The following is a 114,395-nucleotide window of genomic DNA, read 5'->3' as shown; positions in this document are numbered from 1 at the left end:
TGTATGAAGACCATTGGGAGGCATTCGTGAGCACCGACCTGACCGACGACGAAAAACGCCTGCACCAGCTGGGATACGCCCAGGAGCTGTCCAGAACGATGTCGGGGTTCTCGAACTTCGCCGTCTCGTTCACGATCATCTCGATCCTGTCCGGCTGCCTGACCCTGTACGGCTTCGGGATGAACACCGGCGGCCCGGTGATGATCGTCTGGGGCTGGCCGATCGTCGGCGTGATGACACTGCTGGTCGGGCTCGCGATGGCCGAGGTCTGCTCGAGCTTCCCGACCGCGGGCGGCCTGTACTACTGGTCCGCCAAGCTCGCGCCGTCCAACGGTGCCGCGTGGTCCTGGTTCACCGGCTGGTTCAACTTCCTCGGCCAGGTCGCCGTCACCGCCGGCATCGACTTCGGCGCGGCCTTCTTCCTGAACGCGTTGCTGGACCTGCAGTTCGGCTTCAGCGCGACGCCCGGGCACACCATCCTGCTGTTCGGCTGCATCCTGCTCGTGCACGCGCTGCTGAACTCGGTCGGCGTCAAGCTGGTCGCCCGGCTCAACGACATCAGCGTCTGGTGGCACATCATCGGTGTCGTCTTCATCGTCGCGGTGCTCGCCTTCGTACCCGACCACCACCAGTCGGCCGGCTTCGTCTTCGGCCACTTCGTCAACAACACCGGCTGGAGCTCGACCTTCTACGTCGCGCTGCTGGGCCTGCTGCTCGCGCAGTACACCTTCACCGGGTACGACGCGTCCGCGCACATGACCGAGGAGACGCACGACGCCGCCCGGTCCGGTCCGCGCGGCATCGTGATGTCGATCCTGGTCTCGCTGGCGGCCGGCTGGGTGCTGCTGATCGGCCTGACGTTCGCGATCCAGAGCTACGACGGCGCGCTCGGCAGCGACACCGGCGTACCGCCCGCGCAGATCTTCATCGACGCGGTCGGCGCATCGCTCGGCAAGATCCTGCTGCTCGTGGTGGTCGGCGCCCAGCTGTTCTGCGGGATGTCGTCGATGACGGCCAACTCGCGGATGATCTACGCGTTCTCCCGGGACGGCGCGCTGCCGGCGTCGAAGTTCTGGCACAAGATCAACCCGAAGACCCGGACGCCGACCAACGCGATCTGGCTGGCCGGCGGCGGCGCCTTCCTGCTCGGCCTGCCGTACCTGTGGAACGCGACGGCGTACGCCGCGGTGACCTCGATCGCGGTCATCGGCCTCTACATCGCCTACGTGATGCCGACCTTCCTGCGGCTGCTCAAGGGCGACAAGTTCGAGCCGGGACCGTGGCACCTGGGCCGCTGGAGCCGGCCGATCGGCATCGTCGCGGTGGCCTGGGTCGTCTTCATCACGGTCCTGTTCATGCTGCCGACGGTCAGCCCGGTCGCCAAGGGCAACTTCAACTACACCCCGATCGCCGTCCTGGTCGTCCTCGGCTTCGCTGGCATCTGGTGGCTCGTCTCGGCCCGCAAGTGGTTCACCGGCCCCAAGGTCCAGGGCACCGCCGAAGAACTCGCCGCCATCGAACGAGACCTCGAATCCATCTAGCCCCCGCGAGCCCACATCCGGCGGGCTCGGACATCCACCGGCGACCTTGAACAAGTTATTTCTTGTTCAAGGTCGCCGTTCGGTGTTCAAGCCCACCACCTGCGGGCTTGCCCGCCAGATGTGGGCTTGGACAGGAAACGGCGTGTCGGGGGTGACGGGGGTGTGTCGGGGCACTGCTGTGCCAGAGGGGGTTTTCGGCGAATTTTGAGCGCCACGCCGGGGAATTGCGCACTTTTGTGCGGGTTACTCGTTTAAACAGTCAGGTAACGAGCTGATGGCCGGACGTTCTCCATATGTGACACTCGCCGTGTCCATTGGCACTCGACTGTGATGTCGGCGAATGTAATCCTTCGGGGAGAATGTGGATCGATGACTGACGACGAGCTGGTCGGGCGCGCCGGACTGGTCGAGCGTGCGAAGAAGCAGCTCGAGACCAGTGGCAGCGTGCTGCTCTACGGCCCGACCGGGATCGGCAAGTCCGCCACCGGCCGGGCGCTGGTCGCTGAACGGGCCCGGGCCGGCAGCCGCGTGCTGAGCGCCGCCCCCTCCCAGAGCGAGGCCGGCCTGCCGTATGTCACGCTCCTCGACCTCCTCTCCAACCAGCTCGAGCTCGCCTGGCAGGTGCTGCCGGATCACCTCCGCCAGCCGCTGGAGGTGGCATTGCTCAAGTCGAGTGCCCCCGACACCGTCCGCGACGAGCTGGCCGTGCGCCTCGCAGTACTGCACGTACTGCGTCGCCTGGCGGCCTCTGGCCCGGTCCTGTTGGTTGTCGACGACATCCAATGGGTCGATCCGTCCAGCCTCGAGGTACTGACCTTCTGCGCGCGCCGGCTGACCGAGGGCGTCCACATGCTCGCCACTGAGCAGGTGGCCGACGGTGACCTCCCGGTGATGGCCGAGGCCTGCCCCGAGCCCGTGCTGCAGCTGGAAGTCCCCCCGCTGGCCGAGCCCGACGTACTGGCTCTGCTCCGCAACAGACTCTCCAGCCCACTCCCGGTCCGTACTGCGCGCCGCATCTTCACCGCCAGCGCCGGCAACCCGTTCATGGCGCTGGAGCTGGGCCGGGCCATCCTGCGCCACCCGCAGGGCGTCTCGCCCAACGACCCGCTGCCCGTGTCGAGTCGGCTGAAGACCCTGCTGGGAGACCGGCTCGCCGACCTCACCCCTGCGACGTACGAGCTGCTGCTGCACGCGGCCTCCTCGCCACGCCCGACGACCAGCCAGCTGGCCCAGTCGCTCAACCGCCCGGTCGACGTCGGGTTGGCCGAGGCGGAAGCCCTTGGCCTGATCGATGTCTCGTCCGAGCGGCTGCGGTTCTCCCACCCGCTGCTCAGGGAGTTCGTGTACGCCGAGGCGACCTCTGCCGCTCGCAGGCAAGCACACGCTCAACTGGCTCTGGTGGTGGACGAGCCTGTCGAGAACGCGACTCACCGGGCACTGGCGACGCAGGAGGCCGACACCGGGCTCGCTGCGACCATCGAGGCGGCAGCAGTCGTCGCGGGCGGTCGTGGAGCGCTGGGAGCTGCTGCGACGCTCTGGCGACTCGCTGCCGAGCGCACGCCCGCTGATGAGCAAGACGACCGTGCGATGCGGCTGACCAGTGCGGCAGATGCGGCGGCTGCGGCCGGGCACCTGGTCGAGTCGGCCGAGATGGCGCGGCTCGCAGTACAGGCTGCGACTCGTCCAGAGACCAAGGTGGCGGCACTCCTGCTCCTGGTGGACGCAGCTTGGCCTGAGCGGGAGCAGCGGATCGCACTGCTGGCCGAGGCTTTCGAGGCGGCGGTGGGTGACCCGCAGCTCGAGGCGCGGGTGCGCATCCTGCGCAGCAACAGCGCGTACTTCGATCGGCGGTTCGACGACGCCCAGGATGACGCCGAGGTGGCCGAGAGGCTGGCCCGGGAGTGCGGCGATACAGAGGTACTGATCGAGGCTTTGAGCGCGGCCAGCAACATCCGGATGACGCGTGGCGGCGAGCAGGGTTCGTCCGATGCTCTGCTGGAGCAGGCGGCTGAGCTGGCCCGCGCGCTGCCGCTGTCCATGGCTGTGGTGAACGCCCGGCAGATGGCGGCGATGCGTGAGTTGTTCGGCGGCCGGACCCGGGCGGCGATCGAGCAGATCAGCGCGCTGGTCGACGAAGTACGGGAAGCCGGCGCGGTTCGCTGGCTGGCCTCGACGCTGATCTCCGCGACGGCCATCTACGAGCGCAGCGGTCGCGGTGCGGACGCTCTCGTCGCGGGTCACGAGTGCTACCAGCTGATGCAGGATCTGGGCGACGAGCCCGAGGTGGGGCTGGTCGTCGCTTGCCGAGCCGAGTGGGCGGGCGGGACGGCGACGATGGCGCGCGAGCTGGCCGACGCGGCACTCGAAGGCTGCAAGCTCGTCGGCAACGAGGAGTGGACCGGCCCGGCGCTCACGGGCGTCGGCATCATCGGCGTACTGATGGGTGACCCGCAGCGCGCGGTCGAAGCCTTCGACGCCATCGCGGACTCGGGTGAAGGGGCGATGCCGTACGACCCGGCCATCATTCCGTGGCACGCGGACTACGCCGAGGCGCTCGTCGCCGCCGGTCGACTGGACGACGCGGCGGCCCTGATCGCGGAGATCCGGGAGCGGGCCGAGACGCTCGACCGGTCGGTCGTGATGATCGGGTTGGCACGGTCGGAGGCGCTGCTGATCGCCAAGCAGGGCGACCCGGCGGCGGCGCTGGAGCTGCTGGAGAAGACGATCACGACGGCGGGGGACCACATCTACCCGCTCGACCTGGCTCGCTGCGAGCTGACTCGTGGCAGGGTGGCCCGGCAGGCTCGTCGCCGGTCGGTAGCGCGAACGGCGTTCCTGGACGCGATCGAGCAGTTCGAGGCGTACGGCGCGCCTGCCTGGCGTGAGGTGGCCGAGACTGAGCTGGCGCGTCTCGACGTACCGAGCCGGAGCCGGCAGCCGTCGGAGCTGACCGACAACGAGCTGCAGATCGTCGCGATGGTCCGGGACGGTTCCACCAACCGGGAGATCGCGGCGGCGCTCTACCTCAGCGTCAAGGCGGTCGAGTCCCAACTGACCAGGCTGTACCGCCGCTTCGGCGTCGCCAACCGCACCCAGCTACTGCGCACTGTGGACCGCAACGGACACTAGAGGCGTGAAGCTAGAACGTAAGCACGCCTTGGTCCTGATCGGTATCGCCGTCTGGAACGTCGTCACCTACGTGACGTTCATCAAGAACCTGGCCGGCACGGAAGGCCGGCCGAAGGGGTACTACATCGCACACACCGTGCTGATCGTGGTGAACCTGGTGATCGCGGCCGTCCTCGGCAAGTGGGGCGTGAAGGCCCTCAAGAGCGCGCGAATCGCGACGGACTGACCCCGAGCATCTTGCGGAAGTGCCGGTTCAGGTGCGACTGGTCGTAGAAGCCGGCCAGTACTGCGACCTCCGCGGCCGGCCGGCCCTCGAGTAGATAGCGCCTGGCCAGCTCGACCCGGCGCCCGGTCAGGTAGCGATGCGGTGGCATCCCGTACTCCCGGCTGAACGCGCGGACCAGATGGACCGGGTGTGCGTGCACCAGCTTCGACGCCTCATCCAGGGCGATCCCCTGGGGCAGGTGCCCGTCGAGCACCTCCCGGAGCTTGGTGGCGACGCCGGCATCTCTCCGGTCCGGTGGGTCGAGGACCTGTTTGCGCAGATGCTGTTGGAGGCGCTCCTCGATCAGGGTGAGTCTGCTTTGCGCTTCCAGGGGTTCGCGGCCGTCGGCCAGCACGCCATGGAGCTGGTGGATGCGCTGCCGGAGTACGGGATCGACGTACTCCGGGGTATCGACCGCTGCACCGACCAGGCCGGCTCCGCCGAGGCGATCCGGGTCCAGGTAGAGCACGCGCTTGCGGAAGCCCTCCGGTCGCACTGAGCGGCCGTCGTGCGGGACGTTGGGCGGCAGGAGTGACACCTGCGCCTGCGCCAGGCCGTGCTCGCGGTGGTCCAGGTCGTACCGGACTGCGCCCTCGTCGACGATCAAGACGGTCCAGGCGTCGTGCGTGTGGCTCGGGTACGCGTGCGACGGGAAGTAGGCGTGCAGCACCTCGACCACGCCGTCCATGGCGGGTCGCCAGGCCTTCACCTGCGCGCCACTCATGGGTCAGAACATACTCTCGGATCCATGAAGGTCTACCTGAGTGCGGACATGGAAGGCATCACTGGGCTGGTCGACGCGGAGGATGTGCAGCCCAGTGGGCGCGACTACGAGCGCGGCCGGGTGATGATGACCGCGGACGTCAACGCGGCCGTTCTCGGTGCCTTCGCGGGTGGGGCGTCGACGGTTCTGGTCAACGACGCGCACGGTCCGATGCGCAATCTGCTGCCCGACCAGCTTGATCCCCGGGTCACGCTCATCAAGGGCCGGCCGAAGCCGATGGGGATGATCGAGGGGCTGACCCCGGAGTACGACGCCGTCGTCTGCGTCGGCTTCCATGCCCGGGCCGGCGTTCTCGGGGTGCTCAGCCACAGCTTCATGGGGCACGAGATCGAGGACATCTGGCTCGACGATCGGCCGGTCGGGGAGATCGGGCTGCTGCACGCGACGGCTGCGGCGTACGGCGTACCGGTGGCTTTGCTGACCGGCGATGACAGTGCTTGCGCCGAGATGACCGAGTGGGACTCGTCGGTGGCGACGGTGCCGGTGAAGTTCGCCAAGGATCGCTTCGCTGCTCAGCTGGTGCCGGTCGCGGAGGCTCGCGCTGCTATCTCGGCGGGTGTCGAGGCGGCTCTGCGTACGCCTCGGTCGACCCCGACGGTGAGTCGGAGCGCCCACCGGCTGGCCGTGCGTTGGCAGAACGCGTCGGTGGCCTCGCATCTGCCGGCCATCCCCGGCGTCACTCGCACCGACGATCGCACGGTCCTCGTCGAGGCGCCGATGCCTGATCTCTACCGGCTTTTCAACCTGTTCCTACGCGTCGCCACCGCGATCACCAGCAACCCGCCGTACTGCTGACGCGAGCGCGTCTGGGCTCTCCAGTTGCGGCAGGTGCCCGGTGTTCTTGAGTACTTCGAAAGTCGCGCCCGGGATCGCCTCGGCGAAGGCCCGCCCGTACTCCGTGTCGACGATCCGGTCGCAGTCACCCCAGATGACATGCGTCGGCACCTTGATCCCGGCCAGCCGTCCGCGCAGCGTCGGGTCGGTCATCTCGCTGGCATAGACGGCCAGCGTCGCCCGGTTCCCCGCCAGCACCTCCTGCGCCGCCGGCGGCAGCGCGGCCGGGTCGATCCGGAACTTCTCGGGGTCGAAGTAGCTCAGCTTCGCGATCGTCGGGAAGTCGAGCGCGAAGAAGTCCACCACCGGGTGCCCGTCGACCTCGATCCCGACCGCGTCGACCAGCACAACCGCCTTGAGCCGATCAGCCCGCAGCAACGCCAACTCCGCCGCGATCCACCCGCCGATCGAGTTGCCGACCACAGTCACGTCGTCGAGCTCGAGCTCATCCAGCAAATCGGCGTACAGCTCAGCCAGCCCCGCGATGGTCGTCAGGTCGTCGGGCCGCGCCGTACCCCCGAACCCAGGATGCGTAGGCGCGATCACGTGATGATCAGCAGCCAGCAACTCAGCAAAGCCGGCCACGGTCTGCGGCCCGCCCCCACCATGCAAGAGAAGAATGTTCGAAGTCATATAAGGAACCTTAGATCAACTTCCTTATATAAACAACCTGGTAATCTACTGCCCGTGACTCTGCAGGAGATCGGTATCGCCGTGAAGCGCCTCCAATGGCAACACCACACCGAAGCCACCAAACTGCTCGCCCCGCTAGGCGTCTCCCTCCCTCAATGGGACGTCCTCCGCCGCCTCCACGAGCACCCCGACGCCTCCCTCCACGACCTCGCCCAACTGACCTTCCAAACAGACCAGTCGATGGGCTCCCTGGCCACCCGGATGATCGCCCGCGGCCTGCTGGAACGTGTCCAGGGCCCCGGTCGCGCCGTCCGGCATCGCCTCACCGACGAGGGCGAACGGATCCGGGCCGAGGGGGCCGGCCTGCTCGACGACGCGTTGAGCGGGTCGATCGGCCGCCTGTCACCGGCCGAGCGGAGCACCTTCCTGAAGCTGCTGACCAAGGCTCTCGGTTAGAAACGTACAAGACTCCAGCCGGCCGGCGGCGGCAGATTGGGGTCTGTGGACAACGAACCGATTCGCTTCGACACCAAGCTCGCCGTCCTGCTCCGGGACGACCTCCCCACCTGGCAACGCCTGAACGTGACCGCCTTCCTGGTCAGCGGGATCGCCGCGACCAACCCCGAGTTGGTGGGCGAGCCCTACGAGGACGCTGACGGAACCCAGTACCTCCCCATGTTTCGCCAGCCGGTCCTGGTCTTCGAGGCGGCCAAGGAATTCATGCCTACCGCCCACCAGCGCGCCCTCACCCGCGGCCTGACCATCTCCGTCTTCACCCAGGACTTGTTTGCCACCGGCAACGACCGCGACAACAGGGCCGCAGTCAAGGCAGTCCAGCAGAGCCAGCTCGACCTGGTCGGGCTGGCCCTGCATGGGCCGAAGAACGCGGTGGACAAGATCCTCAAGGGCGCCCGCATGCACCCCTAGCGGGGCTCGAACGACTTCCAGGTTTTGCCGTCGTCGGTGCTGGTGAAGACCGAGTTCGTATCGGTCGGCGAGGGACGGACGACGCCGTAGAGCAGGCCATCGCCGCGGATCAGCTCGTCGAGGTTGCGGGGCGCCTGCCCGACCACCTCGCCGTTCGGCAGGAACAGCTTGGCGGAGGTCTTGCCGGACAGCGGCTCGAGCAGCAGGACGCGGCCGTCGTCGAACACGACCGGGCCTCTGACCAGGTACCGATCCGCGGTGCCTATCGTCGTCCAGGTCCGGCCGCGATCGGTCGACTGCCTCAACGGCGTAGGTCCGTTGGCGTCCTTCACCGACTGGGTGACGACGGTGTTGCCGTCCGGGCTGACCCACACTCCGGCGGCCTGGTTGTGGGCGTCCACCAACGCCCTGCTCCACGTGCCGCCACCGTCGTCGGTCCAGAGGACGTAGCCCGCCGCGCCCGACACGCCTACCAGCCACCACCGGCCGGTGCTGTCCCGGACCGGCGACGTGACCAGGGTCGCGTCCGGGATCTCGAGGACGCGCAGGGTCTTCTCGTCCGGGTTCAGGATCAGCGGCTCGTTCTTCCTGGTGGCGTCGACGGTGAGGATCTCGTTCGCGCCGAACGTCGTGGTCGGCGCCGCCCAGTGCAGCGGTTCCTTGATCTCGCCCTGCCCCGTCAGCCGGACCATCAGCGTCCTCGGCCAGCTCGGGTCGTCCTTGCTGAACGGGTCGCCCGACGGCCCGCGCAACGCGATCGTCTCGTCGCCGGTTCGCAGTACGGAGTACGGCCGCTCCTGAACCGGCGCGGTCGCCCGGACCCCGTCGCGACTGAGTACGGCCGTGTAGGTCGGCCTTCCGGCGTAGCTGGAGCTCCAGGTGGCTGCCCAGCGAGTGGCGGTCGCGAAGGTGACCTCGCCTCTCAGCGCGTCGGCCCCGCGGAGCAGATCCTCGGCCGCCCGGTCGACGACCACCGGCCTCGGCGTGGTGGCGGCCGGCGGCTTCTCGGTGCCGGTGAGGTCGCCGAGGGGGAGGACGGCGGCCAGTACGGCGATCGTCACCGCGACGACGACGCCTGCGCCCGCCAGCGCCTGCCGACGCCGCCGGCGGCGTACCCCGCGGCGCTCGAGCGCTTCGAACGGCAGCGGCTCGGTCGCCTGCTGGACTTCCCAGGACAGTTCCTTCAGCTCAGACATGGTCGACCTCCTCGGCGTCGTCGGCGAACTCGTGGACCAGCGGGGCCAGCCGGGCTCTGCCGCGGGAGAGCCGGGCTTTGACGGTGCCTTCGGCGACACCGAGTTGAGCCGCGATCTCGCGGATCGGCAGATCGACGATGTGGTGCAAGGCGATCGCTTCGCGCATCTCGTACGGAAGCTGCCGCAGCGCCTCGACCAGCGCGACCCGGTCGGCGGACATGCCGGCGGTGGTTGTCGGTGCCAGGACCTGCCGCGAGATCAGCCCGTGGAAGCGGGTGGCACGGCGGTAGCGGCTGCGCAGTACGTTCAATGCGACCGTACGCAGCCACGCCTCCGGATTGTCGACCTGGGCGAACCGCCGGGGCTTCTCAACCGCCTTGACGAAGGCCTCCTGGACGGCATCCTCCGCCTCACCCCGATTGCCGCAAACCGCAAACAACTGCCCGACCAGACGCCGGTAGCAGCCCTCGTACAGCTCGCGGACGGACTCGTCCTCAGCCATCCCGTTCCCCAGCCATCCCACTCCCCAGGTTCTGTCGCTTTCCCCCAACGACTCCTGGCGAGTGGGTTCGGTTGCAGCGGGATCAGACCCGGCGGAAGATCAGGGCTCGTTTTACTTCCTGGATGGCCTTGGTTACCTCGATGCCTCGGGGGCAGGCGTCGGTGCAGTTGAAGGTGGTGCGGCAGCGCCAGACGCCTTCCTTGTCGTTCAGGATCTCCAGGCGCTGCTCGGTGCCCTCGTCGCGGCTGTCGAAGATGAAGCGATGGGCGCCGACGATCGCCTGCGGGCCGAAGTACTGGCCGTCGGACCAGAAGACCGGGCAGGACGTGGTGCAGGCGGCGCAGAGGATGCACTTGGTGGTGTCGTCGAAGCGCTCCCGGTCGGACTGCGACTGGATCCGCTCGCGGCTCGGCTCGTGCCCGTCGGTGACCAGGAACGGCATGATCGAGCGGTACGCGTCGAAGAACGGCTCCATGTCGACGACCAGGTCCTTGAGCACCGGCAGGCCCTTGATGGGCTCGACGGTGATCTCCTTCTCCGGGTTCAGGTCCTTGATCAGCGTCTTGCAGGCCAGCCGGTTGCGGCCGTTGATCCGCATCGCGTCCGAGCCGCAGACCCCGTGCGCGCAGGACCGCCGGAACGTCAGCGTGCCGTCCTGCTCCCACTTGATCTTGTGCAGCGCGTCGAGCACCCGGTCGCCCGGCTGCAGGGTGACCGCGTAGGTCTTCCACTCGGCCTCGTCCAGCACCTCGGGGTTGTACCGAAGGATCTTGACCTTGACGTCCATCAGTACTTCCGCTCCATCGGCTTGTAGCGGGTCTGCACGACCGGCTTGTAGTCCAATCGGATGTTCACGTTGCCCTCGGCATCGATCGACCGGTAGGCCATCGTGTGCCGCATGAAGTTCACGTCGTCGCGCTTGTCGTAGTCCTCGCGGAAGTGCCCGCCGCGGGACTCCTTGCGAGCCAGCGCCGACACCACCAGTACCTCGGCCAGGTCGAGCAGGAAGCCCAGCTCGACGGCCTCCAGCAGGTCGGTGTTGAACCGTTTGCCCTTGTCCTGCACGGAGACGTCCGCGAACCGCAGCTTCAGCGCCTCGATATCGGTCAGCGCCTGCTTCAGCGAGCCCTCGGTCCGGTACACCTGCGCGTTGATGTCCATCGTCGCCTGCAGGTCGGCCCGGATCGCGGCCACCCGCTCGGTGCCGGTGGCGTTCCGCATGCCCTCGATCAGCTCGACCACGAAGTTCTCGGGGCCGGCCGGCAGCTCCTCGAAGTCGACGGTTTCGGCGTACTCCGCGGCCGCGATCCCCGCCCGCCGGCCGAACACGTTGATGTCCAGCAGCGAGTTGGTGCCCAGCCGGTTGGCGCCGTGCACCGACACGCAGGCGACCTCGCCCGCGGCGTACAGGCCGGGGATGACGTCGTCGTTGTTGGCCAGCGCCTCGCCCTGGATGTTGGTCGGGATGCCGCCCATCGCGTAGTGCGCGGTCGGGAACACCGGGATCTGCTCGGTGTACGGCTCGACCCCCAGGTACGTCCGGGCGAACTCGGTGATGTCCGGCAGCTTCGCGTCGATGTGCGCGGGCTCGAGGTGGGTCAGGTCGAGCATCACGTAGGCCTTGTCGGGCCCACAGCCACGGCCTTCGCGTACTTCGTTCGCCATCGCGCGGGCCACCATGTCGCGCGGCGCGAGGTCCTTCACCGTTGGCGCGTACCGCTCCATGAACCGCTCGTTGTCGCTGTTCCGCAGAATGCCGCCCTCACCGCGAGCGGCCTCGGACAGCAGTACGCCGAGGCCCGCGAGGCCGGTCGGGTGGAACTGGAAGAACTCCATATCCTCCAGCGGCAGCCCCTTGCGCCAGACGATGCCCATCCCGTCGCCGGTCAGCGTGTGCGCGTTCGACGTGGTCCGGAAGACCTTGCCGAAGCCGCCGGAGGCGAACACGATCGACTTGGCGCTGAAGATGTGCAGCTCGCCGGTGGCCAGCTCGTACGCGACCACGCCGGTCGCCTTGCCGGCCACCATCAGCAGGTCGAGGACGTAGAACTCGTTGAAGAACTCCACGTTCTGCTTGATGCACTGCTGGTACAGCGTCTGCAGGATCATGTGGCCGGTCCGGTCCGCCGCGAAGCAGGACCGGCGGACGACCGCCTCGCCGTGGTTGCGGGTGTGGCCGCCGAAGAAGCGCTGGTCGATCTTGCCCTCGGCCGTCCGGTTGAACGGCAGGCCCATCTTCTCCAGGTCGAGGACCGCGTCGACGGCCTCCCGGCACATCACCTCGGCAGCGTCCTGGTCGACCAGGAAGTCACCGCCCTTGACCGTGTCGAAGGTGTGCCACTCCCAGTTGTCCTCCTCGACGTTGGCCAGCGCGGCGCACATGCCGCCCTGGGCCGCTCCGGTGTGCGACCGGGTCGGGTAGAGCTTGGTGAGCACCGCGGTCCGGGTCCGCTTGCTGGACTCCAGCGCGGCCCGCATCCCGGCGCCACCCGCGCCCACGATCACTACGTCGTACTGATGCCGCTGCATCTCTGAACTGTCCTTACTTGCAGACCGACAGCGTGCTGTCCGGATCTAGGCAGGGATCGAAGGTGAAGATGACCAGGGTGCCGAGCACGACGATCACGATCGCCGCGGTGATCAGCAGCGCCTTGAGCCAGAACCTGGTCTGGTCCTTCTCGGCGTAGTCGTTGATGATCGTGCGCATCCCGTTGGTGCCGTGCAGCATCGCCAGCCAGAGCATCAGCAGGTCCCAGACCTGCCACAGCGGGTTGGCCCACTTGCCGGCCACGAAGCCGAAGTCGAGCGCGGTAATCCCGCCGCCGAGCATCAGGTTGGTGAACAGGTGGCCGAGCACCAGCACCACCAAGGCGATGCCGGAAAGCCGCATGAACAGCCAGCTGTAGAGCTCGAAGTTGGTCTGGCCGGAGCGGTTGCGGCCGCCGCCCTTGAGCGAGCGCGACCGGCTGGAGGAGCGTGGGGCTGCGATCTCTGACATGGTCACTCCCCGCCGAAGACGTGGCTCAGGTGCCGGATCACGAACGGCACGAACAGCAGCACCCAGACGACGCCGACGCCGATCATCAGCTTGCGCTGGTGCCGCGGGCCCTTGGCCCAGAAGTCGATCAGAATCAGCCGGATGCCGTTGAAGGCGTGGAACAGGATCGCCCCGACCAGGCCGACCTCCATCAGGCCGACGACCGGGTTCTTGTAGGTGCCGATCACCTCGTTGTAGGCCTCGGGGGAGACCCGGACCAGCGCGGTGTCGAGCACGTGCACGAGGAGGAAGAAGAAGATCCCGACGCCGGTGATCCGGTGCGCCACCCACGACCACATGCCCTCGTGGCCGCGGTACAGGGTGCCGACTGGCTTGCTGGGCAAACCGATCCTCCGATCGGACGACAGACCAGAGCCGGTAGGCGCGGCGACTCCGGGGCGTCAGTTCAGCAAAGGGGCCGCGATCGGCTCGACCCGGCAGGGAACCAGGCCGTTCTTGATGTTATCCCCGCCCCGCCCCGCCACAGTGCCGCTCCCGTGTGACATCGCTCTCGGGGCAGGCGGCGATGACGGATCGTGAACGGTCACTCACCGCGATCGGGCGGCTGGTTGACCTCAAGCGTGGTTGAAGCTCGACGATCCAGTGGACCGCGCTGCCGGCGGCGGATTGGCCCGTGCCGACGAGCCTTTCCGGGCCTAGCGTGGGGTCAGCTGAGACGACGATGGAGGGGATGACTGTGAGTTTCTGGATCTGTGAGACCTGTGCGGTGGAGCACTCCGAGCAGGTCGAGGTGTGTGCGATCTGCGCGGACGAGCGGCAGTGGGTGCCCGCCGACGGGCAGCACTGGACCACGCTCGAGGCGCTGTCCGCGGCCGGGTACAAGGTGGAGGTCAAGGAGGTCGAGCCCGGTCTGCACGGCGTGACCTCGACGCCCAGCGCCGGGATCGGGCAGCAGTCGATGCTCGTTCAGACCGCTGAGGGCAACCTGCTCTGGGATCCGATCGGGTACCTCGATGACGAGGCCGTCGAGCAGGTACGGGCGCTGGGCGAGGTGAAGGCGATCATCGCGAGTCACCCGCACATGTACGGCGTACAGGTCGAGTGGAGCAAGCGGCTCGGCGGCGTACCGGTGTATGTGTCGGCGGCCGACAAGCAGTGGGTGGCGCGGGACGACGAGGCGATCAAGCTCTGGTCCGGCCCGCTCGACCTGCTACCGGGCGTCACGCTGATCCAGCCGGGCGGGCACTTCCCCGGCAGCGCGATCGTGCACTGGGCGGAAGGGGCCGAGGGCAAGGGAGTGATCCTGGCCGGCGACACCATCTTCGCCAACCCGGACCGTACCTCGGTGAGCTTCATGCGCAGCTACCCGAACCGCATCCCACTGTCCGGCGCCGTCGTCGACCGGGTCGCCAAGGCGCTGGACGTCTTCGAGTACGACCGCCTCTACGGCAACTTCGGCGCATCCATCCCAGTCAACGCCCGCGCCGTCGTCCGCTTCTCTGCCGACCGCCACGCAGCCTGGGCCCGCGGCGACTATGACCACCTGACCTAAGAGCCCGCCAAGGCTAGGCAGCTAGTCGCTTCAACGCCAGCCTGGTGTGCAGGTTGAGCATGTGCTGGATGCAGGAGTCCCAGTCGTAGAGCTCGGCTCGTTGGCGGGCTGCGGCTCTGCGGCCGGGGACCTTGGCCAGCTCCAGTACTGCGTCCGCAAGCGCTGCGGGTGTCGGGCGTCCCCAGCGGCCGCAGGTTTCGTCGACCAGCTCCCGTGCTCCACCGGTGTCGGCGGTGACTACCGGCGTACCGGCCGCCAGTGCCTCCAGTACTGCGAGCCCGAACGTCTCGCCCGGGCAGACCGACAACGCGATGTCGGCCTCCGCCAGGTGGCGGGCCAGCTTGACCCGCCCATCGACGTACCCGTGGAAAGTGATCGGCGCGCGACCAGCGATCGCAACCAGCTCGTCCAGATGCGGACCGGACCCGTAGACGTCCATCCGCAGCTTGACGCCCCGCTTGTGCAGCTCGGCGGCCGTGGCGACGGCGAGGTGCGGACTCTTCTCGCGAGACAACCGGCCGGCGTGGACGAGCTTGAGTACGCCGTCGTCGGCCGGTGTGGCCAATGACGGGTGGAAGGTCTCCAGGTCGACGCCGAGCGGAATCCGGACGAGGGGAGTGGTGACCTCGTCGAACTCGGCCGCGGCATAACGAGAGGTGACCACGACAGCGTCGTACGTCCGGCTGAGCAGCCGATAGAGCGCACCCACCCCGGCCGCGACCCCCAGCTGGCGGCCGGTCCGCAATGACAGCATCGCGTCGAGGCGCTCGTGGCTGAACAGCACCGAGCCGATCTCGTTCTTGCGCGCCCACCTTGCCACCGGCAACAAAGTGGACTTGTCGGAGATCTCCACGGTGGTCGGCCGGAAGCGCTCCAGCGTCTCGATCACCTTCCACGGGTCGGTGATCAACCGGTAGCCGCCGCCGACCTTGGGCGCCTTCATCCGGACGATCGTGCCGACCTCGGTCTCGATCACGCTGTCCCGCTCACCAGGCGTGATCAGGATCCGGTCGGCGCCGGCCTCGCAGTACCCCTGGCCGAGATGCTCGATCGCCGTCCGCATCCCGCCTGACGTCGGCCCGACGAAGTTGGCCAGCTGCGCGATCCGAAGATTCATGCGGCCCGCCGTGCCCAGGCCTCTTGAAGCACCTCGGCGTAGTGCTTGTTCACCAGATCGTCAACCACTGCAGGCCAAGTCCTTGTCTGTACTCGTCGTTGTCCGGCCTCAGCCATCGCTTGCCGCTGCGTCGGGTCATCCAGCATCTGCGCGACCGCCTGCCGCAGCGACCCCGGCTGACCGGGCTCGAAGAGCAAGCCGGTCACCCCCGGCCGGATCAGGTCGAGCGGTCCGCCCGCGGCCGGCCCGACCGTCGCGACTCCAGAGGCCTGCGCCTCCTGGATGGTCTGGCAGAAAGTCTCGTGCTCACCGGTGTGCACGAAAACGTCCAGCCCGGCGAAGATCGAGGCCAGGTCGGTACCGCGGCGCATCCCGAGAAACGTTGCATTAGGCAACGTGTGCTCCAGGCTTGCGCGGTCCGGTCCGTCGCCGACGATCACCAGGTGGCAGTCGAGGCCGGCCAGCTCGGCCAGCCGCTTGACCTTCTTCTCGGCGGCCAGCCGGCCGACGTACCCGACGATCGGCTTGCCGTCCGGCGAGATCTCCCGGCGCCAGCGCTGGTCCCGGTTGGCCGGATCGAACAGATCGAGGTTCACCCCACGGCCCCAGGTGTGGACCCGCGGAACCCCCGCCTGCACCAGCTGAGCGACCGATGCCGACGACGGCGCCAACGTGCGATCCGCCCGCGAGTGCACCCGTCGGATCCAGGCCGTGATCCCCCGATCCGCCTTCGCGAACCACGGATACTGGCGGGCGAAGGCGGCCAGGTCGGTCTGGAAGATCGCCACCGTCGGCAGCCCGAGCCGGCGCGCGCTGCGCAGACCGTAGGCGCCGATGATGAAGGGGGACGCCAGGTGAACGAGGTCCGGCTTGAAGTCCGCCATCGCACGTTCGATCGCCGGATCGGGCAGCCCGACCGGGAACTCCTTGTAGCCGGGGATCCCGAAGCTGCGGGCCCGGATCACCCGGACTCCCTGGTACGTGTCGGGCCCGGGCCCGGCGGCGATGATCAGCAGCTGGTGCCCGTGGGCCAGCAGCCGATCGGCGACGTGGCGAGCTGTGTTCGCCACACCATTGATCTGCGGCAGGAAGGACTCGGCGACCATCACTATGCGCACACTGTGAGAGTCCCGACCCCGCATGAACCCTGGGCGACACTCCCGTGACACGGCGTCGATCCCCAGCCGAAGCGTCCCCGACTACCAAGTAACCACCAAGCGACCAACCGGCACCGCCCAGCGACCAGCATCCAAACGCCAGGGGGCGCCCACCGGTGACCATCAACCCTAGCGACCCGTTCAAGCCCGGCCGCGAGACCTACGTCACCGAGGGTGCTGGATGTCACCAGCATGGTGTGTACCAGTGGCCGGGTGGTTCGGCCTACGGTTGAGGGATGAGTCATCAGACCGAGTCGGGATGGGACTTCGAGGCGGTCTACGGGCCGGAGAAGCTCGAAGGGTTCGACGCTGCGCAGAAGCTGGGCGTGCCGGGGGAGTACCCGTTCACCCGGGGCGTCTACCCCACCATGTACACGCAACGGCCGTGGACCATGCGGCAGTACGCCGGGTTCGGCACCGCCGCCGAGTCGAATCAGCGGTACCACCAGCTGATCGACGCCGGCACGATGGGACTGTCCGTCGCCTTCGACCTGCCGACCCAGATGGGCTACGACTCCGACGCGGAGATCGCGCACGGCGAGGTCGGCAAGGTGGGCGTGGCGATCGACTCGATCGACGACATGCGGGTGCTGTTCGACCAGATCCCGCTGGACCAGGTCTCCACCTCGATGACGATCAACGCGCCCGGCTCGGTGCTGTTGCTGCTCTACCAACTCGTCGCGGAGGAGCAGGGCGTCTCCGGTGACAAGCTCACCGGCACGATCCAGAACGACGTGCTGAAGGAGTACATCGCCCGCGGCACCTACATCTATCCGCCGAAGGAGTCGCTGCGGCTGATCAGCGACATCTTCGCGTACTGCCAGACAGAGCTGCCGCGCTGGAACACCATCTCGATCTCCGGCTACCACATGGCCGAGGCCGGTGCGACGCCCGCGCAGGAGATCGCCTTCACGCTCGCCGACGGGATCGAGTACGTCCGTACCGCCGTCGCGGCCGGTCTCGACGTCGACACCTTCGCGCCCCGTCTGAGCTTCTTCTTCGTCTCCCGCACGACGCTGCTCGAGGAGGTCGCCAAGTTCCGCGCGGCCCGCCGGATCTGGGCGCAGGTGATGCGTGACGAGTTCGGGGCGAAGAACCCCAAGTCGCTGATGCTGCGTTTCCACACCCAGACGGCCGGCGTCCAGCTGACCGCGCAGCAGCCGGAGGTCAACCTGGTCCGGGTCGCCATCCAGGGCCTCGCGGCCGTGCTCGGTGGCACCCAGTCGCTGCACACCAACTCGTACGACGAGGCGATCGCGCTGCCGACCGAGAAGGCCGCCCGGCTCGCGCTGCGCACCCAGCAGGTGCTCGCGTACGAGACCGACATCACCGCGACGGTCGACCCGTTCGCCGGCTCGTACGTCGTGGAGTCGCTGACCGATGAGGTCGAAGCGGCGGCGCGCGAGCTGATGGACCAGGTCGAGGAGTTCGGCGGCGCGGTCGCGGCGATCGAGAAGGGCTTCCAGAAACAGGAGATCGAGCGGTCGGCGTACCGGATCGCGCAGGAGATCGACAGTGCTGAGCGGGTTGTCGTCGGGCTCAACAAGTACCGCGTCGCCGAGGAGGAGCCGTACGAACCGCTCCGGGTGAATCCCCTGATCGAGGCGCAGCAGGTCGAGCGCCTCGCCCGGCTCCGCGCCGAACGCGACCAAGCGGCCGTCGACAAGGCCCTCAGCGATCTCCAGAACGCTGCCCGGGGCAACGACAACTGCCTGTACCCGATGAAGGAAGCCCTCAAGGCCCGCGCCACCGTCGGCGAGGTCAGCGACGCCCTCCGCGCCGTCTGGGGCGTCTACGTCCCCGCCGACACCTTCTAGTCGAGCAGAGCGGCAGCGGTCAGTACGCCGGTGCCGAGCGCGATGGCTTCCTCCGAAGGGTTGAAGCCCGGCGTATGCAGGTCGGCGGCCGTCTCGACGCCGACCGGGCGGACGCCGAGGCGGGCCATCGCGCCGGGCACGTGTTCGAGGTACCAGGCGTAGTCCTCGCCACCCAGGCTCTGGTCGGTCGGGGCGATCGCGCCCGACCCGATCGTCTGCTCGACGGCCGCGCGGAACACGTCGATCGCCCCGGCGTCGTTCATCACCGGCGGCACGCCATGCGTCACCTCCGTGTCCACCTCGACCCCGAACGGCGCGGCCAGCTGCTCAGCGAGCGTCGGGATCAACTCGGCAGCGAGCCGCCAGGCGCTGACGTCGAGGCAGCGCAGCGTGCCCTCCACCTCACCACGAGCCGGGATCGCATTGGCCGCCGACCCCGCCGTGATCCGCCCGAACACCAGCGACATTCCTGCGCGAGGATCGACCCGCCGCGAGAGCGCGGCCGGCAACTCGGTCACCAGCGTGGCCAGCGCATACACGAGATCCGCGGTCAGATGCGGCCGCGAGGTGTGCCCACCCGGCCCAGCCATCCGGACGAGGATCCGGTCCGCGGCGGCCGTCAGAGCGCCGGTACGCAGGCCGATCTGCCCGACCTCGAGCCGCGGATCGCAGTGCAGGCCGTAGATCCGCCGTACGCCGTCCAGCCCGCCCGCCGCGATCACCCCCAGCGCACCGCCCGGCATGACCTCCTCAGCGGGCTGGAAGATCAGGCGGACCCGCCTGTCGAGCACCCCATCGCGGGCCATCCCAGCAAGCACCAGCGCAGTGCCGAGCAGCGCAGCCGTGTGGACGTCGTGCCCACAGGCGTGCGCCGTCCCGTCGATCGTCGACCGCCAAGGCGCGTCGACCGCGTCCGGCACCGGCAACGCGTCGATGTCGGCCCGCAGCGCAGTACAGGTGTCCCCGGAGCCGACATCGCAGATCAGTCCGGTACCGGTCGGCAGCACGCGAGGCGAGAGGCCGGCCTCGGTCAGTCGCCGCGCGAGCAGCTCCGTCGTACGGACTTCGTGCCAGCCGAGCTCGGGGTGGGCGTGCAGGTCACGGCGTACCGCGACCGCCTCATCCCGCACCTCGTCGACGCGTGCCTTCACGTCGGCGAGGCGCAGGGTGTGCGAAGTCGTCATCCCGCAATCCTTGCATCAACCCCGCAACCATCCGGCACTGCGTCGCAGCAACTCGACCCGTTCCGGGGCGTCGTAGGAGCGCTCGTCGTGACCCAGCGCGTCGTACACGACCCGCCCGCCGCCGACCTCACGGGCCCACAGCAACGGGTGTGTGACGCCTTCGTGGGTGTGCTCGTAGAGCGCCTCGATGCCGTCGACAAGCAGGAGATCCGTGTACCGCTCGTCCTCGACCCAGAAGTCGCCCAGCCCGTCGGCGATCGGGTGCTTGACGTCGGTACGCCGTACCAGCGTGCGCTCGTGTGGCGGATGGAACGTCTTGCCCTGTTCCCAGATCGCCCCGACGGTCTGGTGCCAGCTCTGCAGCCCCGGGAACGCGATGGTCGAGCTGTGCACCGCCAGCAGCCCGCCACCCCGCGCCAGGAACCCCTCGACCAGCCGCCCGAACTGCTGATCTGCAGGCGTCGGCCCCCCTCGGTTCGCACTGGCATTCACGACCAGCAGCCCCGCCTGATCCAGCAGCCCGGCCAACTCATCCGCACTGCTCACGATGCGTAAGGGTCCAGAACTGCCCAGCGCGTCGGCCAGCCGCGCGCTAGTGCGCGGCAAGTCATGCCATGGATCGGCATCCGGGCCGACCCCGCTGTAGATCACCGTTTCGCTGCTCATCGCCTGCTCGCTCAGTTTGATCACTCTCCGTGACGAAGTCGGGGCGGTCGGCAGAAGTTTCGTTGCAATGCCTCTCCTGCCGGTCACTTTCCGGTATCGAGGCCCTTTTGCCGTTCTAAGAAGCCCGGGCTCGCACCTATAGTCTGCGGATGCGGCACCTGGGAAGGTGTGCCGGTGACAAATCTTGGGCGACGAAGGAGACATCCGGTGAAGAAGTACGTGCGGGGACTGGCGATCGTGGGCGTGCTGACGCTCGCCGTCGCCGCTTGTGGCAGCAAGCCGGCTGAGAACACGGCTGGCGGCGACGCCAACAAGGACTTCAAGGCCTGCATGGTCTCCGACTCGGGTGGGTTCGACGACAAGTCGTTCAACCAGACGTCGTACGAAGGTTTCCAGGCCGCCGTCAAGGCGAAGGGGCTGACCCCGGTCAAGGCCGAGTCGAAGTCGGACAACGACTACCCGACCAACATGACCGCGATGGTCGCCGCCAAGTGCAACGTGATCGTCGCCGTCGGCTTCAAGCTGGAGGACGCCACCGACAAGGCGGCCAAGGCGAACCCGAGCATCAAGTTCGCGATCGTCGACTCGGCCCCGGCCACCCCGATCGAGAACGTGAAGCCGCTGAGCTTCAACACCGCCCAGGCCAGCTTCCAGGCCGGCTACCTGGCCGCCGGGATGTCCAAGAGCGGCAAGGTCGGCACCTTTGGCGGCCTGAAGATCCCGCCGGTGACCATCTTCATGGACGGTTTCGCCGAGGGCGTGCGCTACTACAACAAGCAGAAGTCGAAGAACGTCCAGGTGCTCGGCTGGGACGACGCCAAGCAGGCCGGCCTGTTCGCCGGTGGCTTCGAGGACAAGGCGAAGGGCCAGAACACCGCCCAGAACCTGATCACCCAGGGCGCCGACATCATCTTCCCGGTGGCCGGCCCGTCCGGTCTGGGCGGTCTGCAGGCGGCCAAGGCCAGCAACGGCAAGGTCAACGCGATCTGGGTCGACACCGACGGCTGCGTCAGCGCCGCGGAGTACTGCTCGGTGCTGATCTCCAGCGTCAAGAAGGGCATGGACGTCGCCGTCCAGGACGCGATCACCTCGGTGGTCGACAACAAGTTCGACAACAAGCAGTTCATCGGCACGCTGGAGAACGGCGGCACCTCGCTGGCCCCGTTCCACGAGTTCGACAGCAAGGTCCCGGCCGAGCTGAAGACCGAGCTGGACACGATCAAGGCCGACCTGATCTCCGGCAAGATCACGCTCGAGTCCAAGGCGCAGCCGAAGGCCTCCTGATCCACAGCACGACTAAGTAGTACGGTGCGAGCCAGGAAAGTCGGTCCCCTCGAGGGGGCCGCCTTCCTGGCTCGCAGCTCTGTTGGCTGAAGTCATTTCGAAGGGGGCATGCCCGCATGCATCTAGAGCTCTCAGGTCTGACCAAGAGTTTCGGTTCCCTGGTCGCCAACGATCACATCGATCTGGTGATCGAGCCGGGCGAGATCCACTGCCTGCTCGGGGAGAACGGGGCCGGCAAGTCGACCCTGATGAACATGCTCTACGGGCTGCTCCAGCCTGACTCCGGCGAGATCCTGATCGACGGCGAGAAGGTCAAGATCACCTCGCCGAGCGACGCGATCCAGCACGGCATCGGGATGGTGCACCAGCACTTCATGCTGATCCCGGTCTTCACCGTCGCGGAGAACATCATGCTCGGCCGGGAGAACACCCACGCCGGCGGTGTGCTGGACCGCAAGAAGGCCGACGCGCTGGTCACCGAGCTGTCCGAGCGGTACGGCTTCGAGGTCGACCCCGAGGCGCTGGTCGAGGACATCCCGGTCGGCGTCCAGCAGCGGGTCGAGATCATCAAGGCGCTCACCAACGACGCCAAGGTGCTGATCCTGGACGAGCCGACCGCGGTGCTCACGCCGGCCGAGATCGACGAGCTGATCACGGTGATGCGCCAGCTCAAGGAGAACGGCACCTCGATCGTCTTCATCACCCACAAGCTCAAAGAGGTCAAGGCGATCGCGGACAAGATCACCGTGATCCGCCGCGGCAAGGTGGTCGGCCAGGCCGATCCGGCCGAGACCGAGGAAGGCCTGGCCGAGATGATGGTCGGCCGCGCGGTCGACCTGGTGGTCGACAAGGCGCCCGCCGATCCGGGTGACGCCGTGCTGCGGATCAAGGGCCTGACGGTGATCGACGAGCGTGGCTTCACCGCCGTCGACAACGTCGATCTGGAGGTCCGCAGCGGCGAGATCCTGGCGGTGGCCGGGGTCCAGGGCAACGGCCAGACCGAGCTCGCCGAGGCACTGCTCGGGCTGACCCCGATCGCGGCCGGCAGCATCTCGCTGGACGGCAAGGAACTCACCGGCGTCTCCACCCGCGAGCGCCTCGACGCCGGCATCGGGTACGTCCCGGAGGACCGCGGCCACGACGGTTTCGTCGGCCCGTTCAGCGTCGCCGAGAACCTGGTGCTGGACCTGTTCCGGCAGGAACCGTTCGGCAAGGGCCTGATGCTGCGCACCGACGAGATCGAGAAGAACGCGACCGCGCGGATCGAGGAGTTCGACATCCGCACCCAGGGCGCCGACCAGCCGGTCTCGTCGCTGTCCGGCGGCAACCAGCAGAAGGTCGTACTGGCCCGGGAGCTGTCCCGGCCGCTGAAGCTGCTGGTCGCCTCGCAGCCGACCCGTGGTGTCGACGTCGGCTCGATCGAGTTCCTGCACACCCGGATCGTCGAGGAGCGCGACCACGGCACCGCGGTACTGATCGTCTCCACCGAACTCGACGAGATCGCCGCGCTGTCCGACCGGGTCGCGGTGATGTACCGCGGCAAGGTGGTCGGCGTCGTCCCGTCCGACACGCCTCGCGACGAGCTCGGCCTGATGATGGCCGGCGCCTCCCGGTCCGAGGCCCACGAAGTCGCGATCGAGAACCCCACCACGTTGGGAACCATCTAGATGAGCAACGAAACAACGACCGAGGTGCCGCCCGCCGCACCGAAACCAGCGCCTTCGGGCCGCCGGCCGCTGCCCGGCTGGGCGGTCCAGAGCCTGGTTTCGCTGAGCGCGATCGTGCTGGCGCTGCTGGTCGGCGCCATCTTGATCATCATCGGCGACGACGGCGTGAAAACAGCGGTCGGGTACTTCGGTGCCGCGCCGATGGACACCTTCACGGCGGCCTTCAGCGCCGTCGGCGACTCGTACCAGGCACTGGCCTCCGGCGCGCTCGGCGGCATCACCCCGATCACCGAGTCGCTGACCCAGGCGACGCCGCTGATCTGCGGCGGTCTGGCCGTCTCCTTGGCCTTCCGGACCGGGCTGTTCAACATCGGCGCCCAAGGGCAGCTGATCGTCGGCGCGATCCTGGCCGCCTGGGTCGGGTTCGCCTGGCACCTGCCGCCGGGGATCCACCTGATCGTCGCGATCCTGGCCGGCCTGCTCGGCGGGGCGCTGTGGGGTGGCGTGGTCGGGTTGCTCAAGGCCCGGACCGGCGCGCACGAGGTGATCGTTACGATCATGCTCAACTACGTCGCGGTCTACCTGCTCCAGTGGTTGCTGACGACAACGACCTTCAAGCGGCCCGGTCGCGAGGACCCGATCAGCCCGATCGTGGACGCGAACGCGCAGTACCCGCAGTTCGGTAGTACCCGGTTGCACGTGGGCTTCCTGCTCGCGCTGGTCGCGGCCGGCTTCGTCTGGTGGCTGCTGAACCGCTCGACGGTCGGCTTCGAGCTGCGTGCGGTGGGCGCCAATGCCGACGCGTCCCGGACCGCGGGCATGTCGGTCGGCCGCGCGTACTTCATCGCGATGCTGGTGGCCGGCGCGCTGGCCGGCCTCGCGGGCACCCAGCAGGTGCTCGGCACGGATCTGCCGCTGACCGACGGCGTCGCCGCCTCGGTCGGCTTCGACGCGATCACCGTCGCCCTGCTCGGCCGCGGTACGCCGCTCGGTACGGTCCTGGCCGGTCTGCTCTTCGGCGCCCTCAACGCGGGCGGCCTACAGATGCAGTTGCAGACCCAGACACCGCTGACCCTGACCACCGTGCTGCAGGCCGTGATCGTGCTCTTCGTCGCCGCCCCGGCGCTGGTGCGCTCGATCTTCCGGTTCCTGCCGAAGGAACGCGGCATCGGAGCCGTCCTCGCGAAAGGCTGGAACGGATGAGTTCGACCGAGATCGACGACCGGACGCCGGACCCGACGCCCGCGCCCGGCCCGGCATCCGCGCCGGCCGTCATCGAGGCGCCGGCCGAGCGGACCCGCCGGCTGCGGGTCGGCGGCCTGATGGTCGTCTTCGCCCTGATCGGGCTGGGACTGGCCATCGGCACCAAGAGCGGCAAGGCCACCTTCCAGTTGGTGTCCGGCGACCTCCAGCACAACCTGGTCGGGATCCCGGCACAGCCGGTCGCGCTCCTACTCGGTGCGTTCGGGCTGGTGGCCGCCGTGGCGTACGTGATGCGCCGGGTGCCGATGAAGTACGCCGGCTGGCTGGCCGCAGTACTGGGTGTCAGCTTCCTTGGCGCCTTCTTGTGCTGGGCCGCCGCGGGCAAGACCTTCCCGCTGGCCAACCAGTTCCAGGGCACGCTGAACTTCGCCACCCCGCTGATCCTCGGCGCGCTCGCCGGTGTGCTGTGTGAGCGGGCCGGTGTCATCAACATCGCGATCGAGGGCCAGTTCCTGGTCGGCGCGTTCACCGCGGCGGTCGTGTCCAGTACGACGGGAAGCGGGGCTGCCGCGCTGATCGCGGCGGCCGTGTCCGGCGTACTGATGGCCCTGCTGCTGGCCGTGTTCTCCATCAAGTACCTGGTGAACCAGGTGGTCCTCGGCGTCGTGCTGGTGGTCTTCGCGACCGGCATCACGGGGTATCTCTTCGACCAGTTCCTGCAGGAGGACGCCGCCAACCTGAACACGCCGGACGTGCTGTCCGCGGTGAAGATCCCGCTGCTGGGAGACATCCCGTTCTTCGGACCGATCCTGTTCGAGCAGACGGTCCTGGTGTACCTGACCTACATCGCGGTCGCCGTCGTCACCTTCGTGCTGTTCCAGACCCGCTGGGGCCTTCGTGTCCGCGCCGTCGGCGAGCACCCGAAGGCGGCCGACACGGTCGGCATCAAGGTCAAGCGCGTCCGGTACTCCGCGGTGCTCTGGGCCGGCGTGCTGGCCGGTCTCGGTGGAGCGTTCTTCACCGTCGGCTACGCCGGGTCGTTCAACAAGGGGATGACGGCGGGCAACGGGTTCATCGCGCTGGCGGCGCTGATCATGGGGCGCTGGAACCCGATCGGCGCGATGGTCGCGGCGCTCTTCTTCGGCTTCGCCACCCAGCTCCAGTCCCAGCTGCAGATCATCCAGACCCCGATCCCCGGCGAACTGTTGCTGATGGCCCCGTACCTGGCCACGGTGATCGCCGTCGCGGGCCTGGTCGGCCGAGTGAGAGCTCCCAAGGCGGACGGTGAGCCCTACGTCACCGAATGAGCAGGGCCCCGCGGACCCGCCCGTCGGCAGCCCGGCGGGCGTCGACTGGCCCGCGCTGCGGGTAGCCGCGGTCGCGGCGATGCGCCGCGCCTATGCGCCGTACTCCGGCTTCCCGGTCGGAGCCGCGGCTCTGGTCGACGACGGGCGCATCGTTGCCGGCTGCAACGTGGAGAACGCGTCGTACGGGCTCACCCTGTGTGCCGAGTGCGGTCTGGTCTCCGAGCTGCACCGTACCGGCGGCGGCCGGCTGATCGCTTTCACCTGCGTCGACCACAACGAGGAACTGCTCACGCCGTGCGGCCGCTGTCGCCAGCTGCTGCACGAGCACGGCGGACCGACTCTCCTGGTGGAGTCCGCCACCGGTAGCCGCCCCCTGCGCGAGCTACTGCCCGACGCGTTCGGGCCGGAACGACTGGAGGAATAGTGTCTTTCGACGCGGTAGACGTCATCCGCACCAAGCGGGACAAGGGCGAGCTGAGCGACGGCCAGATCGACTGGGTGATCGACGCCTATACCCGCGGTGCGGTCGCGGACGAGCAGATGTCGTCGCTCGCGATGGCGATCCTGCTGAACGGGATGAACCGCCGCGAGATCGCTCGCTGGACCGCCGCGATGATCGCCTCCGGTGAGCGGATGAACTTCGCCAAGCTGTCCCGGCCGACCGCGGACAAGCACTCCACCGGCGGCGTCGGCGACAAGATCACGTTGCCGCTGGCCCCTTTAGTGGCGGCCTGCGGCGTCGCGGTACCGCAACTGTCCGGCCGCGGCCTGGGCCACACCGGCGGTACGTTGGACAAGCTCGAGTCGATCCCCGGCTGGGGTGCGGCGCTGTCCAACGACGAGATGATGCAGCAGCTCGAGGACGTCGGCGCCGTCATCTGTGCGGCCGGCGACGGCCTGGCGCCCGCTGACAAGAAGCTCTACGCCCTGCGCGACGTGACCGGCACGGTCGAGGCGATCCCGCTGATCGCCAGCTCCATCATGAGTAAGAAGATCGCCGAAGGCACCGGCGCGCTGGTCCTGGACGTGAAGGTCGGCACCGGCGCCTTCATGAAGGACCTCGCCGACGCTCGCGAACTGGCCTCCACCATGGTTGCCCTCGGCACCGATGCCGGGGTGAAGACTGTCGCCCTGCTCACCGACATGTCGACACCCCTCGGCCTGACCGCCGGAAACGCCTTGGAGGTCAGGGAATCCGTGGAGGTGCTCGCGGGAGGCGGTCCCGCCGACATCGTCGAACTCACTGTCGCCCTGGCAGTGGAAATGCTCGCCGCCGCCGGTGTCACCGACATCGACCCCGCCGAGAAACTCCGCGACGGCACCGCCATGGACGCCTGGCGCGGGATGATCGCAGCCCAGGGCGGCGACCCCAACGCAGAACTCCCCATCGCCCCCGAACAGCACATCGTCAAGGCGACAGCCTCCGGCGTCCTCTCGCGACTTGACGCTTTGTCCGTCGGCGTAGCCGCCTGGCGCCTCGGTGCCGGCCGCGCCCGCAAGGAGGACCCGGTCTCGCCGGTCGCTGGCGTAGAGCTGCACGCGAAGCCCGGTGATCAGGTCACCGAAGGTCAACCGCTCCTGACGTTGCACGCCGACGACGCGACCCGCTTCGAGCGCGCGCTGGAGTCCCTGACCGACGCGGTGACGATCTCCGACTCCTACACCCCGACCCCGTTGGTGATCGACCGCATCACGGCCTGAAGGTCAGCCCGACTTGGTGGTCAGGCGCTTGTACTGGAGCTTGACCATCGTGCTGGCCAGCTTGACGTCGGGTACCGGTGTCTTCTCCAGCGTGCCGCTCTGGCTGACGGTGATCTCGGCGACGATCGAGCCGACCGTGATGCTCGCCTCCGCGACCGCCTCGAGCTGGCCGGTCACCCCGACGACCCCTGTCTGCGCGTCCGTCAACGCGCCCGGCACGCCTGGCACCGCGAACGGCTTGGTGTGCTCGTCCTGCGCCCAGAACCCCTTCTGCAGGTCACGGGCCTTGGCCGGCGAACCGGCCTTGAACAGCTGCACGGTCACCCGCTTGCGCCGATCCGTGCTCGACCGGAACGTCTGGTACCCCTCCTTGCAGCCCGCGTTCAGCAGCAGCGCGAGATCCTCAGCAGGCGAAGCCGACAACGTGTCCACGAAGCTCTGCCGGGTGAACGGCCCAGTCAGCTGCGCCGACTCTCCCGGAGCCCCCTTCTGAAACCCATCCGGTACGACGGCGAGCCCCGCCAACCCACCAACGGCAGCAGGCGCCGCCGCGTCAGCCGGGGCCGAGGGCTCGTTCCCACCAACCGGTGCAGTCGACGCCCCCGCGTCGTTCCCACACCCCGTCAAAAACACCAGCCCAGCGCACACCACAGCGGCAACACCGGGCGCGACTCGCCTCACGATTCCTCCGCAGGGTCAGGGGATTACCCCGCGAGCCCACCAGATAAAGATGAACACCAGGCAAAGTACGGCGGGTTCGTTCCCTCCGCATCGACGCGCGCTGTACAGCCGACGCGGAGGGAACGAACGATCATCAGTACCGGGTGCTGACAGTGACGCCGGTGCAGCCTGTTGCGCCGTACAGGCTGACGTAGCTGTAGCCCGCGGGGGGATTGGCGACCGTGATCGCCTCGGTGTTGCTGGTGGCGGTCGATCGTTGGGTGTAGGCGGTGGTGGTCGCCCAGGTGGTCTTGTTGTAGTAGAGATCACAGTTGCCGGTACCGCCGCTGGCGGTGATCTGTAGCTGAGCAGTGCCGGCGGGCAGGTTGATGTAGAGGTAGTCGTAGTTGCCGGTGGTGGTGCCGCGGTTGCCGCGCTGGCAGTTCTTGCCCAGGACGCGGACGTCAGCGGAGGTGCACTCGGGCAACGTCGTACCGCCTCCGCCGCCACAGTTCCCTGCCCCACACGCGGACAGCCAGCTGTACCAGTCGGTGTCGTACCGATTGCCGATGGTTGTTCTGAGGTAGCTGGCGGCAGCGTTCCAGTTGCCCGACCGGTAGTAGTTGAGGACGGTGGTCACGTCGCTGCGGTGCGACTGCAGCATGTACCGCACCGCGAGGTAGCCCCATTGGTAGATCCGGGTGGTGTCGTTGCTGTAGGTGGTACCGAACAGCGTGCTGAGTGAGTAGGTACGCCGGGCCGCCTCGGTGATCGCCGCGGTGTAGGTCTCGTTGCGATAGGAGTAGGACACGTATTCGGCGAAGCCCTCGATCCACCAGATCGTCGGGGTGGTGACACCGGCGTCGAAGTCGCCGGCCATGTCGAAGCGACCGTCGAGGTAATGGGTGTACTCGTGGTTGAGGTTCCAGATCGCGAACGTCGGCCGCAGCCACTCGGCCTCGTAGGCGATGAACCGGGCCTGGTTGCCGACCGCGGCCGGGTCACCCTCGAGGTACATCCCGCCGTTGTTCGTGTCGATACCCCACATCGCCCCGGCGTAGGTCTGGTAGTCGGTACTGGAGTTGTAGACCACCACCTCCAGGCTGGTGTTGCGATCGTTGGCGACCGGGCCGGGGTCGGCGACGATGCCGTGGAAGTAGGCATCCTGGCTCGCCAGGCTGCTGCAGCTCGACGACAGTTGGGCGGCGGTCATCTCCTGGGCCCGGATGCGCAGGGTCGAGCTGCAGGTGTGGGTGATCGGCAGCACGACAGCTGCGAGCTTCGCCTGCAGGTTGCAGATGTCGTAGTACGCGCAGTTCGCCTTGTCGTAGTAGTCGGCCAGCTCGGCCACGCCGACCCACAGTGGTGCCGTCGGGCCTTGCAACGAGGTCTGCCCGAGCAGGCCCTTCGCGAGTGGGCGCACTTTGGCCAGCAGGGCAGAGTACTGGAGGAACCGGGTGAGTTCGCGGCCGGCGTTCGAGGTCAGGTAGCTCTGGTCGCCGGACAGTAGATCCTTGTGGCTGGAGGCGAAGCCGTACAGGGTGTCGATCACGCTCGGGTCGGCCTGTACCGCCGTCACGAACTCCGGCACCTGGTGGCCACGGAACAACACGGTGTAGACGTTGTTGACCGCGTTCAGCATCCACCACGACGTGTTGTACGAATTGTTGTAGCCGGTCAGCATCCGCTTCACGACGGACAGGTAGCGGGCGTTCTGCGCCGAGCTGTCGATCAGCGTGATCGCCTCCGCGAGGGTCTCCCCGTTGGCGTCGCTGACCTCGAAAGCGTGCGAGTTGGCGAAGAAGCTGTCCAGGCCCGACTGGATCGCCGTCCGCAGCGCCGGGCCGTAGGTGCCGACTGTCGACGGGTTGTACCACTGCACGTAGTACCCTGCGCGGAGGTACAGGGTCAGTTGGGCGGTACTGGTCGAGTTGTTGCCGGGGTAGCCGGCGCCGTTGTCCCGAAGGGCGTACGCGACGCTGACCATCTGGGCCTCGCGGAACGCGTTGTACGCATCCGTGCCGGTCAGGTTGAAGAGTGTGTTGACACAGTCGGTCGTCGACGCCTTGATCTGGTTCACCAGAGCTTGGCCTGTGCGGCTGGTGAAGTCCGCTGGGTTGCAGGTCGCCGCGGCTTTGTTCTTGTCCTGCATGGATGGACGCGGCTTGGTGGCGAGTTGTGCGGGTCCGTCGTAGTCGCGACGCAACTCCCGCTTGGACGCCGGCAGGGGAGCGCGTTGACTCACCGGCGTCCTGGCGTCGGCGACGTGAGCGGGCTCGTCGGCCGGTCCGATCGGTGCTGAACCAACCGGCGCCTTGGCGATGGTGGCCGCTTGTCCTGGAGGGGCGGTCAGGGCCAGGCCGGTCGCGGCGATGACGGTGGCCAGGGTCAGTACCAAGGCCTGCCTGCGGAATTGCCGTAATCGTTGGAACTGTGGAGCTGTCATCAGGTACTCCTCCGGGGCGGAACACGCGAACCCGCGTGGCTGCGGTGGGGGATCCGCAGTGTTTCGGAGCGTGCCACGTCGAGCCGTTCCCCGGTCATCCCAACGGCGATAGCCTCACGTTATGGATCCCGAGATCCGCCACCTGCGGGCGATCTGCGCGATCGCCGACGCCGGCAGCGTGACCAGAGCCGCCGCCCGCCTCGGGATCTCGCAACCAGCACTGACCGGCCTTCTGCAACGCTTCGAACGCTCACTCGGCGGCCAACTCTTCGAACGAGCCCGTACCGGCGTACGCCCCACCCCACTGGGCGAACGCGCCCTGCAACGCGCCCGCCTGGTCCTCGCCGACATCGACTCCTTCGCCGGCGACCTCACCCTGGCCTCCGGTGCCGCCCCGGCCGAACTGCACATGGGAACAGCTCACATGGAATGCGTAGGCACCATCGTCGAACGCCTCCAAGCAGCCCTTTCCCCAGTGGACCTGACCGTCCAGGTAGACCCATCCGCCATCAGCCTCGCCCAATCGCTGGCCCACCACCGATCCGACTTCGCAGTCATCGGCATGAGCGACGACCACGACGTCCCCCTGGCGCCCGACCTGGCCCAGCGCACAATCCTCCCGCGCCTACCGTTCTTCATCGCCCTGACCTCCACCCACCCGCTGGCCTGCTTTGAGGAGATCAATCTCGGCGACCTGGCCGACGAGTCCTGGATCAGCCCACCCGGCGCCGACGACGGCTCCCTGGCCTCCCTCCGCGCCGCCTGCCGCCGAGCCGGCTTCAGCCCCAAAATCCGCTACGAAGCCCCCAGCGGCGGCGGCCGCCAACTAATCCAGACTGGCCGAGCCGTCCAACTAGTAGAACCCACCTCAGCCGGCGCCCCCGGCATGTCCATCCGCCGCCTAACCGGCGACCCCCTACGAGGCCGCCTGATCCTGGCCTGGCGCCGCCCCCGCCTAACCGAAGACCAAATCGAATCCATCTACCTAGCCGTAGCCACCTCCTACACCACCCACGCCCTCCGCAGCCCCACCTACGCCCCCTGGTGGCACTCCCACCCCGAAGTCCACCCCCGAACCACCTAAACCCCCTGCCCGAGGCAACGATCGCCAACCGGCGAAGTCAGCCGGCGACGGTGGCGAGGAGATCCGTGATCCGTCGGCGAGCCGCTTTGGGGTGCAACGGTTCGCAGCCGGCGTCGACACAGCGCTTCACCACGCGCGGATCGTCCTTCAGCAACAGCAATCCCCGCCGCAACAAGGTGAACGGCGGCTTCCGATGCTCCCGCAGATCGCGCTGGAACCGCCGTACGAAAGTCACCACCCGGTGATGCCGCACGCAGATCGCCGCCGCCAGCAACCCACGCTCCCGCAACGCCCCCACGATCTGATCAGCAAAGATGCCCTCGGCAACCACCAATGGCGACCCGCCTGTCTCGACAGGGCGATGCCCAACGGTCCCATCCGCCGCGATGTCATAGATCGGCATATCCGCCGCACCCGTTGCGCATAGCAACTCCAGCGCCGCGACGGCTCGCTCCCCGTCCCAGGACCCCGGATCATCCCAATCCACAATCCCCAACGGCGACCGCGGCATCGCCGCGTCATCCCCATCCCGGTAGAAGTCATCGAGCCGCACCACCGGCAGCCCGACATTCTCCGCAAGCCGCGACTTCCCAGCCCCCGAAGGCCCCGCCAGCAACACCACCCGAGCACTCACCCGAGGATTCTCCCACCGTACCGGTAAGTCCCGTGGCTCGCGGTGGTGATGAGGGGTGACGAGGTTGCTACATAATGTTTCGAGGCGCAACGCCGCTGAGGCCGCAGGCGATGAGGTCGTGAAGAACGAGATTCAGCTGGCCCGCGAGGGACGCTGCCTGCCGAGCCGCAACCACCGCGACCTACGCGGACGCGACCTTGAATCATGTTTCACAACGGAAGCTACGAGCGGGCAGTTCATCCTACGGAAGGCTGCAGCGAGGTCAGGCGGACTGCCGCGACAGACTCACGCGAAGGCACTTGGTGGGCGTAAGGCCGCTCGGCCGACACGGATTCAGAAAGCCACGAGGCAAGCTGCTGCTCCGGCAACAGTCGACGACCATCTGCAGGCGTCTGACGTTGACGTGTTGCGAGTAGCCGAGGCGATCGCGAAACAGCGTAATGAGCTGATGGACCGTCTAGCCCAGTGACTGAATTCATCTACCTGACTACCAGTCAGGTAGTGCAAATCAATGGGCTGTTCGGCGGAGCGGTTCGTGAGCAGGGCACAGTCGACGCTCATGTCTTTATGTTGGCGATCGCCAACAAGGCCATTGAGCACGCTCAGGTTGTTGAATGGCTGGTTCAGCACCGTCACAAATGACACACATGATGCAATCGTCGCTTCGCTTCCTATCGAATGAAGGTGGCTGCAGGTCGAGCAGGTCCCGACGCGTTCCTGCTCCTCTGCGCCGGACGGAGCAGTCGCTGCGACGCGGGAGCGGCAAACGGGGTTGTGCGGGAGCGCCAGAGCGGTGAGCGACGGTGAGCGAGTAGCGGCGGGCGCGTGGGGTTCTTAGTCCTCTAAGGCTTTCAGTAGTTGGTCGTGGTGGGTGGTGAACCAGTGGTTGGTTCGGTCGGTGAGGGTGGATTCGCCGGTGGTCCAGCGTTGGTGGAACCAGGGGTGGCCGGATTCGGCGCCTCGGCGGACGTAGTCCATGCACCAGATGTGGTTGGCGGCGGCTGCGTCGATCAGGCGGGTGCGGTCGGCGCCGGTTAGGCCGTAGGCGTTGGCGAAGAGGCGCAGGCGAGCTAGCGATTGGCCTTGGCGCACGTCGTGGATGTCGGCGTCCGGCCGCAAAGGCGCCCAGAGGCGTACGGCGGCAGCAACATCCCAAAGGGCCGACCCCGGGCCGGCGAGATCGAAGTCGATCAGGGCGACCGCGAGCCCGTCGCGGAAGACGATGTTGTCGAGGTTTGGGTCGTTGTGGCCGACCAGCCCGTCGTCGTACTCCCCAGGCACTCGCTCGGCCCACGGGTAGCCGGAAGGCTCGAATCCAAGTACTGCCTCGTGGTACCGCCGTAGGAGGTGGGCGACGCTCTCCAATGCCGCGTCGGTCATCGACCACGAAGGGTATGGCGCCTGCACGGTCTCGCCCTGCACGTAGGTCAGTACTTCCCGGCCCTGCTCATCCACGCCGAGGAAGGCGGGGGAGGAGTCGAAGCCGACCTCCTGGAGATGGTCCAGAAGCGCATGCACGGCAGGGCTGCTGGGCCGCAGCGGGCGGCGTACGGTATCGCCGACCCGTACCACCAGGCCACGGTTGGCGGTGCCGCCGAGCAGGCGGGTCTCGACCTCAGGCATCACCGCACAGTGTGGCTGCTGCCCACTCCAAGCGCTAGGTCGCTCAAACGAGCACGCCAATGCACAGTTGCGCAACGAACTCTTGACACGCGCCGGGGCAAACGGTTCACTCAACGATGAGCAGCATGCTGCTCATATGAGCGAGTGCCCGCCGATCGCGAAGGAGCAGCCCGTGCTGGAACAGCGCAAACGCATCGGAGGTGTGGCGATCGCACTCCTCCTGGTGAGCGGAGTGAGCAGCTGCGCCGGGTGGGGCGGCGGAGCCGGTGGCGGTGGCGCCGACAGCGTCAACGTGCTGATGGTGAACAACCCGCAGATGGTCGACCTGCAGAAGCTGACCGCGGACAACTTCACCAAACAGACCGGTATCAAGGTCAACTACACCGTGCTGCCGGAGAACGACGTCCGGGACAAGATCAGCCAGGAGTTCTCCAGCCAGGCCGGTCAGTACGACGTCGCCTCGCTGAGCAACTTCGAGATCCCGATCTATGCCAAGAGCAAGTGGATCGCGCCGCTGTCGGACTACATCGCCAAGGACACGGCGTTCAACCAGGACGACATCCTGAAGCCGATGACCCAGTCCCTGTCGGGCGACGACGGCAAGATCTACGGCGAACCCTTCTACGGCGAGTCGAGCTTCCTGATGTACCGCAAGGACATCCTGCAGCAGAAGGGCATCGAGATGCCCGCCAAGCCGACCTGGCAGCAGGTCGCCGACATCGCCGCGAAGGTCGACAACGCCCAGCCCGGTATGCGCGGCATCTGCCTGCGCGGCCAACCCGGCTGGGGCCAGCTGTTCGCCCCGCTGACGACAGTGGTGAACACCTTCGGCGGTACCTGGTTCACCCAGGACTGGCAGGCCAAGGTCAACGCCCCCGAGTTCACCGAGGCCACCAAGTTCTACGTCGACCTGGTCCGCAACCACGGCGAGCTCGGCGCACCGCAGGCCGGCTTCACCGAGTGCCTCAACAACCTCGTCCAGGGCAACGTCGCGATGTGGTACGACGCAACCTCCGCCGCCGGTTCGCTCGAAGCCCCGAACTCACCCGTCAAGGGCAAGATGGGGTACGCCCCCGCGCCGGTCGTGAAGACCGACAGCTCCGGCTGGCTGTACGCCTGGTCGTGGAGCATCCAGGAGGCGAGCAAGAAGAAGGACAACGCCTGGAAGTTCATCTCCTGGGCCTCCAGCAAGCAGTACGAGGAGCTGGTCGGCAAGGAGCTCGGCTGGTCCCGCGTTCCGGCCGGCAAGCGCGCCTCGACGTACGAGAACGCCGACTACCGCAAGGAGGCGGCGGCGTTCGCCGACCCGACCAAGCAGGCGATCGAGACCGCCGACCCGCGCAACCCGGGCGCCCAGCCGCGGCCCGCGATCGGCATCCAGTTCGTCGACATCCCGGAGTTCCCCGATCTCGGAACCCAGGTGAGTCAGGACGTCAGCTCGGCCATCGCCGGCCGGATGAGCGTCGACGAAGCGCTGAAACGTGGGCAGGAACTCGCCGACGACGTGGCCGAGCGCTATCGCGCCAGAGAAGCGAAGTGAGGGCTGACATGAGTATCGAAACCGAGGCGCGCCCGGGTCGCGACACAGCCGTACCGCCGAAGAAGCCGAGCACGCTGCTTCGCAGCACCGGCGACTGGGCCCGCAGGGCGCCGCTGATGCCCGCGCTGGTCTTCATGATCATCGTCACCCAGCTCCCGTTCGTGGTCACGATCATCACGTCGTTCATGAACTGGAACGCGTACTACCCCGACGAGCGCAGCTTCGCCGGTATCGACAACTTCCGCCGCGTCCTCACCGACGCGAACACCCGGCACGCCATCTGGGTGACCATCCTGCTCACCGCGGGCGTCGTCTTGATCAGCCTGCTGCTGGGCCTGGGCATCGCCCTCCTGCTCGACCGCAAGTTCCGCGGCCGTGGCGCGGTCCGGACGATGATGATCACGCCGTTCCTGGTCGTCCCGGTCGCGGCGGCCCTGCTCTGGAAGCACGCGCTGTACAACCCGGAGTACGGGCTCTTCAACGGCGTGCTGAAGTGGATCTTCGGCGACAACGCGCCACAGCCCGACTGGATCAGCAACCAGCCCTTGTGGTCGGTGATCTTCGCGCTGGTCTGGCAGTGGACGCCGTTCATGATGCTGATCCTGCTGGCCGGCCTGCAGAGCCGCCCGCTCGACGTGATCGAGGCGGCCGGCATCGACGGCGCGAGCCAGTGGGACATCTTCCGGTACATGACGCTGCCGCACCTGCGTCAGTACCTCGAACTGAGCGCGCTGCTCGGCTCCATCTACGTCGTCCAGAACTTCGACGCCGTCTTCACCATCACGTCCGGCGGACTCGGTACGGCGAACCTGCCGTACACGATCTACCAGACCTTCTACACCGCCCATGACTACGGCCGGGCCTCGGCCGCGGGCGTCATCGTCGTGATCGGCACCATCCTGATCGCGACCTTCGCGCTCCGCTCGGTGTCCACCCTGTTCAAGGAGGAGGGCCGATGAGCGGCCAAGTGACGATCGTGACGGGCCGCAAGAATCGTGGCGGCGGCTGGGCATTGTCCGGGCTCGCCTGGATCGTAGGCATCCTGTTCGTACTCCCGGTGCTCTGGATGGCGCTGACCTCGTTCCACCACGAGGAGGACGCGGCGAAGAACCCGCCGGACGTGACCGCGCCGCTGACCCTGGACGGCTTCCGCTCGTTCTTCGATTCCGGTCCCTGGCCGTCGATCGCGAACTCGCTGACCGCGAGCATCCTGTCGACGCTCCTGGTCATCCTGCTGGCGTTCCCGGCGGCGTACGCGCTGTCGATCAAGCCGGTGAAGAAGTGGACCGACGTGATGTTCTTCTTCCTGTCGACCAAGATGCTGCCGGTGGTCGCGGGCCTGCTGCCGATCTACCTGTTCGCACAGTTCGCCGGGCTGCTGGACAACATCTGGCTGCTGATCGTGCTCTACACGTCGATGAACCTGCCGATCGCGGTCTGGATGCTGCGCAGCTTCCTGGCCGAAGTACCGGTCGAGATCCTCGAAGCGGCCTCCGTCGACGGCGCCGGCCTGGTCCGCACGCTGCGCTCGGTGGTCGCCCCGGTCGTCATGCCGGGCATCGCGTCCGCCTCGCTGATCTGCTTCATCTTCAGCTGGAACGAACTGCTCTTCGCCCGCGTCCTCACGGGTACCGTGGCACAGACCGCGCCGGTGTTCCTGACCGGCTTCGTCACCAGCCAGGGCCTCTTCCTCGCGAAGGTCTGCGCGGCCTCCCTGGTGGTGTCGCTGCCGGTGCTGATCGCCGGGTTCGCGGCACAGGACAAGCTCGTCCAGGGCCTCTCGCTCGGGGCGGTCAAGTGACGGAGGGCAACGTGCAGCAGCTCAACTCGGCCAGCCTCGGTTCGCTCGACGAGCGAGTCGGCGTTCCGCAGTACGACCGTACTTCGGTACGCCCCGGCATCGTCCATTTCGGGGTCGGCGGCTTCCACCGGGCCCATCAGGCGATGTACCTCGACAAGCTGATGAACGACGGCAAGGCACTCGACTGGGGCATCGTCGGCGTCGGCGTACTCCCGCACGACAAGCGGATGGCCGACGTGATGGCCGCGCAGGACTGCCTCTACACACTTGTGGTGAAGTACCCGGACGGGACGCTCGAGCCACGCGTGATCGGCTCGATCGTCGGGTACCTGTTCGCCCCCGACGACCCCGAGGCGGTCTTGACCCGACTGACCGACCCCGCCACGCGAATCGTCTCCCTGACGATCACCGAGGGCGGCTATCACGTGAACCAGGTGACCGGGGAGCTGGACGCGTCCGACCCCGGCCTGGCCGCCGACTTGGAGCCGGGCGCGCTGCCGGGGAGCGCGTTCGGCTTCATCATCGAGGCACTCGCGCGCCGACGCGCGGCCGGGGTGGCGCCGTTCACGGTGATGTCCTGCGACAACATCCCCGGCAACGGTCACGTCGCGCGCAAGATGCTCGCCGCGTTCGCCCGGCTGAAGGACCCGTCGCTAGCGGACTTCCTCGAAAGCGAGGTTCGGTTCCCGAACTGCATGGTGGACCGCATCACGCCGGTCACGGCCGACGCGGATCGTGAGGCGCTGGCGTCGCAGTACGGGGTCGAGGACGGCTGGCCGGTGGTCTGCGAGCCGTTCACGCAGTGGGTGCTCGAGGACCACTTCGGCGGCGACAGGCCGGCGTACGAGGAAGTCGGCGTGCAATTGGTCGAGGACGTCGAACCGTACGAGCTGATGAAGCTGCGGCTGCTCAACGCGAGCCACCAAGCCCTTTGTTACTTGGGGTATCTGGCTGGCTACCGCTACGCGCACGAGGTCTGCCAGGACAAGCTGTTCGTCGACTTCCTGCTCGGCTACATGGATTCCGAAGGTACGCCGACGTTGCCGCCGGTGCCGGGCGTCGACCTCGACCGCTACAAGCACCAGCTGATCGAGCGGTTCGCGAATCCCGAAGTACGCGACACCCTCGCCCGGCTCTGCGCGGAGAGCTCGGACCGCATCCCCAAGTGGCTCGTGCCCGTCGTCCGCGAGCAGCTCGCCGCGGATCGCGGGATCGATCACTCCGCTCTGGTGATCGCCTCCTGGGCCCGGTACGCCGAGGGCGTCGACGAGCAAGGTCAACCGATCGAGGTGGTCGACCGGCTGCGCGACAAGCTGGTCGAGCGAGCGCAGCACAACCTTTCGGAACCGTTGCTCTTCGTGTCCGATCGGGACCTCTTCGGTGACCTCATCGACGATCCCCGCTTCGTAGCTGCCTACACGGCCGCGCTCACCTCGCTCCACGAGCACGGAGCACGAGCGACTCTGGAGGCGCGGGCCTGAGAAGGGGCTCGCGGCAAAGGCCCGCGAACCGTTACGGTGCCGGGGAATCACGGGAGAAGATTGGTGGCGGGGCGACGGTGAACGGTCGGGGACAGTTGCTCGGCGAGGGTGACGAGGACGACGAGCTGTTGGCCGACGTCGCTCGCCGGTACTACCTCGACAATGTCTCCAAGGTCGACATCGCCAAGCAGCTCGACCTGAGCCGGTTCAAGGTCGCCCGGCTGCTCGAGGACGCGCGCAGCCGTGGCATCGTCCAGATCCAGATCAAGAACCCGTCGCCCATCGATCGCGGACTCTCCGAGCAGTTGGCCGACGCTCTCGGGCTCCAGCTGTGCGTCGTCACGCATACCTCCGGCTCGCCGGAGCAGGTGCGCGACCAGGTGGCCGAGGCGGCTGCCCGGACGGTCGCGCCGCTGGTTCGTGACGGGGACCTGCTCGGCCTGACCTGGAGTCGGGCGGTTGATGCGATGGTCGACCATATCGACGTACTGCCTGCCTGCACGGTGATCCAGATGGCCGGTTCGCTGCACTCGCCCGCGGGTGGCGGCAGCACGATGGACCTCGCCCGCCGAGCCGCCGCTCTGGCCGGCGGTACTGCGCACGCCGTCCACGCACCGCTCGTCGTCGACGACATCGCCGCCGTCACCGCGTTGCGCCGGCAGCCCGGCATCGCGGACACCCTGGCGCTGGCCGACGGGCTCGACATCTCGGTCGTCGCGATCGGCGCCTGGCGGGCCGGCTGCTCGACGGTCTGGGACGCGGTCTCGGAGGAACTCCGGGCCGAAGGGGTCGCTGGCGGCGCAATCGCCGAAGTCAGCGGGCATCTTCTGGACCAGGACGGCAGACTGGTCCAGTCACCGTTGGAACAGATGATCATCGCGGTCTCGGTCGACCAGCTGCGCCGCCCGGCGGAGCGGATCGCCCTCGCCGCGGGGGCCCATCGCGCGCCGGCGGTGATCGCCGCCGTGCGGGCCGGACTGGTCAGCACGCTGGTGACGACGACCGACCTCGCCCGTGACGTCCTGCGGCACCTTGCTACCGAAAAGGATCTCTAGATGACTGACCCGAGACTGGTTGCCGGAGTCGACTGCTCGACCCAGGCAACCAAGGTCGTCGTATGCGATGCCACCACCGGCGAGGTACTACGGGAAGGCCGCGCGCCCCACCCCGACGCCACCCAGGTCGACCCCGCCGAATGGTGGAACGCTTGGTCGATCGCCTCCGACGGTCTGCTCGACGGTGTCTCCGCCGTGTCGGTCGCCGGTCAGCAGCACGGCATGGTCCTGCTCGACGGCTCCGGCGCTGTCGTCCATCCGGCAGTCCTCTGGAACGACACCAGCTCCGCCGAGGCGACTGGTGAGTTGGTCTCCGAGCTGGGCGGCCCCGAGGCCTGGGCCTCCGCGGTCGGGTCGGTGCCCGTACCGAGTTTCACGGTCACCAAGCTGCGCTGGGTCCGCGGCGCCGCCCCCGACGCGGCCGCTCGCGCCGAGGCGGTCGCGCTGCCACACGACTGGCTGACTCACCAACTGGCCGCCGACCGCTCGGGGATCGCCGATCTCACGACGGATCGGGGAGACGTCTCAGGTACTGGCTGGTGGTCGCCCGTCACCAATGACTACCGCCCCGACCTCGTCGAACTAGCCTTCGGCCGCTCCCTGCAACTCCCGCGCGTAGCCGGCCCCTCCGAGGTCGTCGGCCAGACCTCCTTCGGCGCGGCGCTGGCCGCCGGCACCGGCGACAACATGGCCGCCGCCCTAGGCCTCGACCTCCAGCCCGGCGACGTCGCGGTGTCTTTGGGGACCAGCGGCACCGCCTTCGCTCGGTACTCGTCCCCGACCAGCGATCCCAGCGGCTTCGTAGCCGGCTTCGCCGACGCCACCGGCGGCTACCTCCCCCTGGTCTGCACCCTCAACGCCGCCCGAGTCCTCTCGGCCACAGCCACTCTGCTCGGCATGGACCTGGCTGCCCTGGACGAGGCCGCCCTCACCTCCACCGGCAGCAACGGCCTAATGATGCTCCCGTACCTGGACGGCGAACGCACCCCAGACCTACCCCACTCCACAGGCCTCATCTACGGCCTCACCCGTACCACCGCCCAGCCGGCCACCATGGCCCGAGCCGCAGTAGAAGGCATGCTCTGCGGCCTGGCCGACGCCGTCGACGCTCTCCGAGCCCAAGGCATCCCCGTCCACCGGGTCCTCCTCCTAGGCGGCGCCGCCCGCTCCCGCGCAGTACAAGCCCTAGCCCCTGCTCTACTTGGCGCCCCGGTCGTACTACCGGAACCAGCCGAGTACGTAGCCCTAGGCGCAGCCCGCCAAGCCGCGTGGGCCGTCTCTGGAGACCTCCCGGTGTGGGATGTCGCCATGAGCAAGCCCGAGTCCGCAGTACTGACCGACGAGGCCGCCACCGACGTCCGCGCCCGCTACGCCGCAGTCCTCTCCGGCACCCGCCCCCTCCTAGCCGCCAACTAACCCGGAACCCACCACCCCGCCGCGGCGTACACCTCCTCCTGGACACCTACCTGCTCGAACACCGTGGCTAGTCGGCTCACTCATCTGCCTCGGCATCGCCGCCTCCCGCCTCCGCCCGAAACCCAACCCCCAGCCGAACCCACTAACCACCTGACCAAGCGTCGGGCGCGCGGGTGTTGTGCTTGTTGGGGTAGTGGCGGCCGGTGGGGCTGATCCAGGTGTAGGTGCCGGCTGGCGTGAGGTGGATCTGCCAGCCGCCTTCGTGCTTGAGGCGATGGTGGTGGCGGCACAGACACCAGAGGTTGGCCGCGGTTGTGCGTCCCCCTGCGGCGAACGAGATCCGGTGGTCCAGGTCCGTGAATTCCGCTGGGCGGTTGCAGCCCGGGAACTGACAGGTGCGATCGCGCAGCCGGACGTACCTGTCCAACGCGGCCGATGGCGTGTATCGGTCCGGATCGCCGACAGGTGGTCGATCCGTGAGCTGGAGCCGAACCCGTGTATCGCGGCCAGCTCCCACGGCGCCGTCAGAAAACCTCGCGGAGCCAACGCCCGTGCTGGGATGCTTGGCGCCGGGGCTGCCGGCCGCCTCGGGTTCGGTGGAAGGCCCACGCAGGCTGAACGCACCAGCGCCAGTGGAAGCACCGGGGGTAGTAGACGTGCTGGGGCACGTAAAGGCGCTGGCTGAGGTGACGGCGCCGGTGCTAGTGGAGGGGCCGGCGGAGGTGGAGGTGCTGGGGATCGGGGGCGTGCGGGGGAGGGGTGGTAGGAGGGTCTGCTTGAGGGCCTTGAGGAGGTACTTGCGTAAGGCGCTTTGTGGGAGGGGGCCCTGCCGGTCGGTTTCTCCGCCGGTTCCCGGGTCTCCGTTGATCAGTGCGCGTACTTCAGCCGCCGTCGCATGGATCACGATCGCGGCCTCTGCACCGACCAGCGATTCGTCTACCCAGTCGGCATCGGTCCGTCGGACACGATCGGCCGAGCCGTCATCTGCGCCGTCATCTGGGCCATCACGGTCTACGGAGCGACTACGGCCGGTACGGTCCGCGCCGTCGTTGCTGCTCGCGTGAGCCTGAGCGTTGGCAGGAGCATCGGTCTGTCCGTCGGTGTGGGCGGTCCTCAGGCCGACGTTGGTATGGCCGTGAGCATCTGCGGAGTGGTGGACGGTGCTTTCGCCACGGGTGCGGTGGTCGACGGCATCGTCGTACTCACTGTCGGTGGACTGCAGATCTTCGGCAGGAGGTTCGTCGGCCGGATCGTGGTGGGGCTCACCAGTTGGTGGGTCTGCTGTCGAGGTGGTCGTGTTGGTGGGCGGGGCAGCGGCGGCCGGCGCAGCGGTAGTGGTGGCGGTGCTCGCCGCGCCAGCTGTGCTGGCTGTGCTGGTCGTGCCAGCCGCACTGGCTGTGCTGGCCGCGCCAGCCGCGCCAACCGTGCCAGCCGTGCTGGCTGTGTCGGCCGTGGTGGTCTGGGGGTGAGGGGTGGGGCGTTTGGTGTTGGGGAGGAGGCGGCTGAGGGCTATGTCGGCGCGGAGCTGGTCCATGGTGCGGGGGTCGCCCAGGCGGCGATAGCGGATCGCGGCGCGGGAGAGGCTGGTCATCACCGCGGCGCCGTCGATGGCGTTCTGGTTGTGGACGATGTCGGATCTGCCGAGGTCGTCGGTGTACATGCGGACTGAGCGCTCGTCGTGGGCGCGTTCGTAGGCCTTCTCGGTGGCCTCCGGGGAGCGGCGGGCGACTTCGCGCCGGCAGGCCTGCTTGATGTCGACCAGCGGATGCGTCTTGATCCACGCGAGGATGGCGGCTTCGGCGGCGCGGAGGTCGGCGAGATCCTCCAGCACGGAGAGTTCGGACACGATCGTGAATGCAGCTCGCTCGGTCAGGTGGCCGGCGGACAACGCGGCGAGAGTGGCGGGGAAGTTGTGGACCAGTTCGCACGAGCGATGAATCTGGGTGGTGGCGTGCCCCCGACGTAGCTCGAGGATCCCGGCGACTTCATCGGAGACCGATCGGAGGTCCCCGGCGATCCAGCGCCGTTCGCCGGGCTTCGCCTCGCGGTCTCCTGGCTGGGGGTACCGGTGTCCCAGATCTGCTGAGACACCGCGCAGGGAATCGTCGAAGCCGGCGATGGTCCCGGCCTGAAGGGCGGCTAGCCGAGACTTCAGCAAGGCGATCGCGTCCAGGCGATCCAGCCAGCCCTGAGTAGTCAGTCGGGTGGTGTCCTGGCGGACTACCGCCTCGTAGAGCGAGGTTCCCAGAGTGGGGTCGTTCTCCTGGTCGAACCTCAGCAAGCTCTCTGCAGGCTGACGTCCGGGAGGCTGCCGCAGCGGGCGCGACGACCCGTCAATCGGCTCACCACTCGAACGTTTGCTCATGCCTCGATCATATGTTCGATTACTCTTCGAATCAAATCGGCTACGCCTGTGCCGGAATTGGTTGCTATGGGCAAGGAGTGGCTGTATCGGCAAGTAGGTAAGGAAAACGCCAGGGCCGGTAGCCGAGTCGAGTCGATCGCCCAGGTCAGCTTGCCGCGCTGTGAGGTCGATTGCCTGGCGGCGACCGTGGTCGCATCGCACGACGCAGGAGCACGGAGCCGCAGCGCGCCCAGCGCCGGGGTTGGTTCGGCGCGCGCAGCGCAAGGGGGTCGGTGCGCAGCGCAAGGGGCTCGGCGCGCGCAGCGCAGGCGGTCTGGCGCGCGCAGCGCAGGGAGCGCAGGGAGCGCAAAGGAGTTCGGTGGGCCCAGGCGCGCGCAGCGCAGGGATTCGGGGCGCGCAGCGCAGGCGTTTGACGCGCAGCGCGGGGTTTGGCGCGCGCAGCGCATGGGGTGCGGCGCGCGCAGGGCATGGGGTGGGTGGGAGCGGTCGGAGAGGCACGACGGAGGAGCGGGCATCGGAGAGCGCGTGGGGTATTTCAGGGGCGGGGGCCTAGAGGGTCTTCGGTGGGGGGTGTGGGGGAGCGGCGGGTGGTGTTGGTGAGGGAGCGTTCGGGGAGCCAGAGGATGAAGGTGGAGCCGGTGCCTAGTTCGGAGTGGAGGGCTACGGTGCCGCCGTGGGATTCGACTATCTGGCGGACGATGGCCAGGCCCAGGCCGGCTCGGCGTTGGCTGGTTGAGGGGCCGCTGGAAGGGTCGACGAGGGGGACGGTGGCGGGCGGCTGGCGTTGGCCGGAGCGGAAGAAGCGGTCGAAGACTCGGTCGGTGTCTTCGTCGGCGATGCCGGGGCCTTCGTCTCGTACTGCGATCCAGGCCCAGCCGTTTCGGCTGCCGACGGCCAGGACGAGTTCGCTGCCACCGCGGGCCAGGCGGACAGCGTTGGAGAGCAGGTTGTCGACGGCCCGGCGCAGCGCTTGGGCATCCCCGGCAGCGATCGGCCCCGGCGACAACCGGCGTACCAGCCGAAGCTCTCGATCGGCAGCGAGCAGCGCATACTCCTCCGCGGCCTCACCGGCGATCGCGGCCAGATCCACGTCCGCATCGACGAAGGCAGGCGACGACCGCCGGGCAGACGCCAGCAGATCCTCCACCAGCCGCGTCATCCGCTGGATCGCACGCGAGACGATCGCCGTCGCCTGCGCCCGATCCTCCGACGGGGTGTCGTCATGGGCGAGTACTGCGTCCACGTTGGCCTGGATGACCGCCAACGGGTTCCGCAGCTCGTGCGACGCGTCGTCGACCAGTTGCCGTTGCGCGACGAAGGCAGACTCCAGCCGTTCGAGCATGTCGTCGACGGTGTCCGCGAGATTGCGCAACTCGTCCTGCGGCCCGTCCATCGCGATCCGCCGGGAGAGATCGGTCGCCGAGATGTCCTGCGCCGTAGCGGTGATCCGGCGTACCGGCCGGAGGGCGCGACCGGACAACCACCACCCGGTACCAAGGCTGAACAGCAGCAATACGCCCATACCGGCCGCCGAGTAGGTCTTGAGCGTCTCCAGCGTCTTGTAGTTCACCGCCGACTGAATGCTGGCCAGGTCAGCAGCTTGGATCGTATGACCGGTCTTGACCTTCAGATGGCCCTGGCTGTCGTAGTAGGTCTTGTCCACGGTGATCGGGTTGAGCGGCTTCGGGTCGAGGTACGCCGACAAGGCGAAGTACAGACCGCCGAGGACCAGAGCGGACAGCCCGATCAGGACAGCGGAGTAGGTCAGCGTCAACCGGAACCGGATCGTCTGGGTCCACGCGGGCCTTCTCATGTCTCACCCCGAAGCCGGTAGCCGCGTCCGATCACCGTTTCCAGCAAGGGTTCCTCGCCCTCCAGCGTGAGCTTGCGCCGCAGCGTCCCGACCGTCACCCGGACGCTCTGCGTGAACGGATCCGCGTTCTCGTCCCACACATGCTCGAGCAGTTCCTCAGCCGACACCACGTGCCCCGGCCGCGACATCAGATACCGCAGCACGCCGAACTCCTTCAGCGTCAGCGGAAGCTCCCGCCCAGCCCGCGTCGCGAGATGCCGCGAGCTGTCCAGCACCAGATCGCCGACGTGCAACTGCGTAGTCCCGTTCGTCACGTCGCGCCGCAACAGAGCACGAATCCGCGCCAGCAGCTCAACCAATGCGAACGGCTTCGTCAGATAGTCGTCGGCGCCCTCGTCGAGCCCCCGGACCCGGTCGGCGAGCGAGGCGCGCGCGGTCAGCATCAGCACCCGCAGCTCGCGTCCGGACGCCACTTCGATCTCACCACGCCGTACCGCGCGGCACAGGTCGAGCCCGCTCGTGTCCGGCAGCGTGATGTCGAGGATCGCCAGGTCGTACGGCGTGGTGGCGAGCTTCTCGACCGCCTCGGCGCCGGTCAGCGCCGCGTCCACCGCATAGCCGGCCCGGCCGAGTCCCGAGCGCAGCGCGCTGACCAGGCCTTCCTCGTCCTCCACCACCAGTAATCGCACGACTCAAAGGTAGCGGCGCCGGCCGGGAGAGCCGGTAGGCGCTTTCGGCGGACTTTCGTTCTGCTTTCCGGTCGTTTTCGGGCTGGCCTGATGAATTGGAGCCCATGAATTCAACACAGCATCCGAACGTGAAGGAGTCAGCATGAATCTCCCCGGCAAGCGCCTCCTGCTCGGTACTGCGATCGCGGCCGCCGCGCTGGGCGTGGGCGGCGTCGCGTACGCCGCAGGCGACGACCCAGCCCCCGATCAGGGCTACGTGACGGTCGAGGAAGGCCCCGGTACGCCGAGCACCACGCACGACTGCCCGGACAAGGACGGCTCTGGTAGCGCCCAACCGGAGCAGAATCAGGCCACCCCGCAGAGCAACGCATGACCGCAGTACTGGAGCGTGCTCTCTTCGAGGTGAAGCGGGTCGTCGTCGGGCAGGACCAGCTGGTGGAGCGGATGCTGGTCGGATTGCTTGCCCGCGGCCACTGTCTGCTGGAAGGCGTACCGGGCGTCGCCAAGACCCTGGCCGTACGCACGCTGGCGGAGGTGATCGGCGGCCGCTTCGCGCGACTGCAGTTCACCCCTGACCTGGTACCCGGCGACATCGTCGGCACCCGGATCTGGCGGCCGTCCGCGGAAGGCTTCGACACCGAGCTCGGCCCGATCTTCGCCAACCTCGTACTGGCTGACGAGATCAACCGCGCACCCGCCAAGGTGCAGTCGGCGTTGCTGGAGGCGATGGCCGAGAACCAGGTCAGCATCGGCGGCGTCAGCTACCCGTTGCCCCAGCCGTTCCTCGTACTGGCCACGCAGAACCCGATCGAGTCCGAGGGCGTCTACGCGTTGCCCGAGGCGCAGCGGGACCGGTTCCTGCTCAAGATCACCGTCGACTATCCGACGCCGCTGGAGGAACTCACGATCCTGCAGCGGATGAGTTCGCACCGGCCGCACGCCAACGCGGTGCTGACGCCGGCCGTCGTGAGCGAGTTGCAGGAGGCGACGGAGGACGTCTTCGTGCACAACGCCGTCGCGGAGTACGTCGTCCGGCTGGTGCATGCGACGCGGGTGCCGGCGCAGTACGGGATCAATGATCTCGGCGGCGTACTCGAGTTCGGCGCGAGTCCGCGGGCGACGCTGGGGCTCGTCGCGGCGGGTCGTGCGCTGGCGTTGCTGCGTGGGCGGGACTACGTGCTGCCTGCTGATGTGTACGACGTTGCCCATGACGTGATGGCGCATCGGTTGGTGCTGACGTTCGATGCGCTGGCCGATGGGGTGGATCCGCGGGCGGTGGTGTCGCGGGTGCTGCAGGCGATCGAGCAGCCTCACGTGGTACCGGCTGATCAGCATGGTTCTGCGGCATGACTGGTCCCGACCTGCTGGCCGGGCGGGAGCGGGCGCTCCGCTCGCTGGAGCTCTCGGTGAAGCGGAAGCTGGAAGGCTTCCTGCATGGCGAGATCACCGGCCTGCGGAGCGGCCCGGGGTCCGAGCCGAACGAGGCACGTCCATACCAGGCCGGCCAGGACGACGTCCGCCGGATGGACTGGAACGTCACCGCCCGCTCCCTCGAACCGCACGTCCGCGCGCCCCTCGCTGAGCGCGAACTGGAGACCTGGGCGCTCGTCGACGCCTCCGCTTCGATGGACTTCGGTACTGCGCTCTCCGAGAAGCGCGACCTAGCCGTCGCCATCGTCGGCGCAGTCGGCCTCCTGGCAGACTGCCCCGGCAACCGCCTCGGCGTAAGAGTTGCTATAGGCAACGAAGTCCGCCGTATCCCGGACGTAGGCGGCGGCCCCGATCTCCGCCGCACCCTCCGCACACTGCTGTCGTTGCCAAGAGCAACGCCAGGCGAGCACCCTGCTACGGATCTCGCCCACGCGATCACCAGACTGAACCGCGAACACCCACGCCCCGGCCTCCGAGTAGTCGTCTCCGACTTCCACACTGAAGGTTTCGGAGTTCCCTTGCGGCGGCTTAGCACGCGGCATGAGGTGATCGCCGTTGAGGTTCTCGATCCGCGAGAGCTGGAGTTGCCCGAGGTCGGGCTGCTTACGCTCGTCGATCCGGAGACCGGGCGGCGGCGCGAAGTACAGACAAGTAAGAAACGGTTGCGGGAGCGGTATGCCGCGGCGATGCGGGAGCACCGGGAGCAGACCGCCCAAGCCATCCGTGCGGCCGGCGCCGCTCATCTCGTCCTGCGTACCGACACCGACTGGGTCCGTGACGTCGCCGCCTTCGCGACCGTGCGGAAGCGGGCCAGCACTCGGCGAACACCGAGAGGGAGGACCGGAATCCGATGAAGTTCGAGCAACCGCTGTGGCTCTGGCTGCTGCTGATCGTCGCGGCTCTCGTCGTGGCCTACCTCGTGGCGCAACGCCGCCGCAGCAAGTACGCCGTCCGGTTCGCGACCCTCCCGATGCTCGAGAAGGTCGCACCCAAAAGCCCGGGCTGGCGCCGCCACGCGCCCGCCCTCGCCTTCCTCGCCGCCCTGACCGTGCTGACGATCGCGATCGCCCGCCCGGTCACCGACGTCCGGGTACCGCGCGAGCGCGCCACCGTCGTCGTCGCGATGGACATCTCCAACTCGATGGCCGCGACCGACGTCGAGCCGAACCGGTTCGAGGTCGCCAAGAGTGCCGCGACCGACTTCGTGAACAGCCTCCCCAAGCAGTTCAACGTCGGACTCGTCTCGTTCGCCCGTACTGCGAACGTCGTCACCCAGCCGAGTACCAACCACCAGGCAACAGTCGACGCGCTCAACCGGCTCACGCTGACCGACAGCACCGCGATCGGCGAGGCCGTCCTGACCAGCCTCGACGCCGTGAAGAGCCTCGACGCCGACGCGGCCACCGATCCGCCACCGACCCGGATCGTGCTGCTGTCCGACGGCGGCAACACCTCGGGCCGCCCGATCGACGAGGCAGCGCAGGCTGCGGCGCAGGCCGGCGTACCGGTCTCCACGATCGCCTACGGCACCCCAGAGGGCACCGTGAACCTCGACGGCCGGAACGTACCGGTCCCCGCCGACGCCGACTCGCTGCGCGGACTAGCCGACGCGACGAACGGTTCCTTCTACTCCGCGGAGAGCGACCAGGAACTGCGCTCCGTCTACTCCGATCTCCAGTCGTCGATCGGCTGGTCCACCGAGGAACGCGAGATCACCAACCTGGTGGCGGGTATCGCCCTGGCTGTCGCACTACTGGCCGGCCTGGCGTCGCTGCTCTGGTTCTCGCGGCTGCCCTAAGGAGCCCTCGCATGAGCCCTCATCTAGGCCATCCCTTCCGCGGGCCGCACTACCAGCCCGGCCCACCGCCCCAGGCACCTGCACCCGCACCGCCACCGGGCGTCCCCTTCCCCGTCACCCCGGCCGCCGCCGCCATGTCGGCTCCCCCCTCTCCGGCCGCGGCACCTCCGGCCGGGGTGACGGTTCAACCCCCTGTACGCCGTACTGGCCGCGTACTCGCCGCCGGAATAGCACTGTCCGTCCTGGCCGGCGGTCTAGCCGGTGCTGTGACTGGGGGCTGGGGTGACTCGCCATCGGCGGTCGCACCGGTCGAGTTGCCGCAAGCGGCCGTGCCCTCGGCGGGTGCCTCGCAGGGGTCGATTGCGACGGCTGCAGCGAGTGTGTTGCCAGGTGTGGTGTCGGTGCGGGCCGGCCGGGCGACAGGTTCGGGGTTCGCGATCGACCAGCAGGGCCACGTGGTCACGAACGCCCACGTGGTGGAGGGAGCGAGCGATGTGTCACTGGTCCTGTCCACCGGCCGATCGGTGGACGCGAGCATCATCGGCGTCGACGCGGACAACGACCTCGCAGTACTCCAGGTCAGCGGCAACGTCGAGGGACTGCGTTCGCTCACGCTCGGCCGGTCCTCGGAGCTCCATGTGGGAGACCCGGTACTGGCGGTCGGCTCACCGCTCGGGCTGGAAGGAACGGTGACGGCGGGCATCGTCAGTGCCGTCAACCGGCAGGCGCGGTTCGGTGACAACGGCAACCGGCAGTCGGCGATCCAGACCGACGCGGCGATCAACCCCGGCAACTCGGGCGGCCCGCTGGTGAACTCGGCCGGTCAGGTGGTCGGCGTCAACACCGCCATCGCCACCCTGGGCACGTCGTCGCGCTCCGGCAACATCGGCATCGGCTTCGCGATCCCGGTCGACCGGATGACGACGATCGTCAAGGGCCTGATCGATTGAAACGACAGCGGCGTCCGTAGTACCGGGTCCTGCCGGTACTACGGACGCCTCGTTCAGTGGGTCACTTGACGAGGTTGACGGTGACCACCGGGCTGATGGCGCCGGAGGCGACGACCCGGAACTTGTTGGCGCCGACCCGGCCGCTGGCGACCTTGACCGCGTAGGTGGCCTTCGAGGTGACCTTGGTGGTGGCCGGGAAGTTGACCCACTTGGTGCCCTCGAGGCGCTGGACCTGGACGACGGAGTTCGCCTTGATCCCGGTGGTCTTGCCGCTCAGCGTGACCTTGGCCCACACCTTCGCGCTGGTCGCGTTCGAGGCGATGGTGATCTTCTTCGCGACGACCGGCTGGGCGGCGACGGTGTTCTGCCCCGTGGTGGACGCGTTCGCCTGCAGCGCGCCGGCGACCCCCACGGCACCGGCGGCGAGACCGAGGCCTCCGACGACGGCGACGACCCGGCGGACCAGCTGAGAACGGTTGCGCATGATGGTGATCTCCCCTTGATTTCAAGCTTTCTGAGCCCTTGTGAGCTCGACACAGACTGAGACGCGGGGGCGGAGCGATTAGTTGGATCACAGATCCGTTACAGCTTTTGTTGCCTCCGGCTACAACTTTCCGGAGATCGGCGCGGCGCCCGGATCCTCGCCGTCGGCATGCCGGAGGACCCAGTCGTCGAGGTCCTCCGCCGCCTCTTCGGGGGCCTCGGGCAACTGCCAGTGCACTTTCGTGCCGGTCTCCTGCCCGCAGGTGAAGGCGTGGACGGCAGCCGCATAACGCTCGGCGGCGGCCAGTACTTCGTTCGCCTGCGCGACCAGATCGCCCTGGACCGTCACCGCCGTGCGAGCCGACTCAGCGAGCTGGCAGGCCTCCCAGGCGATCGCGAGCCGGGCCAGCGAGTCGTCGGTGATCATGAGGTGATCACGAAGTACCCGACGGTCATCGCCGCGGCGGACGCCACCACGATGCCGCGGAGTGTGCGGGTGGACAGTTGGCGGGCGATGGTGGCTCCGCCGAAGCCGCCGATGATCGCGCCGGTGAACATCAGTACCAGCTTGAGCCACTCGGTGAGGATGTCCGAGGCGACCAGGAAGACGGCGCCCGCGGTCAGGTAGATGGCGGCCATCTGGGACATCCGTAGCGGGTTGAGCCGGCCCGGATCGATGCTCGCGGCAACGCTCCAGAACGCGACCATCATCAGCCCGGACGCGCCGCCGAAGTAGCCGCCGTACACGGAGAGCAGCAGTTGGCCGACCACGATCGTCGGCCGCCCGGCGACCCGGGTGCGCAGTGACTTGGCGATCTTGCGGCCGAAGGCCAGCACGAACGTGGCAAACGCGAGCAGCCAGGGGACGAGCGCGTCGAAGGACTCGGATGGAAGGGTGAGCAGCAGCCCGGCGCCGAGCGCGCCGCCGATCACACTGGCCCAGGTCAGTACCGGGATCGAGGTACTGGGAATCGGCACGAGGTCGCGGCGGTAGACCCAGAGGCTGGCCAGCCCGCCTGGCAGCAGGGCGACGGTGGTGGCTGCGTTGGCGGTGACCGCGCCGACTCCGACGGCGACGAGCGCTGGGAACGCGACGAAGCTCCCGCCACCGCCGACCGAGTTGAGCGCGCCCGCTGCGATCCCGGCGAGCAGGACGATCAGCAGCGTGGTCACGTACCGAGCATCGGGGAGCCGGGGTAAGGAGCACAATGCGTTTTTGCCTCAGTCAGCCTCTGCCTGGGGCTTAGGCTGTGCAGTATGCGCTATGACCTGGACGACCTGCGGTTGTTTGTCCACGTGGTGGACCAAGGCTCGATCACCGCCGGCGCTCTGCAGATGCACCTGAGTCTGCCTTCGGCCAGCGCGCGGGTCAGGGCTCTGGAAACTCACGCCGGAGTCCCGCTGCTGGTCCGCGAACGGCGTGGCGTCCGCCCAACCCCAGCAGGTACTACCCTCGCCCGCCACGCCCGCGAAGTACTGGCCCAAACCGCCCGCCTCGACAGCGCCGTCGCAAGCTACACCGCCGCCCGGTCTCGCCCGCTAGTCCTTGTCTCCGGCGGCTCAGCCATGCACCGGGTGGTCCCCGCAGCCCTGGCGACCTTCCTGCGCGAGTACCCCGAGCACGACGTCACCGTCTCCGAGCAACGCACCCCACGCTCCCTACGCCTGCTCGCCGAAGGCAAAGCCGACCTAGGCATCGTCCTGGACGACGACGAAACCACCGGTACCACCCTGCGCACCGAACCCCTGGTCGACGACTCCCTGGTAGTCATCGGCCCCGCAGGCGGCCTACTCAGCGGCCGGCAGGCCATGTCGTACACCGAAGTCGCCGAACACCCCATGATCGGCCTGGACCTAGGCTCCACCCTCCGCACCTGGATGGACCGCCGCCTGGGCCCCCACGCCCCGGCCCCGCGCTACCGCACCCTGATCCCAACCCTCCACACCCTCATCACCCTCGCCACCGCCGGCGTAGGCCTAGCCATAGCCCCCCTCCGCTCAGTAGCCGGCAACCCCGCCCTGGACATCTGTCCCCTAACAGACCTCTGGGCCACCCGCTCCCACCTCATTTGCTACGCCCCCACCCCACCCACCCCCGCCATAGAAGCCCTAGCCACCCACATCCGTCAGGCCGCCACCACCTGAGCCGCGACGCTCCTTGCGACGTCGTCTCCGCACCGCCCGCCACTCCTTCTCCGGCACCAACCGCGCCGCCCCGATCACCCGCCCAACCGCTTCCACCTGAGCTCCGTCCAACCGCACAGCGATCGATTGCCCCTCATCAGCCAGCGACACGAGCTCTCCGGCATCACCCCAGACAGTGGCGTCATAGGCCCAGGGCGCAAAGGTCACGAACGCCGACCAAATCTCATCGCCGCCGCGCCGAATACCCGTCTGGGCATAGCCACCCTTCTCGACCCGCTTCGCAACGCCACGCAACACCTCCGCCGCTACCGCCACCTCCACCGGCCAGTCGGCGTCGTCGATCGGTATGTCGGTCTCGTACTCGGTAGCGGTAGCTTGCACGGCCCCCAGAACCAGCCGGCACGCCTCGACGATCTCGGCGTCGTCCCACCCGTCGCCGTCCACCACGTACCTCTGTCGACCTTTCACGCCACTAGTATCCGTGCATCTCTTGTCGGCACCCGGGGGGAACGAATGGCCTTCAGAGCCATCGGGAACGGCGCGATCCTGGCGGTCTGTGTGGTCGTCCTGGCTGAGATGTGCCTGCTCGCGGTGTACGACGAGTTCTCCTCCATCCCGGACGAAGTCGCCGTCATCGTCTCCGTCGTGGTCGGTCTGCTGATCCTCTGGCGGTTCGCCCGGGTCGGCGTCGCCGTCACCCCCACCGGCCTCAAACTCCTCAACCTAGGCCGGGACGAGCTCGTCCCCTGGACCGCCATCGCCGACATCAGACTCGACGAGGGCGAGGCCTCCCTGGGCGCCACCGCGATCCCGTACGTCGAACTCGCCGACCCCCCTTCCCCCGAAGAACCCGGCATCCTCCTGACCTGCCTCTCCGGCTACACCTTCCGCGGCCGCAACCGCCGAGTCACCCGCCAAACAACCAAACTCCGCCAACACTGGCTCGACCACCAGCCCGGCACGCCCCGATGAGCAACCTCATCCTGTGACCGGCATAGTCGTCGAACTCCGCGACAGGAAGCGCCGCCCAGACGACGACCTCTGACGCAGTGGGGGCTTTAGTGTGGGTGGATGGTGTTCTTTGGTGGGTTGCTGGGGTTGATGGGGCTGGCGACGTTGGTGTTTCGGGACGCCGATGTTGTTGGGTTGCCTGCGCCGGGGGTTGGGGGTGCGTTCCTCGTTGTAGGCGCCGGGTTTGTGGGGGTTGGGTTGTTGCGGCGGGCTGCGCGGAAGCGGCGGGCGGCTCGGGGGGAGCCGGTGCCGGTGGGGGATGTGTTTGAGCGGGCGAGGGCGTTGCCGCGGATGTTGAGGGCGGCTAAGGCTGAGGGGTATACGGCGGTGTCGGGCGGCCAGAAGACGCTGTGGGTGTTGGCGTTGGTGTATTTGGTTTCGCCGATCGATATCTTGCCGGAGTTCTTGCCGGTCATCGGGGTGGCTGATGATGCGGGGGTTGGGGTCTGGTTGTTGACGAGTGTGTCCACGGCGGCTGGGTTGTACTTGCGGCACGAGCGGGAGAGGCGCGGGCTTCCGCCGGCTTAGGTAGCGTCTAGGGCATGCCCGCTCTCACTGTCGAAGAAGCCCGTACGCGGGCCGCCGCCCTCACCGTCAGCTCCTACGAGATCGACTTCGATCTGACCACCGGACCGGAGAACTTCCGGGTCGTCAGCACGATCAGGTTCAGGGCCAGGGACGAGCGGAGCTTCGTCGATGTGAAGCCGCAGGAGCTCGTCAAGGTGATGCTCAACGGCAACATCGTCAACCCAGAAGGGCTGGATGACGGGCGCCTCTCGCTCGAAGGACTGCAAGAAGAGAACGTGCTGGTGGTCGACGCGGTAATGAAGTACTCCGCCGACGGCGAAGGCCTGCAGAGGTCAGTCGACGCGGGCGACGGGCGCGTGTACTTGTACGGCATGTCGTCGCTCGAGTCCGCCCCGAGGTACTTCGCCTGCTTCGACCAGCCCGACCTCAAAGCGCCGTACACGATGACGGTCAAATGCCCCGAGGACTGGATCGTCCTCGGCAACGGCGCCGCGACGCAAACCGCACCAGGGGAGTGGGCGCTCAAAAAGACCCAACCACTCTCGACGTACTTCGTGACACTGGTAGCCGGCCCCTTCCACCTCATCAGAAGCGAGCACGACGGCATCCCGCTGGGACTCGCCTGCCGGCAAAGCCTCAAGGAGCACCTCGAGAAGGACAAGGAAGACCTCTTCCGGGTCACCGCGCAGGCCTTCGACGAATACCACCGGCTGTTCGGCTACCGGTACCCCTTCGGCGAGTACCACCAGGTCTTCGTGCCCGACTTCAATCTCGGCGCGATGGAGAACCCCGGCTGCGTGACCTTCGCCGACAGCCTGGTCTTCCGGTCGGCGGTGACCGACGCGGAGCGCAGTCTCCGGGCGAGGATCGTCGTGCACGAGATGGCGCACATGTGGTTCGGCGACGCGGTCACGATGAAGTGGTGGAACGACCTGTGGCTGAACGAGTCCTTCGCCGAGTACATGGCGAACCGCGTCGCGCACGACGTCACCGACCACCGAGGTCATTGGACCGATTTCGCCTTCGTCCGCAAGTGGTGGGGCCTGCAGGCCGACCAGAGGAGATCGACCCACCCGGTCGCCGCCGAGGCCGGCAAGGACGCCCGCCAGTCGCTCGACGACTTCGACGGGATCTCTTATGCCAAAGGCGCCGCGGTACTCAAGCAGCTCGCGGCGTACCTCGGTGACGAGGTCTTCCTCAAGGGCGTCAACGCGCACATCGACGCGCACGAGTTCGGCAACGCGGACCTGCACGAGTTCATCGCCAAGCTCACCGAGGCCGGCGCCGTCGACCTGCCCAACTGGTCCGAGCAGTGGCTGCGCACGGCCGGCCTCGACACCATCAGCGCCGAGCGCACCGCGACGGGCGCCAGGCTGCGCCGCAGTACGCCGGAAGCCCACCCGGCCGACCGCCCGCACAAACTGACGGTCGGCGCGTACGACGAGAGCGGACACCCCACCTCAACCCCAGTACTGCTGGACCGCGACTCCGTCGACATCGAGCTGGACCCGAACGCGGCCGTGATCGTCCCCGACGCGGCCGACGACACCTGGGCCAAGATCCGTCTCGACCCGACCAGCCTGGCCAACCTCCCCGCAGTACTGCCGAAGATCGCCGACAGCACAACCCGTGGCGTGATCTGGAACAGCATCCGCGACGCCGTAGCCGACGCCGAGCTCGACCCGCGCCAGGCGCTGGCGATCCTGCTCGAAGCCATCAAGCGCGAGGACAGCGACATCGCAGTCGGCTCCCTCCTGCGCTGGCTGGACGATCGCCTGCTCGGTGCGTACCTCCCACAGGAGCCGTACCGCGCACAGGCGGCCGCTGCGCTCACTGCACGGCTTGCCGAGACCCTTGCCGGCAGCAGCCTCCAGCTAGCGATCACCCGCGCGGTGGTGGCGACCACTGACGACGCCAAGCTGCTCCAGGGCTGGCTGGACGGCAGTGGCGTCCCCAGCGGTCTGCAAGTCGACACGGACTTCCGCTGGTCGCTCGTACTGCGCCTGGTCCGGCTAGGCGTCTACGGCAAGGCAGAGGTCGACGCCGAGCTGGCCAACGACCAGTCGACCGAAGGCGTTTCCCAAGCGGCTCGCTGCCTGGCTGCAACCGCGGACGGCAAGGAGGCGGCCTGGCAGCGGATCATGACGGACGGCACGGTCGGTGTGAACGAGTTGTTCGCCATCGCCGAGGGCTTCTGGGATCCGGCGCAGACGGAGCTGACCGCGCCGTACGTCGACCGGTACTTCACCGAGATCGCGCACACCGGCGAGATCCGCTCGGGAATGGCCGTCGCGATGACGGTCGGCCGGATCTTCCCGAAGTACGCGGTGGACGAAGCGGTGATCGAGCGGGCCGACGCGTTGATCGCCGACGAAACCGTTGCCCCGAGCATCCGCCGGACCACCGCCGACCACACCGACGACCTCCGCCGCGCGATCGCCGTACGCCGTACGTTCGGCTGAGGTCAGCGGCGGAAGAAGCGCGCGAACAAGCCCGGGCTCTGCTCCTTGGGGTGTCCGGCGCACCAATCCGCCGCCGGCACGCCCTGCTTGACCTGCGCGACATGCTGCCCGCAGCCCGCCCAGGTCGTCTTCCCACAAGCCTTGCACTTCACCGCTCTGCACATGCGCGCACCGTACCTGTCAACCCCTCTAAATGTCGGTGGGGGCGTTTAGGCTGCTCAGCAGTGTCGCCCCACACCGAGGAGTCCGCCCGTGCGCCGCTTGATTCGTTTCGCGCTTGTTGTTGCTCTGGTCGCTGGATCTGCCTTCACGACCGCGGCGGCAGCGCCCGCCGTACAGGCTGCTGATCCGGTCGCTGAGGTGACGGCGAAGCTGCAGACGATTCCAGGGCTGCGGATCGAGAGCAGCACCACCGTGAGCGGCAAGCCGTTCTTCGTGCTCTGGTACACGCAGGCGGCCGATCACCGGAAGCCGCGCGGGGAGAAGTTCGAGCAGCGTGTCACCCTGTGGCACCGCGGCTTCGACCGGCCCACCGTGCTGCACACGACCGGGTACGGCGGTGTCGGCGGCGCGTTCACGTCCGAGCCGACCCGCCTCGTCGACGGCAACCAGCTGAACGTCGAGCAACGCTTCTTCAACACCTCCAAGCCGGCCAGCCAGGACTGGACCAAGCTCAACATCTGGCAGGCGGCGACCGACCACCACGAGATCATCCAGGCGTTCAAGAAGGCCCTGTACTCCGGGAAGTGGGTCTCCACCGGGGCGAGCAAGGGCGGCATGACGTCGGTCTACCACCGGCGCTTCTACCCCAACGACGTCGACGCGACGGTCGCGTACGTGGCGCCGCAGGACGTGGACAACCGGCGCGACTCGTACGTCTCCTTCATCCAGGACGCCGGCACCGACCCGGCCTGCAACCTCGCCCTGCGCAACATGCAACGGAACACGCTGCTGCGCCGGCCCGCGATGGTGGCGAAGCTGAAGGAGATGGCGGCGCAGAAGGGGCTGACCTACGAGGACACGTTCGGCACGGTCGACCGGGCGTTCGAGGCGGCCGTACTGGATACGCCGTTCGCCTTCTGGCAGTACAGCACGCAGGCGAACTGCCCGCAGGTGCCGGGCACGGCCGCGGCGACGGACCAGCAGTTGTTCGACTTCATCGATCAGATCTCGGGCTGGGAGTTCTACTCCGACGAGGGCACCGCGGACTTCCTCCCGTACTACTACCAGGCGACCCAGCAGCTGAACTGGCCGGACGTGGCGAGCAAGACGACCTGGCTCAAGGGGCTGCTGCACTACCGCGAGGCGGGCGACGCGCCGGCCGCCGTGCCGGACTCGATCGAGCCGAAGCACGAGCCGTACGCGATGGCCGACGTGGACAAGTGGCTGAAGACGTCGGGGCGGCGGATGCTGTTCGTCTACGGTGAGAACGACCCGTGGAGCGCCGAGAAGTTCGAGCCCGGCCGGGGCACGCGCGACTCCCACTGGTACATCCAGCCGGCCGGCAACCACGGCTCCAGCATCACCGGCCTCCCTGCCGCCCAACGCGCCGAAGCCACCCAAATCCTGCAGACCTGGATGGGCGTCGCCCCCAACCCGGCGGTCGCCCAGACGAAGACCACCACCATCGACCCCGGAGCCCAACGCCAAGGCCGACTCCGCTAGGAGCCCATCCGTCGCGCTGACTCCTGCTGAGGGGTCAGCGGACGGTTAGGTGTTCTGCTACCTGTTTGCGGGCTTGGTGGATTCGGGCTTTGACCGTGCCCAGGGGGACGGCGAGTTCTTCGGCGATCTCGTTGTAGGACATCGCGCCCAGATCGCGCAGTACGAGGGGCTGGACGAGCTGCGGGTGGCTGGCTTCCAGGGACTCGAGTGCTTCCAGGAGGTCGAGCCGGGAGCCGGCGATGACCGAGGTGGTGCGGGGGTCGATCGCCTCGGGGAGGACTTCGGCGGACTGTTCGACGGAGCGGCGCTTGAGGGAGCGGTAGGTCTGCCGGGCGCAGTTGGTGGCGACGACCGTCAGCCAGCCGGCGAAGCTGCCGCTGCCCTTGAAGGTGTGGATCTTGGTCGCGACCGTCATCAGCGTGTCCTGCGCGGCCTCTTCGGCGTCTTCCCGATAGGGCAGGAACTTCGCGACGCGTCGCAGTACCTGCGGCCGGATCGCCTGCAGCAGTTCGGGGATGACGCTCTCGTCGCCACCCGCCGCGCGGGCCGCGAGGTCTTCCAGCTCCTCGTTCATGCTCCCCCAGGTTCGCCGCGACGGCACTCGCCGAAGCGGTAGGTATTCGCCTTGATCCCTGCAGTGCTCGACAATAGCCCCGATGGATGTCATCGGACGTTACCGGCTGCAGTCGAAGATCGGCGCAGGCGCTTTCGCGACGGTCTGGCGAGGGTACGACGACGACCTCGACGTGGATGTCGCCGTGAAGGTGCTCGCCGACAACTGGGCGTCCCGTGCCGACGTCCGCGAGCGCTTCTTGTCCGAGGCCCGGCTGATGCGCCGGATCGCCAGCGACCGGGTCGTCCGGGTGTTCGACCTCGGCCAGCTGCCGGACGGCCGCCCGTACTTCGTGATGGACTTCGTCGACGGCGGCTCACTCGCCGAGGTGCTCTCGCACGGACCGCTGGAGCCCGCCGACGCCCTCTGGTGGGGTGCCGACCTGGCCCGAGCCGTCGCCGCCCTCCACGACGAGGGAGTCGTGCACCGCGACATCACCCCCGCGAACCTGCTGCTCCGCCCGTCGTCAGGCCTCGAATCAGGCGGCGGCACGCACCGGATCGTGCTGGCCGACCTCGGCCTGGCCAAGCGCGCCGCAGAGGCGTCCGGCCTGACGCAGGCGGTCGGCACTCCGTCGTACATGGCCCCGGAGCAGGGTCGGGGTGACGGCGGATTCGACGAGCGAGCCGACGTGTACGCCGTCGGCGCGGTGACCTACGCGCTGATGACCGGACGTCCGCCGTTCGTGGCGTCGTCCATCACCGACGTGCTGGCCCGTGACCCCGACAGCAATCCACCGAGCCTGCGACCGCTGCTGCACGACTCGGTCGGCGAGATCGACGAGATCCTCGCCCGCACCCTCGCCTTCCGCGTCGGCGACCGCTGGGACCGCGCCGACACCCTGGCCGACCGCCTGGAGGCCGAGGCCTACCGCCTCGAGCAGGAAGCCCCCGTGCTCGCCGCCCAGCGCACGATCTTCAACGACGCCGACCAGATCCCGACCACAGTCGCCCAAACGCCCAGCCAGCGCCGCCCCCGCCGTCGCTGGCTCTACACCTCGCTCCCACTTCTCTTCCTCCTGGCCGGCGCCGGAGCCTGGTACTTCGTCGGCCGCTGACAAACACCTACATGACTCCGTAGGGTAGTCATATGACTACCCACAGCATTCACGCCCGGCTGCTCAAGTCATCAATCGTCGCCCTCGCAGTATTGGCAGCCGGTACTCCGGCCGCCGCATCGCCGGTGGCAGACGCTGCTGCCGCGCCGACGGCAAGCTACGCCTGCCGAGCGGACACCAAGTTCGGCAAGCACACCTTCAGCCTCAAGCAAGCAGTGAATGCGAAGGCTCCGGCGAGCGTCAAAGCAGGATCCGGCTTCACCATCGCGGTCGAGCTGAAGCCAGGTTCGCTGCCGGCCGAGGTGAGGGGCTTCAAGCTCAAGGAGGTCCGCGACCTGACGCTCCGGATCCCCGTCCCCAACAACACCTGGTTCATCAGCGGCCGCCTGATCGGTGGCTCGGGCCTCGGCTCCACGCCCACCCTCGAACACTCCGGCCGGGTCATCACGATCCGCCTCGGCGGACCGGTGCCAGGCGGATCGGCGTACCAGTTGCCGATTCTCTCTGTCCGGCTGAAGGCCGGTGCCAGCGGTCGCGTGGTGAAGACCAGTCTCAAAGGCACCAGCTTCGACGACCCCGGCCTCACCCTGACGGCGGCGATCAAGTGGAAGTTCATCACCATCAAGTCGCCGGTCGCGTGCTATCCGGACACCAACCCGACGCTGTCCAGGACTCAGATCCGCTAACCCGCCGGTCGGTTAGCCTGCCCGCTATGCGCTACATGATGACGTTTCGCGGGACCGACGAGTACGAAGCCGGCGAGATGCCGAGTGAGGAAAGCATCACCGCGATGACCTCGCTGATGGCGGAGATGGCCGAGGCGGGCGTGCTGATCGGCGGCGACGGCCTGCATCCGAGCTCCAAGGCGATCCGGCTCGAGGTCCACGAAGGCAAGCACCGTGTCGTCGACGGCCCGTTCACGGAGACCAAGGAACTGATCGCCGGCTACTGCCTGATCCAGGTCGCCTCGAAGGAGGAGGCGGTCGCCTGGGCCGGGCGCTGCCTCGACGCCGACATGGGCAACTCCCGCGGCATCGACCTCCGCCAGATCTTCGAGGCCGAGGACTTCGGCGACGCCTACACCCCCGAGGCTCAGGCCCGGACCCAGGCGGCGACGGCCAAGCTCAGTAAATGACCGAGATGCGCTGAGCCACGGGATCGATGCTCGCGGTACCGCCGTACGGAAGTACCACTTGCGGATCGGTATGCCCGATGTCGAGCCCCGTGACGAGCAAGGCATCGGGCCTGTACTCCGCAAGCGCACGGCGGACCGCTGAGTACTGCCCCTCGACGTAGGCCGCGGACTCCTCCGCCGTAGACCGGTGCTCGAGCGACCGGCTCTTCGGGCGACCCCAGAGGACGGCGTCGAAGCGGGCGAGCAGCCCACGTTCGCCCAGGTTGCGAAGGATCCGGTAGACCGTGTCCGCGGAAGGCAGCTCCTCGGACGTCTCCAGGAACAGGACCCCGGAGTACTCCTCGACCGGCAGCATCCAGCGGTTGGCGGCGAGTTGCCAGTCGATGATCTCCAGGCACCCACCCCACAGCCGCCCGGTCACCGGCGTCTGCGGCCCGTGCCAGGTCCACCCGGTGGCTGGAAACAGCGACGGCTCCGACGCGAGATGCTCCGCGACGGCCCAGTCGCGATCCTCGTCGGTCCACCCGGCCGCCGGCGTCAGCTCGACCTCACCCGAACCGAACAGCGCCGCCCGCAGCGACCGCTCGGAGTCAGGATGCATGGCGCCACCCCGCCCGAACTGAACCATCACGGCGCCGCCGTGGAAGGCCGGAACCCCCAACGAATAAAGGAAGTTCAGCAGATTCGTGTTGTCGCTGTACCCGAAGAACGGCTTCGGATCGGCGCGGAAGACGTCCGGATCAAGGTGCTTGAGCACCGTGAGCTGATCGTCTCCACCGATCGACGCGATCACCGCCCGGATCGACGGATCACTCCAGGCAGCATGCAGATCGGCGGCGCGCTCCTCCGGCGTGGAGCCGAGTTTGCGCGTGGTCGGGTACTCCACCGGCTCGAGCCCGAACCCGCGCAGCCGCTCCAGCCCAAGCTCGTACGGCCCGGGAAAGATCGCCGGCAATCCACTCGACGGCGAAACAACGGCAACCCGATCCCCGGCAACCACCTTGCGCGCAAACAACATGCGGCCAAGTTACAAGCGGGTGGCGATGCCGGGGTAGTGGATTACCAGGCCTCGACTGTCGAGCTGGAGGTCGGCCACGAAATCGCTGTCGAGGCCGACGAACCGCACGAGCGCGCTGTTCTGATCAGACCCCAACGCCTCGTACCGCTGCGGAGAAGCATGCACGGCCAGGTCTGGCAGCGACACCCAGGCCATCAGGAAATCGACCGTCCCCGCCTGCCGGTGCAGGTCGTGACGCAGCACCGGCATGAGATTGGTCAACGGCGAAAAGGCCAGATCGCAATCCAATGCGCCGCTCACCGCGGCCAGGTTGCCGCCAGGCACCGGAAGGTCGACGTCACCGTCGACCGACGACGTACAGCTCCATTGGCCGGCTTCGTCCGAAAGCAGTTCAAGCGATCGGCTCCACCCGTCCCCGACGGCATCGACATGCAGCCGCCGGGTCACCCAGCCGGCACCGGTCTCCAGCTCGTAATCCACCCGGTACGGCAGCGGATCAGCCCCGAACTGAGTCCCCGTCGCACTCAGCCGATCCGAACCCAGCTCAAGCTGAACGGCTTCGGCACGCCAGGTGCCGTCGCCGCTCCACACCAACATCATTCAGAGGCCGATCGGGTGCCAGACCGTCTTCAATTCCAGGTACTGCGTGAGTCGCGACAAGCCCGGCGACTCCGTCCAGTCCTCTTCGGCCGGGCGGCGGACTCGTTTGAGGTTCTCGGCCGAGGCGGCTTCCAACTCAGTGGCCTCTGCAGGGTCGGTGATGCCGGCCAGGTCGATGGCGTTGACGTCGGAGTGCGACGCCAGCCAGGGACCGATCTCGGTGGCCGAGCCGGTGAGGATGTTGACCACCCCACCCGGTATGTCGGAAGTCGCCATCACCTCGCCCAGCGTCACGGCCGGCAGCGGCCGCTCGAACGACGTCACCGCCACGACCGTGTTGCCCGAGACGATCGCCGGTGCGATCACGCTGGTCAGGCCGAGCAGGCTGGAGTCCTGCGGCGCGAGCACCGCGACCACACCAGTTGCCTCAGGCAAGGAGAAGTCGAAGTACGGGCCGGCCACCGGGTTGCTCGAGCCGACCACTTGGGCCAGCTTGTCGGCCCAGCCGGCGTACCAGACCCAGCGGTCGATCGATGCGTCGACGACCGCGCGGGCCTTGCTGATCGACAGCCCCTCGGACGATGCGACCTCCGAGCTGAACTGCTCGTGCCGGCCCTCCATCACCTCGGCGATCCGGTACAGCACCTGGCCGCGGTTGTACGCAGTCCGGGCGGACCAGCCGCCGAAGGCCTTGCGCGCGGCGACGACGGCGTCGCGCGCGTCCTTGCGGGAGGCCTGCGACGCGTTCGCCAGGAACTTGCCCTTGGCATCGGACACCACGTACGACCGGCCGGACTCACTGCGCGGGAAGGCGCCGCCGACGTACAGCTTGTAGGTCTTGCGCACGTCGAGCCGGGCCGGGTCGGATTTAGTGGGCAAGGTAGGCCTCCAGACCATGGCGGCCGCCCTCGCGGCCGTAGCCCGACTCCTTGTAGCCGCCGAACGGCGAGGTCGGGTCGAAGCGGTTGAACGTGTTGGCCCAGACGACGCCGGCCCGGAGCTGGTTCGCCATCCAGAGGATCCGCGAGCCCTTCTCGGTCCAGACCCCGGCGGACAGCCCGAACGGCGTGTTGTTCGCCTTCTCGACCGCCTCCTGCGGGGTACGGAACGTCAGCACGGACAGCACCGGCCCGAAGATCTCCTCGCGGGCGATCCGGTGCGCCTGGGAGACGCCGGTGAAGACCGTCGGCGGGAACCAGAAGCCCTGCGTCGGCAGCTCGCACTCGGGTGACCAGCGCTCGGAGCCCTCGTCCTCACCGATCTGCGAGAGCTCGCGGATCCGCGCCAGCTGCTCGGCCGAGTTGATCGCGCCGATGTCGGTGTTCTTGTCGAGTGGGTCGCCCACGCGCAGGGTCGACATCCGGCGCTTCAGCCGGGCCAGGACCTCGTCGTACACGCTCTCCTGGACGAGCAGCCGCGAACCGGCGCAGCAGACGTGGCCCTGGTTGAAGAAGATGCCGTTGACGATGCCCTCGATCGTCTGGTCGATCGGGGCGTCCTCGAAGACGATGTTCGCCGCCTTGCCGCCCAGCTCGAGGGTCACCTTCTTGGGCGTGCCCGCGACCGACTTGGCGATCGCGCGGCCGACCGCGGTCGAGCCGGTGAAGGCGACCTTGTCGACACCCTCGTGCTCGACCAGCGCCTGCCCGGTACGGCCCGCGCCGGTGATGATGTTGACCACACCCGGCGGCAGGTCTGCCTGCTGGCAGATCTCCGCGAAGGCCAGCGCGGTCAGCGGCGTCGTCTCGGCCGGCTTCAGCACCACCGTGTTGCCTGCCGCGAGGGCCGGCGCGATCTTCCACGCCAGCATCATCAACGGGAAGTTCCACGGGATCACCTGCGCGGCGACACCCAGCGGCTGCGGGTCGGCGCCGGCACCGGCGTACTCGAGCTTGTCGGCCCAGCCCGCGTAGTAGAAGAAGTGCGCGGCCACCAGCGGCAGGTCGACGTCGCGGGACTCGCGGATCGGCTTGCCGTTGTCGAGCGACTCCAGCACGGCCAGCTCACGCGAGCGCTCTTGGATCAACCGCGCGATCCGGTACAGGTACTTCGCGCGGTCGCGGCCGGGCATCGGCCCCCAGACCTTCTCATAGGCCTTGCGGGCGGCCTTGACGGCGCGATCCACGTCCGCCGGGCCGGCCTCGCTGACCTCGGCGAGCACCTCCTCCGACGCCGGGCTGACCGTCTTGAACGGCTTGCCGTCGGTCGCCTCGGTGAAGGCGCCGTTGATGAACAACCCGTACGACGACTTGATGTCGACGATCGCGCGCGATTCCGGCGCGGGTGCGTACTCGAATCTGCTCATGCCTCAGTCCAGCGTGAAGTAGTCGGGGCCCGGGTAGTGCCCGGTGGCCAGCTTGGTGCGTTGCATCAGCAGGTCGTTCAGCAGGCTGGACGCCCCGAAGCGGAAGAGCTCGGGGTCCAGCCAGTCGGATCCGGCCGTCTCGTTGACGGTGACCAGGTACTTGATCGCGTCCTTCGCGGTCCGGATCCCGCCGGCCGGCTTGACGCCGATGTGCAGCCCGGTGGCCTCGTGGTAGTCGCGGACCGCCTCCAGCATCACCAGGGTCACCGGCAGTGTCGCGGCCGGTGAGACCTTGCCGGTCGAAGTCTTGATGAAGTCCGCGCCGGCCAGCATGGCCAGCCAGGACGCCCGCCGGACGTTGTCGTAGGTGACCAGCTCGCCGGTCTCCAGGATCACCTTGAGGTGTGCCTCGCCGGCGGCCTCGCGGATCGCGGCGATCTCGTCGAAGACCAGCCCGTACCGCCCGGACAGGAACGCGCCCCGGTCGATCACCATGTCGACCTCGTCGGCGCCGGAAGCGACCGCGTCCTTGGTGTCCTGCACCTTGATCGCGAGGCTGGAACGCCCACTGGGGAAGGCGGTGGCGACACTGGCCACGTTGATCCCGGTGCCGCGCAGCTCGAACTTCGCCGTCGCCACCAGGTCCGGGTAGACACAGACCGCGGCCACCTGGGGCGCGGTCGGGTCGGCCGGGTCCGGGCGTTTGGCCTTCGCGCAGAGCGCGCGCACCTTGCCCGGGGTGTCCGAGCCCTCCAGCGTGGTCAGATCGATCATCTGGATGGCCAGATCGAGCGCGTACGCCTTCGCGGTGGTCTTGATCGACCGGGTGCTCAGGGCGGCGGCCCGGGCTTCGGCGCCGACCTGGTCGACGCCCGGCAGGCCCAGCAGGAACCGGCGCAGCCGGTCCTCGGACGAGGTCACGTCGGCGAGACTGTCGACGCCAGTGTCGGTAGTGGTCACGCTCGGCAGTCTAATCCGCTTTCGGCCCGCCCGTTCCCGGCTGAATGTGGGCCTGTGGACATCCGGCGGCTACGTTGTCCGAGTGAATTCGAAGTCCCTGGAGAACGAGCAGTACCTGTCGCAGTCGAACCGGATCACCGCGGTCGTGGTGATGGTGATCGGCGCGCTCGGTGTGCTCGACATCGCGCTGGAGTGGCGCACCCTCGGTGGTCTGGTGTCGGCCTGCGTGATCGGCCTGGTGGTACTGGCCGCGTATGTCGGCCTGTTCCGCCCGTCGGTCACGCTCCGCCCCGGCAACCTGCTGATCCGTAACCACCTCCGCGACCACGTGGTGCCGTGGAACAAGATCACCGACGTCGACGTGACCGACATCCTCCGCATCCACACCGAGGACCGGCGGTTGCGCTGTCCCGGCGTCCAGCTGGTGATGCGGGACATCCGCAAGCAGCGGGCCGGCCGGACGAGCAAGCTCAAGTCGGAGAACTCGATGTCCCGCGCGGAGTTCGTCGTCGACCGGATCGACTACCACAAGAACCTGTACGGCGGAACGGGTTCCGCGGACGCCGAGATCGTCACCACTTGGGCCCGGCCCGAGCTGATCATCGCCGCGGTGCTCGCAGTCGTCGCCCTGGTGGCCCAGTTCCTGCGTTGATGCACCCCTGACACGGCCATGATGCGGGTATGACCCATGCCCTGTCCCGCCGGAGTTTGCTGGTCGCTGGAGCAGGTGCTGTGGTCGCCGGGGTCACGGGCGTCGGGTTGGTGGAGGCAGGCGTAGTACCGGGTCGCGGGCGGCTGAACGACGTACTAGGTCTTTCTGGCGAAGACGGTGTGGCGCCTGACGTCCCGCCCGGTGCAGTGGAGTCCGGCAGCTTCGCGTCGGCTGCGCGCGGTACGAAGGTCGGGTGGGCGGTGATGTACCCGCACGGGTCGCAGGCCGACGATGCGCTGCCGGTAGTACTGGTGCTGCATGGACGTGGTGGAGACCACACGTCGGCCATCAACGACCTCAACGCTGATCGGTACCTCACGGCCGCAGTACAAGCCGGTACTGCGCCCTTCGCGCTCGCCGCGGTCGACGGGGGAGCCGACAACTACTGGCATCGGCGGGCGTCCGGCGACGACCCGGCGCGGATGCTGACGGCGGAGTTCCTTCCTTTGTTGAAGGAACTCGGGCTGCGCACCGAGCGGTTCGGCGTACTGGGGTGGTCCATGGGTGGGTACGGCGCTCTGTTGCTCGCGGCCGATCGTGGTGCGAAGGAGGTCGCGGCGGTGGGGGCGATGAGTCCCGCCTTGTGGCACAAGGCTTCTGAGGCTGCGGGCGGTGCGTACGACGGGGCCGACGACTTCCAGCGGAACCAGGTGTTCGGGCGTGCGGCCGACTTCGAAGATGTTGCCCTGCGCATCGATTGTGGGCGGGACGATCCGTTCGCCGATGCGGTCCGGGACCTGCGTACCGAGGTGACGGCTGCGGGTGGGCTTCAGGCCGGAGCGCACACGGCCGGTTACTGGCGGCGCATGCTCGGGGCCCAACTCGCCTTTCTCGGTGAGAAAATCCGGGATTAGCGGAACTTCCCCGCGATCGGTAGCGTCCGAGTCCCGTGTCCGTCGCCAGGTGAACCTCAAGGTCGCCAGGATGGTCACCGCAAGGTCCCCCGATTCACCGAGAGTGGAGCCCATGTTCAACCTCTCCAGCAAGAAACTGCGTGTTCTGGCCGGCGCCGCCGCCGTCGCCGGGTTCGCAGCCCTCGCAGTACCGACCCAGGCCGCCCAGGCCTCGGGTGGCGTGCCGCAGCCGGTCGCCTCGGAGACCGGCGTCGCCGCCGAGCCGCAGGCGAAGGCGCTCAGCGCGCAGCCGACCACGAAGTCGTATGCCTCGGACACGGCGATCGTGAAGAACAACAAGCTGTACAAGACCGGCGCGATCGCCGCGTCGAAGTGCAAGGAGGTCCGCGGGCCGCTGAGCACCGCCAACGCGGTCAAGGCCTACGACCAGACGATGGTCAACTGCATGTGGGCCGCCTGGGCGCCGACGCTGAAGGCGTCCGGCGCGAACTACCACATCAAGCCGACCCTGGTGATGTACACCTCCCGGGCGAAGACGTACTGCGGCGTCATCAGCCAGCCGACGTCGTACTACTGCGGTCACGGCAGCAAGGCCGAGATCTACATCCCGGGCGCCTACGTGGTGAACTTCTACAAGCAGAACCCGGTCTACGCCCGCGCCTACGCGACCAACACGATCGCGCACGAGTACGGCCACCACGTGCAGTACATGACCGGCATCCTGAGCGCCTCCTGGAGCCGTCAGTACGCGATCTCCGGCAGCGCCGCGAAGCTGGAGGAGAACCGTCGCCGTGAGCTGCAGGCCTCCTGCCTCGGCTCGGCGATGATCGGCGCCAACAAGCGCTACTACCCGATGGCCGGCGCGCTCTACACCCAGTGGAAGTACGTCGTCTCGCACTCCGGCGACATCAAGGGCTACCCGCGCGACCACGGCTCGTTCGCGAACCACAACTTCTGGTCGACGGCCGGCTTCAACGCCAGCAGCTCGGCGACCTACGCGAAGTACTGCAACACCTTCAACGCGGTCTCCAGCCGGGTCTCCTGACCTGACTGACACAATCTCGGTGTGATCCCCGAGTAACCAAGCCGCCTGGAACGCAGTTTGCGTTCCGGGCGGTTTTGTTCGATCCGGTCTTGTGTTGCAATTTGGCCGACACGTTCACGATCTGCGATCGTGTGGTTACCGTGTTTCGGGTCCGCACGCCTTACAGTCTTGGTCGACCCACGAACGGCAGGAGTCAAGGATCGTGAACTACGACGAGTTCAACACCGAGTACACGAAGGTGCTGGACAAGATCAAGAGCGGCAAGTGCAGCTGGTCGGAGCTGTCCGGTCACGTCACCCGCTTGCGGCAAGGGACGGCCGGCATCACCACGCCGGTGGAGCGCCTGCAGATCGACAGCGATCTGGCCGCGCTCGGCCAGATGGTCGACCTGTCCCGGCGGACCAACGACAAGGAAGACGTCTGGACCGTCACCTCCGAGGCAGTACGCCGCGCCAGCAGCGGCGAGGGCACCGTCGCCGACCGGATCGCGCGGATCGAGGCGAGCATCCACGAGATCACCACGCTGGCCAACCGCAACCCGGACGAGCGCGAGGCGCTGATGCAGTCCACCAGCACCCTCAAAATCCTCCACTCCTCCTTGCAGAGCTCGCTGCGAGCCGAGCAAGCAGAAGCCGCAGCAATCAGCTGACCCGCCGGCAGCTGACCCAAGCAGCACCAACTGACTGAGGGCTCCCGAGCAGTACGCGGGAGCCCTCAGTCAGTTGTTTGATCAGATGCCGGCGGCGGTGGCCAAGGCTTGCTTGATGGCGGCCAGTTCGGTTGTTGCTTGCTGGCGGGCTGCGGAGACGTCGTCGTCCGCGACGGGGATGACGACCTCTAGGTAGCACTTGATTTTGGGTTCTGTGCCGGATGGGCGGACTACGACCCGGGCGCCGTCCGACAAGGTGTAGCGGAGGCCGTCGGTAGGAGGCAGGGATTCGGTGCCTTGGCTCAGGTCTTCTGTTCGGTCGACGGTATGAGTGCCGAGCTGGGTCGGAGGAGTCGCGCGCAGTCGTTCCATCGCCGCGGTGATCAGGTTGAGGTCCTCGACGCGGACGGCCAGCTGGTCGGTGGCGTGCAGGCCGTACTTCTTCGCCAGGTCGTCGAGGAGGTCCAGGAGGGTGCGGCCGGCGGCCTTTGCCTCGGCGGCCAGTTGGAGGACCCGGATGAGGGTGGAGATACCGTCTTTGTCCTTCACGGCTGACGGGTCTACGCAGTAGCCGAGAGCTTCTTCGTAGCCGAAGACCAGGTCCGGGACGCGGCCGATCCATTTGAAGCCGGTGAGGGTGTCTGTGTAGGCGACGTCGTACGCCGCGGCGATCTTGCCCAGCAGCGACGACGAGACGATCGAGCAGGCGGCGACGCCGGACGGGCGCGACGAGAGCAGGAACTCGCCGAGGAGGGCGCCGAGCTCGTCACCGCGGAGCATCCGCCAGCCGCCGGCCGCAGCGGGGTCCGGTACTGCGACAGCGCAGCGATCAGCATCTGGGTCGTTGGCCACGGCGATGTCGGCCCCGACGGACCGGGCCAGCTCCAAGGCCGCGTCGATCGCCCCCGGCTCCTCCGGATTGGGGAACGACACCGTCGGAAAGTCCGGATCCGGGTCAGCCTGCGACGCCACCACCGACGGCGCCGTGAACCCGGCCCGCGCGACAGCCGCCTCAACCAGCAACCGCCCAACCCCGTGCAGCGGCGTGTAGGCCACGTTCAGCTCCCGAGGAGCGTCAGCCGGTACCAGCGTCGCGATCCGATCCAGGTACGCGTCCAGCAGGTCGTCACCTGCCGTCTGCCAGTCATCCCCACGCGGCACGGACGCCAGCGCCCCAACAGCCTCGATGGCCGCCGCGATCTCGCTATCCGCCGGCGGCACGATCTGCGACCCATCCCCGAGGTACACCTTGTACCCGTTGTCCTGCGGCGGGTTGTGCGAGGCCGTCACCACAACCCCGGCAACCGCTTTCAGATGCCGGATCCCGAACGCCACCACCGGCGTAGGCGTAGGCCGATCCAGCAACACCGCATCCAGTCCAGCACCCCGGATCACGGCCGCCGTGTCCTGAGCGAACACATCCGACTTGTGCCGAGCGTCATACCCGATCAGCACTGGCCCATCAGTCAGCCCATTCGCCTTCAGATACGCCGCCAGCCCGGCTGCGGCCCGGATCACCACGACCCGATTCATCCGGTTGGATCCGGCCCCGACGGCACCCCGCAACCCCGCAGTACCGAACTCGAGGGTGCCCGCGAACCGATCAGCCAGCTCCGCGTCCGCCTCCGCCCCGGAATCCAGCAGCGCCTGAAGCTCCGCCCGAGTATCAGGATCAGGATCCTCGGCAAGCCAGGCTTGAGCAGCAGTACGAATCAGAACGGCATCGTTGACGGTCACCACCGCACGATACCGCCCAGTACACCGCCCCCAGAGCCCCCGCGACACGCCGGTGCCCGCCGACGAACATCACCCAGCACCAAGCCCGCCACCAACCGCCACCGCGGGCGCCGGGCCAGGCGCCCTGCGTGTTCAACCGGGCATGCCGGGCGGCACCGAGCGGAGCCAGCTCACCCGGCACAGCGGGCGGCACCGAGCGGCACCCTGCGAGTCGCCGGTTCACCTCGACGCAGCGGGCAGCAGCGAGCGGGGCGTCGGTTCGCCTCGGCGCGGCGGTGGGCCAGTTCGCCTGAGCGTGGCGGCCGGCGCGCATCGCTTTCAGGCAAGCGGCGACGGAGGCCGCGCAATGGGGTGGGTGGGAGCGGGTGGAACTGGAGCGACGAAGGAGCGGAGGTGGAGGCCGCGTGGGGTTTTAGTGGCCGGAGGACTGGCAGGGGCGGGCTCGGAGGTCCGCCACGTAGTCGTCGGGGGCGCCTGCCGCCTCAGCGGCCTCGGCGAGGATGCCTAGGTAGCGGGCGGAGGGGAGGCCGCCTTCGTAGGCGTTGAGGACGTACATCCAGGCCAGTTGCTCGCCGTCCAGGGTCTGTACGCGGACCTGGATCTTGCGGTAGACGCCCTGGTCGATGAACTCCCACTCGTCCAGCCGCTCGACGTCCTTCGGGCTGACGTCGTACAGGGCGACGAAGACCTGGTTCGTCGGGTCGCTGGGGTCCTCGACGACGGTCGCCATCGAGCCTTCCCAGCCGAGTTCCTCACCCCCGAAGGTCAGGCGCCAGCCGACGATCCACCCGGTCCCGCGCAGGGGGGAGTACGGGCACCGCTCGGCCATCAAGTTCGGGTCCAGATTCGACGCAAACGCGGCGTACAGGGTCACGACGTCACAGGATACGGAACAATGGCCTCTCGTGGCGCGAGTTGTGATCATCGGTGGCGGTCCAGGCGGGTACGAAGCGGCGAGTGCGGCCGCCCAACTAGGGGCGGAGGTGACGGTCGTCGACTCCGACGGGATCGGTGGTTCGTGCGTGCTCACGGACTGTGTCCCGAGCAAGACGCTGATCGCCACCGCGGAGGTGATGACGGAGGTCGAGGAGGCCGGGCAACTCGGCGTCCGGCTCGAGGACGGCGACGACGATCCGGCGAACTCCGTGCGTGTCGATCTCTCCGTCGTCAACAAACGGGTCAAGGCGCTGGCGGCGGCCCAGTCGGAGGGGATCAGCCGGCGGCTGGCCGACGACAAGGTCCGGGTGATCAACGGCCGCGGCAGGCTCGACGGCCCGGAGACCGTGGTGGTCGGCGACGAGCGGCTGGACGCCGACGTGGTGCTGATCGCCACCGGGGCAAGGCCGCGTGTGCTGAAGGGCTCCGAGCCCGACGGTGAGCGGATCCTGACCTGGGAGCAGGTCTACGAGCTCGACGAGCTGCCCGAGCGGCTGATCGTGGTCGGTTCCGGTGTCACCGGTGCCGAGTTCGCCAGCGCGTACGACGCGCTCGGCAGCGACGTGGTGCTGGTCTCGTCCCGCGACCGGGTCCTGCCCGGCGAGGACAAGGACGCCGCCGAGGTACTGGAGGACGTCTTCAAGCGCCGCGGTATGACCGTCCTGGGCAAGTCCCGGGCCGAGTCGGTCAAGCGGCAGGGCGACGGCGTCATCGTCACGCTGACCGACGGCCGCACCGTCGAGGGCTCACACGCGCTGCTCGCGGTCGGATCGCTGCCGAACACGGAGGACATGGGCCTCGTCGAGTCGGGCGTGTCGCTGGGCGACGGCGGGTTCGTCACCGTCGACCGGGTCTCCCGTACTACGGCCCGCGGCGTGTACGCGGCCGGCGACTGTACCGGCGTACTGATGCTGGCCTCCGTCGCGGCCATGCAGGGCCGGATCGCGATGTCCCACGCGCTCGGCGACGCGGTCGCCCCGCTGGACCTGTCGACGGTGTCCTCGAACGTCTTCACGGCCCCCGAGATCGCCACCGTCGGGCTGACCCAGGCGGTACTCGACGCGGGCGGCAGTACTGCGATGGTCGTGAAGGTCCCGCTCGCGGACAACGCGCGGGCCAAGATGCAGGGCGTCCGGGACGGTTTCGTGAAGCTGTTCTGCCTGCCGAACACCGGCATCATCGTCGGCGGCGTGGTCGTGGCGCCGCGGGCGAGCGAGCTGATCCACCCGATCTCGCTGGCGGTCGGCGCGCGCCTGACGGTCGACCAGATGGCCCAGTCGTTCACCGTCTACCCGTCGGTCTCCGGCTCTATCGCGGAAGCCGCGCGTAGGTTGCACTTGAGGTCATGAAGTTCCTGGTGCTCTGGCAGATGGAGTTGAGCCTGCTCTCGCCCGAGATGGCGAGGGCGGTCGGCGCCATGCCGGAGTACGGCGAACGCCTGCAGCGCGAGGGCAAGGTGCTGGCGCGCTACCACGTGGTCGGCTCGCACGGTGGGGCGTGGATCTACGAGGTCGAGTCGCACGAGGAGTTCGAGCGGCTGCTCGGCCGGGCGCCGGTGTTCAACTTCGCCCGGTACACCGTGCACGCGCTCGCCGAGATGACCTGATTTCCACCCCGGTCCGTGATTGACGGACTACCGGACCGGGAGGATCGTGGCGGGGAGGGGAGGTCCCCACATGTTCATCGAGCAGGATCTGACCGTAGATCGCCACTTGATCCTCACGCACCGGCTGCGAGCCCGCCGCGTCGAACTCGGGCTCACCCAGAAGCAGGTCGTCACCCGGCTGGCCCGGCGCGGAATCCGTACGACCAACAAGACCCTGAGCAGCTTCGAGCACGGAGCCGGCGTCGACGTAGTCCGCCTCCCGGAGCTCGCCGCCGCCCTCGACTGCACGGTCACCTACCTACTGGGCCTCACCGAAGACCCCACCCAATGGTCCCCCGACCAGCCCACCCCGCTACTCCGCCCCAGCCCCGCCACCCCAGTGACCGGCAACTGGATCCTCGGCCCCGACGTCCCCACCCGCACCACCGCCCACCGCAGCTAACCGGTACGCCGCCCGCCCGCTGCCACCTGCCGCCGCCGCCCACCAGCCGCCGACGCCACCAGCCGCCGCCTGCCGCCGACGCCGAATGCAGCTGGCGCCGGCCGCCCGCCGCTCAGATGGTCGGCGTCAAGCCGCCGTCGATGATGATGTCGGCACCGGTGAGGTTCCCTGCCCGGCTGCTGGCGAGGAAGACGACGAGCGCCGCCACCTCCTCGGGAGTGGTGAAGCGCCCGGTCACTGAGCCCGCCGCTGCCTGCGCCGCAACCGCAGCGGGGTCGCCGCCGGCCGCGCCCGATCCGGCGACCGTCTCGGCGACGCCGCCCTTGCCCAGCCAGAGGTCTGTTGCGACCGGTCCCGGGCTGACCGTGTTGATCCGGACGCCCTGCGGTCCGACCTCCTTCGACAACGCCTTGAAGAAGTTGGCCTGCGCGGCCTTCGCAGCGCTGTAGTCGATCACCAGCGGATCGGGATAGCTCGCATTGACCGAGCAGACGGTCACGATCGCCCCGGCCCGCTCGAGCAACTGCGGCAAGGCGGCACGCGTGGTCCGTACGGCCGACAGAAAGTCGAGCGTCCAGGTGGCCAGCCAGTCCTCATCGGTGACCGAGACGAACCCACCCGGCCGCGGACTCACCGCCCCGACGTTGTTCACCAGGATGTCGAACCCACCCGTCCGCCCCAACGCCTCCGCCACAAAGGCGGCGGGCCCTTCCGGCGTGCCGAGGTCGACCGCAATGGTCTCGACCCCCAGCGCCGCCAACTCACCGCCAACCGACCGCGCCCCCGCGACCACCTTCACCCCTTCGGCCAGCAACTCCTTGGTGATCGCCAGCCCGATCCCCTTGCTCGCCCCGGTCACCAGTGCGGTCTTGCCGGACAGGTTCAGTTCCATCGCAGACTCCAGTCCTGAGGATCCGGCAAGCCCGGACAACTCACCCTAGTGCGAACTGTCCCGGTCGACAGGAGGTAGTGCGCGTGAGGCGGCCAGGCGTCGGCTCTGCGAGCGTGGGGGTCGGCTGGGAGGCTGACTACCTCCTGTCGAGCGGGACAAGTCGGTCGTTGGTGAGGCTCAGGTGGTAGGCGGAGTAGTGCCGGAGCGCGGTGACTCGGCGGAGGTCGATGCGATCGCAGACCCACTGCCAGTGCAGGGAGACCCAGTCGCCGGGGGAGAGCGGGCCGAGGAGGTCCAGGCCGTCGGTGCCGCGGATGACTGTCTCCTTGCGGAGGTTGCCGAGACCCAGGGCGTGGCCGTCCCAGACGAGAGGCCGGGACTCGACCAGGACGTGGGTACCGAGGTCGGAGATGACCCGACCCCAGCGGATGCGGCACTGGTCGAGTACGTGCAGGGCCTGTACGCCGGTGCGCTCGTCGCCGAGCAGGTCGGCCCAGGGGTAGCAGCAGAAGACCTGGTAGCTGTGGTGGGGCATGCCCTGCGCCTTCAACCGCGGGCCGACATCATCGAGCAGGGCATTGCCCAGCCAGTACGCCTCGACGACCCGGTGGTCGAGTGGGTCTCGCAGTCCGGCCGTGGCGGCGATCATCTCCAGGTACGGCCAGGCGCCCTCGAATTGCCGGGCGCGCTCACGCAGCCCGTCATCCACCTCGCCGCTGGATCCGTACGCGAGCAAGGTGTTGCAGTCGGCGGGGCCGCAGTACCCGAGCAGGTTGGGCGCCAGCGCGTACCGGACGAACAGGATCGGCCCCGAGACCATCACTCGCCGCCGAAGAACGCGAGCGCATCGGCCGCGCGCTCCGGCGACATCCGCTCCAGTGCGAACCCGCTGTGGATCAAGATGTACTCGCCCGGCACGAACGGCCCGTCCAGCAGCGCCAGGTTGATCTCGCGCACGACTCCCGCGACCTCCACCTGTCCGAGGTCGAGGCCGGGCGTCGCACTGACGATCCTGCCCGGAATGCCGAGGCACATAGCCGCTCTACCCGCTCCCTTCGCTGACCCGCTCGCCAACGACCAGATCCCGTACCAGCCGCGCCGCAGTCTGTACTGCGTCCTGCACGGCCGGCGTGAGCCCGATCCCCGTGCCGAGGTCGGCCGGCTCACAACCGACCACCACCACCTTCCCCAAGGTCCCACCAAGTCGCGGCACAAGCGAGAGCACAGCGTCCGGCCCGAGATCATGCGCATCCATGCTGACCTCCGGCCCAGGCTCCGGATCGGGCTCGGCCTCCACCACGTAAACACTCCCCGGCGCCCCGCCCCGCTGCACGACATCGACCAGTACGACGAGCTCGTACGGCTCAAGCAGCTGGTACGCCAGGTGAATCCCACGAATCCCGAAGTCCTGTACCTCCACATGATCCGGCCACTCCTGCTTGGCCAACTCCGCGATCACCGACACCCCGAACGCGTCGTCGCTGCAGAACATGTTGCCCAACCCGGCCACGAGAATCATTCGACACCCACCAACGGCTCGATCTCCTCCGGACTGAAGTACAGGTACCGCCCGTGCGACCGCTGCACCTCGCCCTCCTCGCCGTCCAGCGCGACGGCGACATGCGTCACCCCGTCCACGTCGGACAACACCGCGACCACGGTGCCGAGCCGATCGGCGAGGAACATGTCCTGCGCATCAGCCCGCCGTACTCCGGGCCGCAACCGAACCCGAACTCCGTTGCCCACAGCAACACCCCGGACCATCACCGTGTCATGCTCGGGATCCACACTCGCGTCGTTCCCCGGATCCCACCAAGGCAGCTCAGTCGGCTCCGGTGCAGTCACCTTCCGCAGGTACCGGACAGTCCCATGCAGCCGATCCAGAATCTCCTGCGGCATCGAGTCGACCCGGTCGAGCATCGCCGCCGCCCGCGGATCCGTCCCCCGGACCTCGCGCTTCTCCGCCTCCGTCAACGTCATCGTCCGCAGACTCAGAATCTCGTCGATCTCGGTGGCGTCGAAAAGATCACCCTGCGACTCCGCCGCGATCTCCGGGTGGTCGTAGAGAATGATCGGCGAACACAACAACAGCTCACCCGCAAGCACCGGAAAGATCCCGACGTTGTCACACGTCGCGACATATCCGACCGCCCACTCCGGCGGTTCGAGCAACGAGATGAACCGAGCCCCATCAGCCTTGATCAGCAGGTGATGCGCAATGAGCGCCTGCCGCAAGGCAACGGACCGCTCGGTCGTCGAGCAGTCACTGGTGTTCTGCAGATGCAGCCGCAATCGAACAACCCCATAGGGCCCCGGCAGCGTCTCAGCGCTGACGCTCAACAGCCCCGACAACTCCTGCCTGTTCCGTCGCAGCGACCCGCCTTCGACCGTCTCCGACTCGATGCCTCCAGCAACTACGAAGGCGCGCTGGCAAGGCAGCTCGGCGAGCGTGAAGTCGACATCGACATGCTGCTCGACCGCTTCATCCCAGGGCACGTAGGACGCATCCACGGTCTGCAGCGACTCGACCTCGACCCCGTCGGCATTCAGCACCGTACGCCGTTGCGCCTGCAGGAACCGGATCCGCACGGTCAACTGCGCCGACCCGCCGTCAAGCAAGCACTCCGTCTGCGACCACGACCGTTCCGACGGATCGGAGTACCCTGGCGGCATCAGTACGCCGAACTGCCACCGCACCTGGTTCTTGCTGTTCGACGCCCGATACGGATAAAGCACGTACCCCTCGAACAGCAACGCATCCGCCACCGCCTGAATGCTTTCAAACGACGTCATTCCAGCTTCTCCTTCAGCAGCCGCTCGATAGCGTCGTCCCAACCAGGCAAGGCCTCCCGCGCCCGATAGTCATAAAGCTTGTCGAACGTCTCCCGCCGCAACTTCAACCACGCCGCGCCGGCAAAATGCTGATCCATCGCCTCTCGCCAGGCCGGCACCGGCAGCGAGAACGACGTCTCTTTCTGCCAAGCAACCGGCGTCACCGACAACGTGCCCGGCCGTCCGGTGAAGATCGTCCCGTTGAACAACAGCAACAACGGCACGCCACCTTCACGCACCGCATACAGATACTTGTGAGCGGCAACGTCGAAGTCATAGCTACAAGGCAATGCGAGATCCACCGAGGTCGCCCCGCTGAACCCAGGAACCATCTGCGAGACGAAGGCCAGCTGCAACGGCTTCAACGTCTCGCCCCACCGTGCCCGATCCCCGAACAGATCGGCCAGTGCTTCGCCCTCCTCATCGGAGTAGCGCCGCCGGATCGGCTCGATCCTGATCTGGCAGCGGAGGGCGAGCGCATGCACCGGCGTACCGGTCGTCTCGGTGACTTGCAGATGCAGCAAGACGGTCGGCGTAGCGGCGTACCGGTCGGCATCGGCTCCGGTGCAGACGAACTCCAGGTCAACCACGGCACCGCTCCAAGACCTCGGCGAAGAACGCGTCGATCCGTCCCCAGACCTCCTCGCCGCCGGCGAAACCCTCCCAGTACTGCCGCACGATGCCGACCAGTTCGTAGCACGAGTCGATCGGCACCAGATAGCACTCGAAACCGTCGTCGAGGCGCCGGAGAAGTACCGCCTCGACGTCCGGAATCAGCTTGCCCAGCAACGGATCCGCAGCCACGACTTCGTCCCACTGCGCCAGATCGAGCAGCGACTCGGTGGCGCCACCCGGGCTCGGATAGAACGCGACGTTCTTGTCCTGATCGGTCTGATGAAAGAGGAACGCCAGATCGACCGGAATCCCCAGCGACTCCCACTGCGTGGCTGACATCGAGAAGTCCCGATTGAACCTGTATTCCTCTGGTACCGCACGATAGTGCCCACGCGACGCGGCCTCGACGTTGAACAGCAGGTAGCACGGCCGGCAGGTGCAGAGCAGCCGATGATCCGGTACGTCCGCGATGTGCGGGTGCTGCGGTCCGATCGGTACGGCGCACATCTCGCACTGCTCGCCCGGCGCCAACTGCTGCCGCACACCACCCGTGAAGCCGCGTAGCACCGCAACAGGGTCGACAACAGGCCCCGGACCGGAGCCGGGTCCAGAGCCCCGGCCCGGGAGCGGCTTGTCGCGGGCGAGCGCCCGGAGAGTCGACGACCTCACGCGGGTTGCCTTCCAGGGACGGCGACCTTCCAGCCCGTGTCGTCCGGTAGCAGCGGCAAGGCCTCCAGGGCCGGCGCCCCGACGGGTGCGAGCGCTCGCCCGGCCAGCCGTACGTCGTACACGGCCGTGCAGCGCGGGCAGGTGAGCTGGTCGCCCGTCAGTACGCCGTGTTGCAGCGCTGATGAGCACGTCGGGCAACTGTTCCGATAAGCGAAGAACGTGCCCGCCAGGTTCGCCACCAGCATCTCGAGCTCGGCAACGACCAGCTTCTGCATCTGTCCGGGAGCCGTGACGAGATCGAGCTTGTGCCATCCCTCGCTGGCCTCCCGAGGGCGGAACGGCTCGATCGTCAGCAGGTTCTGCTTCTTGGCCGCGACCATGCCCTCGACATCGACGGCGACCGCCTCGGGCGCAGCGTCGAGGACGGCGTTCTCCACCGTCAGCCGCACTGTCGCCGTCGATCCCGGACAGCCTTCGCAGCTGCCTTGGAGGCGGAGGTGGACGATGCCGTCGTCGTCGATGCCGACGTAGTCGATACCGCCGGCATGCGAGCCGAGGTACGGGCGGACGCTGTCCAGCGCCGCCTGGATCCGGGTCGCCACGTCATCGGGATGCAGGTCGTGCAACAGCAGCATCCCGGCGACGAGGTCGTCCTCGAGGACACCCCGGACCTGCTGCTCGTCGAGGCGGGCGAGCAGTTGTTCCAGACCCGCGCCGTGCAGAGACAGCACGGCGCGGACCAGCTCTTCGACCTTGTCCGTCACTTCCGGCTCGGCCCGCCGCTGGACCTCGTCCAGCAGCACGTCGATCCGTTCGCTCAGCGCGACGACGTCCCGTCGGTCCATCTCAGTACGGCTTCACCGCGAGGGTGGGCGAGTGCAGGTGCGTCTTCTCTTTCCCGTTGCCGACGAACATGTGGACCCCGCAGGGCAGGCACGGGTCGAAGCTGCGGACCGCGCGCATGATGTCGATGCCCTTGAACCGGTCCGGCGGATTCTCCTCGAAGATCGGCGTGTTCTGCACCGCGTCCTCGTACGGGCCGGGGGTGCCGTAGGTGTCGCGGACGCTCCCGTTCCACGGCGTCGGCGGGTACGGGTGGTAGTTCGCGATCTTGCCGTCGCGGATCACCATGTGGTGCGAGAGCACGCCCCGGACGGCTTCGGTGAAGCCGCAGGAGATCGCGTTGTCCGGCACCTTGAACGGCGTCCACGTCGCGGTCCGGCCGGCCCTGACCTCGGCCATCGCCTTCTCGCAGAAGTGCAGCGCCAGCGCCGCGGCGTACGCCTGGAAGTAGGTCCGCGCGCGGTTGCGCTCGAGCGCGTTGCTCCACTGCGGGATCTTCCACTCGTACTCCGTGGCCGGCTTCAGTGCCGTCCGTGGGAGCTGGATCTTCACACTGTGGCCGGTCGCCTGGACGTAGTCGGTGTTGACCAGGCCGGACAGCGCGGTCGACCAGAGCCGGGCGATCGGGCCGCCGCCGGTGTCGAGCGCGAGGTGGTCCGTACCGTCGAACCAGCGGGGGGACATCGTCCAGCTGTAAGCGTTGGCGAAGTCGCGCTTCTGCGGCTTCGGGATGGTGTGCTGGTTCCACGGGTGCCGGACGTCGATCGGGTTGCCCAGCGGGTCCTTGTCGACGAACTTCTCGTGGCCGCCGCCGGCCCAGTCGTCGTAGAACGAGCTGCCGAGCAGGATCCGCAGGCCGAGGTTGATGTCGACCAGGTTGTTGGTGACCAGCTTGCCGTCCACCACCACACCCGGGGTGACGAACATCCGTTTGCCCCAGGCATCCATGGTCTTGTAGTTGAAGTCGCAGATCGCCGGGTCCTGCAGACTGCCCCAGCAGCCGAGCAGGATCCGCCGCTCGCCGACGTGCTCGTAGCCGGGCAGCGCCTCGTAGAAGAAGTCGAACAGGTCGTCGTGCAACGGCACGACCTTCTTCATGAACTCGATGTAGCGCATCAGCCGGGTCAGGTAGTCGGTGAAGAGCTGGATCGTCGCGACCGTGCCGACGCCACCGGGATAGAGCGTCGACGGGTGGACGTGCCGGCCTTCCATCAGGCAGAACATCTCGCGGGTGTACCGGCTGACGTGCAGTGCCTCACGGTAGAAGTCGCCCTCGAGCGGGTTCAGCGAGCGCATGATGTCGCCGATGGTCTTGTACCCGTGGTCGCCGGCGTGTGGCGCCGCGGTGCGGTTCGCCAGCTCCAGCACGCCCGGGTTGGTCTCCTTGACCATCCGCTCGCAGTAGTCCACCCCGACCAGGTTCTCCTGGAAGATGTTGTGGTCGAACATGTACTCCGCGGCTTCGCCGAGGTTGACGATCCACTCGCCCAGATGCGGCGGCGCCACGCCGTACGCCATGTTCTGCGCGTAGACCGAGCAGGTGGCGTGGTTGTCGCCGCAGATGCCGCAGATCCGGCTGGTGATGAAGTGCGCGTCGCGCGGGTCCTTGCCCTTCATGAAGATGCTGTAGCCGCGGAAGATCGACGAGGTGGAGTGGCACTCCTCGACCGTCTTGTTCTTGAAGTTGACCTTGGCGTAGATACCGAGGCTGCCGACGATCCGGGTGATCGGATCCCAGGCCATCTCGACGACGTCGGAGTCCTTGCCCGCATCGGGCTCGAGGTGCTGATCGATCTTCGGGTCGGTGGTGGTCATGGCCTGACCTTCTCGTAGCCGGTGTCCAGGCTGGAGCCCTTGTGCCGCCACTTGGGTTCCTTGTTGCCCTTGTTCTGGGTGATCTTGCGCAGCCGCCGGATGACGGTGCCGTAGACCGTGCTCGCGGCGACGGAGATGTTGCTGCCGAACGGTTCGTCCATGAACGGCATGAACTTGTCCGGGAAGCCCGGCATCGTGCAGGCGATGCAGATCCCACCGACGTTCGGGCAGCCGCCGACGCCGTTGATCCAGCCGCGCTTGGGCACGTTGCAGTTGACCACCGGGCCCCAGCAGCCGAGTTTCACCAGGCACTTGGGGGAGCCGTACTCCTTGGCGAACTGGCCCTGTTCGTAGTATCCGGCGCGGTCGCAGCCCTCGTGCACGGTCGCGCCGAACAGCCATTGCGGTCGCAGTTCGGCGTCGAGCGGGATCATCGGGGCCTGGCCGGCCACCTGGTAGAGCAGATAGACGAGCGTCTCGGACAGGTTGTCCGGGTGGATCGGGCAGCCCGGCACGCAGACGATCGGCAGCCCGGCCTTGGACTTCCAGCTCCAGCCGAGATAGTCGGGCACGCCCATCGCCCCGGTCGGATTCCCAGCCATGGCATGGATTCCGCCGTACGCCGCACAGGTGCCAACGGCAACGACAGCCGTTGCCTTGGGCGCCAGCCGGTCGAGCCACTCGGACGTCTTCATCGGCTGGCCGGTCGCCGGGTTGTTGCCGAACCCGGCCCAGTAGCCCTCGGACTTGATCGCCTCGTTCGGGATCGAGCCCTCCACCACCAGCACGAAGGGCTCCAGCTCACCGCGGTCGGCCTTGTGCCACCACTCGATGAAGTTGTCGGCGCCGGTCTCCGGGCCGCACTCGAAGTCGATCAGCGGCCAGTGCACCGCGATCTTCGGCAGTCCCGGCAACGCGCCCAGGACGATCTCCTCGATACTCGGCTGGGTCGCCGCGGTCAGCGCGACGGAGTCGCCGTCGCAACTCAGCCCGCCGTTCATCCAGAGGATGTGAACGACACCCTCGTCGGCCGTCTCTTCCGCCTGCTCGGGTTCCAGGGTCGTAGACATGGGTCCGCGCCGCCTCCTTCGGAAGGCTGGGTTCTCCTTCGGACGGTACGTCCGGATTCCGCACCCGAACAGACACTTGTGTCGGGTATTAATGGGGCTTTCCGGAAATCCGGGATTCCCCGATTTCACGACCATCTGTACGGCGGTATGGTTGAGAATCAACGTAATTCTTCGAGAGCCCGTGCCGAGATGTCCGACATTCCCCTGCCGGACGATGACTCCGGCTTGTTCGTCTCGCCGGTGGTCGTCGTCACCCATACCTTCCCGGCCCGGCCCGGCTCGCTTCCGGACGCCGAACGGTTCGTCCGGGAGGCACTCGAACCGGTCGAGCTCGAGCCGGCGGAGAACCAGGCGCTGTACCAGGCGATCACCGCGTCGCTGCTGGCCGCCGCAGGGCCGGCTGAGGGCGTCTTCGACGTAACCGTGCGGCTCTTCCCCGACGGGGTGGAGGTCGAGGTGCTGCACGGCGCCGCAAGCCGGCGGCTCAGCACGTCGCCGAGCGTCGGCGAGGAGCCGTTCGCCGATTGGTTGACGGCGGTACTACGTCGCCAGGGGTTGTCGCAGCAAGCGGCGGCACAGCGGATCGGCGTCTCGGTGCGGACCGTCAGCCGGTGGCTGAGCGGCGCCACCGAGCCGCGGTTGCGCGACCTCCGCCGGGTCCACGCGATCTTCGGATCACCACCGGCCGAATGAATTCCCGGTGATTTGCGGTCCGGTATTTCCGGACTCTGGTGGAGTGGCGCGTCCAGGGCTACTGTGCGAAGAGTCCGTTCATGACCGAATTCGCCATCTGCGATCGGCCCGTACGTCGGCTTACCTGACAAAACAATCCACTGGTGGTGGGTGCCACGGCCGTCTCGGTTTCCCGCGTGCGTGCCCGGGTCACGGTGTCCGGGGTGGTCCAGGGCGTCGGTTTCCGGCCGTTCGTCTATGCCCTCGCCCGGCAGCTGGGGTTGTCGGGTCAGGTCTGCAACGACGCCTCGGGAGTGATCGCGGAGGTCGAGGGGGCGGCTGATGCGGTCGCGGCGTTCGGCGTACGGGTCCGGACGGATGCTCCGCCGCTGGCGGTGGTGGAGTCCGTGGAGCGTGAGGAGCTGCCGGCACGGGGTGGCACCGCCTTCGTCATCCGCGACTCCACAGCCGGCGCGGGGCGCACGCTGGTGTCGCCGGATGTTGCCGTGTGCAACGATTGTCTGACTGAGTTCGGGGATCCGGCGGACCGGCGGTACCGGCATCCGTTCATCACCTGTACGAACTGCGGGCCGCGGTTCACCATCATCACCGGGCTTCCGTACGACCGGCCGGCCACCACGATGGCGGGCTTTCCGTTGTGTGATGACTGCTTGGCGGAGTACTCCGATCCGGGGGATCGGCGCTTTCACGCGCAGCCGATCGCTTGTCCGTCGTGTGGGCCGCGGTTGACCTTCACGCAGCCGGGGGCGGATTCGGCGTACGACGAGGATGCGCTGGCTGCTGCTCATCAGCTGCTGGTGGCGGGCGCGATCCTTGCCGTCAAAGGGCTTGGGGGATATCACCTGGTCTGCGATGCGTCGGATCAGGATGCGGTCGCGACGTTGCGGAAGCGGAAGGATCGTGGCGACAAGCCGTTCGCGGTGATGGCGGCTGATCTCGCTACGGCACGTTGTATCGCTCGGGTCTCGGCTGCCGAGGAAGAGCTGTTGCTGGGGCATCAACGGCCGATCGTGCTGCTTCGGCGTACCGCGTGCTCTGCTGTTTGCTCGATGGTTGCTCCGGGCAACCCGGACCTCGGGGTGATGTTGCCGTACACGCCGTTGCACCGCTTGCTGTTCGACCAGCCGGGACCGTCGGTGTTGGTGATGACCAGCGGGAACGTGTCGGGTGAACCGATCGTCGTGGACGACGCGGAGGCGCTGGTACGACTCGCGCCGCTGGCCGATGCCTGGCTGGCCCACGATCGGGCGATCCACGTTCCCTGCGACGACTCGGTGGTGCGGGTGGTCGACGATGCCGAGCTGCCGATCCGGAGATCACGCGGCTATGCGCCGTACCCGATCAACCTGGCGACCCCGGTGCGTCCTGCTCTGGCGGTCGGTGGCGACCTCAAGAACACCTTCTGCCTGGGCGACGGCCGTTACGCCTGGCTGTCCGCCCACGTAGGTGACATGGACGACCTGGTCACCCTCGACGCCTTCGCCAAGGCTGAAGAGCACCTGGAGCAGTTGACCGGCGTCCGGCCCGAGGTGCTGGTCGTCGACAAGCACCCGGCGTACCGCTCCCGCCAGTGGGCCCAGTTGCATGCTGCCGGTCGCCCTGTCGTCGGCGTACAACACCACCACGCTCACCTGGCTTCCGTACTGGCCGAGCACTCCTACACCGGTCCCCCCGCAATCGGCTTCGCCTTCGACGGCACTGGCTACGGCGACGACGGCGCGGTCTGGGGTGGTGAGGTCCTGCTCGCCGACTACAACGGCTTCGAGCGCTACACCCACCTCGCCTACGTCCCACTCCCCGGCGGCGACGCCGGCGTCGCCAACCCCTGCCGCGTGGCCCTGTCCCACCTTTATGCGGCAGACATCCCGTGGAACCCCCGGCTCCCCTCAGTCCAAACCTGCTCGCCCGAAGAACTGACCATGCTCCGAACCCAACTGACCCGAAACCTCGCCTGCGCCCCCACCTCCAGCATGGGCCGCCTCTTCGACGCAGTGTCATCCCTGACAGGCACCTGCCACCGCTCCACCTACGAAGCCCAGGCAGCCATGGAACTCGAGGGAGCAGCTGCCAAGGCAGCCGCGGCCCCGCCGCACACCGCGTTCGCTGGGTCGGACGTCGGGCTTGGCGAGACGGGTGGGCGGGGATACCGGTTCGAGTTCGAGCAGCCTGGGGTGCTGTTGCAGGCCGTGGTGCGGGATGTGCTGGATGGGGTGGACGGCGGGGTGATCAGTCTGCGGTTCCACCTCGGGGTGGCGGAACTGATTGTGCGGACCGCGGTGCGGGTGAGGGATGAGCGGGGGCTCAACACGGTGGCCTTGTCGGGTGGGGTGTTCGTCAACGGGTTGTTGCTGGAGGCAAGTTGTCGGGGGCTGGCGGCGGCCGGGTTCGAGGTGTTGCGGCATCGGCGGGTGCCGGCGACGGATGCGGGGATCGCGTTGGGGCAGTTGGCGGTGGCGGCTCGGATGACTGAGTGGAAGGAGCAGGGGATATGTGTCTAGCGGTGCCGGGGCGAGTGGTGGAGATTCGGGACGAGGACGACACCCGGATGGGCAAGGTCGACTTCGGAGGTGTGATCAAGGACGTCTGCCTGGCGTATCTGCCGGACCTGCAGGTGGGGGAGTACACCATCGTGCACGTCGGGTTCGCCCTGCAGCGCCTGGACGAGGAGTCGGCCCAGCAGTCGCTCGAGCTGTACCGGTCGCTCGGCGCGCTGGAAGAGGAGTTCGGTGATCACTGGGGGATCGCGGCCCAGCAGGCCGGGGAGCGTCGCCCGCCGGGAACAGAGGAGACGATGTCATGAAGTATCTCGCCGAGTTCAGCGATCCCGAACTCGCCCGCAAACTGGTGGACCAGATCCACGCGACCGTCACCCAGCCGTGGGCGATGATGGAGGTCTGCGGCGGTCAGACCCACACGATCGTCCGGCACGGCATCGACCAGCTGCTGCCCGACGGCGTCGAGATGATCCACGGCCCGGGCTGCCCGGTCTGCGTGACGCCGCTGGAGATCATCGACAAGGCACTCGAGATCGCCTCCCAGCCGGGCGTCATCTTCTGCTCGTTCGGCGACATGCTGCGGGTGCCGGGCAGTGGGCGCGACCTGTTCAAGATCAAGAGCGAGGGCGGCGACGTCCGGGTCGTCTACTCGCCGCTGGACGCGCTCAAGATCGCCAAGGACAACCCCGATCGCCAGGTCGTCTTCTTCGGCATCGGCTTCGAGACGACCGCGCCGCCGAACGCGATGACGGTGTACCAGGCCAAGCGCCAGAACATCGCCAACTTCAGCCTGCTCGTCTCCCACGTCAAGGTCCCACCGGCGATCGCGGCGATCATGGAGTCGCCCAACTGCCGGGTCCAGGCGTTCCTCGCGGCCGGCCACGTGTGCAGCGTGATGGGCGTCTCGGAGTACCCGGAGCTCGCAGCGAAGTACAAGGTCCCGATCGTCGTCACCGGCTTCGAGCCGCTCGACATCCTGGCCGGCATCCTGCGCACCGTCACCCAGTTGGAGCGCGGCGAGCACGTCGTCGAGAACGCCTACAAGCGAGCCGTTCGGGACGAAGGCAACACCGCCGCCCAGGCGATGCTCGCCGACGTCTTCGAAACCACCGACCGCGCGTGGCGAGGGATCGGCGTCATCCCGCAGAGCGGCTGGCGGCTGTCGCCGCGATATCGCGAGTACGACGCCGAGTACCGCTTCTCGGTCCGCGACATCGCCACCGAGGAATCCAAGGTCTGCCGCAGCGGCGAGGTCCTCCAGGGGCACATCAAGCCGCACGAGTGCTCGGCGTTCGGCACGCTCTGCACTCCCCGCAACCCGCTCGGCGCGACGATGGTGTCGAGCGAAGGCGCCTGCGCCGCGTACTACCTGTACCGCCGTCTGGACACTCCGGCTGCTGCTGGGGCGGTGAGTTCCGTTGGCTGAGCAGGTGATGCTCCCGGATCCCACGGTCCCGAACTTCGACGGGTGGACCTGCCCGTTGCCGTTGCGGGATCACCAGACGATCGTGATGGGCCACGGTGGTGGCGGCCAGATGTCGGGCGAGTTGATCGAGCACCTCTTCGTCCCGGCCTTCTCGAATCCATTGCTGGCGGGGTTGACGGATTCGGCCGTGGTCACGCTGGGCGGTGCACGGCTCGCGTTCTCTACCGACTCGTTCGTCGTCCAGCCGCTGTTCTTCCCGGGCGGCAGTATCGGAGACCTGGCGGTCAACGGCACGGTCAACGACCTGGCGATGTCCGGTGCGCAACCGGCGTACCTGTCCTGTGGGTTCATCTTGGAAGAAGGGGTTCCGCTCGAAACGGTCGGCCGGATCGCGAAGGATCTGGGCGCAGCCGCTGAGCGGGCCGGTGTCACTATCGCGACCGGTGACACCAAGGTCGTCGACTCCGGTCACGGCGACGGCGTCTACATCAACACGGCCGGTATCGGGCTGGTCCGCGAGGGCGTCGACATCCGCCCGCAGCGCGCGGCCGTCGGCGACGTGGTGATCGTCAGCGGCGCGATCGGGGTGCACGGCATCGCGATCATGAGCGTGCGTGAGGGGATCTCGTTCGGCACCGAGGTGGTCAGCGACTGCGCTCCCCTCAACGGGCTGGTCGACGCGATGCTGGACGCAGTACTGGACGTCCACGTACTACGAGATCCAACCCGCGGCGGAGTCGCCACCTCACTCAACGAAATCGCCAAGGCCGCGGACGTCGGCATCGAACTCACCGAGTCCGATCTCCCGATCCCCGAAACCGTCGCCAACGCCTGCTCGTTCCTCGGTCTCGACCCCCTCTACGTAGCCAACGAGGGCAAGCTCCTAGCCATCGTCGACCCTACGGACGCCGACGCCGTACTGACGGCGATGCGAGCCCATCCCCTCGGCGCCGACGCCACTGTCATCGGCACCTGCGTCGCCAACCACCCCGGCATGGTCACCACCCACACCACCTTCGGCGCCACCCGAGTCGTCGACACCCCGATCGGAGAACAACTACCCCGCATCTGCTGACCCCTGCGTGTGGAGACCGAGGTCGGCCCGCATGCGGACGCGGACCGACTCCAGCGGCCCCCAAACCTCCTGGAGGACGGAGCGTGCCCGCTCAGGCGTGTCCGTGATCGGATCATGCGTACCGTCCTCGCGGTGCTTGAGGATGGCGTACGCATCGGCCAACCCCCGCGCGATCTGCTGGGCCAGCACCAGAACGGGCGCGGTGACGATCATCTGCGCCTCGGCATACGCCGTCTGAAAGGCTTGCCGGTTCTGCGGCAACCCGACCGACTCCGCCGCCCGCTCGGTGCCGTTCTCGTCCGCGTAGGACCAGGCCCGGAGCGCGCGGCGGGTGGTGCTCGGGAAACCTGTCGCGACAGGACAGGGGTAAACATGCGTTTTCGCAAGGGGTGGCGTCGGATACTCCGCGTAGTCGGAGGTGGAGGGGGTGCGGCGGCGGGGTGATGCGGAAAATCGGGGGCCGGGGTGCAGGCGGTGGAGCGGCGTGTACGGACCGTATCCGTTGCTGGCGGCAACCAAGTACCGGGTGGCGGGAACTGGCCTCGCGAACTGCTTCCGTGACGGCAGGTGACGGTCGTACAGTCCGACGAGTTGACTTGCGGTGGTCGGGGGGCCGCCCGTGCTGGAGGGGACTTGATGAGACGTCGGCTTTTGCATGGCTCCGCGCTTGTTGCCTTGACCACCCTGATCGCCGCGCCGCTGATGTCGGCGCCGGTTCAGGCTGCGACCGGCGCGGCGCCCCCGGGACCGCCCGGTGCGCCGCCCACCACCCAGGTGGAGACGGCGACCGACGGCGCGGTCGCGAAGCTCGATCCGAAGCTGGAGAAGCGGGTCAAGAAGGGGGAGACCCAGCAGGTCGCGGTCTTCGCGACCGTCAAGGGTGACTCCACCAAGGCCCGCGCACTGCTCGACAACGCGCGGGTCGCGCAGTCCGGCGGGACCGGCATCATCGCCGGCTCGATCGGCGTCCAGGCGCTCGCCAAGCTGGCGTCCGCGCCCGGTGTCGTCTCCGTGCAGCCGGTCGAGTTCGGCAAGACCGGGCAGCCGCTCGGCGACCCCGACCCGCAGTTGCACCAGGCACCCACCAAGGCTGAGCAGCAGGCCGCGATCACCAAGATCCAGGCCACGGAGGTCCCGTACTCCGAAGCGCCGCCGCCGAAGCCCTCGAACTTCGAGAAGCTGCGCAACCAGAACCTGCTCGACGCCAAGTCGCACAACTTCACCGGCGCGTGGAAGGACGGCTTCACCGGCACCGGCATCACCGTCGGCGTCCTCGACGGCGGTACCGACTTCGGCCACCCGGACCTGCTCAACACCTGGCAGACCTGGTCCGGCCAGACCGGCGCCAAGGCCGGCTGGAACGGCTGGCCCAAAGCCTTCGACCCGTACGGCACGCAGCAGTGGCTGTTCGCCCCGGACCAGATCGACCAGGGCCTGTCCTGGTACGTGAAGACCGACGCGGCAACCTGTACGCCGGCCGCCGGCAACTGCTCGGTGAACTTCGCCACCAAGACCGGCCCGTCGCGCAACTTCTCGGCACCCGCCGGCACGGTCGAGCACAGCTACGACTTCCCGGCCGCCTGGAGCAAGTCCGGCAAGGTCCGCCTCGGCAGCCACCCGGACGACCACCTGCTCGAGCTGTACGGCGAGCGCCCGGCGTTCCTGCTCACCGACCCGCACACGGCCGGTGTGTACGACACCATCTACGCCGACCTGGACGACGACCACTCGTTCGCGGACGAGAAGCCGGTCAGCAAGGCCAGCCCGGCGTCGTACCGGGACATGAACGGTGACGGCTACACCGACCTGTCCGGTGGACTGCTGTACTACATCTCCGACGGCGCGACCCCGCTTCCGGGCGGTCTGGACGCGTTCGGCGGCGAGGGCACGCCGTTCGGCCCCGGTGAGGTGGTCGCCTGGACGGGTGACTTCGACCCGTCGATCGAGGGCCACGGCACGCTGACCGCGTCGAACATCGTCGGCCAGGCGGTTGCCAACGGCAAGGCTCCGGCGTTCAAGGACATCGCCGGCGGCAAGTACGCGGGCGCGGTCCTGGGTGGTGCCCCGAACGCGAAGCTCGCACCGTTCGGTGACATCTACCTCGGCTTCGCCTTCTCCACCCAGTTCGGCTACTTCCTGACCTCTCGTCAGGGCGTCGACGTCACCTCGAACTCCTACGGGCAGTCGCAGATCGACAACGACGGCTGGGACGCGGCTTCGCAGGAGGCCGACGTGATCCACAACGGCGGTCGTACGACGCCGCTGTTCTCGACGGGTAATGGTGCTCCTGGCTTCGGTACGACGGGATCGGCGGCTCCGACGGCCGGTATCGAGGTCGGTGCGTCGACGCAGTTCGGCGGCTCCGGCTGGGACTCGATCATCCGGACCAAGCAGATCAACGACAACGACGTGATGGTCTGGTCGAACCGTGGCTTCGGCGCCAACGCGACCAACGGTGTCGATGTGGTTGCCGACGGCGCCTATGCGCCCGGTGACGCCACGCTGAACACCGTGCTCGACGGCCGGAACGCCTGGACCACCTGGGGTGGTACGAGCCGGTCGACACCAGTTGCCGCCGGTGCCACCGCACTGGTCTACCAGGCCTACAAGGCGCAGCACGCGGGCGCAGTACCGGCCGGGTTCTACTCGACGGCGAAGAACCTGCTGAAGAGTTCCGCCCAGGACCTCGGGTACGACTCGAACATCCAGGGCTCCGGCTCGATCGACGTGGGCAAGGCGGTCCGCAGTGCGGTCGGTACGCGCGCCTCGGTCAGCCCGACGCAGTGGCGGGTCGGCGACTACCGCGGTACGGAGTACCCGGTCTTCGCGAACGTGATCGCGCCCGGTGGGACCGACACGCAGAAGTTCACGGTCAACGGTCCCGGTGTCTGGGACGTCAGTGACCGGCAGCTGGTCCGGACCGCCAACGACACCTTCTCGTTGAGCAGCAAGGATCTGAAGCAGGAGAGCACCGGCAACTTCAACGCGCCGGACTATCTGGTCGACCTGACCAACAAGGTGAAACAGCACAAGGACGCCGATCTGATGGTGGTCAAGCTGGAGTACCCGCGCGAGCAGTTCGACGCCAACAAGGACTACACCGAGGACCAGGCGTGGCGGTTGCTCACCTACAACTGGACCGACGTGAACGGCGACGGCAAGCTCTGGAAGGATGCCGACGGCAACGGGGTCGTCAACCACACGGACAAGACGACCAGCTCCAACATCGACGGCTTCCTCGACCTGGACTTCGCCAAGTCGGAGATCGAGCAGGGTGAGTACGGCCGGTTCATGTACCACCGGGCCGGCGCGAACGCGTTGCAGTCGTGGGTACGGGATCCGTACTCGCGGATGGCGAACGGGCTGTTCCTCGGTCTGCAGCACTCGACCAAGAACGCCGCCATCCCGGTGACGAACTTCAAGATCTCGATCGACTGGTACAAGAACTCCGACTGGAACTGGATCACCACGTCGGGCCGGTCGAAGGACGGCTCGGTCACCGCGTCGATCAAGGTGCCGACCGGAACGCCGTACGGGATGTACTCCGGTGCGGTCGTGCTGACCCGTGGCTCGGACTCGATGGTCGTGCCGGTGTCGGTCGCGGTCGCCGCCAAGGCGACGCAGGACGCGACCGGGAAGATCGTCGGGACGACGACGTTCGGTGGTTCGGATGTCGCCGAGGCGCAGAAGAACTACACGTACAACAACGGTTCGGTCTTCGGCGCCAACGACTGGGGCTGGCGGGCTGAGTCCGGCGACTGGCGCTTCTTCTACTACGACGTACCGAAGACGCCGGCCGAGGGAACCAAGCTGCTCACCAACACGACCTGGGAAGGTACCGGTCCGTACACCGATCTCGACACGTTGATCATGGGGCGGTCGGAGAACCACTTCCAGCTGTTCCCGGACTCGGTGTTCGGTGCGCCGTACACGATCGACACGGTCGGGAAGAGTCCGAACACCAATATCCGGGCGGGTGTCTGGCGGTTCGACACAGCGACCGGTGGTCCGGCTGACTTCGTCACGGCACCGGCGCAGGAAGGCCTGCAGGCGGTGGCGGTGCACCAGGTCGGCTGGCAGGGCGACGCGTTCAACACGCCCTTCAAGGTGCAGCTGGGATCTGCTTCGGTATCGCCGTCCGCGGTTGTGTTGCCTTCGGCCACCGACTCGGGCAGCTTCGACGTTTCCTTTGAGTCGAGCGTCGCGCTGGACGGACTGAAGGCCACCGCCTTCGGCCTGAGTCAGCCGAGCACCACCACCGAGACGGCCCACCAGGACGACCCGAACGATCCGTCGACGGCGAGCGTGAAGAAGAACATCACGCTGAACCACGCCTCCCGGCTGAGCGTCAGCACCGCCCTGGACTCCAACGACCTCGACCTGTTCGTGGTCCGCGACGCCAACAACGACGGCGTCTTCTCCCCGTCGGAGATCGTGGCCTCCTCGACCTCCGGCACCGCCAACGAGTCCGTCGACCTGGTCAGCCCACCCGACGGCAACTACCAGATCTGGGTCCACGGCTTCGCAGTAGCCGGCACCCCCGCCTTCACCCTGAACGTCAACGCAGTCCAGGGCAACGACCTCACAGTCACAGGCATCCCCACCGGCCCGCTACCGGCCGGCACCCCGGTAACCCTCCACGTCGCCTACAACAAGGCAATGACAGCCGGCCAGTCCTACCACGGCGAGCTACTCCTCGGCCCGACCTCGGCCCCGTCCGCCCTGTCCGTCCCCATCACCATCAACCGGAACTGACAACAAACCAGTACTGAACGACAACCCACCCCAGGGTCTCTTGGGGTGGGTTGCCGTCTGTCTGTGGGAAACACTCGGAAAAGCCAAGCGTTACAGCACTTCTGGGATTTGCAGCTTGTTGCAGATTCGTAGGTTCGGGCGCGTTCGAATGCTAGGTTCGGGCGGCGCTGGTGGGGTCGGGGGACCCCAGGGTCTGTGCAGGTCACCTACGCCCCAGGGGGATCCATCATGGCCGCGTCCCGGCTGTCTTCTCGTGCCCGCAGAAACCGGATTCGTTCAGCGAAGATGCTGGCGATCGGTGTTGCGCTGGCGGTGCCTCTAGCCGGTATCGGACCAGCGATCCAGGCGGCTCCGGCTGCAGCCGGTACGCCGACCGTGCCCCAGGCGGCGATGCTTGGGCGAGGTGAGGCCTCAGCTCCGACGCAGAAGCTCGGATCGGGAAAGGTACCGCCGGCTCCGGTGCCGAAGAACATGGTGAAGCCGCCGTCGTTGCGGTCGATGTTCCCGGTGAACGAGGCCAAGCCGGTGGACCCGGCGGCCGAGCAGCCCGCTCCGAAAGACGTTACGGCGTTCCCTTTGCAGCCGTCCGCGGCGAAGGGGTTCGACGCGAAGACGAGCCGGGAGATGCCGGAGAAGCGCGACCAGTTCACGCAGACGTTCGCCAACGCGGACGCGAGTGAGACGACGGTCATTTCGCCGGCGCCGCTGAACTTCAAGAAAGCCGATGGCACCTGGGCGGACATCGATCCGAACCTGCAGCCGGCCGATCCCGGTGGTTGGGAGACGATCTCGACCCAGCTCTACTCGTGGATCGCGCCGAAGGCTGATGCCAGTCCGGTGGCCCGGATCGAGCTGGGCGAGGGTCATGACATCGGGTGGGGTGTGTCCGGTGCTGCAGGCGTTGACGGGCAGATGTCGGGCAACAAGGTCGTGTTCCCGAACTTCATGACCGATGCCGATCTGGAGTTGGAGTCGCAGCCGCGGGGGATCAAGGAGTCGATCGTCCTCAAGTCCGCGACAGCTGCCCGATCGCCTGTCTTCCCGTTGAACCTGTCGGCCAACCTGACGGCCGTGTTGGTCGGCCGGGAGGTCGTACTGACCGACGAGCACGGGGTGGAGCGGGCGCGCATTCCCGCGGGCACGATGGAGGACTCCAACTCCGTCGACGGCCATGCGACGTCAGAGGCGGTGACGTACGAGCTTGTCGCCGTCAATGGTCAGCAGGCGTTGAAGGTCACGGCGGACAGCGCCTGGCTGGATGACCCGGCCCGGGTGTTCCCGGTACGAATCGACCCGACTGTGATCCCGACGGATCGGCTCACTCCGAACTATGCGGTGAGCGCCGGAGTGAACGGCTCGATCAGTGGAGCGGACGACCTGCAGCTTGGCTGCCGCCCGGTATCGGGAAACACGTGTACAGGGACAGGCTGGAACGCCTTTACCTCCCTGCTGTATTTCCCCAACCTGGTTGACGCCTTCCGGTACGACACGATCACCGCGGCCAGCCTGGAGGTGTACAACTACCAGGCCGACACCTGCTCCTCACGGGCGGTCGAGGTGTACGGGGCGATGGCAGGCTGGTCGGGTACTCCGCTGCCTCAGCTGAAGTACCCCGGTCCGCAACTGACGCCTTCGGTCATCGCGGCGAACAGCTTCTCGCGTGGCTATGTGTCGAACACGTCTGGGACGACCACCTGCGAACCGAGGTACGACCCGCTCGAGTTCAACGCGGCCGGTATCTCGTGGTTGCAGAGCCTGGTGGATGGTCAGCGATCGAACTTCGGGTTCGCGATGCTGGCCAACAAGCGCACCGACCGCTTCTCGTGGAAGAAGTTCGCGGGTATCAACACGGCGAACCCGCCGAAGCTGGCGGTGACGCACTCGCCGTACCACGCCGAGTACTTGTTCCGGAAGCAGAACCCGGCCGACTACGTACTGCAGGACAAGAACGGCAAGTTCCCGATGACGATCACGAACCTCGGGAACTTCACCTGGCAGCCGGGCAACGACTACATGAGCTATCGCGTCTTCTCGACGACCGGTCACCGAGTGGACGTGACGTCGCTGGCGACGCCGGTGACCACCTCGGTTCCACATGGCGGCAAGATCAACCTGGACGTCGCGGTCGGGGCGTTGCCCGGCGGTCCTGACGGCTTGAGGTACCAGATCGAGTTCACGATGGTGCATCGCGATTCATCGGTGCACAAGTGGTACACCGACTGGGGTGTGCTGCCGGTGGCGAAGCTGATCGCGGTCTACAACATCCCGCCGTTGGTGAACCCGGCCAAGGTGTGGCCGTTGAACGGTGCGCAGGCCTACACGTTGACGCCTCAGGTGTGGGCGGATGCGATCGATCCGGACGCGCCGGAGAGCACGCTGAAATACATGTTCGAGCTTTGTCGGAGTGTGGGCGGTCATCTGCCGGTGTGCTTTGCCGATCCGGCCTTTTCGTCGTCGAAGACGCGTGTGATCAAGCCTGGGGAGATGGAGTGGAACCAGGAGTATCAGTGGAGTTTCTACATCCAGGACAACGACGGCGCGGTGACGCAGAGCCCGAAGATCACGTTGTTCACCGATGTTCCGCAGCCGTCGATCACGTCGCATTTGGCGAACAACGACGGGAAGTCGCAGGACAAGCCGTACGACCCGGCGATCGGGAACTTCACAACGTCGGCGCTGGACGTCGTCGTACCGGTTGCGGGTCCGGAGCTGAATGTGGCTCGGACCTACAACAGTCTTGATCCGCGGCGTGATGGGTTGTTCGGTGCGGGGTGGTCGAGCCGCTATGACATGCGGCTGGTGATCGAGACCGACGGCGGCAATGCGTTGGTGAACTATCCGGATGGCCGGCAGGTGCGGTTCGGGAGGTACTCCGATACCGTGTTCATCGCGCCACGTGGCACCAAGTCGGCGCTCACGTCGGCCGGGGCGAATGGGCCGTGGACGCTCCAGATCGCGGCTGGCACGAAGTACGAGTTCGCCGCTGGTACAGGCAAGTTGACCAAGATCTACAGCACTCAGGGCAAGCCGCTGGCGTTGACCTATCGGGCGAACGGGACGCTGGAGACGGCGGCTAGCCAGGACGGCGCCGGCCGCAAGCTGACCTTCAACTGGACCGCTGACAACAAGCACGTCGCGTCGGTCAGTACTCAGCCGGTCGGTGGGACGCCGTTGACGTGGACCTATGAATACTCCGGCGACACGTTGACGAAGTCGTGCAACTCGGAGCAGGAGTGCACGACCTACGGCTCACAGCAAGGTTCGCACTATCGCAGCGCCGTGTTGGACAGCAGGCCGGACGGCTACTTCCGGATGTCGGACGACAACGACGACAACGAGGCCACGAACGAGATCGACATCGTCGAGGACGACAAGTTCGGGTTCTACGAAGGCGTCCAGTTCGGTCAGGACAGCGTGCTGGCAGCCGTCGGCGACACCGACAAGTCAGTGAAGTTCAGCGCTGGTTCCAAGATGTGGCTTCCGGGCGGCATAGCAACACGGAGCCGTGACGAGGCCGTTGAGATGTGGTTCAAGACGACGGGTACTGCGGTTCAGCCTCTACTGGGCTATCAAAAGGGGAACAATCGCGGGGAATTGCTCGGTGGTATGCCGGTGCTCTACGTCGGTAGCGACGGCAAGTTGCGGGGACAGTTCTGGCATGGTTCGGCCGCGCCGATGGCTTCTGGTTCTGTGGTCAATGACGACCAGTGGCATCACGTCGTACTGAGTTCTATGGGGTCCCGGCAGTCCCTCTACCTGGACGGCGTCGCGATCGGCACGATCACTGGCAGCGTGGTCGACCACGCGCAGTTCCCGGCGAACTTCATCGGTCAAGCCTCAGCTGCTGCGCCGACCGCGTGGCCGGCCTACGGGAGTGCCACGACACAGTACTTCCGTGGGCAGATCGACGAGGTGGCGCTGTATTCGCATCCGTTGACGACGAGGGAGGTTGTGAGTCACTGGCAGCTGGGCCGGAACGCGGCTGACCAGTTGAGTTCTATTACTTCCGCGGCTGGGCGGAGTACCGCTGAGATCGAGTACAACCCGGCGAAGGATCGCGTCAAGCGGTATGTCGACCCCGACGGGGGCGCTTGGACCATCGGCGATCCGCAGACCACTGGCTCGGACAAGGATCTGCTGCGAACGGTCAATGTCACCGGTCCGGGCGGCGAGTCCTACGTCTACGAGTACGACGGGTTGGCCGGCTGGCTGCTGCGTACTGGCCGGCCCAAGGCCGCCGACACGCATAAGCCGTGGACGCCTGAGACAACACCGCACTGGCCCACGGACTACTCGATCCGGAGCTTCACCCACGACAAGACAGGTCAGTTGACAAAGGTCACCGGTGAGTCCGGTGGTGAGGCCAGCATGACCTACGACGACCGCGGCAACGTCGTGTCCACCAAGACGTGCCGTACGGCGCCGGCGACGGACTGCCGGACGGAGTACAGCACCTTCCATGCGAACGTGGCGTGGCCGCCGCTGGATCCGCGGTGGGACAAGCTGGCCGCGTTCCGCGACGGTCGTTCTGCGAGCGCGACCGACGACACGTACAAGCGGAACATGAACCTGACGCTGTCGGGTGACGTCGCGTCGGAGTTCAGCCCGGATGGTGGGTTGAAGACCTATGCCTACACCGATGGCGTGCAGACCGGGCCCGACGGGAAGCCGATGCCGCCGGGGCTGTTGAAGACCGCGACGGTCAAGATGAGTTCGTCGGTGACGTCGTCGACGAACTACCTCTACAACGAGAACGGCCAACTGGTGCAGTTGACGGCCCCATCGGGGCTGGTCACGAAGTACACCTATGACGAGATCGGGCGCAAGAAGACCGAGACTCAGGTCTCGGACACCTACCCGAGTGGCGTCACCACGACGTACGAGTACGACAAGATGTCGCGGGTCACCGCGATCACCGGACCGGTCACCACTGATGCCGTGACCGGTGAACAGCATCAGCAGAAAGCCGACCTCGAGTACGACGATGACGGCAACGTCACCAAGACAACCGCGCGGGATCTGAAGACTTCGGACGAGCCGCGGGTGGCAACCCTGGAGTACGACGACCGGAATCGGGTGTCGCACACGACTGATGCCGATGGCAAGGAGTCGCAGCAGGGGTACGGCGCGGCCGGTAACAGGACTTGGTCGGAGGACGCGAACGGGAATCGGTTCGAGTACAAGTACAGCGACCTCAACATGCTGACCGAGGTCTGGGACATGAACCTCCCGGTCGACCCGAACAACCCGCCGGCCGGCGAGCCGCGCGAGGGCGTCGACTACACCGTGCGGTCCAAGACCCAGTACGACCCGGCAGGTCGCAGGTCCGCGGAGATCGACGCGATGGGCCGGGTTGTCACATACGACTACAACGCCGATGACACCTTGAAGACCAAGACGCTGATGGGGTTCCGCGATCCCAGCGGATCGGCGCGCAATGTCGTTCTTGAGAGCAACACCTACGACGCGGCCGGGAACCGGACCAAGGCAATCACGGACAACGGCCTGTCGACCACGGCGTACACGATCGACGTGGCTGGCCGCGTGGCTACCGAGACCGCCGATCCCACCGGCCTGAACCGGAAGTCGACCTACACGCACGACCTCGCCGGCAACATCATCAAGGAAGAGACGACCGGCGGCTGGTCGAACGCCGACATCGCCGGCCCGACCGCGATCACCGATGTCACCAGCTACGTCTTCGACGCCGCTGGTCGGCGAGTGTCGCAAACGGTGGACAACACCGGTGGCGCTCAACTGACGACGTCGTGGACGTTCGATCAGCGGGGATTGTCGACATCGATGACGACGCCGCGCGGCAACACCGCCGGCGCTGTGAAGGCTGATTTCACTACCACCTACGGCTACGACGAGCTGGGCCGTCAGGTGAAGACGGTCGATCCCAAGATCAAAGCAGAGCAAGACGGTGGTACACCGACAGACGTACAGCCGACCGCATTCATCGGGTACGGCGCGTTCGGCCTGGCGACCTCGACGAAGGATGCTCTGGGCAACGTCGTGAAGTCGACCTTCGACAAGCTCGGTCGCCCGGTGGAGGTGTCTGCGCCGCAGTACACGCCGCCTGGTGGGCAGGCGATGACGCCGAAGTCGACGTTCCAGTACGACGCCGTCGGCAATGTGCTGGCGCAGATCGACGAGCGAGGGAACGCGACCCGGTTCACGTACGACCATCTGAACCAGCAGATCCAGATCGACGCTCCGGGCAAGACCAACGACGAGCGGGCGATCACGAAGCTCACCTATACCCCAATGGGTGAGGTGGCCTCGACGACGGATCCGTTGGGTGCGGTGAAGAAGCTCACCTACGACGACTTGGATCGAGTCGTCACCTCCACGGATGTCGAGCGCAAGCCGGTGGCCGGCAACTTCGTCACACGGCTTACGTACGACGACCAGGACAACGTCGTGAAGGCGCAGACCCCATCGGGTGCCACTGCGACCAGCACGTATGACGCTCTCGGACAGGTCACCCAGTCCAACGACCCGAACAGCGTAATCACCAAGCTCGGGTATGACTACGCCGGCCGGCAGGTGCGGAGTACGGACGGCATGGGACGCAGCAGCATCGCCGTGTACGACCGGGTCGGCCAACTGGTCGCCTCGAAGACTCTAGATGCGACCAACGCTGCGCTCGGCACGACCCAGTTGGCCTATGACCCTGACGGCAATCTGACCTCCTCGACACCAGCGAGCGGGAAACGGCCGACGATCTACACCTACGACGCTGCCGGGCGCTTGACCAAGCAGGTCGATCCGGTGACGGCGACGGACTCCATCACCATCGGGTACGGGTACGACGCTGCCGGAAACCGGACGCGGTACACGGATGGCCGTGGGAACTCGACGGTCTACACCGTGAACTCGCTCGGCCTGACGGAGAAAGTGATCGAGCCTTCGACGACGGCTCATCCGGCTGTCGCGGACCGCACTTGGACTGCGTCGTACGACGCTGCGGGCAACTCGGTGTCGATGCTCTCGCCGGGCGGGGTGCAGCGGACCCGGACCTTCGATGCGGCCGGACGGCTGACGAAGGAAGAGGGCACCGGCGCGGAGGTCTCCACCGCGACGCGTGATCTCAGCTACGACCTGGCCGGGCGGTTGGCGACCTCGAGTTCGCTCGATGGCGCAAACCTGTACTTCTACAACGACCGCGGCATGCTGCTCCGCGCGGACGGACCATCGGGTACATCGACCCAGGGCTACGACGCCGACGGTCAACTGACTCAGCGGATCGACGCGGCGGGGACGGCCGACTTCACCTACACGAACGGCCGCCCGACGACGGTGACCGACCCGATCACCCGGGCGATCCAGACCCTCGGCTACAACGCCGCCGGCCAGCTCAGCACGATCGACTACGGCAGCAGCCGGGTCCGCACGATCGGCTACGACGCCTTCGGCCGGATGAACTCGGACGCGTTGAAAGCCGGTACCGCCGCGGTGTCGTCGATCACCTACGGGTACGACGCCGACAACAACGTCACCTCGAAGAAGACCACAGGCGTCGCCGGTGCTGGAGACAACACCTACGCGTACGACCAACTCGGCCGCCTGACCTCGTGGACCGTTGGCACGAAGACCACGGACTACGGCTGGGACGCCGCCAGCAACCGCATCAAGAACGGCACGAAGCTCGCCACCTATGACGAGCGGAACCGCCTGATCAACGACGGCACCTCGACCTACACCTACTCAGCACGCGGTGCGCTGCTGTCGAAGGTCGCCGGGGCAACAACGGAGGCGTTCACTTTCGATGCCTTCGACCGGATGATCCGCAACTCCGACCGTGACTTCACGTACGACGCGTTGGATCGCCCAGTCCAGGCCGGCACAGCCAAGATGCGCTACGACGGCTTCAGCGACGAAGTCGTCTCCGACGGAACCCAGTTCTTCGGCCGCAGCGCCAGCGACGGCCTCCTGGCCGTCGGCTACGACACCACCAAACGCCTGGTCCTGGCCGACCGCCACGGCGACGTCTTCGGCGGTTTCGACCCCACCGACGCCACTCTCACGACCGGCTTGCCCGACTCCCGTACCTATGACCCGTTCGGCAACTCCACCACCGCGACCGGCCTGAAGTACCGAGTCGGCTACCAAGGCGACTGGACCGACCCCCGCTCCGGCGACATCAACCAAGGCGCCCGCTGGTACAACCCCGACTCCGGAACCTTCAACTCCCGCGACACCATGACCTACAAGGCGGGCGCAGCCTCCTCCCTCCCCAACCTCTACGCGTACGCCGGCGGCAACCCCCTAACCTTCAACGACCCCGACGGCCACGCGCTGCAAGATCCTGGTGACAGCGGCGGCAACTGCTACTGGAAGAAGATCAGCTACGACCCGAACGATGACAAGCCCCCCACATGGAAGCTGATCTGCCCTCCTCCGAAGCCTTCAACGCCGCCACCGTGCAAGAAACCGGGCGCAGGCAAGAACTGCCCGACGCCGCCGCCTGGCTGCGATAAGAAGAAGGACGACTGTGGCCCCGGCACCGGTGGCGGTTGCACGAAGGATTGCGGCCCGCACTGCCAGGGTGGCAAGAAGAATTGCGATCCGCCCTGCAAGGGCGGAAGCTGCAAGCCGCCGCCACCCCCGTGTGACGCGCAATGCAGGCTGAAGCAGAAGATCGACAAGGAACGCAAAGACCAAGAAGACAAAGCCAAGAACGACAAGCAACCGCCACCCGGCACCCCCGACTGTGCCGCCGGCAACCCGGCCCTCTGCCCAGGCAACCCCAACCAGCCAGCAACCACCGTCGGCACGGGCAACGACCAAACAGGTGATAACGGAGCAGGCGCCGACCTAACCTTCCAAAACGCCCTCGACCGTACCGGTTCCGTCATCGACTCAATCGGAAGCAGTGGCGGTGTCAACTGGTTCAGTACCGGGTTAACGCTGCCAGACAGTTGTTACTGCCCACCCGTGTCTCTCGGCGGAGGCAGCGCCGGTGGTGGTCGTGGCGGTAATGTTGGCGGTAGTGGCCTCCTTAGCCCGGGCGAGTTCTTGGGGCGCCTCTTCGGCCGTGGGGGTGGCAGCAGGCCAGGAATGACATCCCCAGGTGAAATGGCTCCCGGGCAACTCCCACCAGGTGTCGCGCGTTTTCAGGTCAACCCAGGTGGTGTCGCAACAGATATCAGGCCGCTCGGGCGGGGCTCAACAGGTCGAAACATCCCACAGACGCTGCAAGAGCAGTTAGCTATGAAATCGGCACTTTCAAACCCAGCTGCCGGCCGGCAGATCGCTGTCCGCATGACGGATTCGCGTTGGCCTTCGACTGATGGCTGGGTGAAGATGAGTCAGAACATAAACGGAATCGAGATCCACTATGTTCAAAATACTCGCACCGGCGAAGTGGACGACTATAAATTTAAGTGATAGAACTACGCGATGATCATTAAATGTAAGACCAGCAAAGGCTATGGGTTGCCCGATGACTACCATGGTCTGTACTTCACTGAGCAGACGATCTTCCATCTCGTCCTGGGCAAGGAGTATGAAGTCTATGAGATGGGCATGTTCAACTGCGGTTTAATTGTACTAATTATTGATTCAACTGGTCAGCCTGATTGGTACCCTTTAGACCTCTTTGAGGTTGTCGTTGGCGCCATTCCGTCAGATTGGATATTTGCGCAAAGAACTGGGGGGCCGGAAGGGATGACTGCGGTATGGGGTCACTCGAGGCTGGCAGGTGATCAGGCGCTGGATGAATCGCTGGCAAGTCATGATGAGGGTGCTGTGGCGGTGTTCTGGAATGAGATCTTTGAATCTCAAAACAGCCGCTCCGCAGAATAGCTGTCACGCTGAAGGGGAAATGTGGCACTTGGGTCGGATGTGAATTGAGTACGCTCCCTTGGGAATGAGTCAACAGGTTGCTGGTGGTGATCGCGCGTAACTGCTGCGTGGGCCCCCCGGGGCCGGCGGGAGTGCCGATGGGAGGCGCGTGGGGGATCGCGGTAGGAGCATGTCAGGATTTCGGGTATGCGGAGCAAGTGGTTGTGGGGGGTGGCGTTCGGGGTTTGTGTCGTTGCCAGTGTGGTGTTGCCGACACACTGGCGGCATTCGCTTGTTGATCTGAAGGTTTACAGGCTGGGTGGGATGACGCTGTTGGATGATGCGGCGGGGTTGTATGACGTGCGGTTGGCGGGGTTGCCGTTTACTTATCCGCCGTTTGCTGCGGTGGTGATGGTGCCGTTTGCGTTGCTGCCGTGGGCGGTGGCTGTGGTGGTTTGGACGTTGGGGACGTTCGTGAGTCTGGTGGCTGTGTGGCGGTTGTCGGTGGGGCGGGTGATGGCGTCGCCGGTGTTGTTGGGGGTGGTTGCCGGGTCGCTCTTGTTGGAGCCGGTGCGGGAGACGTTGGGGTTTGGGCAGGTTAATTTGATGCTGTGTGCCCTTGTTTTGTATGACCTGCTGGGTCAGAGGCGGGGGCGGGGGATCTGGGTTGGGCTGGCGGCGGGGGTGAAGTTGACGCCGTTGGTGTTTTTGGGGCTGCTGGTGGTGACTCGGCAGTGGAAGGCGTTGGCATATGCGTCGGCCGGGTTTGTGGGGTCGGTGGTGGTGGGGTTTGTGGTGACGCCGCATGGGGCTGAGGAGTACTGGACTTCGTTGCTGGCTGATACGACGCGGATCGGTGGGTTGGCGTTCTCTAGTAATCAGTCGTGGAACGGGTTTCTCATCAGGTTGAGCGGAGATCTGGATGGGGGCGGTGCGATCTGGTTGGGGCTGGTTGCGCTGACAGTGGGGGGTGGGTTGTGGCTGGCTCAGCAGCTCTGGAGGCGGGGCGAGCGGGTGGCGGCTGTGGCGGTGACCGGGGTGGTGGGGTTGTTGTGTTCGCCCGTGTCGTGGAGTCATCACTGGGTTTGGGCGATTCCGTTGGGGGTCGCGGTGATTGGGCGGCTTACGAAGTACAGGGTTGTTTTTGGGGTGTTGTGGTTCGGGGTGTTTGCGGTGGCGCCGATCTGGTGGCCGCCTAATCATGAGAATCGTGAACTGGACTGGTCGGTGGCGGAGCAGTTCAGTGGGAACGCGTATCTGATCGCGGCGATGGTCGCGGTGGGGATCCTCGCGATCGGGTTGAGACAGAACTGTAAAAGTGGCATAGACCGGCGTGACCCCGGCGACTGTCAGGCTGACTCGGGTGATATCGGGGATCCTGGGGGCGTCGGCGAAGCGCCGGTGGTGGGTGGTGGCGGCGGTTTGCGTCGTCGTCGCGGTGGTGCTGCCGTTCGTTTGGGACCACACCGGGGCTGATCTGAAGGTCTACCGGCTGGGCGGCGCGGCCATGCTGTCCGATCCGGCGAGCCTCTACACGGCCCGCCTGCGATACATCTCGATGCCGTTCACCTACCCGATCTTCGGTGGCGTGGTGATGGCGCCGGTCTCGCTGTTGCCGTGGGGGCTCGCGTACGGCGCGTCGATCGCGGCCTCGCTGGTCGCGCTCGTGGCGATCTGGAAGCTGAGCCTGCAGAAGGTCTTCAAGCGTGGGCCCCACCCGGCCGTTCTGATCGCGATCACGGCGGCTTCGCTGCTGATCGAGCCGGTGCGCGAGACACTCTCGTACGGGCAGATCAATCTGATCCTCTGCGCTTTGATCCTGTACGACGTACTCGGGCCGAAAACCCGTACCGGCCGAGGCATCTGGCTCGGGCTGGCGGCTGGGATCAAGTTGACCCCGTTGGTGTTTCTCGGGCTGCTGCTCGTCACGCGGCAGTGGAAGGCGCTCGCCTACGCGTCGGCTACCTTCGTGGGCACCGTGTTGATCGGGTTCCTGATCACGCCGCGGACGGCGTACGACTACTGGACCCAGCTGATCTCGGACACGAGCCGGATCGGCGGACTCGCCTACTCGGGCAACCAGTCCTGGAATGGGTTCCTGATCCGGGTGACAGGTGATCTCGGCGGTGGCGGGCGGCTGTGGCAAGCGGTCGTGCTGGTCACCGTGGTCGCCGGGCTATGGCTGAGTCGCGTGCTTTGGCTCCGGGGTGAGCAGTTGGCCGCGGTGTCGACGACTGGGCTGATCAGCTTGCTGTGTTCGCCGGTCTCGTGGAGTCATCACTGGGTGTGGGTGATTCCGCTTGGCGCTTCGTTGCTGACGGCAACGCGGCTCGGGCGGCGGTGGCCTTGGCAGGTTGCGGCGGCGTGGGGCGCGTTGTTCGTGCTCGCGCCGATCTGGTGGGTGCCGCGGGGCGACAATCGCGAACTTCACTGGAACTCCGTCGAGATCCTGGCCGGCAACGCGTACCTCTGGGTCTGTCTGCTGGCTGCGATCCTGCTGGCTCTCGGGGCGCGGCGGCAGAAGGTGCCGACAGCAACGAAGGTCGAACTGGGCGCGAGGACCTAGAGGTCGCCGAGCCAGTCGTACCAGGCGTCCATCCCGGTGCCCTTGGTCGCGGACACTTGCAGGATCTGCGCGTCGGGCTTGATCTGGGCGATCAGGCGCAAGCACAGGTCGACGTCGAAATCGACGTACGGGAGCAGGTCGATCTTGTTCAGCAGGACTAGGTCGGCGGTGCGGAACATGTACGGGTACTTCGCGGGCTTGTCGGCGCCTTCGGTGACCGAGATGATCACCACGCGAGCCGCCTCACCCAGGTCGAAGAGCGCGGGGCAGACGAGGTTGCCGACGTTCTCGACGAAGACGAGTGAGCCGTTGGGTGGTGCGAGCTCGGCGAGGCCGGACGTCAGCATCTGCGCGTCGAGGTGGCAGCCGGCACCGGTGTTGATCTGGACGACCTTGGTGCCGGTGGCGCGGATCCGCTCGGCGTCGTACAGGGTCTCCTGATCGCCCTCGATCACCAGGGCTTGGCGCCGTGAGCCGATCGCGCGGATGGTGTGCTCGAGCAGCGTTGTCTTGCCGGAGCCGGGCGAGCTCATCAGGTTGATCGCCGCGATACCACGCTCCTGCAGGAGATGCCGGTTGGCCGCCGCAAGCCCGTCGTTCTTCGCCAGGATCTCCTGCTCCAGCAGCACAGTCCTGGTCTCAGCCTCCTGCACGACCTGCTGCACATGCCCATGCCCGTGGCCGGCGTCGCCTCCAGCACCGTGACCGTGACCGTGACCGTGCCCGTGTCCTGCGTCGTGCTCGTGCCCTGCGTCGTGCCCGTGTTCGTGATCGGTGGAGTCGTGCTGGTGGTCGTGATCGTCTACTACGGTCAGGCGAGTTCCGCCGTCGCCGGGTTGGCCGCATCCGCAGGTGCTGCACATGTCAACGCACCTCCACGGAGATGATTCTCAGCTGCCGGCCACTGAGCACATCGAGATCCGCACTGCCACACGGACACAGCATGATCGGCTCGTCGAGGGCGAACTCTTCACCGCACGTTCGACAGTACGCCCGCCCCGGCGGCTCGTCGATGTCCAGCCGCGCCTCCTCCAGCCCCGTACCACTGGCCACGATCTCAAAACAGAACCGCACCGAATCAGCCACCAGCCCGGACAGCTTGCCGATCTCCAGCCGCACAACAGCAATCGGTCCGTCGCCGACTTTCTCGACGATCGCATCGACAACGCTCTCCGTAACGGCGAGCTCATGCACCCTCCCGACGCTAGGCCTGGTGGGTCGCCCCCGCAAGACACCAAGCACCCCCGACCCATCCGACATTTGGGCGGCCAGCCAATGCCTCCATCGACAGTGGTTGGCGTGAGCTGAAGACACCGACATGCAATGCGTCCGCGGGCCGGCTGACAACGCAATGGGAGCCGTCAGCCAACGCGCTTTATCGCCAACCGCTCGGTGGGTTCCAGAACCTTGAGGCGGAACGCGGGTGGGGGTACGACCACGCGCCGTTGCGGCCATGGCTTGGGGCGGTCGTTCTAGGCGACCTCTCGCTCGACGATCAGGCGGCCACCGACCTTAAACGCAACGCGGGTACGGCTGCGGCGATGCGCCGGTCCGGCCGCTGCAACCTGAGCCGCTGGCCCAGCGTGCTTCATCACCAGCGGTTCGGGTGGGCTCAAGACGGTGGGGCGTGACGTTAGTACGGGTGGGGGCATGCGCCGGTGCGGCCGAGGCGATCCGAATCCGGCACCCAACGCGTTCCATCGCCAGGAGTTCGGGTGGGCTCAAGACGCTGGTGCGCAACGCGAGTACGGGCGGGGGCATGCGCCGGTCGGGCAAGGCGATGTGAGTCGCTCAGCCAATGCGCCCTGCCCGCCAGTGGTTCGGGTGGGCTCAAGACGGTGGGATGCAACGCGAGTACGGGTGGGGGGTTTGCGCCGGGAAGAGAAAACCACCGGGAGCCTAGGGCTTCCGGTGGTTTTCAAGCGGGTTTTAGAAGTCTCCGCCGCCGAAGTCGCCGCCGCCGAAGTCCCAGCCGCCGCCGTCGCCTCCGCTGTCGCCGCCGGGGTTGTCGCCGAAGTTGAAGTCGCCGTTGTCGCCGCCGCCTCCGCCGTCGCCGCCGTCGGACATGCCGGCGTCGTAGCCGGCTGCGTAGTCGCCGTAGCCGCCGCCGGCGAACATGCCGCCGAGCATGGTGCCGAGGAACATGCCGGTCATCACGCCGCCGAGGCCGCCGAACATGCCTTGGGCGTAGGGGGAGTAGGCCGGGCCGGCTTCCCAGTACGGGACGCGCTGCGGGCCGACCATCACCTTGCGGACGTCGGGCTCGGCGCCGGCCCGGACGCGCTCGGCGTCGGCGGCGCAGGCCGGAACCTCACGCGGAGCACCGCCGGGCGGCGACCACATGACGTCGACGACCGAGGGGCCGTGCTGCGGGTTGAAGAAGCAGGACGGGCGGCGCTGGGGCAGCGGCTCGTTGTTGACCCGGGCGCGGACGCAGGCAGCGGCGTACCGGCCGTCCTCGAGGATCTCGATCACGTGCTTGATCTGCTCGGCCTCGGTCACCTGCTCGAGCGCCTGCTTGGCCGACTCGTAGGAGTCGAGCGCGCGCTGGTAGTCCTGCCGGGCACCGTCGCCGAGGTCCTTGCCGACCATGTCCAGGTCGAGGTCCTGCAGTTCCTCGCCGAACCGGGTGATGTCCTCGTCGGCGGTCTTCTTCACCGACGCCAGCTCGCCCGCGGTGATCTCGTGCTGCTTCTTGTTCTGCAGCTGCGTTCGCTGGTACGAACGGTACGCCAGGACGCCGATCACGACGAGCGCGATCAGCAAGATGACTGTGAACATGTCGGGCCTTCCTCGACTGGTGTTGCGTCGAGCCTACCGGGCGGTCGAATCCGACCGAAATCTCCTGAGAATCTCCTGAAAATAAAGCATTCCAAGGCTATGAATAAGGCGGCGAATAGCGTCGGCGCATCGCTTCCGAGGCAGCCGGCCCGGCGGTGAAGACGAAGTCCGGCCCGTCGATCCGCCGCCCGGTCGACCGATCCACGACGACCGGCTCGACCTCCTCGCCGGTACCGGCGTCGACCAGGATCATCGACCGCTCGCCGGCTTCCAGCCGCTCGTTCCCCCACGCGGCCAGCGTGATGATGACCGGCCGCAACGACCGCCCCAGCGGCGTCAGCACGTACTCGTACCGCGGCGGTTTGTCCTGGTACTTCGTCCGCTCCAGCAGCCCGTCGTCGACCAGACTCTTCAACCGGGTGGTCAGCATGCTCGACGAGATCTTCAGATTGCGCTGGAACTCGTCGAACCGGGTGTACCCGTCGAAGGCGTCGTGCAGGATCAGCAGCGTCCACCACTCGCCGACGTGCCGCACCGTCGTCGACAACGGGCAGGACAGATCCTCGTCCCGGAACCGGTTGGCACCCGTCATCACGCCACCTCGGAGTCGCTTCGATTTCAGCAGTCATCCTAGCAACCGGCCGCGGACGCCACGCAGGGTGACGAAAATGCCGGGCGAGCGCTCACCCAGTGCGCATAATCGATTACTGCTGTCCCGTCTAGCAGAAGGCTGTCCGATGAGCAAGACCTTCTCACCCCGACTGGCGCTGACCGCGGTGACTGGCCTCGCCCTGTTCGTACCGCTCGCGCCCACCCCCAGCCAAGCCAACCCCGAGCAGACCGAGCAGACCCAGCAGCCTCAGCGGCCGACGATCGACCCCGACTACGTCGAGATCCCCTTGCAGCAAAGCGGTCGGTACGCGACCGCCGCGGCCCAGGAGACCAAGCCCTTCGGCATGGTCGGCATCACCTGGCCCTACCGCAAGAACTCCGCGCCGGTCCAGGTCAAGATACGGATCCTCCGCAACGCCCAATGGTCAGCTTGGGAAACCCTCAAGGTCGAGGACGACCACGGCCCGGCGACCCGTACGACGGAAGGCAGCGAACGCTCCGGCACCGAGCCCTACTGGGTCGGCACCGCGAACGGCATCCAGACCTCCCTGACCACCACGGACGGTACGAAGATCACCGACGCGAAAGTCGCCCTGATCAACCCCGGCGTGCTGGCGACCGATGCCGCGCCGCCGACCACACAGGACCCGATCCAGGCCAACACAGCCAAGGCGCCGTACCCGATGCCCCTGATGGTGACCCGCCGCGGCTGGGGCGCCGACGAACGCCTCCGTGCCCTGAACGGCAAGTCCTGCGTGAAGCCGAAGTACACCGGCACCATCCAGGCCGCCTTCGTCCATCACACCGCAGACCGCAACAACTACACCCGCGCCCAGGTCCCCGCGATGATCCGCAGCATGTACGCGTACCACGTGAAGAGCCGCGGCTGGTGCGATCTCGGCTACAACTTCCTCGTCGACCGCTTCGGCCGTGCCTTCGAGGGCCGGTACGGCGGTGCGCAACTCCCCGTCCTCGGCGCCCACACCGGCTCCTTCAACGCCAACTCGTTCGGCGTCTCGCTGATCGGCAACTTCGACCAGGTCGCGCCGCCGGCCCCGATGCTCGAGATGACCGCCCGCATCGTCGCCTGGAAGATGGACGCCAACTACCGGTCGCCGACGGCCACGATCGTGCTCGACGGCAGCAAGCTGCACACGGTCTCCGGCCACCGGGACACCAAGGCGACCGCCTGCCCCGGCAAGAACCTCTACGCCAAACTTCCTTGGCTGAAGCAACGAATCCTCACCCTGATGAGCCGAGGCGTGTCCACCGAGGTCTATCGGTACGCCGTCAAGCTCGGCGGATTCAGGGTGACCGGGCAACCATTCTGGGGCGAGCACCGGACCAAGACAGGCCGCGCCACCTACTTCAAGGTCCGCGACATCTACTGGTCGCCCAAGACCGGAGCGCACTCGGTGCGGAGCCTGTTCCGGACGCGCTACCGCCAACTCGGCGGCCCGGACGGTCTGCTGAAGCAGCCGACGAGCGAGTACCGCCTCGGCCGGGCCAACAACAGCTTGGTGCAGAGCTTCCAGAACGGCGGCCTGTACTGGTCGAAGCGGACCGGGATGCGCCCGGTCGCCGGGATGATCCACCGCAAGTACGCCGCACTCGGTGCGGAGCGCTCGCGACTCGGGCTGCCCACCTCGGACATGTACCGGATCAAGGGCGGCCTGCGACAGAGGTTCCAGCACGGCTGGCTCACCTACAACAACCATGAGCGCAAGGTCTTCATCTCATGAATCGCGTCTTCGTTGCCCTGATCGCCGGTTCGACGTTGCTGAGCGCAACGGCCGTGGCCGTCCCGCCGCCCGAACCGGAGGCGACCCAGACGATCACGGGTCGCGGCTTCGGCCACGGTCGCGGCATGTCGCAGTACGGGGCTCAGGGTGCCGCCTTGGCCGGCCGGTCGGCCAAGACGATCCTGGACTTCTACTACCCCGGTACGACGGTCGGCAAGGCGACCGGCAACATCCGGGTGCAGCTCCGCGCCGACACGACCGACGGCGTACGGATCACCGCCGTCAACAAGCTCCGCCTCCGCGACCTGAAGACCGGCAAGGTCTACACGTTGCCCAAGGCATCGACTCGGAACCAGTGGTCGATCGACCCCAATGGTGAGCACGGCGCGAAGGTCAGCTCCTACAACGCCAAGACGAAGAAGTGGACGCTCTGGAAGACCCTGACCGGGATCGGCCAGTTCGAAGGTCCCGCGGTCATCTCGCTGATCCTGCCCAGCGGCAAGGTGGTCGGCTATCGCGGCGTACTGCGGCCGGCCGATCTGTCCGGTGCACATTTCGACACCATCAACGAGTTGTCGCTGGAGCTGTACCTGCGCGGAGTCGTCCCGCGCGAGGCCGTGACGACCTGGAAGCCGGCCGCGCTCCAGGTGCAGGCCGTTGCCGCGCGCACCTATTCGGTCTTCCATCGCAATCGGTCCAGCAAGCGGGCGTACGACCTCTGCGACACGACCGCCTGCCAGGTCTACGGCGGGTACAACGACGAGGAGAAGACGACCAACGCGGCGATTGCCGCAACGGCTGGGCAGGTCCGGCTCTACAAGGGCAAGCCGATCATGGCCGAGTTCTCGTCGTCCAACGGCGGCGCGACGGCCGATGGCCCAGTGGCGTACCAGGTGATGAAGGCCGACAGCTGGGACAGCTACCCCGGCAACAAGAACCCGAACGTCACCTGGACGGTCACGAGGACCAGTTCACAGCTCCAGGCGACCTTCGGCGTCGGCACTCTCCGCAGCTTGCGCGTCGTGCGCCGGACCGGCATCGGCCCCGGCGGCGGCCGGGTGCTGACGGTCGAAGCGGTCGGCTCGAAGGGCAAGGTCGTGCTCACCGGCGACCAGGTCCGGTTGCGGCTGCACATGCGCTCGGCCTGGTTCGCGTTCGCGGGGGTCCAGCCAGTCGCACTTGATATGCCAACTGAGCGATGACCGGCGAGCCATTGACGGCGAATCCCTTGGCCAGCTAAAACGTGACATCGATGTCAATCGCTGCCGCCCCAGGAGGAGCAGGTCGATGCGCAGAAAATTTGGTATATCAACTCAACGGATCGCCGGGGGGTTGCTCGCGGTGGGAATGCTCGCCGCGCTGCACACCCCAGCGGCCAACGCGAAGGTCGACACCGTGACCGGCGGCCCGCACTCAGCGGCGGCCAGGGCGCAGGCGTCGTACCAGGCCCTGAACATGTACTTCGACACCGGCAACCAAGGACTGCTGCTGGAGGAGTACCCGAACACTCAGCAGAACCCGTACTCCTACGTCTGGCCCTACTCCCAGGCCGCCGTCGCCGCGGAGAACCTGGCCGGCATCCCCGGCTCAGGCCGCAAGGCTGACCGGGAGGCCCGGCGCCGCCTGGCCGGGTACCAGCCGTACTGGAACGCGACGACCACACCGACGGGCTACGACTCGTACGTCCGGCCGCCGCTCGGCCAGGGTGGCGACAAGTTCTACGACGACAACGAGTGGATCGGCCTCAACCTGATCCAGCACTACCAGCGGACTGGTGACCGCTCGTCGCTCGCCCAGGCGAAGGAGATCTTCGCGCTCGTCGAACACGGCTGGGACACCGACGCGTCGCATCCCTGCGCGGGTGGGACGTTCTGGACCCAGGCGCCGTGGAGCCAGGACCGCAACACCATCTCCAACGGGCCGGGCGCCGAGCTCGGGGCGCACCTCTACCTGCTGACGCACAACAAGGCGTACCTGACCTCGGCCAAGCGGATGTACGCCTGGGCGCAGCAGTGCATGCTGGCACCGAACGGGCTGTACTGGGACCACATCGACCTGGCCGGCAACGTCGAGAAGACCCAGTGGAGCTACAACCAGGGCGTGATGCTGGGCGCCGGAGCCCTGCTGTACAAGGCGACTCACGACAAGAAGTACCTCACCGACGCGAAGGCGCTGGCGAAGGCGTCGCTGGCCTTCTACGCGGCCGAGGACCGGCTCTGGAAGCAGCCGACCCGGTTCAACTCGATCTACTTCAAGAACCTGCTGATCCTCGACTCGGTCTCGCACGACCGCGCCTACACCGAGGTCGCGCAGGCCTACTCCGACCGGGCATGGAAAGAGACCCGCGATCCTGCCACGGGCCTCTTCCACTTCGCTGACGGGCCGGTACTGCTGCTCGAGCAGTCCGCCATGGTCCAGATCGACGCCTTGCTGGCATGGCCGCGCAGCAAGTACGACGAACTGGCCTGAGTACTAGGCGGCCGCCGTGGCCGTCTTGATCTTGACCTCGGTGGCGGGCTTGCCGTCGGTAGGCCCGCCCTGGGGGATCACACCCGCCTTGGCGACCTTGTCGATCGCCTCCAGGCTGGCCTTGTCGAGCGTGCCGAAGGCCGTGTACTGCGGGGGCAGCTCGGCGGTGCCGTACACGATGAAGAACTGGCTGCCGTTGGTGTTCGGGCCCGAGTTGGCCATCGCGAGGATTCCACGGCCGTACTTGAGCGTCGGGTAGACCTCGTCCTTGAAGCTGTAGCCGGGGCCGCCACTGCCGGTGCCGGTCGGGTCGCCGCACTGCAGCACCTGCAGGCCGTCGCCGACGGTGAGCCGGTGGCAGATCGTGTTGTCGAAGTACTTCTGGCCGACCAGGCTGAGGAAGCTCTTCACCGTGCAGGGCGCCAGGGCGCTGTCCAGGGTCAGGTGCAGGTCACCGATCGAGGTGGCGAGAGTGACCGGCTTGGTGCCGCTGGCCTTGACCTTGCCGTTGGACGGCAGGTCGGCCTTCTTGCTGGCCGGCTCGGCGGACTTGGTGTAGCTGCAGTCCACCTCGGCTGCCAGCGGAGTGGCCCGCTTCGGCGCGGGCGCAAGCGCCGTCGGGATCGACTTCGGCTTGTTCTCCGGTCCGGCCGACGTCTGCGCCGAGGGCTGGTCGGACGGGTTCGCCGACGGCGTGTCAGCCGCCGCGGGCGTGTCGTCCTTGCCGGTGTTCTTGGCGACGACCACGAAAACTCCGGCGATCACCACGACCACCGCCACGATCGAGGTGATGGTGATCGCCAGCATCCGCCGCTGCCGGGCGCGCTCAGCCTGCCGCTCGGCCAACCGCTGCGCCTTGCGCTGAGCCAGCTGATGCTCGTGGGTCTTCCTGGACATGCAGAGTTCTCCTCACCTCGCGGCAATCCTGCAGGGAAGCTACCGCCAAACCCTGAGAAACGCCTGTGGATCGCCACAAGTGGTTACCGCGGACACCAAACGGTGACCTTGAACAAGTTATTACGTGTTCAACCCCACCACCA

General features: G+C 67.3%; 103 protein-coding genes. 55 read left to right on the top strand and 48 right to left on the bottom strand.

Annotated elements, in window-relative coordinates; genetic code table 11:
• Positions 1-26 precede the first annotated feature (26 nt).
• From AB0M15_RS17695 to AB0M15_RS17685, 3 genes are all read left to right on the top strand, one after another.
• Positions 27-1,541, top strand: coding sequence for an amino acid permease (locus tag AB0M15_RS17695; RefSeq protein WP_363819469.1), 1,515 nt, complete (start codon positions 27-29; stop codon positions 1,539-1,541).
• Positions 1,542-1,910: 369 nt separating this feature from the next.
• Positions 1,911-4,670, top strand: coding sequence for an AAA family ATPase (locus AB0M15_RS17690; RefSeq protein ID WP_363819466.1), 2,760 nt, complete (start codon positions 1,911-1,913; stop codon positions 4,668-4,670).
• A 4-nt stretch (positions 4,671-4,674) separates the two neighbouring features.
• On the top strand, positions 4,675-4,896 hold the full coding sequence (locus AB0M15_RS17685; RefSeq protein ID WP_363819463.1) for a hypothetical protein: 222 nt from the start codon (positions 4,675-4,677) through the stop codon (positions 4,894-4,896).
• Here the strand turns inward: AB0M15_RS17685 and AB0M15_RS17680 are convergent.
• Positions 4,868-5,659, bottom strand: a complete 792-nt coding sequence (locus AB0M15_RS17680; RefSeq protein ID WP_363819460.1) for an AraC family transcriptional regulator — start codon at positions 5,657-5,659, stop codon at positions 4,868-4,870. The two genes, AB0M15_RS17685 and AB0M15_RS17680, sit on opposite strands and share 29 nt — an antisense overlap.
• 24 nt (positions 5,660-5,683) lie before the next feature.
• Here AB0M15_RS17680 and AB0M15_RS17675 point away from each other — a divergent pair, with 24 nt between their 5' ends.
• Positions 5,684-6,514, top strand: a complete 831-nt coding sequence (locus AB0M15_RS17675) for a M55 family metallopeptidase (RefSeq protein WP_363819457.1) — start codon at positions 5,684-5,686, stop codon at positions 6,512-6,514.
• Here AB0M15_RS17675 and AB0M15_RS17670 read toward each other — a convergent pair.
• Positions 6,470-7,186 carry an alpha/beta hydrolase gene (locus tag AB0M15_RS17670; protein WP_363819454.1) on the bottom strand — a complete coding sequence of 239 codons (717 nt, stop codon included), beginning with the start codon at positions 7,184-7,186 and terminating at the stop codon, positions 6,470-6,472. The two genes, AB0M15_RS17675 and AB0M15_RS17670, sit on opposite strands and share 45 nt — an antisense overlap.
• A gap of 54 nt (positions 7,187-7,240) precedes the next feature.
• On the opposite strand from AB0M15_RS17670, the gene AB0M15_RS17665 reads away from it, so the two are divergent.
• Positions 7,241-7,642: a MarR family transcriptional regulator gene (locus AB0M15_RS17665; protein WP_363819451.1), complete on the top strand. Its 402-nt coding sequence runs from the start codon at positions 7,241-7,243 to the stop codon at positions 7,640-7,642.
• Between the two features lie 45 nt (positions 7,643-7,687).
• Positions 7,688-8,113 (top strand): DUF2000 domain-containing protein, encoded by a 426-nt coding sequence (locus AB0M15_RS17660; protein WP_363819448.1) that lies wholly within the window; start codon positions 7,688-7,690, stop codon positions 8,111-8,113.
• On the opposite strand, the gene AB0M15_RS17655 is transcribed toward AB0M15_RS17660, so the two are convergent.
• The 6 genes from AB0M15_RS17655 to sdhC form a co-directional block, all read right to left on the bottom strand.
• Entirely contained in the window at positions 8,110-9,309 is a 1,200-nt protein-coding gene (locus AB0M15_RS17655; protein WP_363819446.1) for a sialidase family protein, read from the bottom strand. The two genes, AB0M15_RS17660 and AB0M15_RS17655, sit on opposite strands and share 4 nt — an antisense overlap.
• Entirely contained in the window at positions 9,302-9,811 is a 510-nt protein-coding gene (locus tag AB0M15_RS17650; RefSeq protein WP_363819444.1) for an RNA polymerase sigma factor, read from the bottom strand. Before AB0M15_RS17650 ends, AB0M15_RS17655 begins: the two co-directional genes overlap by 8 nt.
• Positions 9,812-9,893: 82 nt before the next feature.
• The gene (locus AB0M15_RS17645) at positions 9,894-10,598 is read right to left on the bottom strand and encodes a succinate dehydrogenase iron-sulfur subunit (protein WP_363819441.1); all 705 of its coding nucleotides are present in this window, start codon (positions 10,596-10,598) and stop codon (positions 9,894-9,896) included.
• Complete coding sequence (gene sdhA / locus AB0M15_RS17640; protein ID WP_363819438.1) at positions 10,598-12,340, bottom strand: succinate dehydrogenase flavoprotein subunit; 1,743 nt, start codon at positions 12,338-12,340, stop codon at positions 10,598-10,600. The genes AB0M15_RS17645 and sdhA overlap by 1 nt, the downstream gene beginning before the upstream one ends.
• 13 nt (positions 12,341-12,353) lie before the next feature.
• Positions 12,354-12,809, bottom strand: coding sequence for a succinate dehydrogenase hydrophobic membrane anchor subunit (locus tag AB0M15_RS17635; protein WP_363819436.1), 456 nt, complete (start codon positions 12,807-12,809; stop codon positions 12,354-12,356).
• 2 nt (positions 12,810-12,811) lie between these two features.
• Positions 12,812-13,192, bottom strand: coding sequence for a succinate dehydrogenase, cytochrome b556 subunit (gene sdhC, locus AB0M15_RS17630; RefSeq protein ID WP_363819434.1), 381 nt, complete (start codon positions 13,190-13,192; stop codon positions 12,812-12,814).
• A gap of 347 nt (positions 13,193-13,539) precedes the next feature.
• Between sdhC and AB0M15_RS17625 the strand changes: the two genes are divergently transcribed.
• On the top strand, positions 13,540-14,361 hold the full coding sequence (locus AB0M15_RS17625; protein WP_363819430.1) for an MBL fold metallo-hydrolase: 822 nt from the start codon (positions 13,540-13,542) through the stop codon (positions 14,359-14,361).
• Positions 14,362-14,374: 13 nt separating this feature from the next.
• Here the strand turns inward: AB0M15_RS17625 and AB0M15_RS17620 are convergent, their stop codons facing one another.
• Complete coding sequence (locus tag AB0M15_RS17620; RefSeq protein ID WP_363819427.1) at positions 14,375-15,478, bottom strand: glycosyltransferase; 1,104 nt, start codon at positions 15,476-15,478, stop codon at positions 14,375-14,377.
• Positions 15,475-16,596 carry a glycosyltransferase family 1 protein gene (locus AB0M15_RS17615; RefSeq protein ID WP_363819425.1) on the bottom strand — a complete coding sequence of 374 codons (1,122 nt, stop codon included), beginning with the start codon at positions 16,594-16,596 and terminating at the stop codon, positions 15,475-15,477. The genes AB0M15_RS17620 and AB0M15_RS17615 overlap by 4 nt, the downstream gene beginning before the upstream one ends.
• A gap of 275 nt (positions 16,597-16,871) precedes the next feature.
• Between AB0M15_RS17615 and AB0M15_RS17610 the strand changes: the two genes are divergently transcribed.
• The gene (locus tag AB0M15_RS17610; RefSeq protein ID WP_363819422.1) at positions 16,872-18,452 is read left to right on the top strand and encodes a methylmalonyl-CoA mutase family protein; all 1,581 of its coding nucleotides are present in this window, start codon (positions 16,872-16,874) and stop codon (positions 18,450-18,452) included.
• Here AB0M15_RS17610 and AB0M15_RS17605 read toward each other — a convergent pair.
• Positions 18,449-19,636: an amidohydrolase gene (locus AB0M15_RS17605; protein ID WP_363819419.1), complete on the bottom strand. Its 1,188-nt coding sequence runs from the start codon at positions 19,634-19,636 to the stop codon at positions 18,449-18,451. The genes AB0M15_RS17610 and AB0M15_RS17605 overlap by 4 nt on opposite strands.
• 15 nt (positions 19,637-19,651) lie before the next feature.
• Complete coding sequence (locus AB0M15_RS17600; protein WP_363819416.1) at positions 19,652-20,302, bottom strand: ThuA domain-containing protein; 651 nt, start codon at positions 20,300-20,302, stop codon at positions 19,652-19,654.
• 207 nt (positions 20,303-20,509) lie between these two features.
• On the opposite strand from AB0M15_RS17600, the gene AB0M15_RS17595 reads away from it, so the two are divergent.
• The 6 genes from AB0M15_RS17595 (at position 20,510) to AB0M15_RS17570 (ending at position 27,464) form a co-directional block, all read left to right on the top strand.
• Positions 20,510-21,586, top strand: coding sequence for a BMP family ABC transporter substrate-binding protein (locus AB0M15_RS17595; protein WP_363819414.1), 1,077 nt, complete (start codon positions 20,510-20,512; stop codon positions 21,584-21,586).
• A 116-nt stretch (positions 21,587-21,702) separates the two neighbouring features.
• Positions 21,703-23,253 carry an ABC transporter ATP-binding protein gene (locus tag AB0M15_RS17590; RefSeq protein WP_363819412.1) on the top strand — a complete coding sequence of 517 codons (1,551 nt, stop codon included), beginning with the start codon at positions 21,703-21,705 and terminating at the stop codon, positions 23,251-23,253.
• Positions 23,254-24,456 carry an ABC transporter permease gene (locus tag AB0M15_RS17585; protein WP_363819409.1) on the top strand — a complete coding sequence of 401 codons (1,203 nt, stop codon included), beginning with the start codon at positions 23,254-23,256 and terminating at the stop codon, positions 24,454-24,456. It abuts the gene before it with no gap.
• Positions 24,453-25,763 (top strand): ABC transporter permease, encoded by a 1,311-nt coding sequence (locus AB0M15_RS17580; RefSeq protein WP_363819406.1) that lies wholly within the window; start codon positions 24,453-24,455, stop codon positions 25,761-25,763. Before AB0M15_RS17585 ends, AB0M15_RS17580 begins: the two co-directional genes overlap by 4 nt.
• Positions 25,764-25,818: 55 nt before the next feature.
• Entirely contained in the window at positions 25,819-26,187 is a 369-nt protein-coding gene (locus tag AB0M15_RS17575; protein WP_363820246.1) for a cytidine deaminase, read from the top strand.
• Positions 26,184-27,464, top strand: a complete 1,281-nt coding sequence (locus tag AB0M15_RS17570) for a thymidine phosphorylase (RefSeq protein ID WP_363820244.1) — start codon at positions 26,184-26,186, stop codon at positions 27,462-27,464. Before AB0M15_RS17575 ends, AB0M15_RS17570 begins: the two co-directional genes overlap by 4 nt.
• Positions 27,465-27,467: 3 nt before the next feature.
• On the opposite strand, the gene AB0M15_RS17565 is transcribed toward AB0M15_RS17570, so the two are convergent.
• Both AB0M15_RS17565 and AB0M15_RS17560 read right to left on the bottom strand, forming a co-directional pair.
• Positions 27,468-28,145, bottom strand: a complete 678-nt coding sequence (locus AB0M15_RS17565; RefSeq protein WP_363819403.1) for a hypothetical protein — start codon at positions 28,143-28,145, stop codon at positions 27,468-27,470.
• A gap of 133 nt (positions 28,146-28,278) precedes the next feature.
• Positions 28,279-30,570 carry a M9 family metallopeptidase gene (locus AB0M15_RS17560; protein ID WP_363819400.1) on the bottom strand — a complete coding sequence of 764 codons (2,292 nt, stop codon included), beginning with the start codon at positions 30,568-30,570 and terminating at the stop codon, positions 28,279-28,281.
• Positions 30,571-30,691: 121 nt separating this feature from the next.
• Here AB0M15_RS17560 and AB0M15_RS17555 point away from each other — a divergent pair, with 121 nt between their 5' ends.
• Positions 30,692-31,654, top strand: a complete 963-nt coding sequence (locus tag AB0M15_RS17555; protein ID WP_363819397.1) for a LysR family transcriptional regulator — start codon at positions 30,692-30,694, stop codon at positions 31,652-31,654.
• Positions 31,655-31,691: 37 nt separating this feature from the next.
• Here the strand turns inward: AB0M15_RS17555 and AB0M15_RS17550 are convergent, their stop codons facing one another.
• Positions 31,692-32,288 carry an ATP-binding protein gene (locus tag AB0M15_RS17550; protein ID WP_363819394.1) on the bottom strand — a complete coding sequence of 199 codons (597 nt, stop codon included), beginning with the start codon at positions 32,286-32,288 and terminating at the stop codon, positions 31,692-31,694.
• Positions 32,289-32,753: 465 nt separating this feature from the next.
• Between AB0M15_RS17550 and AB0M15_RS17545 the strand changes: the two genes are divergently transcribed.
• Positions 32,754-32,930, top strand: a complete 177-nt coding sequence (locus tag AB0M15_RS17545; RefSeq protein WP_363819391.1) for a hypothetical protein — start codon at positions 32,754-32,756, stop codon at positions 32,928-32,930.
• A 192-nt stretch (positions 32,931-33,122) separates the two neighbouring features.
• On the opposite strand, the gene AB0M15_RS17540 is transcribed toward AB0M15_RS17545, so the two are convergent.
• The gene (locus tag AB0M15_RS17540; RefSeq protein WP_363819387.1) at positions 33,123-33,911 is read right to left on the bottom strand and encodes a phosphotransferase; all 789 of its coding nucleotides are present in this window, start codon (positions 33,909-33,911) and stop codon (positions 33,123-33,125) included.
• Positions 33,912-34,047: 136 nt separating this feature from the next.
• Between AB0M15_RS17540 and AB0M15_RS17535 the strand changes: the two genes are divergently transcribed.
• From AB0M15_RS17535 to xylB, 6 genes are all read left to right on the top strand, one after another.
• Entirely contained in the window at positions 34,048-35,451 is a 1,404-nt protein-coding gene (locus tag AB0M15_RS17535) for a sugar ABC transporter substrate-binding protein (protein ID WP_363819384.1), read from the top strand.
• A gap of 8 nt (positions 35,452-35,459) precedes the next feature.
• Positions 35,460-36,410, top strand: coding sequence for a sugar ABC transporter permease (locus tag AB0M15_RS17530; RefSeq protein ID WP_363819381.1), 951 nt, complete (start codon positions 35,460-35,462; stop codon positions 36,408-36,410).
• A complete protein-coding gene (locus AB0M15_RS17525; protein ID WP_363819379.1) occupies positions 36,407-37,252 on the top strand; it encodes a carbohydrate ABC transporter permease in 846 nt (281 codons plus the stop codon). Before AB0M15_RS17530 ends, AB0M15_RS17525 begins: the two co-directional genes overlap by 4 nt.
• Positions 37,249-38,733 carry a mannitol dehydrogenase family protein gene (locus AB0M15_RS17520; RefSeq protein ID WP_363819376.1) on the top strand — a complete coding sequence of 495 codons (1,485 nt, stop codon included), beginning with the start codon at positions 37,249-37,251 and terminating at the stop codon, positions 38,731-38,733. Before AB0M15_RS17525 ends, AB0M15_RS17520 begins: the two co-directional genes overlap by 4 nt.
• Positions 38,734-38,810: 77 nt before the next feature.
• Positions 38,811-39,788 carry a sugar-binding domain-containing protein gene (locus AB0M15_RS17515; protein ID WP_363819374.1) on the top strand — a complete coding sequence of 326 codons (978 nt, stop codon included), beginning with the start codon at positions 38,811-38,813 and terminating at the stop codon, positions 39,786-39,788.
• Entirely contained in the window at positions 39,789-41,204 is a 1,416-nt protein-coding gene (gene xylB / locus AB0M15_RS17510; RefSeq protein WP_363819372.1) for a xylulokinase, read from the top strand.
• A 142-nt stretch (positions 41,205-41,346) separates the two neighbouring features.
• On the opposite strand, the gene AB0M15_RS17505 is transcribed toward xylB, so the two are convergent.
• The 3 genes from AB0M15_RS17505 to AB0M15_RS17495 all read right to left on the bottom strand — a co-directional run bounded on the left by AB0M15_RS17505 (position 41,347) and on the right by AB0M15_RS17495 (position 46,071).
• Positions 41,347-43,569, bottom strand: a complete 2,223-nt coding sequence (locus tag AB0M15_RS17505) for a DUF222 domain-containing protein (RefSeq protein ID WP_363819370.1) — start codon at positions 43,567-43,569, stop codon at positions 41,347-41,349.
• Between the two features lie 535 nt (positions 43,570-44,104).
• Positions 44,105-45,382 (bottom strand): HAMP domain-containing sensor histidine kinase, encoded by a 1,278-nt coding sequence (locus AB0M15_RS17500; protein WP_363819368.1) that lies wholly within the window; start codon positions 45,380-45,382, stop codon positions 44,105-44,107.
• Positions 45,379-46,071: a response regulator transcription factor gene (locus tag AB0M15_RS17495; protein ID WP_363819367.1), complete on the bottom strand. Its 693-nt coding sequence runs from the start codon at positions 46,069-46,071 to the stop codon at positions 45,379-45,381. Before AB0M15_RS17495 ends, AB0M15_RS17500 begins: the two co-directional genes overlap by 4 nt.
• Before the next feature lie 142 nt (positions 46,072-46,213).
• Between AB0M15_RS17495 and AB0M15_RS17490 the strand changes: the two genes are divergently transcribed.
• Genes AB0M15_RS17490 through AB0M15_RS17470 form a run of 5 tightly spaced genes read left to right on the top strand, consistent with a single transcriptional unit; the run spans position 46,214 to position 50,250 of the window.
• Positions 46,214-46,444, top strand: a complete 231-nt coding sequence (locus tag AB0M15_RS17490) for a hypothetical protein (RefSeq protein WP_363819364.1) — start codon at positions 46,214-46,216, stop codon at positions 46,442-46,444.
• Positions 46,441-47,421, top strand: a complete 981-nt coding sequence (locus tag AB0M15_RS17485; RefSeq protein ID WP_363819361.1) for a MoxR family ATPase — start codon at positions 46,441-46,443, stop codon at positions 47,419-47,421. The genes AB0M15_RS17490 and AB0M15_RS17485 overlap by 4 nt, the downstream gene beginning before the upstream one ends.
• Positions 47,418-48,356: a DUF58 domain-containing protein gene (locus AB0M15_RS17480; protein WP_363819359.1), complete on the top strand. Its 939-nt coding sequence runs from the start codon at positions 47,418-47,420 to the stop codon at positions 48,354-48,356. Before AB0M15_RS17485 ends, AB0M15_RS17480 begins: the two co-directional genes overlap by 4 nt.
• Positions 48,353-49,300 (top strand): VWA domain-containing protein, encoded by a 948-nt coding sequence (locus AB0M15_RS17475; RefSeq protein WP_363819357.1) that lies wholly within the window; start codon positions 48,353-48,355, stop codon positions 49,298-49,300. The genes AB0M15_RS17480 and AB0M15_RS17475 overlap by 4 nt, the downstream gene beginning before the upstream one ends.
• Before the next feature lie 11 nt (positions 49,301-49,311).
• The gene (locus AB0M15_RS17470) at positions 49,312-50,250 is read left to right on the top strand and encodes a trypsin-like peptidase domain-containing protein (protein ID WP_363819354.1); all 939 of its coding nucleotides are present in this window, start codon (positions 49,312-49,314) and stop codon (positions 50,248-50,250) included.
• A 61-nt stretch (positions 50,251-50,311) separates the two neighbouring features.
• On the opposite strand, the gene AB0M15_RS17465 is transcribed toward AB0M15_RS17470, so the two are convergent.
• The 3 genes from AB0M15_RS17465 to AB0M15_RS17455 all read right to left on the bottom strand — a co-directional run bounded on the left by AB0M15_RS17465 (position 50,312) and on the right by AB0M15_RS17455 (position 51,906).
• On the bottom strand, positions 50,312-50,734 hold the full coding sequence (locus tag AB0M15_RS17465; protein WP_363819352.1) for a hypothetical protein: 423 nt from the start codon (positions 50,732-50,734) through the stop codon (positions 50,312-50,314).
• A 120-nt stretch (positions 50,735-50,854) separates the two neighbouring features.
• Positions 50,855-51,160 (bottom strand): hypothetical protein, encoded by a 306-nt coding sequence (locus AB0M15_RS17460; protein ID WP_363819349.1) that lies wholly within the window; start codon positions 51,158-51,160, stop codon positions 50,855-50,857.
• Positions 51,157-51,906, bottom strand: a complete 750-nt coding sequence (locus AB0M15_RS17455) for a sulfite exporter TauE/SafE family protein (RefSeq protein ID WP_363819346.1) — start codon at positions 51,904-51,906, stop codon at positions 51,157-51,159. Before AB0M15_RS17455 ends, AB0M15_RS17460 begins: the two co-directional genes overlap by 4 nt.
• An 84-nt stretch (positions 51,907-51,990) precedes the next feature.
• Between AB0M15_RS17455 and AB0M15_RS17450 the strand changes: the two genes are divergently transcribed.
• On the top strand, positions 51,991-52,878 hold the full coding sequence (locus AB0M15_RS17450) for a LysR family transcriptional regulator (protein WP_363819344.1): 888 nt from the start codon (positions 51,991-51,993) through the stop codon (positions 52,876-52,878).
• On the opposite strand, the gene AB0M15_RS17445 is transcribed toward AB0M15_RS17450, so the two are convergent.
• Positions 52,843-53,346: a hypothetical protein gene (locus tag AB0M15_RS17445; RefSeq protein WP_363819341.1), complete on the bottom strand. Its 504-nt coding sequence runs from the start codon at positions 53,344-53,346 to the stop codon at positions 52,843-52,845. The two genes, AB0M15_RS17450 and AB0M15_RS17445, sit on opposite strands and share 36 nt — an antisense overlap.
• A 45-nt stretch (positions 53,347-53,391) precedes the next feature.
• On the opposite strand from AB0M15_RS17445, the gene AB0M15_RS17440 reads away from it, so the two are divergent.
• The 3 genes from AB0M15_RS17440 (at position 53,392) to pepN (ending at position 56,879) form a co-directional block, all read left to right on the top strand.
• Positions 53,392-53,850, top strand: a complete 459-nt coding sequence (locus AB0M15_RS17440) for a PH domain-containing protein (RefSeq protein WP_363819339.1) — start codon at positions 53,392-53,394, stop codon at positions 53,848-53,850.
• Between the two features lie 99 nt (positions 53,851-53,949).
• Positions 53,950-54,417, top strand: a complete 468-nt coding sequence (locus AB0M15_RS17435; RefSeq protein ID WP_363819337.1) for a YkvA family protein — start codon at positions 53,950-53,952, stop codon at positions 54,415-54,417.
• A 14-nt stretch (positions 54,418-54,431) separates the two neighbouring features.
• The gene (gene pepN, locus AB0M15_RS17430) at positions 54,432-56,879 is read left to right on the top strand and encodes an aminopeptidase N (protein WP_363819335.1); all 2,448 of its coding nucleotides are present in this window, start codon (positions 54,432-54,434) and stop codon (positions 56,877-56,879) included.
• A 2-nt stretch (positions 56,880-56,881) separates the two neighbouring features.
• Here the strand turns inward: pepN and AB0M15_RS17425 are convergent, their stop codons facing one another.
• Complete coding sequence (locus AB0M15_RS17425; RefSeq protein WP_363819333.1) at positions 56,882-57,043, bottom strand: hypothetical protein; 162 nt, start codon at positions 57,041-57,043, stop codon at positions 56,882-56,884.
• An 88-nt stretch (positions 57,044-57,131) separates the two neighbouring features.
• On the opposite strand from AB0M15_RS17425, the gene AB0M15_RS17420 reads away from it, so the two are divergent.
• A complete protein-coding gene (locus tag AB0M15_RS17420) occupies positions 57,132-58,544 on the top strand; it encodes a S28 family serine protease (RefSeq protein ID WP_363819331.1) in 1,413 nt (470 codons plus the stop codon).
• Between the two features lie 34 nt (positions 58,545-58,578).
• Here the strand turns inward: AB0M15_RS17420 and AB0M15_RS17415 are convergent, their stop codons facing one another.
• A complete protein-coding gene (locus AB0M15_RS17415; RefSeq protein ID WP_363819329.1) occupies positions 58,579-59,118 on the bottom strand; it encodes an RNA polymerase sigma factor in 540 nt (179 codons plus the stop codon).
• An 82-nt stretch (positions 59,119-59,200) separates the two neighbouring features.
• On the opposite strand from AB0M15_RS17415, the gene AB0M15_RS17410 reads away from it, so the two are divergent.
• Genes AB0M15_RS17410 through AB0M15_RS17400 form a run of 3 tightly spaced genes read left to right on the top strand, consistent with a single transcriptional unit; the run spans position 59,201 to position 61,349 of the window.
• The gene (locus AB0M15_RS17410; RefSeq protein ID WP_363819327.1) at positions 59,201-60,214 is read left to right on the top strand and encodes a serine/threonine-protein kinase; all 1,014 of its coding nucleotides are present in this window, start codon (positions 59,201-59,203) and stop codon (positions 60,212-60,214) included.
• Positions 60,215-60,246: 32 nt separating this feature from the next.
• Positions 60,247-60,900 carry a hypothetical protein gene (locus AB0M15_RS17405; RefSeq protein ID WP_363819325.1) on the top strand — a complete coding sequence of 218 codons (654 nt, stop codon included), beginning with the start codon at positions 60,247-60,249 and terminating at the stop codon, positions 60,898-60,900.
• Positions 60,901-60,926: 26 nt separating this feature from the next.
• Positions 60,927-61,349, top strand: coding sequence for a YciI family protein (locus AB0M15_RS17400; RefSeq protein WP_363819322.1), 423 nt, complete (start codon positions 60,927-60,929; stop codon positions 61,347-61,349).
• On the opposite strand, the gene AB0M15_RS17395 is transcribed toward AB0M15_RS17400, so the two are convergent.
• From AB0M15_RS17395 to deoC, 5 genes are read right to left on the bottom strand one after another with little or no spacing between them, the layout of a single operon-like run.
• Positions 61,339-62,367 carry a S66 peptidase family protein gene (locus AB0M15_RS17395; RefSeq protein WP_363819319.1) on the bottom strand — a complete coding sequence of 343 codons (1,029 nt, stop codon included), beginning with the start codon at positions 62,365-62,367 and terminating at the stop codon, positions 61,339-61,341. The genes AB0M15_RS17400 and AB0M15_RS17395 overlap by 11 nt on opposite strands.
• A 9-nt stretch (positions 62,368-62,376) precedes the next feature.
• Entirely contained in the window at positions 62,377-62,967 is a 591-nt protein-coding gene (locus tag AB0M15_RS17390; RefSeq protein ID WP_363819317.1) for a putative glycolipid-binding domain-containing protein, read from the bottom strand.
• Positions 62,968-63,846 carry an aldehyde dehydrogenase family protein gene (locus tag AB0M15_RS17385; protein ID WP_363819314.1) on the bottom strand — a complete coding sequence of 293 codons (879 nt, stop codon included), beginning with the start codon at positions 63,844-63,846 and terminating at the stop codon, positions 62,968-62,970.
• Entirely contained in the window at positions 63,836-65,272 is a 1,437-nt protein-coding gene (locus tag AB0M15_RS17380; protein WP_363819311.1) for an aldehyde dehydrogenase family protein, read from the bottom strand. The genes AB0M15_RS17385 and AB0M15_RS17380 overlap by 11 nt, the downstream gene beginning before the upstream one ends.
• A gap of 3 nt (positions 65,273-65,275) precedes the next feature.
• Positions 65,276-66,232 carry a deoxyribose-phosphate aldolase gene (deoC, locus tag AB0M15_RS17375; RefSeq protein WP_363819308.1) on the bottom strand — a complete coding sequence of 319 codons (957 nt, stop codon included), beginning with the start codon at positions 66,230-66,232 and terminating at the stop codon, positions 65,276-65,278.
• Between the two features lie 82 nt (positions 66,233-66,314).
• Between deoC and AB0M15_RS17370 the strand changes: the two genes are divergently transcribed.
• From AB0M15_RS17370 to AB0M15_RS17355, 4 genes are all read left to right on the top strand, one after another.
• Positions 66,315-66,884 carry a PH domain-containing protein gene (locus AB0M15_RS17370; RefSeq protein ID WP_363819305.1) on the top strand — a complete coding sequence of 190 codons (570 nt, stop codon included), beginning with the start codon at positions 66,315-66,317 and terminating at the stop codon, positions 66,882-66,884.
• A 29-nt stretch (positions 66,885-66,913) separates the two neighbouring features.
• Entirely contained in the window at positions 66,914-67,798 is an 885-nt protein-coding gene (locus AB0M15_RS17365) for an alpha/beta hydrolase-fold protein (RefSeq protein ID WP_363819303.1), read from the top strand.
• Between the two features lie 112 nt (positions 67,799-67,910).
• Positions 67,911-68,843 (top strand): neutral zinc metallopeptidase, encoded by a 933-nt coding sequence (locus AB0M15_RS17360; RefSeq protein WP_363819300.1) that lies wholly within the window; start codon positions 67,911-67,913, stop codon positions 68,841-68,843.
• Between the two features lie 202 nt (positions 68,844-69,045).
• Positions 69,046-69,492, top strand: coding sequence for a hypothetical protein (locus tag AB0M15_RS17355; RefSeq protein WP_363819298.1), 447 nt, complete (start codon positions 69,046-69,048; stop codon positions 69,490-69,492).
• 81 nt (positions 69,493-69,573) lie between these two features.
• Here AB0M15_RS17355 and AB0M15_RS17350 read toward each other — a convergent pair whose 3' ends face one another.
• Positions 69,574-71,232, bottom strand: a complete 1,659-nt coding sequence (locus tag AB0M15_RS17350; protein WP_363819295.1) for a phospho-sugar mutase — start codon at positions 71,230-71,232, stop codon at positions 69,574-69,576.
• 409 nt (positions 71,233-71,641) lie between these two features.
• A complete protein-coding gene (locus AB0M15_RS17345) occupies positions 71,642-72,103 on the bottom strand; it encodes a gamma-glutamylcyclotransferase (protein ID WP_328334469.1) in 462 nt (153 codons plus the stop codon).
• A 31-nt stretch (positions 72,104-72,134) separates the two neighbouring features.
• Here AB0M15_RS17345 and AB0M15_RS17340 point away from each other — a divergent pair, with 31 nt between their 5' ends.
• The 3 genes from AB0M15_RS17340 to AB0M15_RS17330 all read left to right on the top strand — a co-directional run bounded on the left by AB0M15_RS17340 (position 72,135) and on the right by AB0M15_RS17330 (position 74,213).
• Positions 72,135-73,514 carry an NAD(P)H-quinone dehydrogenase gene (locus tag AB0M15_RS17340; RefSeq protein WP_363819293.1) on the top strand — a complete coding sequence of 460 codons (1,380 nt, stop codon included), beginning with the start codon at positions 72,135-72,137 and terminating at the stop codon, positions 73,512-73,514.
• Positions 73,511-73,771: a muconolactone Delta-isomerase family protein gene (locus AB0M15_RS17335; RefSeq protein ID WP_328334473.1), complete on the top strand. Its 261-nt coding sequence runs from the start codon at positions 73,511-73,513 to the stop codon at positions 73,769-73,771. The genes AB0M15_RS17340 and AB0M15_RS17335 overlap by 4 nt, the downstream gene beginning before the upstream one ends.
• 70 nt (positions 73,772-73,841) lie before the next feature.
• The gene (locus tag AB0M15_RS17330) at positions 73,842-74,213 is read left to right on the top strand and encodes a helix-turn-helix transcriptional regulator (RefSeq protein WP_363819290.1); all 372 of its coding nucleotides are present in this window, start codon (positions 73,842-73,844) and stop codon (positions 74,211-74,213) included.
• Positions 74,214-74,325: 112 nt separating this feature from the next.
• On the opposite strand, the gene AB0M15_RS17325 is transcribed toward AB0M15_RS17330, so the two are convergent.
• From AB0M15_RS17325 to AB0M15_RS17280, 10 genes are all read right to left on the bottom strand, one after another.
• A complete protein-coding gene (locus AB0M15_RS17325; protein ID WP_363819287.1) occupies positions 74,326-75,105 on the bottom strand; it encodes an SDR family oxidoreductase in 780 nt (259 codons plus the stop codon).
• Positions 75,106-75,241: 136 nt separating this feature from the next.
• Positions 75,242-75,925 (bottom strand): DUF6390 family protein, encoded by a 684-nt coding sequence (locus tag AB0M15_RS17320; RefSeq protein WP_363819284.1) that lies wholly within the window; start codon positions 75,923-75,925, stop codon positions 75,242-75,244.
• Positions 75,925-76,140 (bottom strand): HypC/HybG/HupF family hydrogenase formation chaperone, encoded by a 216-nt coding sequence (locus AB0M15_RS17315; protein ID WP_363819281.1) that lies wholly within the window; start codon positions 76,138-76,140, stop codon positions 75,925-75,927. The genes AB0M15_RS17320 and AB0M15_RS17315 overlap by 1 nt, the downstream gene beginning before the upstream one ends.
• A gap of 7 nt (positions 76,141-76,147) precedes the next feature.
• The gene (locus tag AB0M15_RS17310; RefSeq protein WP_363819279.1) at positions 76,148-76,624 is read right to left on the bottom strand and encodes a hydrogenase maturation protease; all 477 of its coding nucleotides are present in this window, start codon (positions 76,622-76,624) and stop codon (positions 76,148-76,150) included.
• Complete coding sequence (locus tag AB0M15_RS17305; protein ID WP_363819276.1) at positions 76,621-77,898, bottom strand: hypothetical protein; 1,278 nt, start codon at positions 77,896-77,898, stop codon at positions 76,621-76,623. Before AB0M15_RS17305 ends, AB0M15_RS17310 begins: the two co-directional genes overlap by 4 nt.
• Entirely contained in the window at positions 77,895-78,527 is a 633-nt protein-coding gene (locus AB0M15_RS17300; RefSeq protein ID WP_363819274.1) for a DUF6084 family protein, read from the bottom strand. Before AB0M15_RS17300 ends, AB0M15_RS17305 begins: the two co-directional genes overlap by 4 nt.
• Complete coding sequence (locus AB0M15_RS17295; RefSeq protein WP_363819271.1) at positions 78,520-79,221, bottom strand: DUF5947 family protein; 702 nt, start codon at positions 79,219-79,221, stop codon at positions 78,520-78,522. Before AB0M15_RS17295 ends, AB0M15_RS17300 begins: the two co-directional genes overlap by 8 nt.
• Positions 79,218-80,066 (bottom strand): NifU family protein, encoded by an 849-nt coding sequence (locus AB0M15_RS17290; protein WP_363819268.1) that lies wholly within the window; start codon positions 80,064-80,066, stop codon positions 79,218-79,220. The genes AB0M15_RS17295 and AB0M15_RS17290 overlap by 4 nt, the downstream gene beginning before the upstream one ends.
• Position 80,067: 1 nt before the next feature.
• Positions 80,068-81,879, bottom strand: coding sequence for a nickel-dependent hydrogenase large subunit (locus AB0M15_RS17285; protein ID WP_363819265.1), 1,812 nt, complete (start codon positions 81,877-81,879; stop codon positions 80,068-80,070).
• Positions 81,876-82,949: a hypothetical protein gene (locus tag AB0M15_RS17280; protein ID WP_363819263.1), complete on the bottom strand. Its 1,074-nt coding sequence runs from the start codon at positions 82,947-82,949 to the stop codon at positions 81,876-81,878. Before AB0M15_RS17280 ends, AB0M15_RS17285 begins: the two co-directional genes overlap by 4 nt.
• 189 nt (positions 82,950-83,138) lie before the next feature.
• Here AB0M15_RS17280 and AB0M15_RS17275 point away from each other — a divergent pair, with 189 nt between their 5' ends.
• From AB0M15_RS17275 to hypE, 5 genes are all read left to right on the top strand, one after another.
• On the top strand, positions 83,139-83,642 hold the full coding sequence (locus AB0M15_RS17275) for a helix-turn-helix transcriptional regulator (RefSeq protein WP_363819260.1): 504 nt from the start codon (positions 83,139-83,141) through the stop codon (positions 83,640-83,642).
• A 143-nt stretch (positions 83,643-83,785) separates the two neighbouring features.
• The gene (gene hypF / locus AB0M15_RS17270; RefSeq protein ID WP_363819258.1) at positions 83,786-86,140 is read left to right on the top strand and encodes a carbamoyltransferase HypF; all 2,355 of its coding nucleotides are present in this window, start codon (positions 83,786-83,788) and stop codon (positions 86,138-86,140) included.
• Positions 86,131-86,442 carry a HypC/HybG/HupF family hydrogenase formation chaperone gene (locus AB0M15_RS17265; protein WP_164602167.1) on the top strand — a complete coding sequence of 104 codons (312 nt, stop codon included), beginning with the start codon at positions 86,131-86,133 and terminating at the stop codon, positions 86,440-86,442. The genes hypF and AB0M15_RS17265 overlap by 10 nt, the downstream gene beginning before the upstream one ends.
• Positions 86,439-87,563: a hydrogenase formation protein HypD gene (gene hypD, locus AB0M15_RS17260; protein ID WP_363819255.1), complete on the top strand. Its 1,125-nt coding sequence runs from the start codon at positions 86,439-86,441 to the stop codon at positions 87,561-87,563. Before AB0M15_RS17265 ends, hypD begins: the two co-directional genes overlap by 4 nt.
• On the top strand, positions 87,556-88,638 hold the full coding sequence (hypE, locus tag AB0M15_RS17255; RefSeq protein WP_363819252.1) for a hydrogenase expression/formation protein HypE: 1,083 nt from the start codon (positions 87,556-87,558) through the stop codon (positions 88,636-88,638). Before hypD ends, hypE begins: the two co-directional genes overlap by 8 nt.
• Here hypE and AB0M15_RS17250 read toward each other — a convergent pair.
• On the bottom strand, positions 88,621-89,157 hold the full coding sequence (locus AB0M15_RS17250) for a hypothetical protein (protein WP_363819250.1): 537 nt from the start codon (positions 89,155-89,157) through the stop codon (positions 88,621-88,623). The genes hypE and AB0M15_RS17250 overlap by 18 nt on opposite strands.
• Positions 89,158-89,274: 117 nt before the next feature.
• On the opposite strand from AB0M15_RS17250, the gene AB0M15_RS17245 reads away from it, so the two are divergent.
• The 5 genes from AB0M15_RS17245 to AB0M15_RS17225 all read left to right on the top strand — a co-directional run bounded on the left by AB0M15_RS17245 (position 89,275) and on the right by AB0M15_RS17225 (position 105,751).
• The gene (locus tag AB0M15_RS17245; protein ID WP_363819247.1) at positions 89,275-93,393 is read left to right on the top strand and encodes a S8 family serine peptidase; all 4,119 of its coding nucleotides are present in this window, start codon (positions 89,275-89,277) and stop codon (positions 93,391-93,393) included.
• A 285-nt stretch (positions 93,394-93,678) separates the two neighbouring features.
• Positions 93,679-102,789: a LamG-like jellyroll fold domain-containing protein gene (locus AB0M15_RS17240; protein ID WP_363819245.1), complete on the top strand. Its 9,111-nt coding sequence runs from the start codon at positions 93,679-93,681 to the stop codon at positions 102,787-102,789.
• Positions 102,790-102,837: 48 nt separating this feature from the next.
• Complete coding sequence (locus AB0M15_RS17235) at positions 102,838-103,206, top strand: hypothetical protein (RefSeq protein WP_363819243.1); 369 nt, start codon at positions 102,838-102,840, stop codon at positions 103,204-103,206.
• Between the two features lie 186 nt (positions 103,207-103,392).
• Positions 103,393-104,661, top strand: a complete 1,269-nt coding sequence (locus tag AB0M15_RS17230; RefSeq protein WP_363819241.1) for a glycosyltransferase 87 family protein — start codon at positions 103,393-103,395, stop codon at positions 104,659-104,661.
• A complete protein-coding gene (locus AB0M15_RS17225; RefSeq protein ID WP_363819238.1) occupies positions 104,597-105,751 on the top strand; it encodes a glycosyltransferase 87 family protein in 1,155 nt (384 codons plus the stop codon). The genes AB0M15_RS17230 and AB0M15_RS17225 overlap by 65 nt, the downstream gene beginning before the upstream one ends.
• Here AB0M15_RS17225 and hypB read toward each other — a convergent pair.
• From hypB to AB0M15_RS17205, 4 genes are all read right to left on the bottom strand, one after another.
• A complete protein-coding gene (gene hypB / locus AB0M15_RS17220) occupies positions 105,748-106,614 on the bottom strand; it encodes a hydrogenase nickel incorporation protein HypB (protein ID WP_363819236.1) in 867 nt (288 codons plus the stop codon). The two genes, AB0M15_RS17225 and hypB, sit on opposite strands and share 4 nt — an antisense overlap.
• Position 106,615: 1 nt before the next feature.
• Complete coding sequence (locus tag AB0M15_RS17215; protein ID WP_363819234.1) at positions 106,616-106,945, bottom strand: hydrogenase maturation nickel metallochaperone HypA; 330 nt, start codon at positions 106,943-106,945, stop codon at positions 106,616-106,618.
• A 735-nt stretch (positions 106,946-107,680) separates the two neighbouring features.
• Positions 107,681-108,532, bottom strand: coding sequence for a hypothetical protein (locus tag AB0M15_RS17210; RefSeq protein WP_363819232.1), 852 nt, complete (start codon positions 108,530-108,532; stop codon positions 107,681-107,683).
• Between the two features lie 97 nt (positions 108,533-108,629).
• A complete protein-coding gene (locus AB0M15_RS17205; RefSeq protein ID WP_363819229.1) occupies positions 108,630-109,124 on the bottom strand; it encodes a helix-turn-helix domain-containing protein in 495 nt (164 codons plus the stop codon).
• A gap of 145 nt (positions 109,125-109,269) precedes the next feature.
• Here AB0M15_RS17205 and AB0M15_RS17200 point away from each other — a divergent pair, with 145 nt between their 5' ends.
• The 3 genes from AB0M15_RS17200 to AB0M15_RS17190 all read left to right on the top strand — a co-directional run bounded on the left by AB0M15_RS17200 (position 109,270) and on the right by AB0M15_RS17190 (position 113,355).
• Positions 109,270-110,886, top strand: a complete 1,617-nt coding sequence (locus AB0M15_RS17200) for an N-acetylmuramoyl-L-alanine amidase (RefSeq protein ID WP_363819227.1) — start codon at positions 109,270-109,272, stop codon at positions 110,884-110,886.
• Entirely contained in the window at positions 110,883-112,088 is a 1,206-nt protein-coding gene (locus AB0M15_RS17195) for a SpoIID/LytB domain-containing protein (RefSeq protein ID WP_363819224.1), read from the top strand. The genes AB0M15_RS17200 and AB0M15_RS17195 overlap by 4 nt, the downstream gene beginning before the upstream one ends.
• Before the next feature lie 145 nt (positions 112,089-112,233).
• On the top strand, positions 112,234-113,355 hold the full coding sequence (locus tag AB0M15_RS17190; protein WP_363820241.1) for a glycoside hydrolase family 76 protein: 1,122 nt from the start codon (positions 112,234-112,236) through the stop codon (positions 113,353-113,355).
• A gap of 3 nt (positions 113,356-113,358) precedes the next feature.
• On the opposite strand, the gene AB0M15_RS17185 is transcribed toward AB0M15_RS17190, so the two are convergent.
• On the bottom strand, positions 113,359-114,252 hold the full coding sequence (locus AB0M15_RS17185; protein WP_363819221.1) for a peptidylprolyl isomerase: 894 nt from the start codon (positions 114,250-114,252) through the stop codon (positions 113,359-113,361).
• Positions 114,253-114,395: the final 143 nt, after the last annotated feature.

It is taken from the genome of Kribbella sp. NPDC051718, from assembly GCF_040681515.1.
Taxonomy (GTDB): Bacteria; Actinomycetota; Actinomycetes; order Propionibacteriales; family Kribbellaceae; genus Kribbella.
Note: the sequence above shows the minus strand (reverse complement) of the source record. Positions and strands in the feature narration are given on the sequence as shown.

Bases quoted from the DNA above. Each gene is read 5' to 3' on its own strand.
- AB0M15_RS17690 (WP_363819466.1), top strand. From the start codon at position 1,911: ATGACTGACGACGAGCTGGTCGGGCGCGCCGGACTGGTCGAGCGTGCG.
- AB0M15_RS17680 (WP_363819460.1), bottom strand. From the start codon at position 5,659: ATGAGTGGCGCGCAGGTGAAGGCCTGGCGACCCGCCATGGACGGCGTG.
- AB0M15_RS17675 (WP_363819457.1), top strand. From the start codon at position 5,684: ATGAAGGTCTACCTGAGTGCGGACATGGAAGGCATCACTGGGCTGGTC.
- AB0M15_RS17670 (WP_363819454.1), bottom strand. From the start codon at position 7,186: ATGACTTCGAACATTCTTCTCTTGCATGGTGGGGGCGGGCCGCAGACC.
- AB0M15_RS17655 (WP_363819446.1), bottom strand. From the start codon at position 9,309: ATGTCTGAGCTGAAGGAACTGTCCTGGGAAGTCCAGCAGGCGACCGAG.
- AB0M15_RS17650 (WP_363819444.1), bottom strand. From the start codon at position 9,811: ATGGCTGAGGACGAGTCCGTCCGCGAGCTGTACGAGGGCTGCTACCGG.
- AB0M15_RS17645 (WP_363819441.1), bottom strand. From the start codon at position 10,598: ATGGACGTCAAGGTCAAGATCCTTCGGTACAACCCCGAGGTGCTGGAC.
- sdhA (WP_363819438.1), bottom strand. From the start codon at position 12,340: ATGCAGCGGCATCAGTACGACGTAGTGATCGTGGGCGCGGGTGGCGCC.
- AB0M15_RS17635 (WP_363819436.1), bottom strand. From the start codon at position 12,809: ATGTCAGAGATCGCAGCCCCACGCTCCTCCAGCCGGTCGCGCTCGCTC.
- AB0M15_RS17625 (WP_363819430.1), top strand. From the start codon at position 13,540: ATGACTGTGAGTTTCTGGATCTGTGAGACCTGTGCGGTGGAGCACTCC.
- AB0M15_RS17620 (WP_363819427.1), bottom strand. From the start codon at position 15,478: ATGAATCTTCGGATCGCGCAGCTGGCCAACTTCGTCGGGCCGACGTCA.
- AB0M15_RS17610 (WP_363819422.1), top strand. From the start codon at position 16,872: ATGAGTCATCAGACCGAGTCGGGATGGGACTTCGAGGCGGTCTACGGG.
- AB0M15_RS17605 (WP_363819419.1), bottom strand. From the start codon at position 19,636: ATGACGACTTCGCACACCCTGCGCCTCGCCGACGTGAAGGCACGCGTC.
- AB0M15_RS17600 (WP_363819416.1), bottom strand. From the start codon at position 20,302: ATGAGCAGCGAAACGGTGATCTACAGCGGGGTCGGCCCGGATGCCGAT.
- AB0M15_RS17590 (WP_363819412.1), top strand. From the start codon at position 21,703: ATGCATCTAGAGCTCTCAGGTCTGACCAAGAGTTTCGGTTCCCTGGTC.
- AB0M15_RS17585 (WP_363819409.1), top strand. From the start codon at position 23,254: ATGAGCAACGAAACAACGACCGAGGTGCCGCCCGCCGCACCGAAACCA.
- AB0M15_RS17580 (WP_363819406.1), top strand. From the start codon at position 24,453: ATGAGTTCGACCGAGATCGACGACCGGACGCCGGACCCGACGCCCGCG.
- AB0M15_RS17560 (WP_363819400.1), bottom strand. From the start codon at position 30,570: ATGACAGCTCCACAGTTCCAACGATTACGGCAATTCCGCAGGCAGGCC.
- AB0M15_RS17555 (WP_363819397.1), top strand. From the start codon at position 30,692: ATGGATCCCGAGATCCGCCACCTGCGGGCGATCTGCGCGATCGCCGAC.
- AB0M15_RS17540 (WP_363819387.1), bottom strand. From the start codon at position 33,911: ATGCCTGAGGTCGAGACCCGCCTGCTCGGCGGCACCGCCAACCGTGGC.
- AB0M15_RS17535 (WP_363819384.1), top strand. From the start codon at position 34,048: ATGAGCGAGTGCCCGCCGATCGCGAAGGAGCAGCCCGTGCTGGAACAG.
- AB0M15_RS17530 (WP_363819381.1), top strand. From the start codon at position 35,460: ATGAGTATCGAAACCGAGGCGCGCCCGGGTCGCGACACAGCCGTACCG.
- AB0M15_RS17525 (WP_363819379.1), top strand. From the start codon at position 36,407: ATGAGCGGCCAAGTGACGATCGTGACGGGCCGCAAGAATCGTGGCGGC.
- xylB (WP_363819372.1), top strand. From the start codon at position 39,789: ATGACTGACCCGAGACTGGTTGCCGGAGTCGACTGCTCGACCCAGGCA.
- AB0M15_RS17505 (WP_363819370.1), bottom strand. From the start codon at position 43,569: ATGAGCAAACGTTCGAGTGGTGAGCCGATTGACGGGTCGTCGCGCCCG.
- AB0M15_RS17500 (WP_363819368.1), bottom strand. From the start codon at position 45,382: ATGAGAAGGCCCGCGTGGACCCAGACGATCCGGTTCCGGTTGACGCTG.
- AB0M15_RS17490 (WP_363819364.1), top strand. From the start codon at position 46,214: ATGAATCTCCCCGGCAAGCGCCTCCTGCTCGGTACTGCGATCGCGGCC.
- AB0M15_RS17485 (WP_363819361.1), top strand. From the start codon at position 46,441: ATGACCGCAGTACTGGAGCGTGCTCTCTTCGAGGTGAAGCGGGTCGTC.
- AB0M15_RS17480 (WP_363819359.1), top strand. From the start codon at position 47,418: ATGACTGGTCCCGACCTGCTGGCCGGGCGGGAGCGGGCGCTCCGCTCG.
- AB0M15_RS17475 (WP_363819357.1), top strand. From the start codon at position 48,353: ATGAAGTTCGAGCAACCGCTGTGGCTCTGGCTGCTGCTGATCGTCGCG.
- AB0M15_RS17470 (WP_363819354.1), top strand. From the start codon at position 49,312: ATGAGCCCTCATCTAGGCCATCCCTTCCGCGGGCCGCACTACCAGCCC.
- AB0M15_RS17465 (WP_363819352.1), bottom strand. From the start codon at position 50,734: ATGCGCAACCGTTCTCAGCTGGTCCGCCGGGTCGTCGCCGTCGTCGGA.
- AB0M15_RS17460 (WP_363819349.1), bottom strand. From the start codon at position 51,160: ATGATCACCGACGACTCGCTGGCCCGGCTCGCGATCGCCTGGGAGGCC.
- AB0M15_RS17450 (WP_363819344.1), top strand. From the start codon at position 51,991: ATGCGCTATGACCTGGACGACCTGCGGTTGTTTGTCCACGTGGTGGAC.
- AB0M15_RS17440 (WP_363819339.1), top strand. From the start codon at position 53,392: ATGGCCTTCAGAGCCATCGGGAACGGCGCGATCCTGGCGGTCTGTGTG.
- AB0M15_RS17435 (WP_363819337.1), top strand. From the start codon at position 53,950: ATGGTGTTCTTTGGTGGGTTGCTGGGGTTGATGGGGCTGGCGACGTTG.
- pepN (WP_363819335.1), top strand. From the start codon at position 54,432: ATGCCCGCTCTCACTGTCGAAGAAGCCCGTACGCGGGCCGCCGCCCTC.
- AB0M15_RS17425 (WP_363819333.1), bottom strand. From the start codon at position 57,043: ATGTGCAGAGCGGTGAAGTGCAAGGCTTGTGGGAAGACGACCTGGGCG.
- AB0M15_RS17415 (WP_363819329.1), bottom strand. From the start codon at position 59,118: ATGAACGAGGAGCTGGAAGACCTCGCGGCCCGCGCGGCGGGTGGCGAC.
- AB0M15_RS17410 (WP_363819327.1), top strand. From the start codon at position 59,201: ATGGATGTCATCGGACGTTACCGGCTGCAGTCGAAGATCGGCGCAGGC.
- AB0M15_RS17405 (WP_363819325.1), top strand. From the start codon at position 60,247: ATGACTACCCACAGCATTCACGCCCGGCTGCTCAAGTCATCAATCGTC.
- AB0M15_RS17400 (WP_363819322.1), top strand. From the start codon at position 60,927: ATGCGCTACATGATGACGTTTCGCGGGACCGACGAGTACGAAGCCGGC.
- AB0M15_RS17395 (WP_363819319.1), bottom strand. From the start codon at position 62,367: ATGTTGTTTGCGCGCAAGGTGGTTGCCGGGGATCGGGTTGCCGTTGTT.
- AB0M15_RS17390 (WP_363819317.1), bottom strand. From the start codon at position 62,967: ATGATGTTGGTGTGGAGCGGCGACGGCACCTGGCGTGCCGAAGCCGTT.
- AB0M15_RS17380 (WP_363819311.1), bottom strand. From the start codon at position 65,272: ATGAGCAGATTCGAGTACGCACCCGCGCCGGAATCGCGCGCGATCGTC.
- AB0M15_RS17365 (WP_363819303.1), top strand. From the start codon at position 66,914: ATGACCCATGCCCTGTCCCGCCGGAGTTTGCTGGTCGCTGGAGCAGGT.
- AB0M15_RS17360 (WP_363819300.1), top strand. From the start codon at position 67,911: ATGTTCAACCTCTCCAGCAAGAAACTGCGTGTTCTGGCCGGCGCCGCC.
- AB0M15_RS17335 (WP_328334473.1), top strand. From the start codon at position 73,511: ATGAAGTTCCTGGTGCTCTGGCAGATGGAGTTGAGCCTGCTCTCGCCC.
- AB0M15_RS17330 (WP_363819290.1), top strand. From the start codon at position 73,842: ATGTTCATCGAGCAGGATCTGACCGTAGATCGCCACTTGATCCTCACG.
- AB0M15_RS17325 (WP_363819287.1), bottom strand. From the start codon at position 75,105: ATGGAACTGAACCTGTCCGGCAAGACCGCACTGGTGACCGGGGCGAGC.
- AB0M15_RS17320 (WP_363819284.1), bottom strand. From the start codon at position 75,925: ATGGTCTCGGGGCCGATCCTGTTCGTCCGGTACGCGCTGGCGCCCAAC.
- AB0M15_RS17315 (WP_363819281.1), bottom strand. From the start codon at position 76,140: ATGTGCCTCGGCATTCCGGGCAGGATCGTCAGTGCGACGCCCGGCCTC.
- AB0M15_RS17310 (WP_363819279.1), bottom strand. From the start codon at position 76,624: ATGATTCTCGTGGCCGGGTTGGGCAACATGTTCTGCAGCGACGACGCG.
- AB0M15_RS17305 (WP_363819276.1), bottom strand. From the start codon at position 77,898: ATGACGTCGTTTGAAAGCATTCAGGCGGTGGCGGATGCGTTGCTGTTC.
- AB0M15_RS17290 (WP_363819268.1), bottom strand. From the start codon at position 80,066: ATGGACCGACGGGACGTCGTCGCGCTGAGCGAACGGATCGACGTGCTG.
- AB0M15_RS17285 (WP_363819265.1), bottom strand. From the start codon at position 81,879: ATGACCACCACCGACCCGAAGATCGATCAGCACCTCGAGCCCGATGCG.
- AB0M15_RS17280 (WP_363819263.1), bottom strand. From the start codon at position 82,949: ATGTCTACGACCCTGGAACCCGAGCAGGCGGAAGAGACGGCCGACGAG.
- AB0M15_RS17275 (WP_363819260.1), top strand. From the start codon at position 83,139: ATGTCCGACATTCCCCTGCCGGACGATGACTCCGGCTTGTTCGTCTCG.
- AB0M15_RS17265 (WP_164602167.1), top strand. From the start codon at position 86,131: ATGTGTCTAGCGGTGCCGGGGCGAGTGGTGGAGATTCGGGACGAGGAC.
- hypD (WP_363819255.1), top strand. From the start codon at position 86,439: ATGAAGTATCTCGCCGAGTTCAGCGATCCCGAACTCGCCCGCAAACTG.
- AB0M15_RS17245 (WP_363819247.1), top strand. From the start codon at position 89,275: ATGAGACGTCGGCTTTTGCATGGCTCCGCGCTTGTTGCCTTGACCACC.
- AB0M15_RS17240 (WP_363819245.1), top strand. From the start codon at position 93,679: ATGCTGGCGATCGGTGTTGCGCTGGCGGTGCCTCTAGCCGGTATCGGA.
- AB0M15_RS17230 (WP_363819241.1), top strand. From the start codon at position 103,393: ATGCGGAGCAAGTGGTTGTGGGGGGTGGCGTTCGGGGTTTGTGTCGTT.
- hypB (WP_363819236.1), bottom strand. From the start codon at position 106,614: ATGTGCAGCACCTGCGGATGCGGCCAACCCGGCGACGGCGGAACTCGC.
- AB0M15_RS17210 (WP_363819232.1), bottom strand. From the start codon at position 108,532: ATGTTCACAGTCATCTTGCTGATCGCGCTCGTCGTGATCGGCGTCCTG.
- AB0M15_RS17205 (WP_363819229.1), bottom strand. From the start codon at position 109,124: ATGACGGGTGCCAACCGGTTCCGGGACGAGGATCTGTCCTGCCCGTTG.
- AB0M15_RS17200 (WP_363819227.1), top strand. From the start codon at position 109,270: ATGAGCAAGACCTTCTCACCCCGACTGGCGCTGACCGCGGTGACTGGC.
- AB0M15_RS17195 (WP_363819224.1), top strand. From the start codon at position 110,883: ATGAATCGCGTCTTCGTTGCCCTGATCGCCGGTTCGACGTTGCTGAGC.
- AB0M15_RS17190 (WP_363820241.1), top strand. From the start codon at position 112,234: ATGCTCGCCGCGCTGCACACCCCAGCGGCCAACGCGAAGGTCGACACC.
- AB0M15_RS17185 (WP_363819221.1), bottom strand. From the start codon at position 114,252: ATGTCCAGGAAGACCCACGAGCATCAGCTGGCTCAGCGCAAGGCGCAG.